The organism is Streptomyces sp. AMJ-169 (assembly GCF_055597585.1).
Map to the genome: position 1 here is coordinate 57,672 of NZ_JBVLTJ010000008.1, position 115,343 is coordinate 173,014.

A 115,343-nucleotide genomic window follows, 5' to 3' on the forward strand; every position below is an offset into this window, starting at 1 on the left:
TCGTGCCGAAGACGACGTCGTCCCGCCCGGTCAGCATGCCCAGCAGGAGACCCCAGGCGCCTTGCAGGACGGTACTCATCGTCAGGCCGCGGGTCCGGGCCCAGCGCTCCAACCGCCCGGTGGTGTCCGCCGGTACGACCTCCCGCACCGGCTCGGGCCGGTGCGCGCCGCGGCGGTCCGAGGCGGCGCCCGGGGTGAGGAGCGTGGGGCCGTCGAGTCCGGCCAGCACCGCGTCCCACGCGGCCTGCGCCGCCTCCCTGTCCTGGCCGCGCAGCCAGGACAGGTAGTCGCGGTAGGCGGTGACCGGGGCCGGCGGCGCCGCGCCGGCGTAGCGCGCGAACAGCTCACGGACCAGGACCGGGGTCGACCAGCCGTCCAGGAGGATGTGGTGGTTGCTGATCACCAGGCGGAAGCGGGCGTCCGCCAGGCGCAGGAGACAGAAGCGGATCAGCGGCGGGCGGTCCAGGCCGAACGGGCGGCGCTCCTCGGCGGCGATCCGCTCCGCCTCCCCGGGCGGCGCCGACCGCAGGTCCGCCTCCCGCCAGGCCGGCTCCACGCTCTCGGGCACGACCTGCACCGCCTTGCCGGACTTCAGCACCCGGAACCCGGCCCGCAGGTTCGCGTGCTGCTCCAGCAGCGCCCCGGCCGCGCGGCGCAGCTCCCGCGCCGACAGGCCGCCCTCCACATCGAGGGCGACCTGCACGGTGTAGACGTCCTCGCTGCCCTCGTCGCCCGCGTAGAGCGCGTGGAACAGCATTCCTTCCTGAAGCGGCGACAGCGGCAGAATGTCCACCAGGCCCGAACGCATGTCTCAAGGTCTCCTTGTTCAGCTGAGAGCCGGGGCTACGAAATTCCGGCCGGCCGCATGTCGGTCCAGTTCTCCTCGATATACGCCAGGCAGCTCTCCCGGCGCTCCGGTCCGTGCACCGTCCGCCAGCCCTCGGGGGCGTCCAGATGGACCGGCCAGAGGGAATGCTGGTTCTCCTCGTTGACCAGTACGGAGAACGTGCCGTCCGCGTCGTCGAAAGGGTTGGCCATTCCTGCCCCATTCCGTGCCGTGAATTGCTTTCGGAGGGCGCCGTACGGCACCTCGCGCCAGCAAAACATGACGGACCGCGGGACCGGGCCGCCCGACCGGCGCCTCCCCGAACCTGGGTTCCACAGACATAGGAAAGCCCGTACAAGAGACGGAGCCCGGAAGAGCGGCTTTCCTGTGATTCGCTGAAGAGCGAGAGACCGGGAACATCGTCGCCGCCGCTCCGGCCGTCACCGTGCCGCGGCGGGCCTGGGAAAACGTATCCGCCCGGAGGGTGAAATGCAGTCACGCGAGCTGACCATCAAAGACCGCACGATATCGGACGACTCCGACAGCTATGTGATAGCCGAGATCGGGCACAATCACGGCGGCAGCCCGGACCGCGCCGAGGACCTCTTCCGCGCGGCGGCCGAAGCGGGCGCGGACGCCGTGAAGCTCCAGAAACGCGACAACCGGGCCCTGTTCACCGGCGCGATGTACGACGAGCCCTACACCGGCCCCAACAGCTTCGGCCCCACCTACGGCGCCCACCGCGAGGCCCTCGAACTCGGCCGCGCCGACTACGAACGCCTCGGCAGGCTGGCCGCGGAACTCGGCGTCGACTTCATGTCCACCGCCTTCGACCACTCCAGCGTCGACTTCCTCACCGAGGTCGGCGTCGAGGTCCTCAAGATCGCCTCGGGCGACCTCACCAACACCCCGCTCCTCGCGTACGCCGCGAAGACCGGCCTCCCCCTGGTGGTCAGCACCGGCGGCGCGGACCTGGCCGACGTCCGCAGGGCCTGCGACACCGTCCTCCCGCTCAACCCCCGCCTCGCGCTGCTCCAGTGCACCGCCGTCTACCCCGCCCGGCCCGACCAGCTCAACCTGTCGGTGATCGGGGCCTTCCGCGAAGAGTTCCCCGGCGTCGTGATCGGCTTCTCCGGGCACGACCTCGGGCCGCAACTGAGCTGGACCGCCCACGCGTTGGGCGCCCGCGTCATCGAGAAGCACTTCACCCTCGACCGCGAGGCCCAGGGCACCGACCACCGCTTCTCCCTCGACCCCGCCGACCTCAAGGAACTGGTGACAGGTCTGCGCCGGGTGCGGGAGGCGCTCGGCAGCCCGGTCAAGCGGACGCTGGACGAAGAGGCGGGCGCGCTGCGCAAGATGGGCAAGAAACTCGTCGCCGCCCGCGACCTGCCCGCCGGCCACCGCCTCGGCGAGACGGACCTCGCCGTCAAGTCCCCGGGCGACGGCATGAAGCCGTACGAGCTGGACGACGTCGTCGGCAAGGTCCTCGCCGGACCCCTCGCCCAGGACGCCGACCTCACGCCGGGAATCCTGCGTGACTGACCTCAGCGGAAAGGCCGCCGTCGTCACCGGCGTCCTCGGCCGGCTCGGGCCGGTGTGGACCGGCGCCCTGCTGTCGGCCGGCGCCCGGGTGCTCGGACTCGACGTGGGCACCCGGCGCCCCGAGGCGCTTCAGCGGACGCTGAAGGCGTACCCCGAGGACGCCTTCGCCCTCGTCCGCGCCGACGTCACCGACCGGGCGAGCCTCACCGCCGCCCTCGACGTCTGCCGGGAGCGCTTCGGCACCCCGGACGTCCTCGTCAACAACGCCGGCATCGACCAGCCGCCCGCCACCACCGAGAGCTGGCGCTTCGAGGACATCCCGGACGACGTCTCGGCCGCCGTCCTCGACGTCAACGCGCTCGGCACCCTGCGCGTCTGCCAGGTCTTCGGCTCGGCCATGGCCCGGCGCGGCGGCGGCTCGGTCGTCAACATCGGCTCGCTGTACGGCTCGACCGCGCCCGACCCCCGCCTCTACGACCACCTCCCCGTCGACCCGCCGTTCCTCAAACCCCCCGCGTACGCCGTCTCCAAGGCCGGCGTGGCCTCGCTCAGCCGCTATCTCGCGGCGCTGTGGGGGCCCAGCGGGGTACGCGTCAACACACTGTCCCCGGGCGGGGTGCGCGGCGGCCAGGACGAGCTGTTCCAGGCGAAGTTCACCGCGAAGGTGCCGCTGCGGCGGATGGCGGAGGAGACGGACCTCACGGGGCCGCTGCTGTTCCTCGCGTCGGAGCAGAGCGCGTACGTCACGGGGACGGAGCTGATGGTCGACGGGGGGTTCGGGTGCTGGTGAACCCCCTTCCGGCCGCCGCTCCGGCCCCTCCGGCAGCGACCCGCAACGACGCGGCAGCGACCCGCAACGACGCGGGAGCGACCCGCATGACTCGGGAGCGACACGCATGACCACCCCCAGGACGCTCGCCTGGCTCCCCCGCCGGGAGTTCACCAGGACCCTCGCCGCACTGACCGACCCGCACGACCGGGCCGAGGCCTTCGCCACGCTCTCCCGGATCAACACCCTCTACATGATCGGCAAGGCGGGCTCGGGACACCTCGGCTCCAGCTTCAGCGCGGCGGACGTCGTGAGCTGGCTGCTGCTGGAGGAGCTGAACCGGCCCGGCGCGGCCGACGGTGACGTCTACTTCTCCTCCAAGGGACATGACGCCCCCGGCCTGTACGCGTCCCTGATCGGCCTCGGCCTGCTCGGCGAAGACCTCCTGCACCAACTGCGCCGGCTCGGTGGACTCCCCGGCCACCCCGACGTCGCCACCCCCCACATGCCGTTCAACACCGGCTCGCTCGGCATGGGCATCTCCAAGGCGAAGGGCCTCATCCTCGCCGACCGGCTGCGCGGGCGCCGCCGCCGGGTCTACGTCATGACCGGGGACGGCGAACTCCAGGAGGGCCAGATCTGGGAGTCGCTGCCGAGCGCGGCGCACCGGAGGATGGGCGAACTCACCGTCGTCGTCGACCACAACAAGCTCCAGTCCGACACCTGGGTGACCGACGTCAACGACCTCGGCGACCTGGAGGCCCGCTTCGCCGCCTCCGGCTGGGGCGTGCTGCGCTGCGACGGCAACGACAGCCGCGCGCTGGAGAGGACGTTCCGCCGCCGCGCCGAGGAGTTCGCGGGCCGCCCCGTGGCGATCGTCGCCGACACCGTCAAGGGCGCCGGCGCCGAGCGCTGCGCCGCCACCTCGATGCCCGCGGGCGAATGGCGCTACCGCTACCACAGCGGCGCCCCTTCCCCCGCCGACCACGCCGAGATCCACGCCGAACTCACCGCCCGCGTCGACGCGTTGCTGCACCGCCACGCCCTCCCCCCACTCGCCCCGCACACCACCGACGTCCCCGCGCCCATCGCCGCCTCCGGCCCCCGGCTGCCCGAGGTGTACGGCCGGACGCTCGCCGACCGGGCCGTCGAGGACACCCGGATCGTGGCCCTCGACGCCGACCTGGTCCTGGACACCGGCCTGATCCCCTTCCGTGACGCCCACCCCACCCGGTTCGTGGAGTGCGGGATCGCCGAACAGGACATGGTCTCCATGGCCGGGGGCCTCGCCGCCGGGGGACTGCTGCCCTTCGTGCACAGCTTCTCCTGCTTCCTGCACGCTCGGCCGAACGAGCAGATCTACAACAACGCCACGGAACGCCGCCGCGTCGTCTACACCGGCTCCCTCGCCGGACTCCTGCCCGCCGCGCCCGGCCACTCCCACCAGGCGGTGCGCGACACCAGTGCGGTCGGCGCGGCGCCCGGGCTCGTCGTCCTCGCCCCCGCCTCACCGGCCCAGACCGAGGCCGCCGTCGACTACTGCCTCGACGCCGAGGACAGCGTCTACCTGCGGCTGTCCAGCGTGCCCTGCCCGCCCGAAGTCGCCGCGCTCCCTTGCGAGTCGCTGGTCACCGGACGGGGTGAGCGGGTCCGCGCCGGGGACGGGCGGACCGTGGCGATCGGCTCGGGCCCCGTCGTCCTCACCGAACTCCTGCGCGCCGCCGACCTGCTGGCCGCCGACGGCATCGGCCTCACGGTCGTCAACCTGCCGTGGCTCAACCGCGTCGACCCCGGCTGGCTCGCCGAACTCGCCGCCGGGGCCGACCAGTTGTTCGTCGCCGAGGACCACTACGAGCGCGGCGGCCAGGCCGACCTGATCGCCCGCGCCCTCCTCGCCCTGCCCCCGCTCACCCTGCCCCGCTTCCAGGGCATCGGCCTCACCGAGATCCCCCGCTGCGGCACCCCGGAGGAAGCGCTCGACGCGCACGGCCTGAGCGCGGCCCGGCTCGCCGGGACGATACGGACCTCCGTACGCCAAGGCACCCTCACCCCCTGAGAAAGGACCCCATGGAAACCGTCCGCAACGAACTCGAGCGACCGCCCGCCGACATCGTCGAGGCCTTCCGCGAGGTGCTCAAGGAGTACAGCCCCAGCTGTCTCGTCACCGACGCCCGCCGCCGGGTCGGCGCCATCGGCGGGCTGCTGCCGGTCGTACCGAGCCACCGCATCGCCGGGCCCGCGCTCACCGTCGACCTGTCCATCGACGACCTCGTCGACTGCATGCCCGTCCTCGCCCTCGCCCGGCCCGGCGACGTCATCGTCATCGCCTGCCACGAGACGCGGCGCACCGCGATGTGGGGCGGGCTGATGGCGACGCTGTCGCAGAAGGCGGGGGTCGCCGGAGGGATCGTCGACGGGGCGATCCGCGACGTCGACGAGATCCGCGACCTCGGCTTCCCCGTCTGGTACCGGGGCACCGTCCCGCGCGCCTCGCCGACCGCCGTGCACGACCGCACCGAGCCCGTCGCCGTCAACGTGCCGGTCGTCGTCGACGGGCAGGTCATCAACCCCGGTGACATCGTCGTCGCCGACGAGAACGGCATCGCCGTCGTCCCGCCGGACCTCGCGACCGACGTTCTGGAGCGCACCCGCGCGCAGATCGACAAGGAACGCGTCATCCGCGAGAAGATCTCCTCCGGCGCGACCGTGGCCGAACTGCTCGCCGAGTTCGGGCACTTGTAGAGCCGATGCTCACACGCGACGGCGACCGGGTGAGCGCCGCGCCCCGCGCGCTCTTCCTCGACTTCGACGGGGTGGTCTGCGACACCGAGCGGGCCGCCCGGCGCTCCTGGGAGGAGCTGTACGCGCGCTCCGGGCTGCGGCTGCCGGCGCGGGTGTGGCACCGGATGGTGGGCACCGCGGCGGGCGCCGAACTCGCCCGCGCCGACCTGGGGGCGCGGCGCGCGGCCCCGGTGGCCGCCGGGGAACTCGCCTGGCGGCAGGCGCGCAAGGCCGACCTCGCGGACCGGGAGCCGCTGCGCCCCGGCGTCGCCGCACTCGTCGACCGCGCACGGGAGTTGGGGCTCCCGGTCGCGGTCGTGTCGAGCGGGGAGCGGCGCTGGGTGCGCGGGCACCTGGACCGGCTGGGGCTGCTCGGCCGGCTCTCCTTCACCGTCACCGGGGAGGAGGCGGCGGCCCGGAAACCGGCGCCCGACCTGTATCTGCTGGCGCTGCGCAGGGCCGGGGTGCCGGCGGGCGCGGCGCTCGCCGTCGAGGACTCGCCGACGGGCGTCACGGCCGCCCGCGCGGCGGGGCTGACGTGCGTCGCGGTCCCCACGGCCGACTCCGCGCCGCTGTCCGGCAGCGGCGCGGACGTTGTCGTGAACAGCCTGGAACTGCTCGGACTTGACCCTTCATCAGATCTGGACACACGATGACGACGCATCTCGCCATGGACGCCCTCGCCGCACCCGGTGCGGCCACCGCGCAGTGGATCTGGCGCGACGGGGCCCTGGAGCCCTGGAAAGAGGCGACGGTGCATGTCACCGCCGTCGGACACGCCTCGGTGGCCGCCGTGTTCGAGGGCATCAAGGCCTACCGGTCGGCCGACGGGGAGCGATTGTCGGTGTTCCGGCTGGACGAGCACCTGGACCGGCTCCTCGACTCGGCCCGGCTGTGCCGCGTCGACATCCCCTACAGCAAAGGGGAGTTGAGGACGGCCGTCCTCGACACGCTCCGCGCGAACGACTACCGCGACGACGTCTACATCCGGCCCTGGGCCTTCCCGAAGGGGCTGATCCGCGAACAGATGGTGCCGGCCGGCACGGTGTGCGAAGTCGTCGTCGACACCTGGCCGTTCACCAGCCACCTCTTCACCGAGCGCGCCTGCCGCGCGGCCGTGAGCAGCTGGGTGCGGATCGGGGACGCGCAGATGCCGCCGCGCGCCAAGGCGTTCTCGAACTACCACAACGGCCGCCTCGCCGTCCTGGAGGCCAAGGCGGGCGGTCACGACTGGCCGGTCCTCCTCAACTCCCGCCACCAGGTGAGCGAGGGCCCCGGCGCCTGCGTCGCCCTCGTCCGCCACGGCAAGGTCATCACCCCCAGCCTGACCAGCGACGTCCTGGACAGCATCACCCGCTCCACTGCCCTCACCCTCCTGCGCGAGGCCGGCCTCCCGGTCGAGGAACGCGAGGTCGACCGCTCCGAACTCCACCTGGCCGACGAGATCTTCTACCTCGGCACGGCGTGGGAGATCCTCCCGGTCGGCCACATCGACGGGCTGCGGGTCGGGGACGGGGGGACGGGTCCGGTGGCGCGGCTGCTGGAGCGGGCGTACGACGACGTGGTGCGCGGGGCCGACGGGCGGCACGCGGAGTGGCGTACCGAGGTGTGACGGTACGACTTATCGGGGCGGCTCGCGGGGCCGGCGCGGCCCAAGGCGCGGCCCCGGAAGCCGGTCGGACAAGTCAGATCTCGAAGACCACCTTCCCGAACACCTCCCCCTCCGCCATCCGCGCGAACCCGGTCCGCGCCCGCCGCAGCGGGTACACCGTGTCGATCAGCGGGCGCACCCCGCTCGTCCGGCAGAACTCGATCAGCCGGGCCAGCTCCTCGCGTGTCCCGATCGTGGAGCCGGCCAGCCGCAGTCCGCGCCGGCGGATCAGGTCGAGGCGGAGGTCGGCCGGGTCGCCGGTGGTGGCGCCCGAGACGACCAGGCTGCCGCCCTCCCGCAGCGCGCCGACCGAGTGGGACCAGGTGGCCGCGCCGACCGTCTCGATCACGGTGTCCACCGGGTGGGGGAGGGGCGCGCCCGGCGCGAAGACGGCGGACGCGCCCAGGGCGAGCGCCCGTTTGCGCTTGCCGGCGTCACGGCTCGTGGCCCACACCTCGTGGCCGGCCGCCGAGGCGAGCGCGATCGCGGCCGTGGCGACCCCGCCGCCCGCGCCCTGCACCAACACCCGCCCCCCGGGCCGGAGTTCGGCGCGAGTGAAGAGCATCCGGTAGGCGGTGAGGTAGGTGCTGGAGAGGCAGGCGGCCTCCGCGTGGCTCAGGAAGTCCGGTTTCGGCAGCAGGTTCCAGCGGGGCACGGCGAGGCGTTCGGCGAACGTCCCGTCGTACTTCTCGGTGAGGAAGCTCTTCGGCTCGCCGGTGTCCAGGCCGTGGCCCGTCTCGCCGATGACGGCGTGCACGATGACGTCCCGGCCGTCCTCGTCGACGGCGGCGCCGTCGCAGCCCAGGACCAGCGGCAGCCGGCCGGGGGAGACGCCCACGCCGCGCAGCGTCCACAGGTCGTGGTGGTTGAGCGAGGCGGCCTTCATCCGGACGACCGTCCAGTCCGGGCGGCGCGCCACGGGTTCGGGGTGCTCGCCCAGGGACAGCCCGTCGAGCGGGCTGTCCGGGGCGACTCGGGCCGCGGTGACGGCGAACATCAGACGACACCCAGCCGCACGGCCGCGTCCAGCCGGATGACCTCGCCGTTGAGCATCGGATTCTCGACGACATGGGCGACCAGCGCCGCGAACTCCTCGGGCCGGCCCAGCCGTCGGGGGTGCGGAGTCTGGCGCATCAGTGCCGCCCCCATCTCGTCCTTGATCCCGGCGAGCATCGGCGTCTCGAACAGCCCCGGCGCCACGGTCACCACCCGGATCGCGTGCCGGGCCAGATCCCGGGCGAGCGGCAGCGTCATCCCGTTCACCGCCGCCTTGGACGCGGCGTAGGCGGCCTGCCCGGCCATCCCGTCGTACCCGGCGATCGACGACGTGCACACGATCACCCCCCGGTCCCCGTCGACCGGTTCGTTCCCCGCCATGACCTCCGCCGCCAGCCGTACGACGTGGAAGGTGCCCAGCAGATTGACGCGGACGACCTCCTCGAACTCGGCGGCGGGCAGCGGGCCCCTGCGGGTCAGGACGCGGCCGACGCGGGCGGAGCCCGAGCAGTTGACGGCGATGCCGAGCCGCCCTCGGCCCGCGGCCTCGGTGACGGCCGCCGCGACGTCGGTCTCGTCCCCGACGTCACCGCGGACGAAGACCGCCTCGCCGCCCAGTTCGGCCACGGCCTTCGCGCCCCGCTCCGGATCCCGGCCGGTGACGACGACCCGGGCGCCCGCGTCCAGCAGCCGCCGGGCCAGCGCGAGCCCGAGACCCGACGTGCCGCCGACGACGAGAGCGGCGTTCCCTGCGATGTTCATGTTCTCCCCCGCCGCTTCACGGAGCCGGCAGGTAGTCGTCCTGCCCCGCCCACCGCACGAGCGTCGCGCCCGTGCTCATCCCCGAACCGAAGGACACCAGCACGACGTTGTCGCCGGCCTTGACCCGCCCGGAGTCGACCGCCTCCCGCAGCGCCAGCGCGATCCCGGAGCCGGAGGTGTTGCCGTACTTCTGGACGGTCGTGAACGTCCGCTCCCGCGGCAGCCCGACCTCCTTGAGGAGGGCGTGGATCAGGTGGTAGTTGGCCTGGTGGAAGAGGATCAGGTCGACGTCGTCCAAGGACACCCCGGTGTCCTTGGACAGCTTCTGCACCAGGGGCGGTATGTGCTCCATCGCGAAGTCCTTCACCGGGCGCCCGTTCATCACCGCGAACCGGTCGCCGAACGCCGACTGCTTGGGGCGCCCGTCGGCGAACGTGCGCTGCTCACGGCCCGCGTACGCCGTGTAGTAGGCGCTCGGGAAACTCGCCAGGTGCGCCGAGCTGACGCCCGTGCCCGGCGCGGTCGGCTCCAGCAGGTAGCAGGCCGCGCCGTCGCCGAAGATGACCCCGACCGTGCGGTCCTCGGGGTCGAACAGCTTGGAGTTGACGTCCGCGAGGACCACCGCGACCCGCCGGTACGCCCCGGAGCGGACGAACTTGGCGCCCACGTCGAGCGCGAACACCCCGCCGCCGCAGCCGCCGCTGTTCACGTCGAAGCCCGGGACGCCCTCGATGCCGATCTTGCGCATGATGCCCACCGCGGCGGCCGGGATGATGTCGTCCGCCGTGTACGTACCGCAGATCACCAGGTCGACGGAGTGCGGGTCGACGCCGGCCTGCTCGCAGGCGTCCAGCAGGGCGGCGGCGCCGAGGTCGGTCGTCCACTCGTCCTCCGCGGCCCAGCGGCGCTCCTTGACCCCGATGTACGTGGTGATCCAGTCGTCGGTGGTGTCGAAGAGCCGCTCCAGCTCGGCGTTGGTGACGACGCGGTCGGGGACACGGGCGCCGATGGCGCGGATGCCGACGCCGGGTGACTCGGTCGCGGTGAGGGTCATGGGACGTCACTCCTAGGGTGAAGGGGCGGTTCGGTGGGTCAGCGGCCTTCGAAGCGGGGTGCCCTGCGTTCGGTGAACGCGGCGATCCCCTCGGCGGCGTCGGCGGTGGCGGCGATCGCGCGCAGCGTCGCCGCCTCGTCGTCCAGGTGCTCGGCCAGGCCCCGCCGGCCGGCCGCGCGCAGCAGCCGGCCGGTCTCGGCGTAGGCCCGGGTGGGCCCGGCCGCCAGCCGTGCGGCGACCTCCGCCGCGCGCTCGGCGAGCCGGCCGGCCGGCACGACCTCGGTGCACAGCCCCCACTCGAGCGCCTCCGCGGCCTCCAGGACATGCCCGAGCAGGATCATCCGCTGGGCCCTGCGCACCCCGACGAGCTGCGGGAGCCGCTGGGTGACGGCGCCGTCGGGGGTCAGCCCCAGCTCGGCGTAGGCGGTGCGGAAGGTGGTGCCCTCCTCGGCGAGCAGGATGTCGGCGAGGAGGGCGATACCGAGGCCGCCGCCCGCGACCTGCCCGCTGACGGCGATGACCAGCGGGGCGTCGTGCGCGGCGAGCCGGGCCAGGGCCGCGTGCCCGTACCCGGCCACCGTCATCAGGTGGCGGGGCAGGTCGCCGGCGCCCCGGAAGTCGCCGAGGTCGCCGCCGACGCAGAAGTGCGGTCCGGCGCCGGTGAGCAGCACACAGCGGGCCGCCGCCACCTGAGGCAGATGCGCCGCCTCGAACAGCTCGCGGGCGCAGGCCAGATCGATCGCGTTGCGGCGCTCGGGGCGGTCGAGGGTGATATGGGCGACGCCGTTCTCGCACCGCAACCGGAGCGAGGTGAATTCCCCGGAGAAAGTCATTGCGGCGACCCGGGGAATACGCGTCCTGTTCCCGGCCACAACTCCGCTGAACTGCCGGGGGAATTACCGGCCGGCGGCCATTTCGCCGGGGCCTGGGCTGCGATGACTGAGCGCATGACCGCATCGTGGCACGGGCGCCGCGGCAGCGGACGGTCTGGAACGGTGCACGGTAGACCTAGGTTCGCCGGGCATGGGAATAAGGGTGCGGGAACGGATTCACGCGCTCGGCCGCGCCCCCTTTTCCGGCGCGGGAGACGCCGTTTCACCGTTCTTCGCCGGCAGATCGAGGCTGTCGCGCAGATTGACCGGCTTGAGCAGCACGGCCGCGAGCACGGCGAGCGCGGCGGCCCCGGCCGCGAGCAGGAACGCCTGCGCCGTCGCGTCCCCGTAGGCGACCCGGACGATCTCCCGCATCACGGGCGAGGACTGGTCCGCGCCCGAGAGCCCGGCCGCCGCCGCGCCGTCCGCGATCCCGCTGTCGACCCGCCGGGCCAGTACCGCGCCAAGGACGGATACCCCGATCGTGCCGCCCAGGGACCGGAAGAAGGACACCGTGGAACTCGCCGACCCGATGTCCTTCAGCGGCACGGTGTTCTGCACGACGAGGATGAAGTTCTGCAACGTCATCCCGATCCCCATGCCGACGCACAGCATCGCCCCGCACAGGAACAGCATCGACGTCCCGCTGTCGATGGTCCCGAGCCCCGCCGACCCGACGGTGAGCAGCACCGCGCCCGTGATCACGTACGGCTTGATCGCGCCGCTGCGGCTGATCAGCCGGCCCGCGACGATCGAGGCGATCAGCGTCCCGGCCATCATCGGAATCGTCAACAGCCCCGACTCGGTGGGCGACTTGCCCCGGCTGAGCTGGAAGTACTGGCTCAGGAACACCGAGGCCCCGAACATGGCCGTGCCCACGGCGAGACTGCCGAGGATCGCCAGCGAGGTGGTGCGCTGCCGCACGATGGCGAGCGGTACGACCGGCTCGGCGGCGCGCTGCTCGACCCACACGGCCGCGCCGAGCAGGGCCAGCCCGCCGGACACCATGGCGGCCGTCTGCCACGACGCCCACGCGAAGGAGCCGTCGACGAACGACACCCAGATCAGCAGCACGCTCACCCCGGCGGCGATCAGCGTCGCCCCCAGGTAGTCGATGCGCACGTTCTCCCGGCGGATGACCGGCAGTCGCAAAGTCCGCTGGAGCAGGACCAGCGCCACGGCGGCGACGGGTATGCCGACGAAGAAGCACCACCGCCAGCCCAGCCACGAGGTGTCCACGATGACACCGCCGAGCAGCGGACCGCCGATGGTCGACGACGAGGTGACACCGCTGATGTAACCGCTGTAACGGCCGCGCTCACGGGGGGAGATCATGGCCGCGAGCGCGATCGTGACGAGCGCCTGCACCCCGCCCACCCCGATGCCCTGGAGGGCCCGCGCGGCGATCAGCTGCCCGCCGGTCTGGCTGAACCCGCAGGCCAGCGCGCCGATCATGTAGATCGCGGTGGCGGCCTGGACGAGCACCTTCTTGCTGAACAGGTCGGCGAGCTTGCCCCAGATCGGGGTCGTCGCCGTCGCGGTGAGGAGGGTCGCGGTGACGACCCACGTGTACTGGGTCTGCGTCCCGTCCACGGACCTGATGATCCGCGGCAGCGCGCTGGAGACGACCGTGCTGCTGAGGGTCGAGACGAAGAGCGCGAGGAGCAGTCCGGTCAGTGCCTTCAGCACCTGCCGGTGAGTGGTGGGGGTGGTCTGCGGGGGGCTCGACTCGTTCACTGTGTTCCCGCTTCTGGAGCTGGAGGGATGGAGAGGGGAGGAAACGCGTGAGGGCCGGTGCGCGGATTTCGCGCACCGGCCTGGAGCTGGGGGGGAGGGTCAGGCGCCCGCGGCCCCGATCAGCGGACGGTCCAGCGAGTCGGCCGCGCGGCCGAGGAGCTGGAGGTTACGGGTGCCGAAGTCCACCAGGAGCGGCTGCCCGGAGATGTAGCGCGCCGCGTGCGAGTTGAGGAACACCACCGGGTCGGCCATCTCCTCCGGCGTGGCCAGCCGCTGGATCAGCCCGGCCCGCGACTCCAGTGACTCACGCCCGCCGGACATCCTCGCGAAGTCCTCCGTCAGACCCGTCTCGGTGCTCGTGGGCAGCACGGAGTTGACCCGGATCCCGAGGGCGGCGAGGTCGGTCGCGCTGTGCGCCATGAACAGGTTCAGCACCCGCTTGGACAGCGCGTACGCGGCCGGACCGGGCTGGTCCTGGAGCCCGAGGCCCTCGATCGCGGCGACGATGCCGTCCCAGCCCTCGGCCTGTATCAGCACCTCCAGCTCGTCCTGGTAGCGCTCCCAGTTGACGCCGCCCATCGAGGTCACGTAGACGACGGCGCCGCCGTCACCCATCCGCGCCTTCAGGTAGGTGTCCGAAATGTACTTGTAGGAGCCGTAGTTGATCAGCAGCGTCGTGTTGTAGTCGTGCTGCATGCCCGAGACGCCGGCCACGCCGAAGAACGTGTCGACGTGCTCGGGGAGCGATTTGAAGGCGCGGTCGATGTCGTCGCGCAGCGCCAGGTTCGCCTGGATCGTGGAGGCGAGGCCCGGCAGGTCGGTCGGCGCGTAGTCGATGGCGTGCACCTCGGCGCCCAGCTCCACGAGCCGGCGCGCCGTCGCCTTGCCGATGCCGGAGGCGGCGCCGGTCACGACCGCGGTGGTGCCCTCGTACTTCAGGTAGTCGTTCATGTGCCCAGTTCCTCTCGCCCGCTCCGGTGCCGGACGCGGGTGCGTGCTGTGAGTGGGGGGAGTGCTCGCGTCAGGCGAGCGGGAGCGCGAGCGCGGAGCCGATGGTCTTCGTCTCGGTGTAGGCCTCGAAGCCCTCACGGCCGCCCTCGCGGCCGATGCCGCTGGACTTGTAGCCGCCGAACGGGGCGTCCCCGCCGGAGAACGTGCCACCGTTGATCATGAAGCTGCCGACCCGGACAGCCTGCGCGATCCGCAGGGCGCGCTCCGTGGACGCCGACTGGATGTACCCGGCGAGCCCGTACCGGCTCGCGTTGGCCAGCCGGACGGCCTCCTCGTCGGTGTCGAACGGCGTCACCGTCAGGACCGGTCCGAAGATCTCCTCCTGCGCGATGGTGGAGTCGTTGTCGACGTCGACGAAGAGCGTCGGCTCGACCCAGAAGCCCGGCCGGTCGGGGATGCCGCCGCCGGCGGCGAGCCGCGCGCCCTCCTCCTGCCCGATCCGGATGTAGTCGGCGATCCGGTCCCGCTGCCGGGCCGAGACGACCGGTCCGGCCAGCGTCTTCTGGTCGTTCGGGTCCGCGCAGGAGAGCTGCGAGAACGCCTGGGTGAGACCGGCGACGACCTTGTCGTAGACGGGGCGCTGCACGAGCAGCCGGGTCGGCAGCGCGCAGCCCTGGCCGGCGTGGGCGAGCGCGCCGAGCGCCTGCGGGATCGCCTGGGTGAGGTCGGCGTCGTCGAGGATGATCGACGCGCTCTTCCCGCCGAGCTCCAGCATCGTGCGCTTGAAGGTCGGCGCGGAGCGCTCCAGGACGCGCCGGCCGGTGAGCGTGGAACCGGTGAACGACACCATGTCGACGCGCGGGTCGGTCAGCAGCAGCTCGGCCGCGTCGAGGCTGCGGGTCGGCACCACGTTGACGACACCGGCCGGGATGTCGGTGCGCTCGGCGACGAGCCGCCCGATGCGGGTGGTGTTCCACGGCGTCTCGGGCGCCGGCTTGGCGACGACCGTGTTGCCGGCGGCGAGCGCGGCGGCGAGCTTGCCGAGCATCAGCCCGAAGGGGAAGTTCCAGGGGGCGATGGCGCCGACGACCCCGACCGCCTCCTTGACCACCCACCGCTGGCTCGGCTCGTCCGAGAACCGGTTGACCGCGTCGTCGAGCCGGCGCACCCACTCGAACTGCTCGATGTGGTCGATGTACCAGCGGAACTTCTGTAGCGGCTCCTCCAGTTGCGCGCTGTAGGTGAGCATGCGCGGGGCACCGACCTCCGCGATCAGCTCCTCGCGCAGCTCCTCCTTCTCCTCGGTCAGCGCGTCGAGGAGCTGCGTCAGCACCCGCTTGCGCAGCTGGCGGTCGACCGCCCAGTCCGTCTCGTCGAACGCGCGCCGGGCCGCGCCGATCGCGTCGAGCATGTCGTCGGGGGCCGCGTCGGCGACCTTGCCCAGGACGGTGCCGTCGGCCGGGTTGAGCACCTCGAACGTGGCGCCGCCCGTGGCGTCGCGGAGCTTCCCGTCGATCAGCATCCGCTCTTCGTGCGCGGGGGCCGGGGGAGTGTCGGACATCTTCGTCCTCCTGTTGTGTGGGGGGGAGAGGGAGATATGGGGGGTGGGTCAGGGGGTGGGCACGGTGTCGGCCCAGCGCGCGCCGGCCGCGATCGACTGCCGCCACTGCCGCAGCGCCTTGGGCGGCATCCCGACGGCGAGGGCGCCCGCGACCCGCTCGCCGGTGCGGTACGCGGCCACGAACCGGCGCTCGGTCAAGTCGCCGTCGACGACGGCGACTTCGTCGTGCCCGCGCAGATAGCCGTACGCCTGGATCTTCATGTCGTACTGGTCGGACCAGAAGTACGGGACCGGGGCGAAGGACTTGCGGGCCTGCGGGGCGGCGAGCAGGTTGCGGGCCGCCGCCATGCCCTGCTCGGCCGCGTTGGTGCGGTGCTCGACGCGCATCGAGGTGCCGAACAGCGGGTTGTGCCAGCGGGCCACGTCACCGGCCGCGTAGACGCCCGGCGCGGCCTCGCAGTACTCGTCGCACACCACGCCGTCGGCGATGTCCAGGCCGCTGTCCGCCAGCCACTCGGTGTTCGGCAGCGAACCGATGGCCAGCAGCACCTCGTCCGCCTCGACGAGTTCACCGCCCGCGAGCAGCACCCCGTCCTCGGTCACCTCGGACACCGACACCCCGCAGCGCAGGTCCACGCCCCGCTCCAGGTGGGCCCGGGTCAGCACCTCGCCGGTCGCGGTGCCGACCGCGTGGGCCAGCGGCACCGGCGCCGGTTCGAGCAGGGTCACCTTCGCGCCGAGGCCCCACGCGACGGAGGCGGCCTCCGCGCCGAGGAAACCGGCGCCCACCACGACCAGCCGCCGCCCGGGGGCCAGCCGCTCGCGCAGCCGCAGCGTGTCGTCGAGGGTGCGCAGCACATGTGCCCGGGTCCCCGGCAGCGTCCGGGGCCGCACCCCGGTCGCGATGACCAGCCCGTCGTACGGGACCTCCTGGCCGTCCGCCAACCGCACGCTCCGGCCTTCGAGTTCGAGGCCGGCGGCGGCGACGCCGAGGCGCAGGTCGAGGTCCAGGGCGGCCAGGTCGGACGGGGCGCGCAGGGCGAGCCGGCCGGCGTCCCACTCGCCGGACAGGAACTGCTTCGACAGCGGCGGCCGGTCGTAGGGCGCCTCCGGCTCGGCGCCGATCAGGGTGAGGGTGCCTTCGTAGCCTTCCCTGCGGAAGGTCTCGGCCGCCGCGAGCCCGGCGGCCGAGGCGCCGACGACGACGATCCGGTTCACTCCCGCACCAGCCGGATCGCCGCGGCCGGGCAGACCGCCACGGCTTCCCGCACACCCTCGACGAGGTCGTCGCCGATCCGCTCCTCCAGCAGGATCGCGATACCGTCGTCGTCCTGGTCGAAGACGTCCGTCGCGACGAGCACACACTGGCCCGAGGCGACGCACTTGTCGGCTTCCAGCTCCACCTTCATGGCGTTTCCCTTGCTTGAGGTGCGGTTCTCACCAGGAGACGGGCAGTTCGTGGACGCCGTAGATGAAGGCGTCGTGCTTGAACTTCACGTCCTCGAAGGCGCAGGCGAGCTTGAGCGTGGGGATGCGCCGGTAGAGGGTGCCGTAGACGACCTGGAGCTCCATGCGGGCCAGCGGCTGGCCCAGGCACTGGTGGACGCCGAAGCCGAACGCCACGTGCCGGCGGGCGTCGCGGGTGAGGTCGAGCCGGTCGGGGTCCTCGAACACCTCGGGGTCCCGGTTGCCCATCTCGTTGATCATGATGACGCCCTCGCCGGCCTTGATGACCTGGCCGCCCACCTCGATGTCCTCGGTGACCGCGCGCCGCCGCCCCTGATGGGTGATGTGCAGATAGCGCAGCAGTTCCTCGACGGCGGAGGCGACCAGCTTCGGGTCCTCCGTCCGCCGCAGCAGGTCGAGCTGGTCGGGGTGCTCGAGCAGGGCGAGGGTGCCCAGGGCGATCATGTTCGCGGTGGTCTCGTGGCCCGCGATCAGCAGGAGCAGCGCCATCTCCGTGGCCTGGCCGTGCGTCAGCTCGCCCGCCGTGACCCGCCCCGCGATGCTGGAGAGCAGATCGTCGCGCGGCTCCTCGAACCGCTGGGCGATCTGGCCGGCCAGGTACCCGGCCATCGCCCGGGTCGCCGCGCCGCGCTCCTCGGGGGAGGCGGTCGTACGGACCATCGTCTTGGTGTTCTCCTGGAACAGCTCGTGGTCGGAGTAGGGCACGCCGAGCAGTTCGCAGATCACCAGGGAGGGGATCGGCAGGGCGAAGGCCTCCACCAGGTCCACCGGGCCCTCGCGCTCCAGCAGTTCGTCGATCAGCTCGTCCACGATCCGCTGCACGGCCGGGCGCAGGGCCTCGATCTTCTTGACGGCGAAGGGGGCGGTCACCATCCGGCGCAGCCGGGCGTGCTCCGGGTCGTCCATCATGATGAAGCTGAGCTTGCCCTCGCCCGCCTCGGAGCTGGCCTTCGCCGGGTAGCCGGGCTGGTCGGGGTCGGCGCTGGCCCGCTCGTCGCCCAGGAGGGCGCGCTGTTCGGCGTAGCGGGTCACGAGCCACGACTCGCTGCCGTCCCACAGACGTACCTTCGTCAGCGGGCCCTGCTCCTGGAGCCGCTTCAGACCGGGCGGCGGGTCGAACGGGCAGCGGTCCGCCCGTGGCATGGGGAACTCGGGGGTGGTGTCCGGTTCCTCGTGTGCGGGACCGGCCAGGGTGTCGGCCATGGGTCTCCTCGGTGGTGGGGGCTCCGCGGGGGAGCGGAGAGCCGGGGGGAAGGGGGTGAGGCCTCGATGAGCAGATGCAAACAAGGAGGACTGACGCCTGCCTGCCGGACACCTGACGGGAGCCTGACGTGATCCACGTCACGCTTCCCGTGTGGCCAACTTCCCAACGCCGTGGAGGAGTTGTGCGAACGCATGGCTGAATCCCGGACGGCAGAGGCGCGTCCGGGGGGCCTGGCTCTCTTCTAGCTTTCTTCGGCCGCCCCCTCCCACTCCGCCTCCGGATCGAGCGGCAGGCCGGGGTGCTCCCGTTTGAACGCCGCCGCCTGCTCCTCGATCGTCGGCAGCGCGTGGTCCGGCGCGCCGAAACCGCGGAACAGGGTCGTGCAGTACTCCTGGGAGAGGAACGCCGCGTCCCAGCGGCCCTCCGTGTTCACCCACTGGTAGGTGTGGTTGTGCAGGTTGAGGAACTGCAAGGTCGCGAGCCTGGGCGGCATCGTGCGGAAGACGTGCTGCTGCATGGCCTCGGTGAGCAGCTCGGAGACCACCTGCTCGAAGTCGGCGCGCTGGCCCAGGAGGGTCTTCAGTTCGGCGCCGCTGAGGGAGCGGTAGTCGTGTTCGTAGACCCAGATGTGGTCCAGCCGGCGGAACATGATGGTCAGCAAGGACTCCGACAGCAGCCGCAGCCGCAGCAGCGGGCCGGTGTCGAGGGCGGCGATCTGGCGGGCCCGGGCCAGCAGCGGGCCCATCACCCGGGACTGGACCTCGACCAGCAGGTTCTCTTTGGACTCGATGTAGTAGTACAGGGCGCCCTTGGCGAGCCCGACCGCGCGCCCCAGGTCGTTGATGGAGGTCGCCGCGTAGCCCTGCCGCGCGAACAGTGATGCCGCGATGTCGATGATCTTCTGACGTCTGACCTCGAAACCCGGCCCGTGGCCCGGTGGTCGTGGCATCGGTGCGCTCCCCGCTCTGTGTGGCGATGTCGATGGTGGTGTCGAGATTGTACCGATCGGTCAACAACGGTGACTCCGCAGGTGAATGGCCCCGCGCTCGGGGTGTGGTGTATCAATAGACCAAGTGGTCGAAACAATGGCTCGGCCACCTGTCCCGGGAGGGAAGACCCATGACCGTTTCCGCCGAAGCCGTCCTGGCCGGTGTGCAGTCCACGATCGCCGCCTACGCCCACGCCATCGACGCCGGCAACACCGCCGTCGTCCCCGACCTCTTCACCGAGGACGGCATCGCCGAGATCGCCGGACAGGGCACCTTCGCGGGCCGCGAGGCGATCCGCGAGCTGTACAGCGCCTTCGCCCCGAAGGCCCCGCAACTGCACCTGGTCGGCAACACCCTGCTCACCTCGCCGCCCGGCGACGAGGTCACCGCCAGCAGCAACTTCGTGTTCTACGTGGGCGGCGACGACGGCTGGCGGATCGAGTTCGTCGGCGGCTACGAGGACACGCTGACCTGCGAGGACGGCCGCTGGAAGTTCCGCAGGCGGATCATGTCCTTCAAGTGACGTTGTCTGTATCGACCGATTGAACTAACTTTCGCTCAGGTGAACCGCACAGAGCCGTGCCGAAGGAGCCGCGCATGACGACCCACGACCTCCAGGAACCCGCCGCGGAAGGGTCCGGGCCCCCCGAAGACCTGCGGGCCGCGGGCTGGCGAGCCATGCGCGCGGCGATGCCCGGGGTCTTCCCGGAGGGCGAGGTGGACCTGCGCGACGGCCGGCTCGGGGAAGAGCTCGTCGACATCGGCCTGACCAGCGTCTGGGGCTCCCTGTGGAGCCGCGAGGGGCTCGGCCCCCGGGACCGCAGCCTGGTCACGCTGGGCCTGCTGATCGCGCTGGGCGCCGAGAAGGAGCTCCAGACCCATGTGCGGATCGCCCTCACCAACGGCGTCACCAAGGACGAGATCGCCGAGGTGGTCTACCACTCCGCCGGCTACGCCGGTTTCCCCGCAGCGGTGGCGGCCCGGACCGTCGCCCGCGAGGCTTTGGGCGAGTGACGGCGAACGCCCGCGGCGGTGAGTGAGGAGCACGACATGACCGCAGTGGGGATCGTCACCGGCGCCGGGCGCGGAACGGGGGAGGCCTGCGCGAGGCATCTGGCGGCCATGGTCGACGTCCTGCTCCTCACCGACCGCAGCCCCCAGGCGGCCGAGGCGGTCGCGCGGGACCTGTCCGGACGGCACGGCGACACCCTCGTCGAACCGCTCACCACGGACGTCACCGACCCGCGCGACCTCGCGCTGCTCGCCGAGCGCGTGAAGGGGCACGGCACCCTGCGCGCCGTCGCGCACGCCGAGAACGTGCCGCCCGAGCACGCCGACTGGCGCCGGATCCTCGGCACCGACTACGTCTCGGGCGCCCTCCTCACCGAGGCGCTGCGCCCGCTGGCGGCCACCGGGACCGCCTTCGTGTACCTGGCCTCGGTCTCCTCGGAGATCGCCCACATCGACCCCGACCCCCGGGTCGTGGCCGTCCTCGACACCCCGCTGGAGGGCGACTTCCTCGACCGGGTCCGCGCCGCGATCGGCCCGGCCGTCGAGGACCCCGCGTGGGCGTACCCGTGGGCCGCCTACGCCGTCCACCGCTTCACCCGCGCCGAGGCGGTCCGGCTCGGTCCGGTGGGCGCCCGCGCCTGCTCCGTCTCGGCCGGCGCCCTCGACACCCCGGAGACCCGCACCGAGGCGGCCCGCTACGCGGCCGTGCGCGGGCTCATCGAGCGCACCCCGCTGGGCCGCACCGGCCGCTACGAGGAGGTCGCCGCGGTCGCCGCGTTCCTCCTCTCGGACGGCGCCAGCTTCGTCAGCGGGGTCGACATCGTCGTCGACGGCGGGCTCTGCGCGGCGGTCGAGGAGGAGTGAGCCGCCGGACGCGGCGGACGGGAACCCCGTCCGCCGCGTCCGTATGCCCTCACCAGGCCGTCCAGCCCCCGTCCACGGTCACCGTCGTCCCGGTCATGTACCGCGACGCGTCCGACGCGAGGAACACCGCCGCGCCCCCCAGCTCATGCGCCTCCCCGACCCGCCCCATCGGCGTGCGCCCCACGATCCGCTCGCCCCACCGGCTGTCCAGCAGCCCCGAGCTGAGATCGGTGCGGAAGTAGCCGGGCGCCAGGGAGTTGACCCGCACCCCGCGCTCCGCCCACTCCACGGCGAGCGACTTCGTGAGCGCCTCCACCCCGCCCTTGCTGGCGGCGTACGCGGCGATCCGCTCGAAACCGGCGCCGGCGTGCACCGACGACACGTTCACGATCGAACCCGACCCCTGCGCCAGCATGACGAGCCCCGCCTCACGGCAGCAGTAGAAGGTGCCCGCCAGATTCACGTCGAGCACCTGCCGCCAGTCCCCGTCGCTCACCTGCTCGCTCCGGATGAAATGCGGACTCACCCCGGCGCAGTTGACCACCGCGTCCAGCCGCCCCGCCCACTCGGTGATCCGCCCGACCACCTCGCGCACGGCACCCGAGTCGGCCACCGAACCGGGCACCACCAGCGACTTGCCGCCGTGCCCGGCGAGTTCGGCGGCCAACCCCTCCAGGTCGGCGGCCGTCCGCGCGGTCAGCGCCAGATCCGCGCCGGCCCGCGACAGCGCCACCGCCATGGCCCGCCCGAGCCCCTTCCCCGCCCCGGTCACCCACACCGTCTTCCCGTCAAGACGCAGCTCGTCCGTCATGCCCCCACCTCCAGGGGAAACGCGCGCAGGCTGCGTTTGAGGACCTTCCCCGAAGGGGTGCGCGGGAGTTCGGCGACGACGTCGAAGCGGGCCGGCACCTTGAACTTGGCCAGCCGCGCCCGGCAGAACTCCGCCAGCTCCTCGGTGCCCGCCGCCGCACCGGGCCGCAGCACCACGAAGGCGCGCGGCACCTCGCCCCAGCGGGGGTGGGCGAGCCCGACCACCGCCGCCTCCAGCACCGCCGGGTGCTCGTACAGGACGCGCTCCACCTCGGGCGTGGCGATGTTCTCGCCGCCGGAGACGATCATGTCCTTCTTGCGGTCGTCGACGTAGAGGAAGCCGTCCTCGTCGAGGTGGCCGATGTCCCCGGTGTGGAACCAGCCGTCCTTCAGCGCCGCCGCCGTCGCCTGCTCGTCGCGCCAGTAGCCGGGGAAGACCTTCGGGCCGCGCAGGGCGATCTCGCCGAGCGCGCCGGGCGGCAGCTCGCGGCCGTCGTCGCCGACGATCCTGACCCGGGTGTGCGGCACGGGACGGCCCACCGAGCCCAGCTTCGACAGACAGTGCTCGCGGTCGAGGAAGGTGTCGCCGGAGACGGTCTCGGTCAGGCCGTAGGCGTCCGCGAACCAGGCCGAGGGGAACGCGGTCATGACCCGCCGCAGCACCGGCTCCGGGGTCTTCTCGCCGCCGCCCAGCACGAACCGGACGCTGGAGGTGTCGTACCGCTCCCGGCCCGGGACCTCCAGCACGGAGCTGACCATCGCGGGGGCCAGCCACAGGTTCGTGACCCGCTGCTCCCCGATCGCCTCCAGAGCGGCCCGGGCGTCGAACCGGCGCTGGAGGACCACCTTCCCGCCCGCGTACAGCACCCCGAGGGCCGGCATGTCCAGGCCGCCCACGTGGTACAGCGGACCGCACACCAGCGTGGTGTCCTCGGCGGTCAGCCCGAAGTGGACGATGTGCGCGGCGTTCTTCGCCCGCACGTTCCCGTGGGTGAGACAGACGCCCTTGGGGCGGGACGTCGTCCCCGAGGTGTACATCAGCCGTTGCAGGTCGCCCGGCAGCACGTCCGCCGGCTCCACCTCGGCGCCCTGATGCCGGGCCACCAGGTCCTCGTAGCCGCTCCAGCCGGGGGCGGCGTCCGTCACGCAGATCCGGTGCTCCAGGTTCTTCAGCACGCCGGCTATCCCGTCCACCCCGGGGACGAACTCCGGCTCCGCCACGATCACCTTCGCCCGGGAGTGGTCCAGGATGTACTGCCACTCGTCCCGCGCCAGCCGGTGGTTCAGCGGCAGCAGCACCGCGCCGATCCGGCTGACGGCGAACACCAGCTCCAGGAACTGCGGCCGGTTGTGCAGCAGCAGCCCGACGACATCCCCCCGGCCTATCCCGGCCGAGGCCAGCCCGGCCGCCAACTCATTGACCCTCCTGTGAAGTTGACGCATCGTCACACTGTGCTCGCCCTGTACGACGGCCACGGCTGCGGGCCGCTGGATCGAGTGGTAATCGAGGATGCTCGCGAGATTGTCCACGGCGGCTCTCTTCGTCGATGAACTTCGTTGTTCCGACCGGTCGGTTGCCCGCTACAGAGTTTTCCTGTACCCATTGGTCTATAAAACCGGTAGCGGCACTGTACGGCGCTCCGCCGCCACCGACAACCACAGCCGAGAAGGGAGTCGCTGTGTCACGTGTCCACAGAGAGGTCCAGGGGGCCGTCGTCGTGCTCAGGCTGGCGAATCCGCCGCTGAACGCCTTCGACTCCGCCCTGCGCCGGGAGCTCGCGGCAGCCGCGCGCGAGCTGGCCGACGCGCCGGACGTGCGCGCCGTGGTGCTGCACGGCGGGGAGCGGCTGTTCGCGGCCGGGGCCGACATCAAGGCGCTCGCCGCGATGGGCCCCGAGCAGATCCGCGGCTGGAACCGCGCCCTCCAGCGCACGTTCGACGAGGTCGCCCGGCTGCCGATGCCGGTCGTGGCGGCGGTCACCGGGTACGCGCTCGGCGGCGGCCTGGAGCTGGCGCTGTGCGCCGACTACCGGGTCGCCGCCGAGGACGCCCGGCTCGGGCAGCCCGAGGTGCGGCTCGGCATCGTCCCGGGCTCCGGCGGCACCCAGCGGCTGACGCGGCTGCTCGGTCCCGCCCGCGCCAAGAACCTGCTGATGACCGGCCGCACGGTCGGGGCGCAGGAGGCGCTGCGGATCGGGCTCGTCGACGAGGTCGTACCGGCCGGGCGGGTGCTGGAATCCGCACTCGGCTACGCGCGGGAGCTGGCGCGGGGGCCGGCCGCCGCGCTGGAGGCGGTCAAGGAGGCCGTCGACCACGGCGGCGACGGCGCGCTGTCCGCCGGGCTCGCCCTGGAGCGGGCGCTGTTCACGGGGGTCTTCGGGACGGCGGACGCGGCGGCCGGACTGCGGTCGTTCATCGAACACGGGCCCGGCAAAGCGACGTTCGGCGATGGCCGTGAGCAAGTCGGCGCCGGCCATGAGGAGTTCCGCGCCGACCCCGGCGCCGATCAGCGACAAGAGGGGCACGCATGAAGGCACTGCGCTGGCACGGCGCCCGGGATCTGCGCCTGGACGAGGTGCCCGAACCACCGCCACCCCGGCCGCACGAGGCGGTCGTGGAGGTCTCCTGGTGCGGGATCTGCGGCACCGACCTGCACGAGTTCCTCGAAGGCCCGCATCTGATCCGCACCGGACCGCACCCCTTCACCGGGGCGAAGCCGCCGCTGGCCCTCGGGCACGAGCTGAGCGGGACCGTGCTCGCCCTCGGCGCCGAGGTGCCCGGGATCGCGGTCGGCGACCGGGTGACCGCCGACCCGGTCTGGCACTGCGGCACCTGCCGCTGGTGCCTGCGCGGCGAGTACCACATCTGCCCCCTCAGCGGCTCCGTCGGCCTCGCCTCCGCCGGCGCGTTCGCCGAGCAGGTCACCGTCCCGCTGGCCGGGCTGACCCGCCTCCCCGACAACGTCAGCGACGAGATGGCCGCCCTGGCCGAACCCCTCGCCGTCGGCCTGCACGCGGTGACCCGCGCCGGCGTCGCACCCGGCGACAACGTCCTGGTCGTCGGCGGCGGCCCGATCGGCTTCGCCGTCGTCCTCGCCGCCCAGCTCGCCGGCGCCGCGGGGCTCTACGTGAGCGAACCGCTGAAGGAGCGCCGGGAGAAACTGCTCGCCCTCGGCGTCACCGAGGCGTTCGACCCGGGGACGACGGACGTACGGCGCGAGGTGTTCCTGCGCACCGGGCGGGTCGGGCCCGACGCCGTCATCGACGCGACCGGGGCCGCCGCGCTCGCCGGACAGGCCGTCGCCACCGTACGGCGCGGCGGCAAGGTCGTCCTCGCGGGCGTCGGGCACGGCGACGTGGAAGTCGACATGGGACAGCTCGTCTTCTACGAACGGTCCTTGATCGGCACCCTCGGCTACAACTTCGACATCCCCCGGGTCATCGCCCTGATGAGCACCGGCCGTCTGGACGCCGCCCCGCTGCTGACCGGCCGGGCCGCCCTGGACGAGGGCCCCGCCCGCTTCGCCGACCTGGCCCGCGACCGGGCCGCCCACCTCAAGGTTCTGCTGACCCCGAAGGGACTGTGACATGGACTTCGACCTGCCGGAAGAGACCCAGGACCTCCAGCAGATGGTCCGGGAGTTCGCGGCCCGCGAGATCACCCCGCACGCCGCCGGATGGTCCGAACGCGAGGAGTTCCCCACCCACGTCTTCACCAAGCTCGGCGAACTCGGCCTGATGGGCATGCTCGTGCCCGAGGAGTACGGCGGGGCGGGCTCCGACATGGTGTCCTACGTGGCCGTGATGGAGGAACTCGGCGCCGCCGACCAGTCCGTCGCCTCCACCTGGAACGCCCACTCCACCATCGCCACCCTGCCGCTGCTCGCCTACGGAACCGAGGAGCAGAAACAGCGCTGGCTCGCGCCGCTCGCCCGGGGCGAGGCGCTCGGCGCGTTCGGGCTGACCGAGCCGGGCGCGGGATCCGACGCCGCCGGCATCACCACCACCGCCCGCCGCACCGGCAAGGGCTGGGTGATCAACGGCACCAAGATGTTCATCACCAACGCCGGCACCGACATCAGCCAGGGCGTCACCCTCCTCGCCGTCACCGGGGCCGACGACGACGGCCGCAAGAGGTTCGCGACGTTCTACGTGCCGACCGACACCCCCGGCTACACCGTCGGCCGCAAGCTCAAGAAGCTCGGCTGGCACGCCATGGACACCCGCGAACTCGTCTTCACCGACTGCCTCGTGCCCGACGACCACCTCATCGGCACCGAGGGCGGCGGCCTGCGCCAGTTCCTGTCCGTCCTCGACAAGGGCCGCATCAGCGTCGCCGCGCTCAGCATGTCGCTCGCCAAAGCCGCCCTCGCCCTCGGCGTCCAACATGCCAGGGAACGCGAGCAGTTCGGGCGCCCCCTCGCCGACTTCCAGGCCGTCGCCCACAAGATCGCCGACATGGGCACCGAGTTCGAGGCCGCCCGCTGGATGGTCTACCGCGCGGCCTGGCTCGCCGACCAGGGCCGCCCGCACGCCACGGAGTCGGCGATGGCCAAGCTGTACGCCTCCGAGGTCGCCAACCGGGCCGCCTCGCAGTCGGTGCAGATCCACGGCGGGTACGGGTTCATGCGCGAGTCGGAGATCTCCCGCTTCTACGCCGACGCCAAGATCCTGGAGATCGGCGAGGGGACGAGCGAGATCCAGCGCAACGTCATCGCCCGGGACCTGGTCCGCAAGGCCTGACCCGGCCCGCAGCCCCCGCCACCAGCATCAGAGGACGACACACATGACCGCGGCACCACAGATCACCGGCGTGGCACCCACCCACGCGGACCGGCTCCTGGAGATGTACCGCAGGATGAGCCGCATCCGCCGCTTCGAGCAGCGCGCGTCGGAGCTGTACAAGGCCACCGAGATCCCCGGCTTCCTGCACCTGTCGATCGGCCAGGAGGCCTCCGCCGTCGGCGCCTGCTGGCCGCTGCGCGCCACCGACGTGATCACCTCCACCCACCGCGGCCACGGCCACGTCCTGGCCAAGGGCCTCGACCTGGCGCCGATGATGGCGGAGCTGATGGGCAAGGACGCCGGGACCTGCCACGGCCGCGGCGGCTCCATGCACATCGCCGACCCCGGCCTCGGCATCTTCGGCGCCAACGGCATCGTCGGCGCCGGCCTGCCCATCGCCGCAGGCGCCGCCACCGCCGCGAAACTGCGGGCGGCCGGTGACGTGGTGGTGGCGTTCTTCGGCGACGGGGCCGTCGCCCAGGGCATGTTCCACGAGGCCGTCAACCTGGCCGCCGTATGGGACCTGCCCGTCGTCTTCCTCTGCGAGAACAACCACTACTCCGAGTTCTCCCCGGCCGCCGAACAGCACCGCGCGCCCCTCAAGGCGCGCGCCGCCGGGTACGGGATCGGGTACGCGCACGCCGACGGCAACGACGTGCTCGCCGTGGCCGGGCTGATGGACGACGTCGTCGAACGGCTGCGGAACGGCGGCGGCCCGGTGCTGGTGGAGGCCGAGACCTACCGCTGGCACGGCCACTACGAGGGGGACCCGGAGCGCTACCGGCCGGCGGAGGAGGTCGCCGCCGCCAAGGAGCGCGACCCGCTCCTCGTGGCCCGCCGGCACCTCGCGGCGGCCGGGGTGGACGCGGCCGCGGCCGACGCGGTGGACGCCGAGGCCGACCAGGAGGTCACGGCGGCCGTGGCATGGGCGCGCACCCTGCCCGAGCCGGCCCCCGAGACCCTGCACGACTTCGTCGGCGCCCCGCGCCCCGCGCTCCCCGAACCGGCCCCGCTCCCCGCCGCCGCCGAGATCTTCCGCTCGATGGACGCCGTACGCCTCGCCCTGGAACACGAACTCGCCGCCGATCCTTCGGTGTTCGTGGCCGGGATCGACGTCGGCGCGGGCGGCAACGTCTTCGGGCTCACCCGGGGGCTCGCGCAGGCGTTCCCCGGGCGGGTGCGGGACACCCCGATCAGCGAGAGCGCGATCCTCGGCACGGCGGTGGGCGCCGCGATGGCCGGGATGAAGCCGGTCGTCGAGATCATGTACATGGACTTCATCGGCGTCTGCCTCGACATGCTGCTCAACCAGGCCGCGAAACTCCGCTTCATGACCGGCGGACGTGCCTCGATGCCGCTGGTCGTGCGCACCCAGTTCGGCGCGGGCCGCTCCTCCGGCAGCCAGCACTCGCAGAGCCTGGAGGCGATCCTGGCGCACATCCCCGGACTGACCGTGGTCATGCCGTCGAACCCGGCCGACACCTACGGAATGCTGCGCGCGGCGATCCAGGACCCCAACCCGGTCGTGTTCGTCGAGAACCGCCTCCAGTACGGCCTCAAGGGCCCCCGCCCCCCGGCCGGCCACCTCGTCCCGCTGGGCCGCGCCAAAGTCGTCCGCGAAGGCACCGACGTCACCGTCGTCTCCTGGTCCCGCATGGTCCACGACTGCCTCACGGCCGCCGGTCTGCTGGCCGCCGAGGGCGTCAGCGTCGAGGTGATCGACCTGCGGACGATCGCCCCGCTGGACCGTGAGACCGTCCTCGCCTCCCTCGCCAAGACCAACCGGCTCGTCATCGCCCATGAGGCGGTACGGGACTTCGGCGTCGGCGCCGAACTCGCCGCGCTCGCCGTCGACGAGGGGTTCTGGCACCTCGACGCCCCCGTCACCCGCGTCGCCCCGCCCGCGACCCCGGCCCCCTACGCGCCGTCCCTGGAGCGGGCGTGGCTGCCGAGCGCGGAGACGATCGCGGCGACGCTGCGGAGGATCGCGGCGGTCTGAGCGGCACGGCTCTGGGGAGCGCGGCCCGGGAAACCGCCGCTCACCTGCCCCTTAGACTGCGGAACCATGGCGAGACCACCAGGGCACGGACCGGGCTACGAGATCAAGCGGCAGGAGATCATCGACCAGGCGGCGGCGCTGTTCGCCGCGAAAGGCTACGCCGCCACCGGGATCGCGGAGGTGGGCGAGGCCGCCGGACTCGCGCGCGGCGCGCTCTACTACTACATCGGGTCCAAGGAACAGCTCCTGGTCGAGATCCAGGACCGCGTCATGGCCCCGATGCTCGCCGGCGTGCACCGCATCGCCGCCCTGGACCAGGATCCCCTGCTCAGACTGCGGATGCTGTCCCAGACGCTCCTGGAGAACATCCTCGCCCGCCTCGACCACATCTGGGTCTACGAGCACGACTACCGCAGCCTGCGAGGCGCCCACCGCGAGCGGCTGCTGGCCCAGCGCGCGGAGTTCGAGGAGATCGTGCGGCGGCTGCTGGTCGCGGCCATGGAGGACGGCTCCTTCCGCCCCCTCGACCCGCGCCTGGCCACCCTCCAGTTCCTCAACCTGCACAACCACACCTACCAGTGGATCGACCCGGCCGGCGAGTGGGACGCGAGCCGGCTCTCCCGCGAGTACTGCGCGACCCTCTTCCAGGGCTTCGCCGCCCCCGGCCGCGTCTTCACCGACCTGGAGGACCGGGTCGCCGCACTGGTCGCCCTGCGCCGGACGGCCGTACCCGAACCGGTCCACCCCGCGCACGGCACATGACGATGCCCCGGAGACGATCTCCGGGGCATCGCCGTGCGCCAGGGTCAGACCGTCGCCACCGGAGTGAGCGGACTGCCTTGTGTGCCCGGCAGGTTGAGCGGCGGCGCCGTCAGCAGGAAGCGGCTGCGGCCGTGTTCGCGCAGCCATGCGGCGAGGTCGTGGAGGTACCACAACTCGCCCAGCGGGACGCCGAGTTTGAACAGGCACAGGTGGTGGATGGGCAGCAGGGTGTGGGGGCCCTGCGCCTGCGTGACGCCCACGCCCTCGACGGCGTAGTTGTCGGAGATCAGCGCCGAGATCTGGCTGTCGGCGATCCACTGGAGCAGGTCGGGGTCGTCGGCGTCCAGATAGGCGGCCGTCTGGTGGATGGCCACCGGGTCGGGGTTCTTGTTCCAGGCGAGGACCTGCGTGGCGAAGCCGGTGTGCAGCAGCAGCATGTCGCCGGGTTCGACGGTGACGTCGTCGGCGGCCATGATCTCTTTGAGCTGCCTCAGGTTCACCGACTGGTAGCCGGTGCCGAGGTGGTGGGCGATGTCGATCAGGACGCCGCGGCCCTGGACGCCGTGTTCGGCCATGTGCTCCAGGCCCAGGTGGCGGGCGTGGCTCTTGCTGCCGCTGCCGTCGCCCTTGACGTCGTCCTGAGGGCCGACGAGGTCGGTGCCGGGGCGGTAGCCGTTGTAGTAGACGGGCTCGGCGGTGCCGTCGGCGTCGGCGTCGAACTCCGCGCCCTGGTGGGCCAGGGAGTCCCACTGGGTGGAGTACTGGAGCCAGAGGGTGACCACGTCGTCGGACCACACGTCGATCAGCGAGGGGTCGATCCGCTCGCGGGCGACGACGTTGTAGAAGACGTCCTGGTTGTGCGCGAGGTCCTCGGTGGGGCGCAGGACGGGCGGGTAGCGGCGCTGGTTCAGGGCGGTGCCGCCGGGGTAGTCGAGCGGCAGGCTCAGGCTGAAGGTGATGCCGTGCTCGACCTCGCGCACGCCCTGGAGGACCTTCTCGGGGGTGAGCAGGTTGATCCGGCCCAGCTCGTCGTCGTCACCGAAGTCGCCCCAGGTCGAGCCGGGCGGACGCTGCTTCCAGCGCTTGGTCATGAGGTCTCCTCGGAGAATGCGAAGGTGGTGAAGCCGGCCGTCTTCACTTCGGCGATCAGTTCCTGGAGCTTCCACCGGCCCGTGGGGTTGAGGAGCTGGCTGACGGCCTTGCCCGGGATGTTGGAGCCGTAGAAGTAGCTGGCCTTCTGGAAGAGGGACAGGTTCTCGCCGCTGTTCATGAGGTCGGTCCACTCGGTCTCGGCGGCCGCCTTGACCTCGATCGCGGCGGCCCCCCGCGCCCGGGCGTGGACGATGGCGGCGTGCGTGAAGTCGGCCTGGTCGCCCGCGTACCGGGGGTTGTTGCCGAGCGCGCCGTGCGGGCCGCCGGGGAAGAAGAAGTTGGGGAAACCGGCCGCCGCGACCCCGAGATAGGTGCGCGGTCCCTGCGCCCAGTGCTTCTCGAGCGCGAGCCCGCCCCGGCCGCGCACCCCGAGCCGGTTGAGGGCCCCGGTGCCGAAGTCGTATCCGGTGCCCCAGACGACGATGTCGTACTCGCGCAGGCCCTGGGAGGTCTCGATGCCGGTCTCGGTGAAGCGGACGATGGGCTCCTCGGGGAGGGAGACCAGGGAGACGGACGGGTTGTTGTACGCCTCGTAGTAGCCGGTGCCGAACGGGGGGCGCCGGGCGCCGTAGCCGCCGTCCTTCGGGATCAGCTTCTCGGCCGTCGCGGGGTCCTCGACGAGGCCGCGGATCTTCGCCGCCATGAAGGCGCACCACTCGGCGTTGATGTCCGGGTCGTACGTCATGTCGCGGTAGTGCTCGGTGAGCTTGGTGAAGCCGGGGCTGTGCCAGATCTTCTCGTAGAACTCCTGGCGCTCCTCGGCTCCGACGTCCTTGCCGCTCACCGGGTTGAGGGTGTGCAGGAAGCCGCTGGGGGAGGTGGCCAGGGTGTCCCTGATCCGCTCGAAGTCGGCCTTCAGGGCGGCCTGTTCGGCGTCCGTGATGGGCCGGTTGTTGAGGGGCGTGACCCAGTCGGCCTTCATCTGGTAGACGGTCAGGTCCGCCACGGCGCCGGCGATGGCGGGCACGACCTGGACGCCGCTGGAGCCGGTCCCGACCAGCGCGACGCGCTTGCCGGTGAAGTCGACGGGCTCCTTGGGCCAGCGGCTGGTGTGGTACTGCGCGCCCCGGAAGTCCTCGCGGCCCTCGATCGCCGGGATGAACGGCACCGACAGGTTGCCGGTCGCGGCGACGACGAAACGGGCGCTGAGCGTCATGCCGTCCGCGGCCGTCACGTCCCACAGGTTCGTGCGCTCGTCGAAGACGGCCGAGGTGACCCGCGCGCCGAAGACGATGTCCTCGCGCAGGCCGAAGCGGTCCACGACGTGGTTGAAGTAGCGCTCGATCTCCGGCTGGCCGGCGTACTGCTCCGACCACTCCCACTCCCGCCACAGCTCCTCGGAGAAGAGGTAGCCGTAGCTGTAGCTCTCGGAGTCGAAGCGGGCCTCGGGGTAGCGGTTCCAGTACCAGACGCCGCCGACCCCGTCGCCCGCCTCCAGCAGCCGCGCCGAGAGACCCGCCTCGCGGGCCAGGTACAGCTGGTAGATGCCGGTCACTCCCGCGCCTATGACCACGACGTCCAGCGGCCCGGCCGGAGCACCGGCCCGGTCGCCCGGCGGTGCCGTCGTCTTCGCCGTCTTGCTCATCTGCCCTCCACAGCGCACCGGGGGCGGCTCTGCCCGCGGGAGCCCGAATCTGTTCTTTCGACCGATCGATCGAATATTGGCGAGACTAGAGCAGGGTCCCGGCTCGATCAATGTCGTCGGGAACATTGATTGTATCGACCGGCTGTTCTAACTTTCCCTCACCGCCCGGTCAGGGGGCGGTCCCGAAGAGCCGTGCGACCCGAGGAGTACCCATGTCACTGCAAGGAAAGGTCGCCGTCGTCACCGGCGGCGCCCGAGGCATCGGAGCGGCCGCCGCGACCGCGCTGGCCGCCCTCGGCGCGGCCGTCGCCGTCTGGGACCTGAACCTGGAGGGCGCGGAGAAGACCGCGACCGCCGTCCAGGAGGCGGGCGGCACGGCCCTCGCGCTGGGCGGTGACGTGTCCGACGCCTCGGCCGTCGCCGCCGCGGCGGCCCGCGGCCGCGCGGAGCTGGGCCCGGTCTCGATCCTCGTCAACAACGCCGGGATCGCCGCCTACCAGCCCTTCACGGAGATCACGGAGGACGCCTGGGACCGCGTGATCGACATCAACCTCAAGGGCCAGTTCCTGGTCGCGCGGGAGCTCGTCCCCGACATGCTGGCGGCCGGCTGGGGCCGGATCGTCAACATCTCCTCGTCGTCCGCGCAGACCGGCGCGCCGGGCATGGCGCACTACGCGGCCTCCAAGGGCGGGGTCATCGGCTTCACCCGGGCGCTGGCCATGGAGTACGTCGGCCAGGGCATCACCGTCAACCACGTGGCGCCCGGCTTCATCGACACCCCGCTGGTGCGGCAGGGGCCGGTGGACATCGACGCCGCCGCGCTGAGCATGCCGATGAAGCGGGCCGGGCTGCCCGAGGACATCGCCGGCGCGATCGCGTACCTGGCCTCCGAGGGGGCGGGGTACGTCACCGGGCAGACCCTCAGCGTCAACGGGGGGCGGTACCTCGTGTGACGTCCCTGGCGGGGCGCGGATTCGCGTCGGCGGGCCTGCACGGTTTATTCTTTCGACCGGTAGGTACAACTTACGACCGCGCCCCACCGCAATCGGAGTGACGTGATGAACAACGACCAGGGACCCGGCTCCAAGACCCCCGGAGCACCGGCGTGAGCGCCCCCGCCCGCCTCCTGGTGATCGGCGCCTCGGCCGCAGGACTGAGCACCGTCGAGGCCGTACGGCGCAAGGGCTACACCGGGGAGATCACCGTCGTCGGCGACGAACCGCACGCCCCCTACGACCGGCCGCCGCTGTCCAAGCAGGTCCTCTCCGGCGCCTGGGACACCGGCCGGGCGGCCCTGCGCACGGACGAGGCCCTCTCCGGCCTCGGCGCCGAGTTCCTGCTCGGCGAGGAGGCCGTGTCCCTCGACCCGGCGACCCGCACCGTGCGCACGGCGTCCGGGCGCGAGCTGTCCGCCGACGCCGTCGTCATCGCGACCGGCGTCCGCGCCCGCGCCCTGCCGGGACAGGACCGGCTCGCCGGCGTGCACGTCCTGCGCTCCCTCGACGACGCCCTCGCCCTCAAGGCCGACCTGCGCCCCGGGGCCCGGCTGGTCGTGGTCGGCGAAGGCGTCCTCGGCTGCGAGAGCGCCGCCACCGCCCGCACCCTCGGCCTGGACGTCACCCTCACCGGCCCGCTCGCCGCCCCGATGGCCCTCCAGGTCGGCCCCGTGGTCTCCGGACTGCTGGCCGACCTGCACCGCGAGCACGGCGTACGGCTGCGGCTCGGCGCCGGCTGCGCCGGGCTGACCGGCGACGACGGCCGGGTCACCGGGGTCGAACTGACCACCGGGGAACGGCTGTCCGCCGACGCCGTGGTCGTCGCCATCGGCGCGATCCCGGCGACCGGATGGCTGGAGGACAGCGGCCTCACCCTCGACAACGGCGTCGTGTGCGACTCCCGCTGCCGCGCCGCCGACGGTGTCTACGCCGTCGGCGACGTCGCCCGCTTCCACCATGAGGGCTACGGCCGCCTGCTGCGCCTGGAGAACCGGACGAACGCCACCGAACAGGCGGCGGCCGTCGCCTCGGCCCTCCTCGGCGAGGACCTGCCCTACACGCCGGTCCCGTACTTCTGGACCGACCAGTTCGACGCGAAGCTCCAGGTGCACGGCGTGCTGCCGGCCGACGCGGACGTCGAGATCGTCGAAGGCGACGTCACCGCCCGCCGGTTCGTCGCCCGCTACACCAGCGGCGGCGCCGTCACCGGCGTCCTCGGCTGGAACATGCCCAAGCAGACCCGCCGGCGCAGCCAGGAGGTCGCCGACGGCCTGCGCACCCCGCTGCCCACCCTCTGACAAGGAGAGACGCCATGAAGATAGTCATCGACGAAGAGAAGTGCTGTGCCGCAGGCCAGTGCGTGGCCGCCGCCCCCGACGTCTTCGACCAGCGCGAGGAGGACGGCATCGTCATCCTCCTGAACCCGGCCCCGGGCCCCGAACTCGCGGACGACGTCCACAACGCGGCAGCGGTGTGCCCGGCGCTCGCGATCCATGTGGAGGGATGAACAGACGCACGAGGGCCGGGACGGACGCGACCGTCCCGGCCCTCGCCGTATGTCAGGTCACTCCCGCAGCTCCCACACGCTCCCCTCCCCGTTCGCCGAGACGAGGAGGGTTCCGTCGGGGGCGACCGCGAGGCCCGCGAACTCGCGGGGGCGGGCGTAGTGGCCGATCCGCGGGTCGGGGTCGGCGCGGACGATCCCGGGCGGCAGGCCGACCGCCAGGTCCTCCGCCTCGACCCGGCTCTCCCCGGTCAGCAGCGAGACCGCCCGCAGCTGCCGCCGCCCGACCTCCACGACGAACAGCTCGTCCCCGCGCACGGCCAGCCCCTGCGGCCCGGCGAGCCCGTCCACCAGGGTCACCGGACCCTCCTCGTCGAGCCGCACCACCGCACCGAGCCGCTCCTCGCTGACGTAACAGCGCCCCTCCGCGTCGAGGACCACGTCCATCGGCTGATCGAGCCCCGCCGCGACCACGCTGAGCGTGTCGGCGCCGTCGACGCGGACGACCCGGCCCGCGCCCGTCTCCGCGACCAGCAGCGAGCCGTCCGGGGCGACCGCGATGCCGGTCGGCCGCTCCAGGCCGCTCGCGCGGACGCGGGTCTCCTTCGACACCGGGTCGTGCGTGCGCACCTCCCCGGTCTGCGCGGTCAGATGCAGCAGCCCGCCGTGCGCGGTGACCCCGTGGACCAGGAACCCCATGAACGCGCGGGTGACGACCTCCCCGCCGGCCGGAGCCAGGCCCGCCAGCCGGAAGTGGTCGGCCGCGTGCAGGGTGCCCCCGAGGTCGACGGTGATGCCGTAGGGGCCGTCGAAACCGTGCGGGACGATCTCCCGGGTGCGGCCGTCCTCGTGCATCTCCACGACCCCGCCGCACGCGAAGCTGGAGACGTACATCCGGTTCTCCGCGTCGAACGCGGCGTTGTCCAGCCCGGAGACACCCGTGGTGACGACCGTGCGCGCGCCCGTGGCGAGGTCGATCCGGGTGACGTACCCGGCCGCGCCCCGCGACAGCACCGTCAGCGTCCCGCCCCGGTCGAACCGCACGGCGACCGGCTCGTGCACCTGGTCCGCCACCAGCTCGGGGGCGCCCCCGTCGACCGGGATCCGCCAGACCTGGCCGGTCATCATGTGCGGGTAGTACAGACAGCCGTCCGGGCCGAGCTGCATGGCGTTGCCGAAGGCGAGGTCGTCGGTGAGGACGACCGGTTCGCCGCCGCCGGGGAACAGTTCGACGAGGAGGCCGTCGCTCCTGACCTCGTTGACGAAGAGCCGGTCGCCGACGCAGGCGATGCCGTTGGGGACCTGGAGCGCGTCGGTGACGAGCGTGAAGCCGCCCTCGGGGCCGCGCCGCCACACCTTGCCCGGGGTCAGGTCGGTGATGTACATCGAACCGTCCGTGCCGAACGCGAGGTCGTCCGGCGCCTGGACGGGCCCGTCCAGCGGGACCACCACGTCCACGTCGCCGGTGCGCACGTCCACGGCGCTGATCTGCCCGGCGAGGTACTGCGCCACGTACAGCCGCCCGTCGGGGCCGAAGGTGATCCCGTTCGAACCCCACAGCCGGTTGGGCGGATTGAGCCGCCGGATGTCCCAACGGCCGCTGCTGGCTTGCCTGTCGTCGTCCGTGCCGGTGGCGTACCGGCTGGATCGCGGGGTCATACGTCCTTCCCGGACCCGGGGTCCTCAGGGCCGCTGCCGGACAGGACCTCGGCCAGACCGCCCTCCGCGCGCCAGCGGCGCAGCAGTTCGTGGAAGGCGACCGGGCCCGCGCCGTACGACGTGCCGCCGCCCGCCGGGGCCGCGCCCTCGCCGTTGTAGTAGCCGGGCGTGCACTCGGCGTAGAACGCGTCGTCCGCCGGCTTCTCCTGGAGCGTCTTCACCCAGGACGCGGCGGACTCGGCGGTGGGCTCGATGCACAGGGACCCCTGCCGGCGGGCGGCGGTGATCACCTCGGCGACGTGGCGGGCCTGTTCGTCGATGACGTGGAGGTAGTTGACGGAGCCGGCGCTCTGGAAAAGGCTCAGGTGGAACAGGTTGGGGAAGCCGGGGCTGTAGAGGCCGTGCAGGCTCTTCGGGCCGTCCGCCCAGGACTCCAGCAGTCCGGTGCCGCCACGGCCGGTCACCTTCAGCTGCCCGGTCATGACCGCGGAGACGCCGACCTCGAAGCCGGTGGCGAAGATGACGCAGTCGACGTCGTAGGCGGTGTCCCCGACGACCACGGCGGTTTCCGTCATGCGGGAGACGCCGTGGGTGTCGGCGGTGTCGACGAGGGTCACGTTCGGGTTGTTGAACGCCTGGAGGTAGGTGTCGCTGAACGTGGGGCGCTTGCACATGTAGCGGTACCAGGGCTTGAGGAGTTCGGCCGTCGCCGGGTCCTCGACGATCCCCTCCACGCGGGCGCGGATCTCGTTCATCTTCTGGAAGTCGGCCAGCTCGGAGACGCGGTCGCGCTCGGCGGGCGGGATGTCGTCGTAGCTGTCGCTCGGGATCAGCTTCTGCTGGAGCAGGGCGGTGCTGGTCCAGCCGTCGGCCACCAGGTCCTCCGCCAGGCGGGCGCCGGTGACCAGGCCGAGGAAGTTGTCCCTGCGCTCCTGGTGCCAGCCGGCGGTGAGGCCGGCCGCCCACGCCCGGTCCGTGGGGCGCTGGCCGCGCACGTCCACCGAGGAGGGGGTGCGCTGGAAGACGTACAGGTGCTGGGCGTCCCGGGCGAGATGGGGGACGACCTGGACGGCGGTGGCGCCGGTGCCGACCAGGGCGACGCGCTTGCCGGCGAGCTTGGTCAGACCGCCGGTCATGTCGCCGCCGGTGTAGCCGTAGTCCCAGCGGCTGGTGTGGAACGTGTGCCCCTTGAAGGTCTCCACCCCGGGGATGCCGGGCAGCTTGGCCCGGTCGAGCAGGCCCAGCGCCACCACCACGAAACGGGCCCGGACGAGATCGCCCCGGTCGGTGTGCACGATCCACTCCGCGCCGTCCTCGTCCCAGGCGAGCCCGGTCACGGCGGTCCGGAAGCAGGCGTCCTCATAGAGACCGAAGTGCCGGCCCACGGCCTGCGCGTGCCGGCGGATCTCGTCACCCGGCGCGTACTTCCACTCCGGTACGTAGCCCAGCTCTTCCAGCAGCGGCATATAGACATACGACTCGATGTCGCAGTGGATGCCGGGATAGCGGTTCCAGTACCAGGTACCGCCGAAATCCCCGCCCTTTTCGATCGTGCGGATCGACTCCAGGCCCGCCTGGCGTAACCGCGCGCCGGCCAGCAGACCGGCGAAACCGCCGCCGATCACCACCGCTTCGACCCGGTCGGTGAGCGGCTCGCGGGGCGGGTCCGGCTCGGCGTACGGGTCCTCGGCGTAATAGCCGAACTCGCCTGTGGTGCCCACGTATTGGGTGTTTCCGTCCGGGCGCAGCCGGCGGTCGCGCTCGGCTCGGTACCGCGCGCGCAGGGCCTGGGGGTCGAAGTCCGCGTCCGAGGATGTCGCCGCGGTTTTTCCTTTTGGTTCTGACATGGCCGCTCTCTCTGTTCGCTGTGTTCGGTCGAGTTCCGCGAATTGATTGTACCGACCGGTCGATGTAACGTCGACATCGAGCACATCGCCGTCCGACGGCGGAGCCACGAAGAGGAGTGCGGACATGGCCGAGAAGACGACCGGCGCCGGTACCACCGAGGAACTGCCGAAATACCCCTCGCCCCGGGCACAGGAATGCCCCTTCGCCCCGCCGCCGGCCCTGCTCGCGCTGCACGGCTCGGGCAAGTCGGTGCGCAAGGTCGAGACCTGGGACGGCAGCACCCCCTGGGTCGCCACCACCCACGCCGCGCAGCGCCAGCTGCTGTCCGACCCCCGGCTCAGCGCGAACATCGGCGCCCCCGGCTACCCGCACACCACCGCGTCGATGAAGGAGCACGCCGCCCACATCCAGCCCTCGATCAACAACACCGACGGGGCCGAGCACCAGCGCTGGCGCCGCATGCTGACCAGCTCCTTCACCCGGCACCGGATGGAGAAGCTGCGCCCGGAGATCCAGCAGATCACCGACGACCTCATCGACCGGATGCTCGCGGGCCCCAACCCCACCGAGCTGAACGAGGCCCTCTCGCTCCCGCTGCCGTCACTGATGATCTGCGCCCTGCTCGGCGTGCCCTACTCCGACCACGACTTCTTCCAGGAGCACGCCGGAGTCACCAACGCCCGCTTCGCGACCGCCGAGGACGCGGCGCGCACGGCCCAGGTGCTGCGCGCGTACATCTCCGGGCTGATCGAGGCCAAGATGGACAACCCCGGCGAGGACGTCCTGTCCGACCTCGGCGAACGCGTCAAGGCCGGCGACCTCTCCATGGAGGAGGCCGCGCCGCTCGGGCACATCCTGCTGGTCGCCGGACACGACACCAGCGCCAACATGATCACCCTGGGCACCGCCGCGCTGCTCCAGAACCCCGACCAGCTCGCGCTGCTGCGGGAGCACGGCGACGACGAGAAGTTCGTCGCGAACGCGGTCGAGGAACTGCTGCGCTACCTGACCATCCCGCACCTGCTCGCCCGGCGCGCGGTCGTCGACGACATCGAGATCGACGGCGAGACCATCCGCGCCGGCGAGGGCGTCATCGCCTCCCTGCCCGCCGCCAACTGGGACCCCGAGGCCTTCCCCGAGCCGGACAAGCTCGACCTCACCCGCAAGGCCTCGCACCACATGTCCTTCAGCTGGGGCCCGCACCAGTGCGTCGGCCAGCAGCTGGCCCGCGTCGAGCTCCACGTCGTCTTCAGCACCCTGTTCCGCCGCATCCCCACCCTGCGGATGGCGGCGGACCTCTCCGAGCTGAACTTCAAGGAGGACTCGCAGGCGTACGGCATCTACGAGCTGCCGGTCGCCTGGTAGCGGGACCGGCACCGGACAGGGTCGAAGGAGACACAGTGACGCCGAAGTACGGATTCGACGGCCGCGCCGCGGTCGTCACCGGCGCCGGGCGCGGCATCGGGCGGGCCTACGCCCTGCTGCTCGCCGGGCTCGGGGCGAAGGTCGTGGTCAACGACCTGGGCGGCACGGCGGAGGGCACCGGCCACGACGCCGGTCCGGCCCGCCGCGTCGTCGCGGAGATCGAGGCGGCCGGGGGCACGGCCGTCGCCCACACCGGGGACGTGTCGAGCGCCGAGGGCGGCGGGGGAGCGGTCGAGGCGGCGCTGGAGGCGTTCGGGCGGATCGACGTCGTCGTCAACAACGCGGGCAACGTACGGTTCGCCGGGCTTCCCGACGTCGACGCCGGCAACCTCGACAGCCACCTCGGCGTCCATGTCCGCGGCGCCTTCCACACCGTGCGGGCGGCCTGGCCGCACATGCTGCGGCAGAACTACGGGCGGATCGTGCACACCGGTTCGATCGGCATGTTCGGGCTGCCCGACAACCTCGGGTACGCCACCGCCAAGTCCGCGATGATCGGGATGGCGCGGAGCATGACCGCCTCGGCGGGGGAGCACGACATCAAGGTCAACGTGATCGCCCCGAACGCCATGACCCGGCTGGGCGGCGGCCCCTCGGAGGGCATGGACCAGCTGCGCGGGCAGGAGCCCGTCGAGCTGGACCTGATGGACCCGGCGCTGGTCGCGCCCATGGTCGCCTACCTCGCCCACGAGACGTGCGACGTCAGCGGCGAGGTCTTCCTGGCCGGCGGGGGACGCTTCGCGCACCTCTTCGTCGGGGTCACCGAGGGCTATCTGCCGGCCGACCCGGCGGCGGTGACGGTCGAGGACATCGCCCGCAACCTGGCCCGCATCAAGGACCCCACCGGCTATTACGTGCCGGCCAGCCTGATGGAGTGCGCGGGCCGCTACATGGGGCATCGCATCGAGGCGTGAGTTTTGACGACCGGGGCCGCTGGGGGTGTGACTCCCGGCGGCCCCTTCGCCGTCACGGCAGGAGCGGCAGGCTCCCGCAGTTCGACCCGGCCGCCTTGCCCGCGAGCCGGTCGGTGAGCCAGCCGATGGCACTGCCCTGGTCGGTGAGGAGCGGGGCGAAGTGGTTGAGGAGCGGGCTTCCCACGCTGGGCAGGACGACGGGCTTGTAGGTGACGGCGCCGCCCGCGCGGCACCAGTCGGCGGCGAGCTGCCGGGCCTGGCCGTGCGGGACGAGGTTGTCGCTGACGCCCGTCGCCAGCCGGACCGGACCCGACGGTTTCAGGGCGCCGATGCGCTGGCTGTCGAGGAACGTCCGCAGCGCGGGCGTGGCCGCGATGATCGAGCTGATCGACGTGCCGTCGGTCGTCCACTTGGTGCTCTTGGTGTAGGCGTAGCGCAGGAGCGCGTCGCCGACGCACATGGTCGACAGGTCGGTCAGGGCGGCTTTGCCCGCCGTGTTGAGGTGGGCCTCGGCCAGCGGCTTCAGCGCCGGGTCGGACTGGAGGAAGCCGTTGAGCGACCAGCCCAGCGCGCCCGCCAGTTCACTGCCGTCGATGGCCTTCGTGACCGAGGCCAGATCGGCGGGCGGGGCGCCCGCGTAGGTGCCGGAGAGGGTGACGTCAGGGGCGTAGGCGGCCTGGAGCTCGGCGGCGGCAGCGGTCGCCCCGCCGCCCTGGCTGTAGCCGAACAGCCCGACCGGGGAGGTACCGGTGACGGAGGACCCGGCGAGCGAACGGGCGGCGCGTACGGCGTCCAGGACCGCGTGCCCTTCGTCGACGCGGTTGACGTAGGTGTGCAGCCGGTCGGTCGCGCCGAGTCCGACGTAGTCCGTGACGACCACCGCGACGCCCTTCGCCAGCAGCCGGTAGATCGCCAGGTTCTCGTAACCGACCGACACCGTCTGCCCGTTGACGGCCAAGGGGTGTTCGAGGCCGAGAGAGGCGGCGCACTGGTCGCCCTGCCCCATCGTGCCGGGCGCCAGCGCCACCAGCGGGCGCGGACCGCCGGCCCGCCAGGCGGCGGAGGGTTCGATGTAGGCGCCGGTGACGGCGACCGGCTGCCCGTTGGAGTCCGTCGACTTGTACATCAGCCGGGTCGCGGTGCCGGGCAGCGGACCGTTCGGGCCGGGGAGGCTGAGGGCGAGCGGGAGGGGCTCGCTGCGGATCAACGTGCCGTTCGCCGTGGGGAGTTGGGCGGGCGGGTTGTAGAACGCGGGGATGGTGACGCCTCGGGAGACGACTTCGCCGGCCGCGGTGGCGGTAGCGGCGAGGGCCTGGGTGCCGAGGCAGGCGGCAGCGGTGAGGGCTGCCGCGAGGAGCCGTCTGCGTGGGGGCATGGCGAACCTCCTGGGGTGCGGCTTGGGGAGCGCGCGTGGGCGCGGCCGTCCCACGGGCCGGCCCACGTCGCTGGGGTTCGCCAGAACCTTACGTACGAGTAAGTTACTTGGGGTAGCGTGCTGCTGATTACGGTTTGGTAATGCGACAGCCGTGCGGACCGCGAGCGGGTAATGGGCTCAGGGCCTGCGGCCCCGGAAAGTGCGGCGCAGGTCGTCCACCCAGGCCTCGGGGTTCTCCCACGGGATGAAGTGGCCGCCGTGGTCATGGGCGTTGACGTTGACGTGGTTGAACCAGGCGGCCTGCGGGCCCGACGTGAAGAACTCGACGCGCTCCTCGGCGGTGTGCACGCCGGGCGCGTTCTCGTAGGTGACGAACGTCAGGCCGACCGGCGCCTCCACAGCCGGGGTGCGGTCGTGGGACGGGGTCCAGGGGTAGCGGTTGGCGTTGGCGTAGTAACGCATCGACGTCGCGATGGAGTTGTTCACCCAGTAGATCGTCGCGTGGGTCAGCAGATCGTCCTTCGTGAAGACCGACTCGACGTCACCGCCGTTGTCGCTCCACGAGGTCCAGCGCTCCAGCAGCCACGCCAGCAGGCCGGCGGGGGAGTCGCTCAGGCCGTGCGCCAGGGTCGCGCCGTCCAGCATGTGTACGTTCAGGTGGGCCGCGAAGTGGCGGTCCTGCTCGATGATGCGGGCGCGGATCTCGGCGGGCTGGTCCTCGGTCAGCGGCCGGTTGCGGGCGAAGTCCCAGGCGCGGTCGCCGTTGAAGAAGTTCAGCGGCAGACCGGAGCCGATGTGCACGCCGTACAGCTCATCGGCGTACTTGTGGGCGAGCTGGCTGGTGACGATGCCGCCGATGTCGCAGCCGCCCGCCGCGTACTTCTCGTACCCCAGCGTCTCCGTCATCAGCGTGTGCCACAGGTCGGACACCTTCCAGAAGTTGACGTCCGGGAAGCCGGTGAGCGGGCCGGGGAAGCCGAAGCCGGGCAGGGAGGGGACGATCACGTCGAAGGCGTCGGCCGCGTCGCCGCCGTGCGCGGCCGGGTCGGCGAGCGCGTCGACCACCTTCGACCAGTGCCAGAACGTCCAGGGCCAGCCGTGCGTGAGGATCAGCGGGACCGGGTGCGGGCCGGTGCCGGGCTTGCGCATGAAGTGCACGGGGACGCCGGCGACGCTCACCTCGTAGTGCTCGTACCGGTTGATCGCGGCCTCGGCCTTGCGCCAGTCGTACCCGTCCCGCCAGTACGCGACCAGCTCCCGCAGATAACTCGCCGGGACACCGTACGACCAGTCCTCGTTCCCCTCGTCCAACGGCGGCCGGGTCAGCGCCAGCCGGGCCTGAAGACCGGCCAACGCCTCGTCCGGGACATGGATCGGGGTGGGGTCGAGAGGGAAGGGGGTGGGGGTGCTCATCGTGGGGTCCTTAACTGGGGGGTCCGGTACGGGAGTTGCTCGTCCAGCCAATCACAGGGGGTGCTGCGACGTGCCTCGTAGCGAATCGCGCGGACCTGACACTCGCCGGACAGACACCCGACAGAAACCTGACGTGACGGCCGTCACGTATGACGCGGGGCTCGGTGTCGTCTGGCTGGGCTCGGTCTTCTACATGGTCAACCGCGGGTACGGGCGGACCCTTCTCGCCGGCGACGGGATGCGGTCTTTGATGGTGACCTGGCGGTGATCCGTGCGTATTGGGATCGGGCGAAGAGGCTGGAGTAGGGGGGCGGGTCAGGCTTCCCCCTCTGCCGTCCACTCCTCGATCAGCCGGATCGTTCGTTGTGGGTGTTCCTCGTGGAGGTAGTGGCCGGAGTCGGGCCAGTGGTCCACGCGGGAGGTGGGGGTGTGGAGGGTGGTTCGTTCCCAGGTTGCCGCCTCCGTTGAGGTCCATACCGTCAAGGACCGTTGGGGGCGCAGGCGTAGGTACTGCTCGCTCTGTGGGCGTACGCCTACCGCGTTCGGGGTGGTGTACATGCCGGCGTAGGACTGGGCGATGACGTGGTCCGGGGTTCCCAGCATGGTGCGGACATGCGCGGTGCGCAGGCCTGCCGGGGCCGTGGGGGAGAAGGCGCCCGCGATGAACTCGGCCGCCGCGCGCGAGCCTTGCTCCTGGTACCGCGCCAACCGGCCTGGGATTCCTGCCACTTCCTCGCCGTGTGCGCCGTGCGCCGGATCCAGGGCGATGACGGAGCGGACGAGGTGCGGGTGGCGTACGGCGAGCAGGTTGACCACCTGTCCGCCCATCGAGTGGCCTACGACCACCGCTGGGGTGGTGAGCAACTCGGCGAGGTCGTCTGCCATTTCGACCGGGGTGTTGCCCTGCTCGGGCACCTCGGAGCGGCCGTGGCCGCGCAGGTCGGGGACGGTGACGCGGAAGCGGGCGGCGAGGGCTTCGGCGTGCGGCGACCATTCCCGGCCGTCACCGCCCCAGCCGTGCACCAGGAGGAGGGGTGGGGCGGTGACGGGGCCGAGGGTGGTGGAGAAGAGGCGTGCGCGGGGTGGAGGGGGGGTGGTCATGAGGCGGTCTCCAGACTTTCCGGGTTCCCCGGGCTCTCCAGGTTCCCCGAGTTCTCCGAACTCCCCGCCCCGGTCAGATACGTGGCGTAGCCGAAGTCCGCGTACACCCCCGCCCCGTCGAGATCCTGCGCCCACAACCCCAGCATCGTTCCCGTGAAACCGAGCACCCTCAGCTGCCCCTCGTGGAACTCGTCGGCGTGCTCGTCGGACAGGACGGTGGCGTCGAGTTCGAGCGGCAGGGTCCGGAGGCCGGTCCCGGTGTCGTAGGCGAAGCGCAGGACGGGTACGTCGAGTTCGGCGCGCAGTGTGATCGCGGCCCCCGGTTCCAGCGGGACCTCCGGCTCGTGCGCGGTGAGGTGGCCGGCCGCGCAGGTCAGGGCCCGCAGGACGGGGGAGCCGTCGTCGGCGGCGGTGACGTACAGGTAGTGCCAGTTGCGGGTGTTGTAGTACGCGGTGAGTCCGGCCAGGTGGTCGGGGGTGCGGGGGGCGAAGGCCAGCCGGGTCTCGAAGGAGCAGCGCGGGGCGGTGACCCGGCGGGCGACGAGGCTGGGGGTACGGCGGCCCACCGGGGACTGCCCGCCGTGGACCCGCAGCCGCCCCGGCGCCGGTTCGAGCCAGTCGGGGGTCGCGGGGCGGCGCAGGGTGGACCAGTCGGGGCCGAGGGCGGGGGCGGTGAAGCGGTCGGTGGCCGGCGCCGGTTCGGGAACAGACGCCGAAGCGGACTCCGACGACGAAGCCGCCCCCGATGCCGAAGCGGACTCCGACGACAAAGCCGCCCCCGATGCCGAAGCGGGCCCCGACGACAAAGCCGACCCCGACTCCGACCCCGACGACACAGCTGACCCCGACCCCGCCCCCACCCCCGACTCCAGCCCCGCCACCACCACTTCCGGCACTCCCTCCCCGATCCGCGGCCACCCCTCCCCCGTCCACTCCACCACCTGCAACGCCGTCTCCCTCCCCAGCACGCACCGCCCCCGCACCCCGTCCGGCCGGGCGGCGATATGTGCGGCGTACCACCGCCCCCCGGCCGTCTCCACCAGCGAACAGTGCCCCGCCTTCTGCAACTCCAGCGTCGGATCGTGCCGGGAGGTGAGCAGCGGCCCCGCCGGGTCGGGCTCGTAGGGGCCGAAGAGGTTGCGGGAGCGGGCCACCGCCGCGCCGTGCTCGTACCCGGTGCCGCCCTCCGCGTGCACCAGGTAGTACCAGCCGTCGCGGCGGTACAGATGCGGCCCCTCGGCCACCCCGGCGGCGGTGCCGACGGAGATCGTCCGGGGCTCGCCCAGGAGGGTCCGCGCCGAGCGGTCGTACTCCTGGATCTCGATGCCCGCGAAGGACTCCCGGCCGGGGCGCCAGTCGAAGCGCATGTTCAGCAGCCAGCTGCGGCCGTCGTCGTCGTGGAAGAGGGAGACGTCGAAGCCGCGGGCGTGCAGGGGGACCGGGTCGGACCACGGGCCCTCGATCGCGGGGGCGGTGGTGACGTAGTTCGGGAGGTCCTTCCAGCCCTCCGCGTAGGTGTCGACGACGGTGAAGACGACGTGGAACAGGCCGTCCGCGTACGACAGTCCGGGCGCCCAGATGCCGCCCGAGTCGGGGACGCCGGTGAGGTCGAGGAGGCGGGTGCTGTCCAGGACCCCGCCCAGGGGGCGCCAGTTCACCAGGTCCCGGGAGTGGTGGAGGCGCACGCCCGGGTACCACTCGAAGGTGGAGGTGGCGAGGTAGAAGTCGGCGCCGACGCGCAGGATCGCCGGGTCGGGCTCGAAGCCGCGCAGGACGGGGTTGTGGATCAACGGGGTCGCTCCGCTCAGAGGGTGAACAGCAGGGTGCCGAAGCCCACGTGGTCGCACTGGAACGCGGCGCCCTCGGGCTGGAGCCGCGCCACGGCCGCGTAGGTCCAGGGAGCCGGCAGCCCGCGGCGCTTGACGTAGTGGTTGAAGGCGAGTTCGTAGACCGGGCGCAGATTGCCGCGCTCGATCGTCGAGAGGGCGGGGAAGGTCTGGAGGCAGGAGCCCCAGACGGCGTAGGGGACGGCGTTGCCGAGGTTGTACTTCGCCGTGTACTCGTAGCCGGCGAGCAGGCGGTTGCCGGACGCGGACCAGAGGTCCTGGCCCTGCACCCAGGCGATCTCGCACGCCTCGGCCATGCTGCCGAGGATGAGCTGGGTGTGGGCCTGGTCGCGGCCGGAGTCCACGCACTGGCCGGTGTCGCCGATCACCCGGCTGATCTTGCAGCAGTCGTGCAGGTAGAAGGCGTCGACGGCGGCGTTGTACAGCGAGGTGTCGTCGCAGAACACCCCGAACGCCATCATCGCCTTGACGCAGTTGGTGCCCCAGCCGGCGTCGCCGAAGGTCCGCACCAGCGGGACGAGGACGTTCTTGACCATGCTCTCGGTGGCGGTGATCTCCGCCGCCGACCAGCTGCCCGCAGGCGCGGTGTACCGCATCAGCTCGGCCGCCGCCGCGAACTTGAACCCGTAGATGGACGCGGCGAGTTGGGCGTCCTTGCCGGTGATCGAGGTGAGGGTGGCTGACCAGGCCTTGATGATCTGGAGGGCCTTGGCGGCGTGGGCGGTGGTGCCGGTCAGGTTCCACATCAGGGCGTTCTGGTACGCGGCGTTGCAGTCGTTCCAGAACTCCCAGTTGTGCACCTCGGTGCTGCCCCGGTCGACGGAGGCGAACGGGCCCAGCATCGTGTACGCCGACTGCGAGTACGGGTCGGCCTTGAAGACGTTCCAGCCCGCGAGCCAGGGCTCGGTGCCGGCGGCGATCCGCGTCCTCATCCGCTGGAGGTCGGAGAGCTTGTGCAGCACGCCGGGGTGGATGAAGGAGGTGAGGGCGTCGGCCTCGGGGGCGAGGGAGAGGCCGGCGGCGGTCGCGGCGGTGCCCACGGCGGTGATCTGGAGGAACCGGCGCCGGGACGGCACACCCCCGGCGAACCCCGCGGACTTCTCAGACCCCGCAGACCTCTCGGACCCCTCGGACGGCTCTGTCATGGAGTACTCCTCTCTTCGGACGTTCAGCCGCGGTACAGCACGACCGTGCTCAGCGGACCCACCCTGAGGCGCTGCCCCGCGCCGACCGTCCTGCGGCTCACCAGATCCCGCGCGGCGCCGAACCCGTGCCGGGCGGGAAGGACGTAACTCTTGTCCGTGCTCGTGTTCATGGCGATCAGATAGTCCCCGTACACGCACAGATAGAAGGGCGCCCGCCCGACGAGCATGGTCTCGACGCCGTCGAAGTGGACGCCGAGCGCGGGGTCGGGGACGTCGGCGGGGACCGGGGCGAGGTGCTGGACGTCGCCGGCCTGGGACTGGTGCAGGGTCTCGCCGGGCGGGGGAAAGCCGCCGGGCGGGAGGTGGCCGGCGCCGGGGTCGTTGATGGCGTAGTCCCACAGGATCCAGTCGCGGACCGTGAAGGTGTCGCCGGTGGCGCCCGCCGAGCGCTGGCGGACCGTCGCGGAGCGCTGGTCGACGGGGGTGAGGTGGTGGACGCGGGCGTAGTCGTTGACGCCCTGCCGGGCCCGCCAGTACAGCGACGCGAAGAGGAGTTCACGGCCGTTCTTGACCGCGAGGCAGCCGTTCTCCTCGTCGGTGAACACGAAGTCGGGGCGGTCCCAGTCGGTGGGGACGCGGGCGGGGCGGGCGGGCAGCGCCTGGTAGGCGTCCCAGTCCCGGGAGACCAGCCGCAGCGCGGCGAGCCCCACCCGGGTCCAGGTGTGGTGGATCAGCAGGTCCAGCTGGCGGTAGAACTGGCCGTCGGCCATCATCTCCTGCGTCCAGCCGACGAGTTCGGGGTCCTTGAACACGGCCGCCGACATGAGCGGATGGGAGTCCCAGGCGGTGCGCGACGCGTACGCCACCTCGCCGGGGTAGACCTCGTTGCGCCAGCCGACGACCGTCTCGATCCGCGCGATCCGCGCGCCGGTCTCGTCCACGTCGACCACCCGGAACCGGCCGCGCGCCTTGATGATCCGCACCATCTGCTCACGCAGCTCCGGCGCCTGCCGCCCCTGATACCCCCGGGTCACGGACTCGTACATCATCACGAGCCAGTCGGTGACCTCGCCGTAACTGCCCACGAACCCCAGCTCACGGGTCAGCCCCGCTTTGGTCACCTGCCGGTAGCCCGCGCCGAGCGGCTTCGTCGGACGACCGTCCGCGTCCTCCGGGCCGAGGTAGGCCGTCATGCCGAGCGACTGGTACAGATACCCGCGCGCCCGCTCCTCCGGGAGCGCCAACTCCGGTGCCAGCAGCCCGAGTCCGCGGTTCGCCTGGTACAGGCCGATCGCGCAGATCTGCGACTGGTTGGTGTAGTGCGGGAAGTGCTGCCGCCAGTAGTCGCGGCTCGACTTCAGCATGTCGGTGTAGGCGGCGCGCCGCACCGGCTGGACGACGGCGCCGGGGCCGCCGGCCGCGGCGGTCAGCGTCACGTCGTCGAACCAGGCGGTGCCGGGGCCGGAGAGCCTGAGGTGCAGCTCGATCTGGGTGGCGCCGTCGGGGGTGTCCAGGTCGATCGAGACGTACTGCCAGTCGTGGGTGCCGGTGGCCGCGTACTGGCGGTGGTCGCCGCCGACGAGCTTGCCGTCCGTGTCGAAGAAGAGCGGGTCGATATGGGCGCCGGCCCCGGTCGCCGCGTCCGTCCTGATCCAGGCGCCGTAGGTGTAAGTCCCCTTGCCCACGCGGGTCTTGGGGGAGGAGTAGACGGTGATGAAACCGTCGGCCGCCGTCGCGGAGACCTTCAGGGACGCGCCGCCGCCCCGGGAAACGGTCGTGTCCCGCGCCCAGGAGGTGTCCGGGGTCTTCCCCCAGCCCGGCACCTCCCACCCCTCGGGAGTCGCCCCGCCGTCCTCGAACCCCGGGTTCGGGAGGTCGTACGGCGAACCGGTCACCCGCTGGTCCAGGCGGTCGCCCAGGTGCTCCCACAGCAGGGCCAGCACCAGGCCGACCCGGCCGAAGCCCTGCCACTGCTGGTCGGAGCCGGTGAGGACGGTCGCGTCGGACTTCCACGCCAGATAGCGGCCGTCCAGGGCCCGCAGGACCCGGTCGAGCGCGGCCGGGTTGCGGTGAGCGGGGCTGCCGGGCCAGAGGTAGCCCTCGGCCAGGGACTGGAACGCCCAGGCGTCCATGCCGGCCGGGTTCGCGCCGCTCAGGTAGTACCGCTGGTCCTTGTCGACCCGCGCGCGTACGGCCGCCAGGGCCTCGGGGCCCTCGACCGCGCGCGGCTTCGGGACCGGCGCCGGGCCCTGCGGCTCGCCCTTGGGCGGCACGAAGTACGGGTCGGTGTGGGTGTACAGGCGGTAGATGCCCCGCGAAGGCGTCGTCATCGGGTAGTAGAGCTGGGCGGCGTTCTGGCCGTAGGACCAGATGCGGCCCATCGAGCGGATCTCCAGCGTCACCTTCCGCCTGCCTCTGGTGAGCCGCTCCGGCAGGGGCAGGGTGTGGAAGAAGAAGCGGCCCGGGGTGCGCGGCGCGGTGTCGAGGATGTCCAGGCTGTCGACCGCGCCCTCGTCCTGGTGGCCGATCTGGAGGCCCTCACAGAACAGCTGGAGGCGCCACATGTTCGTGCCGGACCCCGCCTGGCGGGCGGTCGGGTCGTGGTCGTCGCCCCACAGGCGGACGGTCACATAGGTGGTGGCGGTGGGGCTGACGGCCATCTCGAACTTCAGCGTGCCGCCCCAATAGCCCGCCGCCTCGGCCGGGTTGAGGACACGGGCCCGCTGGCCGAGGCCGCCGGTGACGGTGTCGGAACGGGTGGCGGTGAGGGCGTGCGCGGACTCGGACGCCTCGTCGCCGAAGACAACGATGTCCAGATGAGCCTTCGTGGCGGCTGCCTGGGCGGGCGGGGTGCCCAGCAGGCCCAGGCCCGCTGCCGCCACTCCCGTGGTTCCCGCGTACTTGAGCACGTCACGTCTTCCGGGGGTGTGGGACACGGCTGATCCTTTACTTGAGGCTGCCCATGAGGATTCCGCCGCGCCAGTACCGCTGGAGCGCGAACATGAACACGGCGAGCGGAACGATCGACAGCAGCGAGCCGGTGAGGACGAGCGTGTTCATGTCGCGGGCGGTCTGCGCCTGCTGGAGCCATGAGTAAAGGCCCAGGGTGACGGGGAAGGAACGCTCGCCGTTGAGCATGAACAGGGGGAGGAAGAAGTTGTTCCAGATGTCGATGAACACCAGCATGAAGATGGTGATCCCGCCGGTGCGCATCAGCCGCAGCGCGACCGACCAGAAGATCCGCAGCTCACCGGCGCCGTCGAGGCGGGCCGCCTCCATCAGCTCGGCCGGCACGGAACTGTCCGCGTACACCTTGCCGAGATACACCCCGAACGGGTTGATGAAATACGGGATGAGGATCGACCAGATGGTGTTGGTCAGGCCGATCTGCGCGAAGACCAGGTAGAGCGGGAACGCCAGCAGGGTGCTCGGCAGCAGCGAGGCGCCGACGGTCAGCGCGAACAGGGCGCCCCGGCCGCGGAACTCGAACTTCGACAGCCCGTACCCGGCGGCCAGCGAGATCAGCGTGGAGCCCGCTGCGCCCAGCGTGGAGTACAGCACCGAGTTCCCGATCCAGCGCAGGAACACGCCGTCGTGGTACGTCCAGATGGCCTGGAGGTTGTCACCGAGGTGGTTGCCTGCGAACCACAGGCCGAAGGTCGAGTACAGGTCGGTCTGGTTCTTCGTCGCCGAGACCAGCAGGAACCAGGTCGGGGCGAGCGAGTACAGCAGGAAGAGGACCAGCAGACCGGTGGTGAGGGCCACGGCGCCCTTGCGGGGGCGGACACCGGGGGAGCCCTCGCGGGCCTTCGGGGCGAGGGTGCTCATGAGACTTTCCTGTTCGTGACCCGGTGGAAGACGAACGCGAGAACGCCGGTGACGACCGCGAGGACGAGGGACTCGGCCGCCGCGTACTGGTAGTCGCCGGCCTTGAACGCCCGGTCGAAGATCTCCATCATCGGAGTGAAGTCGGTGCCGATGGACTCCGGCGCGACCTGCCGCAGCATCAGCGGCTCGGTGAACAGCTGCAACCGCCCGATCAGCGAGAACATGCCGGTCAGCACGAGAATCCCGGTGATGTTCGGGACCTTCACCGACCACGCGATCCGCCACTCCCGCGCCCCGTCGAGCCGCGCCGCCTCGTACATCTCGCGCGGCAGCGCCTGGAGCGACGCCGAGATCAGGATCATGTTGAACCCGATGCCCTGCCAGGTCAGCAGATTGCCCAGCGAGAGATAGGTGTTGAGCCCGCCGAAGAACTCGATGTCCGTGCCGGCCCGGTGCGCGAGATCGAGCAGCGGGCTGCCGGTCGGGCTGTAGAGGAACAGCCACATGACCGTCGACACCACGGCGGGTACGACGTACGGGATCAGCAGCGCGGCCCGGAAGAACCGCACCGCCCGCGCCGCGACCCCGTCCAGCAGCAGCGCCAGGAACAGCGCGATGCCGAGCATCACCGTGATCTGGACCGTGCCGAACAGCAGGGTGCGCAGCATGCTCGACCAGAAGGCATGGTCACCGAAGATCGCCGAGAAGTTCGCGAACCCGCTGTAGACGATCCGGGTCGGGCCGAAGCCGAGCCCGCTGCTCTTCTTCCGCTGGAGGCTCTGGGTGAAGGCGTAGCCGATCGGCAGGACGTAGGTGACCAGGAAGCCGACCAGGAAGGGCAGCGTGAACAGCAGCCCCTTGCGGGCCGTCCGGCTCCCCTCCCGGCGGGGGGAGGACCGCCGGCCGGGGGTGTCGGGGGCGGCCTCGGGGGGCCACGTCAGGGTGGACACAGATGACTCCAAGTCGGGTGCGCCAGAGGGGAGATGAGGCGGGGCTCAGCTGCCCGTGTCAGAGAGGCGGGGCTCAGCAGCCCGTTCCAGGGGGGCGGGGCTCAGCTGCCTGCTTCAGGCTCAGCCGCCCGCGACCGCCTTGATCCCCTTGCCCTTGAGGTCGTCCAGCGTCCACTGCTGGAGCCCGCTCAGCATCGCCTTGACGGTGATCTCCCGCTTCATGACCTTGCCCCACTGCTTCTGCATCTCGGAGTACATGCCGGCGTAGTCGGGGCCGTACTGCCACTGCGCGCCGACCCGGGCCGCCGCGTCGGTGATGACCTTCGCGCTGTCGGACCGCCCGTTGAACATCTCGGCCGGGATGATCTTGTCGACGTACGGCGAGACGTCCTTGACCGCCGGGAACAGGCCCGACTTGGACTTCGGGTCGGTGAGCGCGGTCAGCGACTCCTTGCTGCTGCTCAGCCAGGAGGCGAACTCGGCGGCCCGGTCGGGGTACTTGCAGCCCTTCAGGACGGCGGTGGTGTCGAAGTTGCTGGACGTGCGGGGCTGCGCGGAGTTGAAGAGCGGGGCGTCCGCGAGCTGCCAGTCGCCCCTGGACTTCGGGAAGTTGGTGTCGTAGATCGGCAGCTGCCAGGTCGACGTCGTCATCGCGATCGTCTTTCCGAGGTCCCAGGTCCTGAAGACGCCCGGGTCGGCGTACGAGGCGTTCGAGACGAGGCCGCCGTCCACGAGCCGCTGCACGACGTCGCCCGCCTCCAGCGCGGCGGGGGAGGTGAAGCCGATGACCCAGTGGTCGCCCGCCGCCTTGTACCACTCGGCGCCGGCCGACCAGGACAGGTCGACGAGGGTGCTCGGGTCCTCGCCGGCCATGTTGAAGATCTTGACGTCCTTGTCCTGCGCCTGCACCTTCTTGCCGGCCGCGATGAGGTCGTCCCAGGTCCGGGGCGCCTGGATGCCGTACTTCCGGAACAGGTCCGCGCGGTAGGCGGTGAACAGCGGGGCGGACCCCATGGGGATGCCGAAGGTGGTCCCGCCGGGACTGACCGCGTTCCACGCCGCCGCCGTGTACGACGCCTTGTACGGCGCCGCGAGCTTGGAGATGTCGGTGAGGAGGCCGTCGGCGGCGAAGCTCGCCAGGTTCATGCCGTCCATCTTGGACAGACAGGGAGCCGTGCCCGCGTTCACCGCGGCCCGCAGCTTCTGGTAGACGGTCTCGCCGGCCGCGTTGACGAACTTCACCTGGGTGTCGGGGTGTTCCTTGTTCCACACCGCGGTCTGCGCCTCGATGCCGTCGGTCCAGCTCCAGAACTCCAGCGTGACCTTCCCCTCGGTGCGCGCCGAGGACTCCGAACCGCTGTCACTGGAGCAGGCGGCCAGCAGCAGGGCGAGGGACGCGGCGGCGGCCACCGGGGCGAGGGCTCTGCCGCGGACACGGAACTTGGACATGGGCTGCTCCCGCACGGTGGTAATCGTTTGTCATGGATCGTCGTGGACGCTAGGGCTGGAACGGCCTCGTCCGCAATAGGTGGGAGCCGGATTGTTTCGGCGAACTTTCCGGGGTGTTACCCGAATATCGTTCCTGACCTGGGAGTTCCCTGGATGTCGGGACATCGGGAAGTGGGGGTGAGGGGAAGGGTTGTCTCCGGCTCGGTCATTGACCGGTGGTCGTCACGGCTTCTAGCGTGGAATACGTTTACTGAGCCGACGACCGCGGCTGCCCACCTCCGAGCAGGAGCATCGTGTTCACCACTTCCCCGCCCCACGCCCTCTTCGCCATGGACCCCGTGCACCTGTCCGAGCTGTTCCCGCCGCCCCTGATGGACCGGCTGCGCCAGCTCGTGCGGATCGACCCGGCGCTCGTCGTCCAGGACTTCGCCGACCCCACCGCCGCCGGGGCGCTGGCCCAGGCTGAAGTGCTGGTCACCGGCTGGGGATGTCCCCCCATCGACGCCCGGGTGCTGGAGGCGGCGCCCCGGCTGCGCGTCGTCCTGCACGCCGCCGGCAGCGTCCGCCACCTGGTCGGGGACGAGTTCTGGGCGCGCGGACTCACCCTGTCCAGCGCGGCCCTGGCCAACGCCCTGCCGGTCGCCGAATACACGCTCGCCGCGATCCTGCTGGCCGGCAAGGACGCCTTCGGACTGCGCGAGCGCTTCCGCCGCGAGCACGTCTACCCGGCGCCCGCCGAGTACGCCGCCGTCGGCAACCTCGGCCGCCGCGTCGGCCTCATCGGCGCCTCCCGCGTCGGCCGCAAGGTACGCGAGCTGCTGCGCCCCTTCGACCTCGCGGTGAGCGTGTACGACCCCTACCTCGACGCCGCCGCGGCAGCTGAACTGGACGTCGTGGCACTGCCGTTGGAGGAGCTGCTGGGCACCAGCGACATCGTCAGCGTGCACGCGCCCGACATCCCGCAGACCCGGGGGATGCTCAGCCGGGAGCGGCTCGCGCTCATCCCCGACGGGGGCGTCCTCATCAACACCTCGCGCGGCGCCCTCATCGACCACGCCGCGCTCACGGCGGAGCTGGTGAGCGGGCGGATCAGCGCGGTCCTCGACGTCACCGAACCGGAGCCGCTGCCCGGGGACTCCCCGCTGCACCGGCTGCCGAACGTGTTCCTCACCCCGCACATCGCCGGGTCGCTCGGCAACGAACTCGCCCGGCTCGGCGGGACGGTCGTGGCGGAGCTGGAGCGGATCGCGGCGGGGGCACAGCCGGCGCACGCGGTGCGGCGGGCCGAGCTGGCGATCAGTGCGTGAGCTGTAGGGGAGCCGTGGCTGATCTGCGGCTTGGGGGCCGCGTCCGGTCGGCGGCGCGGAGCCGTGTCCGGTCGGCGGCGCGGGAGTCGCGTCCGGTCGGCGGCGCCCTGTCATTTTCTGTTTCTCACCCGGAGGTTTCCGCTGAACACCGCACATCCCGGCCCCGTCCTGCCCACCCCGGGCGCCGTCTCCCCCCTGCGCCCCGTCACCGACGCCCGGATCGAGGGCGGATTCTGGGCCGAACGGCGCCGGATCAACGCCGAAGTGTCCCTCGCCGAGGGCCCGGAGCGGCTGGAGCAGGCGGGCAACCTCGCCAACTTCCGCGCCGCGGCGGGCTCGCGGACGGACGAGGGGGACTTCTCCGGCGACTTCCAGTTCCAGGACTCCGATGTCTACAAGTGGCTGGAGGCGGCTTGCTGGCAGCTCGCCGATACGCCCGAAGCGGGCGCCCCCGACGCCAGTGCCCTCGCCGACGCCGTCGAGGCGGTCGTACGGCTCATCGCCGACGCCCAGCGCGAAGACGGCTACCTCCAGACGTACTACCAGCTCGGCGGCGGTGAACCCTGGACCGAGCCCGGGTGGGGGCACGAGCTGTACTGTGCGGGGCATCTCATGCAGGCGGCCGTGGCGCACCACCGGGTGACGGGCGGGACTCAACTGCTCGACGTGGCCGTGCGGTTCGCCGACCACATCGGCTCGGTGTTCGGGCCCGGCGGGAAGGACACGGTCTGCGGGCACCCCGAGGTGGAGACCGCGCTGATCGAGCTGTACCGGACCACCGGGGAGCGCCGCCATCTGGAGCTGGCGCGCTTCTTCCTCGACCGGCGCGGCCACGGCACCCTCTCCTCCGGCGCCGACCGGGGCCACGACCGCGACCCGGGCCCCGAGTACTGGCAGGACCACACGCCCGTCCGCGAGGCCGACGAGGTCACCGGACACGCCGTCCGCCAGCTCTACCTGCTCGCCGGCGCCGCCGACCTCGCCGCCGAGACCGGTGACCCCGAGCTGCGTACGGCCCTGGAGCGGCTGTGGCGGGACATGGTCACCACCAAGACCTACCTCACCGGAGCCGTCGGCTCCCGCCACGACTGGGAGGCGTTCGGCGCCGCCCACGAACTCCCCGCCGACCGCGCCTACGCCGAGACCTGCGCCGCCATCGCCTCCGTCCACTTCTCCTGGCGCATGGCCCTGCTCACCGGCGAGGCCCGCTACGGCGACCTCATCGAACGCACCCTCTTCAACGGCTTCCTCGCCGGCGCGGGCCTCGACGGCCGGACCTGGCTGTACGTCAACCCCCTGCACCTGCGCGCCCGTTCCCACGAACGCCCCGGCGACCAGAGCGCCCACCGCACCCCCTGGTTCCGCTGCGCCTGCTGCCCGCCCAACGTGATGCGGCTCCTCGCGAGCCTCCCGCACTACGTCGCCGCCGCCGACGCCGAGGGGCTGCGGCTGCATCAGTACGCGACGGGGGTGTACGGCGCCGACGGGCTGTCGGTGCGGGTCGCGACCGAGTACCCGTGGGACGGGACGGTCACCGTGACCGTCGAGGAGGCACCGGCCCGCCCCCGGAGCCTCGCGCTGCGGCTGCCGTCCTGGTGCGCGCAGCACACGCTGACCCTCAACGGCCAGTCCCTGGACGGCCGTTCGGAGTCCGGCTGGCTGCGGGTGAACCGGGAGTTCGTGCCCGGGGACACGGTCCGGCTGGTCCTCACGATGCCGGTACGGCTCACCGGGGCCCACCCCCGCGTGGACGCGGTGCGGGGTTGTGCCGCGCTGGAGCGGGGGCCGCTGGTGTACTGCATGGAACAGACGGACCAGGTGGGGGAGTTGGACCCGGACGGGGTTGTGCTGGACCGGGATACGGTGCTGGGTGAGGGGTGGCGGGGGGACCTGCTCGGCGGGGTGGTCACGGTGACGGCCACCGGACGCCGAGTGCTCGACGGCCCCCCGGCGGACTGGCCGTATCTTCCGCTAGGGGGAGGGGAGTTGGCGGCCGGGGAGCCGGTCGAGCTGACGGCGGTGCCGTATTACGCGTGGGGGAATCGGGGGGTGGGGGCCATGCGGGTGTGGGTGCCGGTGGCTGAGCGCGGGGCCGGCTGAGAAAGCCCGCCCGGTTCACGCCGGGCGAGCCTCGGTTGGTTTGGCGTCGGCTCGAGTGGGCGTGGCTTCAGCCCGGTTGTTTTGGCATCGGATCAAGTCGGCTTGACCTCAGCCGAGTTGCCGTGATGTCAGCTCAAGTCAGCTTGGTCTCAGTCGAGTTGCCGTGGCATCGGCTCAAGTCGGCCTGACCTCAGCCCAGTTGCTCCGGTATCACCCCGAACGCCAGCAGCACCGCCGACCGTTCCACCGGAAGCGTCACCCGCAGCACCCGCCCCTCCCCGTCCCACTCGTGCGCCGGCTCCGGTCCCGCCGTGAACAGCGGGCGGGGCCGGGCGAGTTCGGGGAGCCAGGGCAGCGGGACGGTCACCGTCTCCGGGGCGCCGTCCCGTCGGCACAGCGCCAGCAGCGTCGTGTCCCGCTCCGTCGTCAGCGCGAGCGCCGTCCACCCGTCGCGCCAGCCGGGCAGCCCCAGCGGCCAGTGCGGCAGGGCGCCCGGCAGGAGGTGCCGGTAGGACTTGTACGTCTCCAACGCCCGCCGCACGACGGCCGCTTGATCCGGCGTCAGCAGATCCGGGCGGCCACTGAGGTGCACGCGGCCGAGCAGCGCCGGTACGAGCGCCAGCCCCAGCTCCGGCACGCTGTGCTCCGGCAACGGGTAGGCCCACACCGCCCCCTGCTCCGGCGGCACCGCGGTCGGCGCGGCGGCGGCGATACCGGGCAGCAGCCGGAAGTCCTGCTGATCGGTGACGGAGTGGATCGGCGTACGGGAGAGGATCGCGTGATCGGTACGACTCCCGCCGGCCGCACAGGACTCCAGGACGAGACCGGGATGCCGATCGAGGACACCGTCGAGCCAGTCGAGGTAGGCCCGGTTGTGCCCGAGGAGACCGTCACCGGGGCTGGAGGGGACCTCACCCCCGTCCGTCCCCACCCCGATGTCAATATTGTGATCCAGCTTCAGATACCCCACCCCGTACTCCGCCACCAACCGGTCCACCACCGAGTCCAGGTGCCCCCGCGCGGCGGGATGCCGCAGGTCCAGTTGGTGCCGTCCCCACTCCACGAGCCGTACGCCGTCCCGGCGGAAGAACGCCTCGTCGGGGAAGTCGGCCGCGATCGGGCTGCGCACCCCCACCGCCTCCGGCTCCAGCCACAGCCCCGGCACCATCCCCGCCGCCCGGATCCGGTCCATGACCTCACCGAGCCCGCCGGGGAACCGCACGGCGGACTCCTCCCAGGCGCCGACCGCGTCCCACCAGCCCGGCACCCCGCCGGGACCGACCGCGCCGGGCGGCTCGGCGTCGTACCAGCCCGCGTCGACGCAGAACACCTCCGCGCCCGCCTCGGCCGCCGCGTCGATCAGGGGGAGCAGCGCGGCGGTGGTCGGCTCGCCCATCAGGCAGTTCATGAAGTCGTTGAAGACGACGGGGAGTTGATGGTGATCGGGGTGCGGGCGGCGGGTCGCGCGGCGGTGGTGGGTCAGGGCGGTCAGGGCCGCCTCGAAGCCGCCCGAGGGGACGAGGGCGACGGCCGCCGGGACCGTACGGAAGGACTCCCCGGGCGCCAGCGGCCGACGCCATTGGTGCTCGCGGTCGGTCGGCCCCGACAGCGTGAGGTAGACGTCGTCGAAGCGGTCCCCCAGCTCCGCGTGCCAGGAGCCGTTGTGCTCGATCTGCCACATGAGGGCGCGGCCGGTCGCGGTCTCCTCCAGGCAGCCCATGGGCAGGAACTCGGACGACGACCAGGAGCCGGTGCTGGTGAGGGCGACCCGGTTCTTGGAGCCGGTCTGGCCGTACGCGACCATGCCGACGTCGTACAGCCCGCGCTCCGCCAGGCTCGCCCGCGACCAGCGGAACTCCCCGCTCCAGGGGTTGGCCGCGGTCCACAGGGACAGGGCGTCCTCCCAGCGGCCGGCGAGGCCGTGCGCCAGGTTGGAGAGGGCGAAGGAGGAGACGTACTCCAGGACGACCGCGCGGTCGCCGAGGTTCTCGATGTGCGTCTCGGTGCGCACGACGGGGGTGTGTCCGTGGACGGTGCAGGAAGTTGTCACGCGCAGGCCGGTGGACTCGTCGGCCATGTGCACCCGCAGCGTTCCGTCCGCCTCCTCGTGGCCAGCGTAGCGCAGCGCCCGGGACGCGGCCCCGTCCACGTGGCGCTTGCCGGACGTGCCGGTCCGCCCGCTGCCGGCCGTCTGTATCTCGACCAGCGGCAGCGCGGAGCGGACGAGCCGCTCGTCGGGCACGGGCAGACCGGCCGCTTCTCCCGCCGCCAGCAGCAGGGCGGGGCCCGCGGTGTCGAGGGCGAGGAGCAGGGACAACTGCTCGGTGCCCCAGCGGAGATGGGTGACGGACACGAGGGCGGCTCCGGGAGGTGCGGGCGGACAGTAAACGATTACCTTCGGGCGGACCTTAGTAATCCCGGGCGCGGGACCGCAAGACGGCTCGATGCAGTAACGTCGTCGTCGTGACGGTCAAGGGAAACGACTCCGGCGCGGCACCGGAGCGCAAGGCTGCCAAGCGTCGACGTAAGGTCTCCGCAGGTGGTGAGCGTCCGAGCACGGTCAGGGACGTCGCCGAGCGGGCGGGGGTATCGGTAGCAACCGTTTCCCGTACGCTCGCGGGCGACTACCCCGTCTCCGCCGCCACCCGGGAACGGGTCATGGCGGCCGTGGAGTCGCTGCACTACGTCGTCAACGTCCACGCCAAGGCGCTGTCCGGCAAGGTCGCGGGCCCCATCGCGCTGGTGCTGCGGGACATCACCGGCCCGTCGCTGGCGCACGTCGCCGCCGGGGTGGAGCAGGAGGCGGCCCTGCGCGGCAGGCTGAGCCTGGTGTGCGCGACGCACGGGGACACCGGGCGCGAGGACGACCTGGTGCAGCTGATGCGCGAGCAGCACGCGGCGGCGGTCGTCCTGGTCGGCGGCGCGGTCCAGGACGAGGACTATCTGCGGCGCATGACCGAGTACGCGCGCGCCCTGGACGCCGCCGGCTCCCGGCTGGTCCTGGTCGGCCGGCCGCCGCTGCCCGAGGAGCTTCCCGTGACCGTCGTGGACTACGACAACCGCGGCGGCTCCTTCCAGGCCGTGGACCATCTCCTGGTCCAGGGCCACCGGCGGGTGCTGTTCCTCGGCGGCGACACCGACCTGAGCACCGGGGCCCAGCGCCGGGAGGGCTACCTGCACGCGCTGCGCGCCCACGGGGTGCCGTACGACGGGGAGTTGGACGTCCCCGGCCCCTACACCCGGGTCTCCGGCTACCAGCGCACCCGGGACGCGCTGCGGGCGGGCGCCGGGTTCACGGCCGTCGCCGCCGGGACCGACATGGTCGCGCTCGGCGTCCTGGCCGCGCTGCGGGAGGCGGGGCTCGACGTCCCCGGCGACGTCTCGCTCGTCGGCTTCGACGACGTCCCCTTCGCCGCCGACCTCACCCCGTCGCTCACCACGGTCCGGGTGCCCTACGAGGACCTGGGCCGCACGGCCGTACGGCTGGCCCTGGAGCACACCGAGCGGATCGCCGGGGACGACCATGTGGTGCTGGGCACCCAGCTCGTCATCCGGCAGTCGGTGCGCAGGCAGGCGTGAGGCAGCCCCGGGTCAGCGGTGGTGGCGGACCACGGAACGCCCCATCCGGGTGACCGCCTCGGTCAGGACGGCCTGGGAGGTGGCGAAGTTCAGGCGTACGTGCCCGGAGCCGCCCGTGCCGAAGATGTGCCCGGAGGACAGGGCCACCCTGGCGTGCTCGAAGAAGTGCCAGGCGGGGCCCGCCAGTTCACTGACCGCGGCGAGTGCCCCGGGGGACTCCTCCGGGGCGAAGCCGAGGAACCGGCAGTCCAGCCAGGCCAGATGGGTGCCCTCCGGCCTGAAGTACCCGGCCTCCGGCAGGTGTTGGGCCAGCAGCTCACCGAGCAGGGTGCGGTTCGCGTCGAGCCCGGCGAGGAGCGCGTCCAGCCACGCCTCGCCGTGCCGGAACGCCGCCGTGTGCGCGATGACGCCCAGGTAGCTCGCCCCGAGGTGGACCTCCGAGGGCATCCGGCGCAGATCGGCGACCGCGTCCGCCCCGGCCACGGCGAGCGCCGCCTTGATCCCGGCGAGGTTCCAGCCCTTGGTCGCCGACATGAGCGAGAAGGCGTCCTCCGCGCCCGGCACGCTCAGATAGGGCGTGAACCGGGCGCCGGGCAGCACCAGCGGGGCGTGTATCTCGTCGGCCACCACCCGCACCCCGTACCGGCGGGCCAGCGCCGCCACCGCCGTCAGCTCCTCGACGGTGTGCACCACGCCGGTCGGGTTGTGCGGATTGCTGAGCAGATAGGCGACCTTGCCCTGCCCGCTCGCCGCCCGCACCCGCCGGAACGTCTCCCCGAGCCGCTCCGGATCGATCCGCCCGTCCCGGCCGAGCGGCGCCTCCACGGTCCGCCGGCCGTGATGCGTGACGAACGCGTAGAACGGCGCGTACACAGGGGAGTTGACGACGACGGCGTCCCCCGGCTCGGTGACCAGCCGCAGCACCTCGACCGCGCCCGTCATGACGTCGGGGATCACGGCGGACCGCTCCGGCGTCGCCCCGCCCCAGTTCCAGCGCCGCACGGCGAACCCGTCCAGCGCCTCGGCGAGCCCGGTCCCGGCGGGGTATCCGGTGTCCCCGGCGTCGATGGCCTCGTGCAGGGCCTCGGCGACCTCGGGGGCGGGGCGCACGTCCATCTCGGCCACCCACAGGGGCAGCACGTCCGGCGGATGCGTACGCCACTTCAGGCTGCCCCGGCGGCGCAGCTGGGCCAGGGTCAGCTCTTCCAGGGGGTTGGCGTACCTCCCGGGTCCGATGCCCTCGTACGTCGGGCTGGGCTGGCGCATGAGAGACCTCCGGGGCGAGGAAAGTGAGGGGAAGGCGGCTCATGGGCTGTCAGATCCGCCCGAGCTTCTCAACGAGAATTGCAAAACAGGGGGCTCGCTGGCAAGAGATGCACGCACTATTGAAAATTTGGCCGACGATGCATCAGAATCTCAACTCCGCTTTGAAACAAGGGGGTTGGAGGGCATGGTCCAGACCTCGGTATCCTTCAACGCGTCGTCAAGGTGAACACAGGACGGGGGCACTCATGGAACCGGCGCCGGCCAGCCCGATGCTTCCGTCGGCCGCTGCCCTGCGGGGCCTGGACGCGGAGTCCGTCAACGCCGTCCTCGAACTCCTCGTGGTCCCCCTCCAGGCGGCGGTGCTCCAGCCGACCGAGGTGGTGCTGCACGACCTGCGCCGCATCCCCCGCACCGTGCGCGCGATCGCGGGGACGGTCACCGGACGGCACGTCGGGGACCCGCCGACCGAGAAACTGCTGGAGCGGATCGCGGCGGGCGATCTGCGGCACGAGGTCGGCTACCGCTCCCAACTCCCGGACGGGCGCGTCCTCCAGAGCACGACGATCGTCTACACGGACGCCGCCGGACGCCCCGCGGCGGCGCTCTGCCTGAACACGGACGTCTCCGCCTGGGTCGCCGTCCGCTCCGCCATGGACCGGTTCGCGCTCGGCCACACCGGGACGTGCCTGCCCCTCGCGCCGCCCGCACGGCCCGCGCCCCCCACGCCTGCTGTTCCCGAGCGGCCCGCCGTCCGGCAGGGGGAGTCCTTCCCGCACAGCGTCGAGGAACTGTGCGCGCTGCTCGTGGACGCGGCCGTCGCGGCGGTCGGCGTGCCCGTGGCGCGGATGCGCAAGGAGCACAAGCTCCAGGTGGTCGCCGAACTGGAACGCCGGGGGTTCTTCCTGGTCAAGCAGGCACCCGAGTCCGCGGCAGCCGCGCTCGGCGTCAGCCGCTTCACCATCTACAACTACCTCAACGAACTGAACGGGCCCGACGGACCGAGCGAGCGGTAGATCTCCAGATGCCGCCGGGCCGCGCGGTCCCAGGTGTGCCGGGCGGCCAGCGCACGCCCGGCGGCGCGCCGCCCGGGGGAGGGGACGGCGAGCGCGTCCCCCAACGCGGCGGCCAGCTCCCCGGGCGTCCCCGCGAACCGAGCGGCGCCCCCGAACACCTCCCGCAGCACCGGCAGTTCACGCACCACCAGCGGAACCCCCGCCGCCAGCGCCTCCATCGCCGCCAGCCCGAACCCCTCCTTGAGCGAAGGGAACGCGAAGACATCGGCGGCGGCCACCAGCGCGGGCAGCTCCGCGTCGGCCACCGGCCCCAACACCACGGGCTGCACGCCGAGTTCACCCGCCCGCGCCTCCCAGCGGGCCCGGTACTCCCGGTGGTCGAAGAGCGTCTCACCGCCCGCGACCACCAGCCGCACCTCAGGCCGCCGCGCCCGCAGCACGGCGTACGCCTCCAGCAGGTCCAGCGACCCCTTGCGCGGTTCGATACCGCCGACCGTGAGCACGTACCGGCCGAGCCGCGCCCGCCAACTCGCCCGCGCCGCGGGGTCGGTGACGGCGAAACGCCCGTACGCCACCCCATTGGGCACCACCTCGGCCCGCAGCCCCCAGCCCGCGCGCAGCTCGGCCGCCACGGCCGCCGAGACACAGATGTGCGCGTACGGGCCGACGAGCGCGCGTTCGTGACAGGCGGCCAGTTCCGGGGTGGTGAAGTGATCGAGGTGATGGACCGTGCGGACACAGCGGCCGGCCGCGTTCGCGCTGATGCAGTCCTGGGCGTGGATGATGTCGTACCCGGCGGGGTCGAACGCCTCGCGCAGGGTGCTGATCGAGCGCAGGACGCGGGCGCCGACCGGCTCCCCGGGCGGGGCGTCGGCGAACGGGACGATCCGCAGCGCCACCGCCGGATCCACGGGACGGAAGAAGCCGCTGTCGCCGCCCCGGCCCAGGGTCCACACGGTGACGTCCTCACCGAGCGCGGCGAGCGCCTCGGCGAGGGCGAGGGTGTGGACGACGCCGCCGCGCGGCTTGGTGGAGTAGCTGAGCAGGGCGATCTTCACGCGGTGACCGTGTAGGTCTCGGGCCGCCGGTCGCGCAGATGCCCCATCGACCGGCGCGCGGTCTCCAGGGCCCGGCCGACGTCGAGTGCGGCGACCGCCATACCGGCCCCGACCCCCGTCCCGGCGAGGATCTCGCCGCCGGGGTCGACGACCTTGGCGCCGCCGACGAAGCGCAGCGACCCGAAGACGCCCGTCTGGTTGGCGGACAGCCACACGATCTGGTTCTCCAGCGCGCGGGCCCGGTCGAACAGGTCGAACCGCCGCTTCCAGCGGTCCTGTTCGAGATCGGCGACCGCGTGGGTGCGCGCGCCCGGCCAGGCCGACACGCACACCCCGATCTGCGCCCCGTCCAGTGCGAGGGCCCGCGCGGACTCCGGGAACGCCTTGTCGTAGCAGATTGTCATCCCGATCCGGCCGACCGGGGTGTCGAAGGCGCGGAAGCGGTCGCCGGGGGAGTAGGAGGCGTCCTCGCTCAGCGGCTGGTGGACCTTGCGGTGGTTGCCGAGGACGCCGTCGCCGGTGACGCAGACGGCGCTGTTGTAGCGGGTGTCCCCGGCGGCCTCGCAGTAGCCGGCGACGACCGTCATCTCCCGTGCCAGCGCGGCGAGTCGGCGGATCTCCGGGCCGTCCAGGGCGAGCGGGGGCGGGCCCTCGTCCAGGTCCGCGCCGGCGGCGAGGCTGAACAGGTACCCGCCCAGGCACGCCTCGGGCAGCGCGAGCAGCCGCACGCCCGCCGCTCTGGCCTCGGCGATCAGTCGTTCGACGGTCGCGAAGTCCTCTTCCAGATCGCGGCCGAACGCGGCGGCGACGGCCGCCATGCGCAGCGTGCTCATGCCGCTCCCCTCCAGATCAGCGTGTTCATGCCGCTCCCCTCCCGGTCAGTGTGTCCATGGGGTTCACGCGGTTCCCATCCCGGTCACCGTCGAGGCGACCGCTTCGGTGATCTCGCCGTCGGGCCAGCGCAGCCCGACGCCTTCTCCGGTGGTCAGTTCGCCGCACACGGCGCCCGTGGCGGGCCCGGCCGGCAGCGGGGGCGTGTCCGGCGCGGCGGCGGTGAGCATCGCCCAGCCGGGGAAGCAGGTCAGCCAGTCGCCCATGGCGGCCGGGCCCGGCCGGGGCACGGCGGCCACGTCGAGCACCGCCCGGCAGCCGCTCGCCTCGGCGAGCATCCCGAGCGTCCCGGCGATCCCGGCCATCGACACGTCCTTCGCGGCGGCCGGCCGCGCGAGCGCCACCGCCCTTGTCATGGCCCGCAGTTCGGCCGCGCGGCGGCCCGTCGTCGAGTCCCACTGCCGCCCCCGGTACCCCGGCCGCCAGCCGCCGCCGAGGTCGGCGGTCAGCCGCACGGCGTGCCCCGGGCGCCCGCCCCCGCCCGGCACCGGGTGCGCGGCGCGGCCCAGCGCGGTCACCGACAGGGCGGCGGGGACGCCGAGTTGGGTGTGGCCGCCGAGCACGGGGACGTCGTAGGCGTGGGCCGCGCGGGTGAGGCCGGACAGGATCCGGGTGGCGTGCGCGGCGTCGCGGGCGGCCAGGGCGTCCAGCAGGCCCAGAGGTGAAGCGCCCATCGCGGCAAGGTCGTTGACGTTGACCAGGACCGCGCACCAGCCCGCCCACTCGGGGTCGCGCTCGACCATCGACGGCACGATCGCGTCGCAGGCGGCGATCAGATCGGTGCCGGGGACGGGCGCGCCGTCGTCGCCGGCGAACCCCGCGCCGCCGGTCCCATCGGTGCGAGCAGACCGGCGAGCGCGGACTTCGTCGCGGCGGCCTGCGCGGCGATCCGGCCGACGGGCCAACGCATCAGCACATGCGGCGAGTTGGCGACCATGGTCCGCCTGACCGACCGCCAGCCGAGCCGCCGGAACAAGGCCTCGCCCCGCAGTTGGACGGTCGCCTCGAAGCGCAGCACGCTCTCCGCCTCCGCCCGCGCGCACGCGGCCCGCACCAGCGCCGCCCCGATCCCCCGCGCCCCGCGCGCGGCGGGCGCCACGGCCAGCCGGCCGCCCGCCCACCAGCCCAGATCCAGGCCGTCACCCACCGGCCCGAGCCGCACCCCGCCGACGACCGTCCCGTCCCGCTCCTTGGCCACCAGCACGACCGTCCGAGGATCACCGTCCCGGTCGTCGAGATCGTGACCGCTGAACAACTGCTGCTCGCGCACGAAGACTTCGCCGCGCAGCTTCCGATAGGCCGCCAAGTCCGCGCCCCCGGAGGCCTGTTCGATCCGCAGGGCGGCCAGAGTGCTGCGATCGCCCAGCAACTCCAGGATGTCGTAAGGCTGTTCGGCCGCCCGCTGCGGCGGCACCCCCCTCACCCGCCCGCCGCCGGCAGCACGCTGCACGCACCGCAGGCCGCGCAGCCCGCCCGCTGGTCAGCGCCACGCATCCCGGCGGCCCGCAACCGCGCGGCGACCCCCTCGGTGACGTACCGCAGCAGCTCGGCGTCCGGCGCCCCGATGCCGTCCCGCGCGGCGAGCGTGCCGCTCATCGGGCGGAACGGGACGACGAACGGGTACACCCCACGGGCGATCAACTCCCCGGCGCCCGCGATGAGTTCGTCCGGATCCTCGCCGAGGCCGACGAGCAGATAGGTGGAGACCCGGTTGGGCCCGAAGACCCGCACCGCCTCGTCCCACGCCGCCGCGTACTCGGCGAGCGGCACGGACGACTTGCCCGGCATCCAGCGCCGCCGCACCTCCTCGTCCAGCGACTCGGCATGGACGCCGATCGCCGTCGCCCCCGCGTCGTGCAGGGCCCCGATCCAGGTGAGGTCGCCGGGCGGCTCGCACTGGACCTGTACCGGCAGCCCCGGAACGGCCCGGCGGACGGCGCGCACCGACCGCGCGAGGGTGCGGGCACCCCGGTCGGGGCCGGCCGTCGTACCGGTGGTCATGACCATCTGCCGCACCCCGTCGAGCCGTACGGCCGCCTCGGCGACCTCCGCGAGCTGTGCCGGAGTCTTCGCGGCGACCGTCGCGCCGGACCGCAGGGACTCCTCGACGGTGCAGAAACGGCAGCGGTCGGGCTCGGCGTAGCGGACGCAGGTCTGGACGACGGTGGTGGCGAGGACGTCGGTGCCGTGGAGGCGGGCGATGTGCTCGTAGGGGACGCCGTCGGCGGTCGTCAGATCGTAGAACCTCGGGCGGCCGACGGGGGTGAGGGTGAGGCCGGTGTCCTCGTCGCCCAGCCAGACCCGGCCGTCGCGCACGCGGTAGGGGCTCGCGGGGTTGCGGGGGAGGGCGGCACCGGCGCCGTGTCCCAGCACGAAGTGCCCGTCGTCGCTGGGTCCCGCGCCGTCGGGGCGGCGTACCGGTGCGGGCAACGCCACGCCGTGCAGGGCGAGTTCGGCGCGGGTCAGGATCCGCACACCGGTGCTCATCACAGCTGGTAGGTGGAGTTGATGACGGCGCCCTTGCGCGAGTAGTGGATCAGCGCGTCCTGGACGTCGAGGGGATGGGTCGGGATGACCCCCTCGATCAGGTCCTCCTCGCGGGCGCCGTGCAGGGAGAGGCCGAAGCGGCAGCAGTAGACCTTGCCGCCCTCGGCGATGAACGTCTTGAGCTGGTTGTTGATGTTGTGCTCGCCGGGGAACGCGGAGTTGCCGGTGGTCGGGAAGCCGCGCGTGGCAAGGCAGTTGAGGGAGCCGGGGCCGTAGAAGTAGAGGGCCGTCTCGAAGCCCTTGCGCAGGGCGCGGGTCGCCTGGAGGACGGCGACGAAGGACACCGAGGACTCGTGGGCGATGCCGTGGACGAGGGTGAAGTAGCTCTCGCCGTTCTCCGCCCGGTAGTCGGGGACCTTGGCCGAGCCGTAGATGCTGGAGCCGTCGGGGAGGGAGGGGTGCGGGATCTCGGCCAGGGACGTCTGCTCGGCTTCGGTGAGGCGCTGCTCGGACATGGCTGTCTCCTCGGGAAGGGTGCGCGACGGTCAGTCGTAGAGGGCTGCGTAGGTGTCGTGGACGGCCGGGCCGTGGCCGTCAGCCGATCGGGAGGGCGGTGGTGAGGAGGCCGGATGCTCCGGTGAGGGTGCCGCAGACGTCGGCGAGGCGGCGGCCCGCGTCGATGTGCCCGGCTATGAACTCGGCGTCCCTGCCCACCGCTTCGAACCGCCCCGAGCCCCAGGTGTGCTGCCAGGGCAGGCCCAGGAAGTACAGGCCCGGGACGCTGGTGACCCCTCGCCGGTGCATCGGGTAGCCCCGGCCGTCGAACGCGGGGACCTCGATCCAGCGGTGGTCGCGGGTGAAGCCGGTCGCCCAAATGACCGAGGTGACACCGGAGTTGGCGAGGTCGAGGACGCGGGGCTGGCCGTCCGGCTCCCACACCGGGGTGTAGCGCGGCTCGTGCGGGGCGTCGACGCCGCGGGCGGCTATGTGCGCGTCGATCGCGTCCTTGATGCCCTCGGCGACGGTGTCCGCGTGATCGAGGGCGCCCTTCAGATCGTCCGCGAACTCGGCCTTCCCCGCGGCGACTTCGGTGAGATGCCCGTACAGCCGCATCCCGTCCCGGGCGAAGGCGCGCAGATCGATGTCACGGCCGCCGCCGCGCCCGGTGACGTAGTGGTTGACCCGCATCCGTACGGCGTCCGCGTCCGCGAACTCCTCGACGGACCTGGTGTAGTGGCCCATCTCGTCGAGCCAGGCCACGCAGTCCCGGCCCCGGTAGAAACGGGCCACCCGGGGCGCGCCGCCGACCGCCAAGTGCACCTGCCGGCCCGCGAGATGGAGGTCCTCGGCGATCTGGCAGCCGGACTGCCCCGAACCCACCACCAGCACCGCCCCGGCGGGGAGCCGATCCGGACCCCGGTAGTCGCAGGAGTGCAACTGCGGGACACCGGACGGCAGTCGCTCGGCGAGCCGGGGAATCCTGGGGGCGTGGTACGGGCCGGTCGCCACGACCACCTGGTCGGCCGTGAACTCGCCTTCCGTCGTGGCCAGTTCGAAGACCCCGGCGGGCGACCTGCGCACCCGGGTCACCGTCACGCCCTCCCGCAGCGGCGGGCCGAAGGAGGCGGCGTACTCCTCCAGATAGCGGACGATCTCCTCGCGGACCATGAAGCCGTCCGGGTCGTCCCCCCGGTAGGGGTGACCCGGCAGCCTGCACTGCCAGTTGGGGGTCACCAGGCAGAACGAGTCCCAGCGGCGCTCGCGCCACTCGTGGCCCACCCGGTCGGCCTCCAGCACCACATGGCCGACACCGTGCTCCAGAAGACAGAAACTGACCGACAGACCGGCCTGTCCGCCGCCGACGACGGCCACCGGGAAATGCGCTCCCGCGAGCGGGCGGCGCGCGTCACAGATCTCGGGCATGACATCCCTCCACGCTGTCCGGACCAACTCACCCGGAATAAAGGGAAGTTACATGCTCCTCACGGTGTGTGCGACTTTGGATACTCAGGGTTGCCTCTGAGGCAAAAAGGCGACCGGAATGTACCGGATGGGTGTCTTGAAGGGGTGGGCGGCCCAGCGTCACAGCAACGCCCACACCACCGCCGTCAGCGCGAACCCGGCGAAGCCCATGACGGTCGTCAGCACCGTCCACGTCCGCAGCCCCGACGCCACGTCCAGTCCGGCGAGCCGGGTGAACATCCAGAACCCGGCGTCGTTGATGTGCGAGAAGGCGAGCGCGCCGGCGCCCATCGCCAGCGCGACCAGGGACAGTTGAGCGGTCGTCAGGTCCGCCCGAGCCAGCAGCGGGGTCAGGATGCCCGCCGTCGTGATCAGCGCGACCGTCGCCGAACCCTGCGCGATACGCAGCGCCAGCGAGGTCAGGAAGGCGAGGAACAGGGCGGCCAGGCCGGTGCGTTCGAGGACGTCGGCTATCGCGTCCCCGATGCCGCTCGCGACCAGCACCTTCCCGAACACCCCGCCCGCGCCCGCGACCAGGATCACCATCGCGACCGGCGGCAGCGCCGACCCCATCACCTCGGCGATCCGCGCCCGGTCCCAGCCGCGCCGCGCCCCGAGCAGCCAGCCGCACAGCGCGACATCCAGCAGCAGCGCCACCATCGGCGCCCCCAGCACCGTCAGCACCGCACGCGGCGCCGACCCCTCGGCCAGGGTGTTCTGGCCGACCGTGCCGACCAGGATCAGCAGGATCGGGAAGACGATGAGCGCGAGGACCATGCCGAACGAAGGGGCGGGGGCGCCGTCCTGGGCGGTGACGGGTTCGGCGAGCAGGGTGGTGGAGCCGCTGCCTGAGGAGCCGGCCTCTTCAACTCCGGCCGCCGACACGGCACTTGCCGAACCCTCCGCAACTCCGGCCTCGGAAAAGGCACTTCCCGCGACCGTCTCCTCCCCATACACCTCCGCCCGCACCGCCGCATCCATCGGATACTCCCGCCGAGTCATCCGCCCGGCCACCGCATACCCGATCAGCACCACGACAGCCGTGATCGGAATCCCCATCATCAGCATCAGCCCCTGGCTCGCCCCGATCGCCTCCGCGACCGCGACCGCCCCCGGATGCGGCGGCAGGAACGCGTGCACGGTGAGCATCGCCGCGCCCATCGGCAGCGCGTACACCAGCAGCGGCCTACGGGCGGCGCGCGCCACCCCGTACGCGATCGGCATGAGGATGATCAGGCCGACCTCGAAGAAGACGGGGATGCCGAGGACGAACCCCGCGACGGTGAGGGCCAGCGGGGTGCGCCGGGTGCCGAAGCGGTCGATGAGGGAGTGGGCGAACGCGTGGGCGCCGCCGGAGAGTTCGATGATCCGGCCGATCATCGCGCCGAGGGCGATGATGGTGGCGATATGGCCCAGCGTGGACCCCATGCCGTCCTCGATCGTCTTCACGAGATCGGCGGCGGGCACCCCCGCGACCAGCGCGACGACGATGCTGACGACGACCAGCGCGACGAACGGCTGCACCTTGGCCTTGATGATGAGCAGCAGCAGGAGCGCGACCCCGCAGGCCGCCACGGCCAGCAGGGCGTCGTGGCTCATCGCGCCGCTCCCGGCGAGAGCACCGTCACCACGGAGGAGTCGTCGCGCGCGCCGAGCCCGGCCGCCTCGCCGAGCAGGTACAGCTGTTCGGCGGCGGCGGCCAGCGGCACCGGCACGTGCGCGTCGCGCGCGACACCGGTCACGATCCCCATGTCCTTGACGAAGATGTCCAGCCGCGACTTGACCTCCGGCTCACCGCCGCCGTCGTACAGCTGGACCATGCGCGGGCCCCGGTCGGCGAACATGAACGAACCGGCGGCGCCGTGCCGCAGGCTCTCCACGACCGTCTCCGGGTCCAGGCCGAGCCCGCGCGCGAGGGCGATCGCCTCGGCCGCGGCGGCGATGTGCACACCGGCCAGCAGCTGGTTGACGGTCTTCATCGCCTGCCCGTCACCCGCGCGCGGCCCCACGACCGTCAGCGTGGACGCCAGCAGCTCAAGCACCGGCCGCGCCGCCTCCAGCGCCTTCTCCCCGGCGCCCACGACGATCAGCAGATCCCCGTTACCGGCCCGCACCGGACCCCCGCTGACCGGGGCGTCGACCGTCGACACCCCGTTCTCCGCGAGCCGTTCGGCCGTCGCGCGCACCGCGTCGGGGCCGACCGTGCTGGTGAGGACGACGACAGCGCCGGGCCGCAAAGCCTCGGCAGCGCCGCCGGCCCCGAACAGGGCGCCCTCGACCTGGAGTTGGTCGCGCACGGCGACGAGGACGACGTCCACGTCCCGCACCGCCTCCGCGGGTGACGAGGCGTCAGTTGCACCCTCGGCGGCGAGTGTTGCCCGCCGGGCGGCGTCGATATCGTAGACGGACAGGGGGAGTTGGGTCGCCAGCCGGCGGGCCATGGGCAGGCCCATGGCGCCCAGGCCGAGTACGGCGGTGCGGGGGCGGGTGGACATCTTCGTCCTCCTAAAAGGGGTGTGCTGAAGGGGAGTTGGGGGTCATCTGAGCAGGTCGAGGGCGTCGGCCAGCGCCTCGTCGGCGCCGACGTTCCCCGCGAAGACGACGTACGGAATGCCCGCCGCCGGGCCGTCCACCGGCTCCCAGAGGGAGACGATGCCCGGCAGCAGCGTGCCGCGCGCCCAGGCGCGGCGGATCTCCAGGCCCTCGGTCGCGGTGTCGCTGGAGGTGATGCCGCCCTTGGCGACGACGAACGCCGGTCGGCGCAGCGCCGTGACCCGGCGGACCGTCTCCACCAGCGCGGCCGAGATCCGGCGGGAGATGGCGAGGCTGTCGTCGGCGTCGGCGCCCGTCACCAGCGTGCGCGAGGTGCGGATCACGACGTCCGCCCCGGCCATCGCCTCGGCCGCGGCGGACGCGACCGACGCGACGTGCTGGTCCCGGTACTCGTCCAGCAGCTGGGAGACGTCGAGTTCGAACTCGGCGATCCCGCCGCGCTCCCGCAGCCGGTCCAACTGCCGTGTCGTCAGCGAGACATGGGAGCCGACGACGACCAGCCCGTGTGCCGCGCCGCCGCGCAGCGGGCCCAGCTCGGCCCGGGTGAGCGGCGGCCGGGCCTCCTGCCCGGCGCGGGCGCGCACGAACGACGGCCCGACCCGGTACAGCAGCCGGGTGCCCTTCGCCCGCGCCGCCGCGAGCGCCAGCACCCGCAGATCGTCGTCGCACACCGCGTCCACGACCGCGACGCGGCCCTCGCGCAGCGAGCCCAGCATGCGGGCCGTGTGCTCGGGGCCGCCGCCGCGCAGGTCGTTCAGGGTGATGCGCAGCACCTCGTCGGCGGTCACCTTGCCGTGCGTCTTCTCCGCGACCCACTCCGGCAGCGCCGAGTTGCGGTAACCGAAGGTCGCGTCCCGCGCGAACTCGCTCTCCCCGACCGGGAGCAGCCCTTCCGGCGTGCGCATCCAGTGCATCGAACCGACCGTGAGCCGGCCCGCCTCGATGTACGCGGGGACCAGGACGACGCCGTCGACGCCGCCCAACTCCTCGGCCAGGACGTCGGTCTCGAGCGGGAAGTGGCCGCGCAGCGTCGAGTCGCCCCGGCTCGCCAGGACGTACTCCACCCCTTCCGAACCGGCCGCCGTGCGCAGTGCGCGGGCCACCTCGCGGCCTCGGGCGGCGGCGTCCTCGGGGGACAGGCTGCGGGTGTTGGTCAGGACGAAGAACGCGGGCGTGTCCTGGCGCACCGCCCAGCGCAGGTCGTCGACCGACCAGGAGGTGAGGACCGGGAGGCCGGCGACGGTCTGGGTGCCGGTCGGGTCGTCGTCGAGGACCACCAGCTTCGGCGCGCCCACGAGCTGGGCGGCGACCTCGGCGGCGGACACCTCGCGGACCGGGGGCAGGGCGGCGAGCACGGCCGCCTCGGGGGAGGAGGGCATGGGGGAACTCCGGCTCTGTGCAGATGAGTTGACGAAGCGTCAGTGAAAAAGAAGGGAGTGTCAGAACTTCTTGATGACGTGCGTGCGCAGGTCTTCGGCCGTCTGGTTCATGTGCCCGTCCATCGCGGCCCGCGCCGCCTCCGGACTGCCCGACTCCAGCGCGGCCAGCACCCGTTCGTGGTGCGCGATGGCGTGCGTGCGGATCGCCGGCACCGCCGACGTCTCGCGCCGCCCCTCGACCAGCAGCCGCCCGAAGGGCTCGAACAGCAGCGGCACGAAGAGGTTCCCGCTGGCCCGCATCACGATGTCGTGGAAGTCGATGTCCGCCTGCACGAACAGCTCGGTGTCGGCGTTCGCCGCCGCCTCCCGCATCAGCCCCAACTGCCGCCGCAACTCCCGCAGATCGTCCTCGGTGCGGCGCAGCGCGGCCAGCTCGCAGGCCCCGTTCTCGATCAGCCGGCGCGCCTCGATCAGCCGCTCCGACAGCGAACCGGTCCGGGAGGCGGCCCGCACGACGGGCTCCAGCGCGGTCCACCGGTCCGGCGGATTGACGTACGTCCCCCGGCCGCGCACCACGCGGACGACGTTCTGCGCGCGCAGCGACTTCACGGCCTCGCGCACGGTCAGCCGGCTCACCCCGCCGCGCTCCGACAGCTCGCCCTCGGGCGGCAGCGCGGAGTCCGGCGGGTACTGGCCGTCGATGATCGCGGCGAGCAGCTGCTCGGTCAGGTCGTCGGCGAGGGACATGACGGCTCTCTCCAGATAAAGCGCGAGACATCAGACGTCTGATGTCATGTGCCGGAAACAATGACAGCGCTAAGGAGGGTGCGTCAATACATAGGAACCGGCTGGTTGTGCGGGCGCCGGCTCAGCGGGCCCCGGGCCGGGGAGCGCGCCGCACGGTGAGCACGGCGACGTCGTCGTGCCGTCCGCCCTTCCCGGCGAACGCGCGCGCGTCGTCGTACAGGACCCGCGGCAGGGCGGTGGGGGAGTGGTCGCAGAGGGCGGTCAGGCGGGTCTCGGCCGGGTAGAAGGTGCCGTCGGCGGCGCGGGTCTCGGTGAGGCCGTCGGTGCTGAGGACGAGCGTCGCGCCGTCCGGGAACGGGAACCAGCCGACGGTCGTCGGCTCGTCCGCGAGCACCGCGAGCCCGAGCGGCACCCCGGAGTCCAGCTCCGGCACGGTGACCTTCCCGTCGTGCACCAGATAGGGCAGCACATGCCCGCAGTTGACGGCCTGCACCTCGTCGTCCATGTCCACCCCGAGCACGAGCGCGGTCACGAACCGCTCGTCCTCACCGGTGTCGGTGGCGTAGGAGTTGTGGCGCACGACGGCGGCGTCCAGGGCGTCGGCCAGTGCCGTCAGGGTCGGCTCGCGGTGGGCGGCCTCGCGGAAGGCGCCGATCACGGCGAAGGCGGCGCCGACCGCGGCGAGGCCCTTGCCCTGGACGTCCCCGATCAGGACGCGGGTGCCCCAGGGCGAGTCGACGACGTCGTAGATGTCCCCGCCGACCAGCCGATCCTCCTGGAGCGGCTCGTACACGCCGTTGACCAGGACGTCGCCGGTGACGAGGGGGAGGGGGTGCAGGATGTGCCGCTGCATCGCGGCGGCCGTGGAGCGCAGCCGGAACGTCTCGCGCTCGCGGCTGATCCGGTAACGGCACGCGTAGACGGACGCCACGGCCAGCGCGATGGTGATCAGCAGCATGAGGATCCGGTCGAGCCAGTGCCCGCCACCGCCGCGCAGGACGACGGTCGAGCCGACCACGAGTATCGTCCACGCCGCGACCGCCGCCGTCTGCCGCACCGTGCACAGCGCCGCCGCGGCCCCCGGCAGGAACACCAGCAGCCCGAGCAGCAGCACCGCCGACCCCGACACCTCCCCGAGCGTCTCCACCACCACCGTCACCGAGAGAACGAGCGCCGCGAGCCGGGCGTTCCCGGGCGGCTCGATGGCTTCGACGGTCTCGGCGGGTCTGGCGGGGCGGCGGCTGGTGGCCATGTGGACTCCTGAACAGGGGCTGATCTCCTCATACCGTATGCATCCGGCGCGGGGTGCGGTGCATCGGCCCGCCGTACTTGTAAGTAGCGTCCAGGGAGGGGCCGGTGCGGTCCTCCTTTCGAGTGGGCGGCGGGGTTTTGCGGCGCGTAAGGCGCCGGGCGGCGTATGCCGTCGGCAAACTCTGCTGCGGAGCCGCCGGAGCAGTCGGTCCTGGGGCTCCCCTTGTTCACCCGTCTCTCCTGTCAGGAGTCATCATGCGTATGCGGACCACCCTCGCCGCCGGAGCCCTCGCCGTCGCCGCCGTCCTGGGCAGCGCCGGCACCTCCCTGGCCGACGGCCGCCACTACGACGGTCCCCGTTCCGAGGGCGACATCGCCGCGTGCGGCATGGCCGCCGGTGCGGGCGGGGGCCAGGCGTACTACATCAACGGCTGCGGCCAGGCCCACTGGGAGGGCGTCTTCCAGGGCACCAAGGGCCTCGGGTTCTGATCCCAGGCGTCCCGGCAGTCTGAACGGCACCTCTTCGGAGGTGCCGTTCGCCGTTTCCGCGCGGCTCGCGGCGCGGCGGGTGCCCGCCGCTGAGGGGGCCCGGCGCATTTCACGCCCGGCGATTGTCAGTGCCGGATGCCAGACTGACTCGCGTCGGAACAATCCGTCGAAATCACACTGAAAGGTACCGCCATGCTCAGCACGGACTTCGTCACCGGCTCGCCGAACTGGATCGACCTCGGCAGCCCCGACCCCGCCGCTGCCGCCGCCTTCTACGGCGCGGTCTTCGGCTGGGAGTTCCAGTCGGCGGGGCCCGACTCCGGCGGTTACGGGTTCTTCCAGAAGGACGGCAAGACCGTCGCGGCGGTCGGGCCCCTCATGGAGGAGGGCGCGAGTTCGGCCTGGACGCTGTACTTCCAGACGCCGGACGCGGACGCCACGGCCAAGGCGGTGGAGCAGCACGGCGGACGGGTCCGCAGCGCGCCGTTCGACGTCTTCGACGCGGGGCGGATGGCCCAGCTCACCGACCCCGCCGGGGCGGACTTCGCCGTCTGGCAGCCCGCGGCGGTCAAGGGACTTGAGAAGACCTCGGAGTCCGACGCCCTGTGCTGGGCGGAACTGCACACGGGGGACCTGGGAGGCGCGCTCGGCTTCTACGGGGCGGTGTTCGGCTGGCGTTCACAGACGATGGACATGCCGGGGATGAGCTACACGGTGCTCTCCACCGGCGAGGGCGACCAGCAGGACGCGTCGTTCGGGGGCGTCGCCGGACTCCAGGGCGAGGCGGAAGAGGCGAGCTGGATCCCGTACTTCGCGGTGGACGACGCGGACGAGACCGCCGCGCGGGCGCAGGGCGGCGGAGGGTCGGTGCTGATGCCGGCCTCCGACATCCCGGACGTCGGGCGGATGTGCTGGCTGACGGACCCGTTCGGAGCCCCGTTCGCCGTGCTCAAGCCGCAGCCGCCGCAGGCCGCGTAAGAGACCCAGCCGCCGCAAGCTGCGTAGAACCCCCGGTCGCCGCGGGTCTGACGATTGGTCCCCTCCGCCACCGCGTCCGAAGGGTAGGGCGACGGAGCGCGGCGGTAGAGGGGCTGCTGTCGGCCCCGGGACCGTACCGGGGCCGACAGGATCAGGGGGTGGTGGTGAGGTAGCCGCCCATGGTGACGAAGTAGTCCGCCGCCGTCAGTTCGCGGCCCTCCTCCGTGCGGACCCGCGTGATGGCGAGGCCCTTGTTGCGGCCACCGCGGGCGTCCGCGCCCGCCACGATGACGACGCCCTCGCCCTCGCGGTAGAAGATCCGCCCCGGCGTACCGCCGTAGTCGGCCTCGGAGACCACCGCCGCGAGCACCTCCAGCCGCTTGCCCTTGTGGTAGGTGTACGCGCTCGGGTACGGCGCCGACTGGGCGCGCACCAGGCGCTCCAGGACCTCCGCCGGCCAGGACCAGTCGATGCGGCTGTCGATCTCCGCGCGCTTGTGGAAGAAGCTCGCCTGCGAGCGGTCCTGCCGGGTGAACTCGGTCTCACCGGCGGCGATCCGGCCGAGGGCGGCGATGGTGACGGGGGCGATGAGGTCGCAGGTCTTGTGGAAGAGGTCCGTCGTCGTGTCGTGCGGACCGACCTTCACCGACTCCTGGCCGACGATGTCACCGGCGTCCAGCTCGTCGTTCATCATGTGCGCAGTGACGCCGACTTCGGGCTCGCCGTTGATGAGCGCCCAGATCAGCGGGGAGAACCCGGCGTACTTGGGCAGCAGCGAGTCGTGGATGTTGAGGGTGCCGTTGCGGGGCAGGGCGAAGATGCGCGGCGGGATCCACGTACGCCAGTTGTTGGCGACGATGATGTCCGGGTCGGCCGCCTTGAGGGCCTCGAACAGCTCCTCGTCGTCGGGGCGGTTGCGGATCAGGACGGGGACGCCGTGCTCCTCGGCGAGATCGGCGACCGAGTCGCTCCAGATCTTCTCGTAGGCGTGCTCGCTCTTGGGGTGCGTCACGACCAGGACCACGTCGTGCTCGGAGTCCAGGAGGGCTCGCAGGGTGCGGTGCCCCCAGGTCTGGTAACCGAACATGACGACCCGCATCTGGGTTCCTCCTCAGGGCAGTGGTGACCGGGGTAAGTAAAGCAAGGCTAACCTTAGCTTTCAACGGGGTGGCAGTGATCCGCAGTTGAAGTTCACTCACCGCACCGCCCGGCTCGACAGCTGAACCGGATTAGCTTAGGCTCACCTAAGTTCTGAGCGTGCCGCTCCGTCGGCGTGCCCACTTTCCCTACTTTCCCCCGCCTGATCAGGCGACTGCCCCGCACGATGGGAGAGACATGTCACAGGTTCTTCCTGGTGACGCACCACTGGTCCACGACCTCATTGGGATCGGCTTCGGCCCGTCCAATGTGGCCATGGCGATCGCGCTCCGTGAGTACAACGCAAGTGCCGGCGGACAGCAGGCGGTGACCGCCCACTTCTTCGAGCAACAGCCGAAGTTCGGCTGGCACCGCGGCATGCTGATCGACGACGCGACCATGCAGGTGTCCTTCCTCAAGGACCTGGTGACCCTCCGCAACCCGAGCAGCGAGTACAGCTTCCTGTGCTACCTCAAGGCTCAGGGCCGGCTGATCGACTTCATCAACCACAAGAACCTCTTCCCGCTGCGCGTCGAGTTCCACGACTACTTCGAGTGGGCCGCCGCGAAGGTCGACGACATGGTCTCCTACGGCCATGAAGTCGTCGGCGTGGAGCCGGTGTCGCGCGACGGAGTCATCGACTACCTGGACGTGACGGTCCGTTCGGCCGACGGGCTCGCCGTCCACCGCGCCCGCAACCTCGTCATCGGCACCGGCCTCAGGCCCGCCATGCCCGAGGGCGTCGAGCGCGGCGAGCGGCTGTGGCACAACTCCGACCTGCTGCGCCGGGTCGAGGAGCTGGACGGCACCGCCCCGGAGCGCTTCGTCGTCGTCGGCGCCGGCCAGTCCGCCGCCGAGAACGTCGCCTACCTCCACCGCCGCTTCCCCGGGGCCGAGATCTGCGCCGTCTTCTCCCGCTACGGCTACAGCCCGGCCGACGACAGCAGCTTCGCCAACCGGATCTTCGACCCGGAGGCCGTCGACGACTACTTCGACGCGCCCGCCGACGTCAAGCGGCGGCTGATGGACTACCACGGCAACACCAACTACTCCGTGGTCGACATCGACCTGATCGACGACCTCTACCGTGAGTCGTACCGGGAGAAGGTCCTCGGCACCGAGCGGCTGCGCTTCCTCAACGTCTCCCGCGTCACCGGCGCCACCCAGACCGCCGAGAAGGCCACCGCGACCGTGACCTCGCTGGTCACCGGCGAGGAAACGGTTCTGGACGCCGACATCGTCGTCTTCGCCACCGGCTACAGTCCCGCCGATCCGCTGGGTCTGCTCGGGGACGTCGCCGACCGCTGCCTGCGTGACACCGAGGGCCGCGTCAGCGTCCAGCGGGACTACCGCATCGTCACCGACCCGGCGCTGACCTGCGGTATCTACCTCCAGGGCGGTACCGAGCACACCCACGGCATCACGTCGTCGCTGCTGTCCAACACGGCCATCCGCGTCGGCGAGATACTCGACTCGCTGCTGGAGCGCGGTCTCAAGTCGGCCCCCGACGCGGCCCGCACCCTCGCCGCCGACGGCGCGGCACGCTGAGCACCGGACCTCCGGAGCCCGCCCGGCTCCGGAGGCCCAGCAAGACCCCCGAGCGGGCCGAAAGCCCTGACAGAGCGAAGAGATAACGTACGACGAATGGGCACGACAACAGTGCAGCGCCCCGCTCCCGGGCGGACAACTCCCGCGCGCGGCAAGCGGATCGCGGGCCTCGGCATCCTCGTCGCGGCGGTGCTGGCGACGGCGGCGCTGTCGCTCGCCGTCGGCGCGCGGGCGCTGAGTCCCGCCGAGGTCTGGCACGGCCTCTTCGCCGGCCACGAGAGCGACCAGCGGCTCACCGAGATCCGCCTCATCGTCCAGACGGTACGGGTGCCGCGCACGGTCCTCGCGGTCGTCGCCGGCATCGCGCTCGGCGTCGGCGGCGCGCTGATCCAGGGCTACACCCGCAACCCCATCGCCGACACCGGACTCCTCGGGGTGAACGCGGGCGCGTCCTTCGCGGTCGTCACGGCGATCTCCCTGTTCGGCCTCAGCAGCCCTTACCAGTACGTGTGGTTCGCGTTCGCCGGGGCCGCCGCGGCCGGGGTGGTCGTCTTCGGGCTCGCCAGCATCGGGCGCGGCGCCGGCAATCCGCTGACCCTCGCCCTCGCCGGGCAGGGCATCACCGTCTTCCTCGCCGCGATGACCACCGCGATCGCCCTCGGCGACCAAGCCGCCCTGAACGCCCTGCGGTTCTGGAACGCGGGCTCGGTCGCCGGGGTCGGCTTCGGCGTCATCGGCCCCGTGGCCCTCTTCATCGGCGTCGGCCTGATCCTCGCCGCGACCACGCTGCCGTCCGTCAACCTGCTCAACCTGGGCGACGACGTGGCGCGCGGACTCGGCGTCAACATCGCGCTCACCCGGGGCATCGGCATCACCGCGATCACCCTCCTCGCGGGCGCGGCCACCGCCGCCTGCGGGCCGATCGCGTTCCTCGGCCTGATGGTCGCCCATGTGGCGCGCTATCTCACCGGGCCCGACTACCGCTGGCTGGTGCCCTACGCCGGGCTGCTCGGCGCGATCGTGCTGCTGGTCGGCGACATGGCCGGCCGACTGGTCGTGCGCCCGGGTGAGCTGGACGCCGGAGTCGTCGTCGCGCTGCTCGGCGCCCCCTTCTTCGCAGTGCTGGTCTGGCGCGGAAAGTTCAAGAACGCATGAACGGTACGGACGTCAAAGCGGCGGTGACACCGGGCGTACGGCTCGGCTCGGTGTCGTTCGTGTGGCGGCCCTGGCTCGCCCTGGTCACGCTGGTGCTGGCGGCGCTGGCCTTCCTGGTCTTCTGTCTGTCCATCAGCATCGGCGACTTCCCCATCGACCTCTCGCGGGTCGTCGCCACTGTCTTCGGCGGCGGCGAACAGGTCGACAAGTTCGTCATCATGGACCTGCGCATGCCGCGCGCCCTCGCCGGGCTCGTCGTCGGCGTCGCTCTCGGCGTCTCCGGCGCGCTCACCCAGTCCATCGCCCGCAACCCCCTCGCCAGCCCGGACATCCTGGGCATCACCGGGGGCGCCAGCGCCGTCTCGGTGTTCCTGGTGACCGTCTCGGGCGGTACAGCCGCGGCGATCGCCGACACCGTCGGGCTCTCCGTCGCCGCCCTCGCCGGCGGGCTCGGGACCGGGCTGCTGGTGTACTTCCTCGCCTGGCGGCGCGGCATCGACGGGTTCCGGCTCATCCTGATCGGCATCTCCGTGTCGGCCGTCATGGAGGCGCTCACCACCTGGATGCTCGCCAAGGCCGACATCCGCGACGTCGCCCGCGCGCAGGCCTGGCTGGTCGGCTCGCTCGACAACCGGTCCTGGAGCGAGGTACGGCTCGCGCTGTGGTGCACGCTCGCTCTGCTGGTCGTCGTGGCGTGCGTGGCCTTCCAGTTCAAGCCCCTGCACTTCGGCGACGATGTCGCCGCGGGCCTCGGGGTGCGGTACTCGGCGGTGCGCTCGGTGATGCTGCTGTGCGCTGTGCTGCTGGCCGGGGTCGCGGTCAGCGCGGCCGGGCCCGTGCCGTTCGTGGCGCTGGTCGCGCCGCAGGTGGCGATGCGTCTGACCCGGCACCCCACGCCGCCGTTGGCCGCCTCCGGGCTCACCGGGGCGGTCCTGCTGATCGGCGCCGACCTCGTCGCGCGCGCCGCGCTGCCCATGACGCTGCCCGTCGGCGTCGTGACCGCCGCGATCGGCGGACCGTTCCTTGTGTATCTCTTGGTGCGGGCGAACATCAGATAACTGGTACAAAGGTTAGGCACACCTAAATAAAGGGGGCCTTGTGGTCGCTCAGCACATCACCGAGATCGAGTCCGCGCCGCAGGCCGTCGCCCGCCTGACGGCCCAGGGTGTCACGGTCGGATACGGCGCCCGGAGCGTCATCGACGGACTCGACGTGGCGATCCCGCCCGGCGTGATCACCACCATCATCGGCCCCAACGGCTGTGGTAAATCAACCCTGTTGCGCACCCTGTCCCGGCTGCTGAAGCCCACCAGCGGCTCGGTCGTCCTCGACGGCGACGACATCGCGCGGCTGCGCACCCGGGACGTCGCGAAGAAGCTCGGCCTGCTCCCGCAGACCCCGGTCGCGCCCGAGGGCCTGACCGTCGCCGACCTCGTCGCCCGGGGCCGCCACCCGCACCAGAGCTGGCTGCGCCAGTGGTCCTCCGACGACGCCGACGTCGTCCAGGAAGCCCTCGCCATGACCGGGGTCGCCGATCTCGCCGAGCGGCCCGTCGACTCGCTCTCCGGGGGGCAGCGGCAGCGGGTGTGGATCTCCATGACGCTCGCTCAGGGGACCGACCTGCTGCTGCTGGACGAGCCGACCACCTACCTCGACCTCGCGCACGCCCTCGACGTGCTCGACCTCGTGGACGACCTCCACGAGTCGGGGCGCACCGTCGTCATGGTGCTGCACGACCTCAACCTCGCCGTCCGCTACAGCGACCACCTGGTGGTCATGAAGGACGGCGCGATCCTCGCGCAGGGGCACCCGCGCGACGTCGTCGACGCGGAGCTGCTGCACGAGGCGTTCGGGCTGCGCGCCCTGGTCGTCGACGACCCCGTCGGCGACCGCCCGATGATCGTGCCCATCGGCCGCACCCACGTCCATGCGCCCGCGGACGCCCAAATACAGGCGTGACCACGGCGATTGCTGTGATTAGGGTAGGCTAACCTCACCATTCCGGGTAAGGTTTGCCTGCCCTTGCACAGGGCGCACCTTCACCAGGCGCAGTGACCGTAAGAAGACAAAGGAATGCGGATGCTCCTCCAGATGCACAGAAGGCCGTTGCGACGGCTGGCGGCCTCGCTGGCCGCGGCGGCCCTCGGTGTCGGCCTCCTCGCGGGCTGCGGCTCCAGCGACACGAAGGACAGCACTGAGAACGCGGGCGCCACGCCTTCCGCCGCCTCCGGCGCCTTCCCGGTCACCGTGGAGCACTACTTCGGCTCCACCACCGTCAAGAAGGCCCCCGAACGCGTCGTCACCGTCGGCTACACCGACGACCAGACCGTCCTCGCCCTCGGCACCAAGCCCGTCGGCATGGTCGACCAGTACCCCAACCCGGCCGGCCAGAGCCCCGACATCAACACCCAGTGGCCCTGGGTCAAGGACAAGTGGGGGACCACCAAGCCCGAGGTCATCATGGCCAACGGCGACTCCGGCCCCAACTACGAGAAGATCGCGGCTCTTCGGCCCGACCTGATCATCGCGGTCTACTCCGAGATCGACAAAGCGGCCTACGACAAGCTCTCCCAGATAGCGCCCACCGTCGGCCGCACCAAGACCGAGAAGGAGCCCTTCAGCGCCCCCTGGCAGGACAACGCCCTCCAGATCGCCAAGGCGCTCGGCAAGGAGACCGAGGGCAAGACCCTCATCCAGGGTGTCCAGGACAAGCTCGCCGCCGCCAAGAAGGCCCACCCCGAGTTCGCGAACCAGACGGCCGTCGCGCTGTCCTGGTACAAGGACTCCATCGCCGCCTTCACCTCCACCGACGTCCGCGGCCAGCTGCTGACCGGCATGGGCTTCAAGTACCAGACCGGCATCGACAAGGTCGCCGGCGGCAACTTCTCCACCCAGCTCTCCCCGGAGCGCGTCGACCTCGTCGACGTCGACCGCGTCATCGTCATCAACGACAAGGCCGACACCGAGGCGCTGAAGAAGTTCCAGCTCTTCGCCAACCTCGGCGCCGTCAAGAACAACAAGGTCTCCTACCTCCTCGACAGCGAGGGCCCGGCCGTGGGCGCCGCCATGTCCCAGGCCACCCTGGCGTCCCTGCCCTACTCGATCGACCAACTGGTCAAGGCAGTCAGCTGACGATGACGAACCGATCAACCCCCCTGGGCGCGGCGTGAGTACGACCGAACTGCGCCCCGCCGCCCCGGCCGCGCTGCGCACGGCGACCGGACGCGAGGCCGCCCGCTGGGTCGCCGCGCACTGCCGCGAGGTCCCCGGACTGACCTCGGCCACCGTGCTCACCACGGTGGCCGGGGCCGCCCTCCAGGTCCTCCCGGTGCTGCTGCTCGGCCGCGTCGTCGACGGCGTCACCGCCGGCGACGACCGCTCCCTGCTGCTCACCATCGGGGTGACGATCGTGGCCGCCGCCCTCCTCGGCGCGGCGGCCACCGCGGCCTCCACCTACCTCATCGGCCGCCTCGGCGCCGACCTGCTGGCCCGGTTGCGTGAGGGCGCCGTCCGCGCGGTCCTCGGCATGCCGAGCGCCCGCGTCGAACAGGTCGGCCGCGGCGACGTGCTCTCCCGCGTCGGCGACGACGTCGCCGTCATCTCCCGCGGCATCCGCACGGCGATCCCCACCGTCTTCTCCGCCGGCGTCCTCGTCACCATCGCCACCGCCGGCATGTTCGGCCTCGACTGGCGGCTCGGCCTCGCCGGCGCCGGCGCCCTGCCCGCCTACGCCTTCGCCCTGCGCTGGTACCTCCCGCGCTCCGCCCCCCTCTACCGCAAACAGCGCGTCGCCCAGGCCGCCCGCGCCCAGGCCCTGATCAGCGGCCTCGACGGCATCGACACCGTGCGCGCCTACCGCCTGGAGGACACCTTCCGCGAGAAGGTCGACCAGGAGTCCTGGCGGGTGCGCGACTACGGCATCGAGGTCTTCCGCTTCTTCGGCCGCTTCGTCGGCCGCGAGAACCGCGCCGAGTTCATCGGCCTCACCCTCATCCTCCTCGTCGGCTACGCCCTCCTGGAGGCCGACGCCGCCACCCTCGGCGCCGTCTCCGCCGCCCCCCTGCTCTTCCACCGCCTCTTCACCCCGCTCGGCGCCATCATGTTCACCTTCGACGAGGCCCAGAAGTCCGGCGCCAGCCTCACCCGCCTCGTCGGCGTCCTCGGCGAGGACACCGAACAGCGCCTGGTCGGCGACAGCGCCCCGGGCACCGGCGCGCACGCGGTGACCGTCGAAGGCCTCACCTTCCGCTACCCCGGGACCGACGAACCCGTCCTCAGGGACGTCAACCTCTCGATCCCGCAAGGCGGTTCACTCGCCCTGGTCGGCGCGACCGGCGCCGGGAAAACCACCCTCGCCGCCCTCATCGCCGGCATCGGCACCCCCGAGTCCGGCTCGGTCCGCATCGGTACGACCGACCTGGCCGACCTCGACGAGGCCGGAGCCCGGTCCCTGGTGAGCATCCTCACCCAGGAGAACCACGTCTTCTCCGGCACCCTCGCCGACGACCTGAGGCTCGCCGCACCCGACGCCACCGACGCCGAACTCCTCGACGCCCTCGGCACGGTCGGCGCCGGCACATGGGTCGACGCCCTCCCCGACGGCCTCGCCACCCTGGTCGGCGAGGGCGGCGAACGCCTCGACGTCACCAAGGTCACCCACCTCGCCCTCGCCCGGCTCGTGCTGACCCGCACCCCGGTCGTCGTCCTCGACGAGTCCACCGCCGAGGCCGGCAGCGAAGGCGCCGCCGAACTGGAACGCGCCGTCCTCGCCGCCTGCGCCGGCCGCACCACCCTCTTCGTCGCCCACCGCCTCACCCAGGCCATGGCCGCCGACCGCATCGCCGTCCTGGACGCCGGACGCGTCGTCGAAGAAGGCACCCACCAGGACCTGGTGGCCCTCGGCGGACGCTACGCGCGCCTGTGGCGGGCGTGGCGCGAAGGCAGCTAGCCCCCCCCAAGGCGGACCGGAGAGCGGCTCCGGTCCGCCCCCCGACATGCCCCACCCGCCGACGTACCACCCCGTGAAGGGACGCGGAGTCTTCGATGCTGGAACCGAACGCTCGTTTCGTACTGCTTTCTCCCGCCCGACTGGCCGACGTACGACGGCGTACCGGCGAATTCTCCGACCGCACCGTCACCGAGGCCTGCGCCATCGGCCTCGCCCACTGGGCGAGGGGTGAGAGCCCCGAAGGTCTCGACCTCACCCCCGCCACCCTCTTCACGGACGTCCTCGCCTGGGCCGACAACGGCGGCAGCGCACCGGCGAGCTGGGCCACCGGCTCGGACGGCATCGCCGTACCCGAAGGCGTCGACCTCGCCGAGGCACAGCTCGCCCTCGACGACCTCGCCGACTTCCCCGACCGCACCCTCGGCACCATCGCGCCCGCCACCCCCGCCGGCCGGCTCGCCCAGCTCGCCCGCTGGAACGACAACCACGCCGGACGCGACCGCCCGACCATCGTCGAGCTGTTCCTGGAACAGGCCCGCACCCGGCCCGACGAGACCGCGATCACCGACGGGCACCGCAGCCTGACATACCGTCAAGCTGCCGAGCTGTCCAGCCAGTTGGCGCACCACCTCATCGCTCAGGGGCTCACCGCCGAACAGGTCGTCGGCATGTCCCTGCCCCGCTCCGCCGACATGGTCGTCGGCCTGCTCGCCGTGCTGCGCGCGGGCGGCGCCTTCGTCCCGCTCGACCCGCAGTGGCCGGCCGCCCGCCGGTCCGTGGTCGTCGAGGACGCCCGCGTCGTCATGCAGCTCAACGCGACGGGGGCCGCCGCCGACGGTGAACCGCCCGCTGTGGCCGTCGACTTGGGGGAGTGGGCGTATGGGGAGCTGCCCGCCGGTGACACGGGGATCACCCCGCCCGGCAATGCGCTCGCCTACGTCATCTTCACGTCCGGCTCGACCGGGCGGCCCAAGGGCGCGATGATCCGGCACGAGGCGATCAGCGAGCGGCTGCTGTGGCAGGTCGACGAGATCCTGCACTTCGGGCACGACGACGCCGCCCTGTTCAAGGCGCCGCTGTCCTTCGACATCTCCATCAATGAGATCTTCCTGCCGCTGGTCAGCGGCGGCCGGCTCATCGTCCTGAAGCCCGGCGGCGAACGCGACCCGCAGCATCTTTTGGGCGTCATCGCCCAACAGCGGGTCACCTTCACCTACTTGGTGTCGTCCATGCTGGACGTCCTGCTGGAGATGGCCGGCGACTCCGGGCGGCTCGACAGCCTGCGGCACGTGTGGTGCGGCGGCGAGGTCCTCACGCCCGAGCTGTACGAGCGGTTCCGCACCAAGCTCGACATCCCCATGTACCACGGCTACGGCCCCGCCGAGACCACCATCGGCGTCTCCCACGTCATCTACCGCGGCAAGGCCGGACGCCTCACCACCTCCATCGGCAAGGCCAACCCGAACACCCAACTCTACGTCCTGGACAGCGAGTTGCGGCCGGTACCGGCCGGCGTCGGCGGTGAGCTGTACGTCGGCGGCTTCCTCCTCGGCCGCGGGTACGTGAACGCGCCAGGACTGACCGCCTCCCGGTTCGTCGCCAACCCCTTCGCCGCCGACGGCTCCCGCCTCTACCGCACCGGCGACCTGGCCCGCTACGCCCCCGACGGCTCCCTCGACTTCCTCGGCCGCGTCGACAACCAGATCAAGATCCGGGGCATGCGCCTGGAGATGGAGGACGTCGAGGTCGGTCTCGCCGAACACCCCGGCGTGCGCTACACCTGCGTCGTCGCGAAGAAGAACTCCGCCGGGGGCACCTACCTCGTCGGGTACGTCATCCCGGCCGCCGGACACGCGGACCTGCGCGCCGACGACGTCAAGGCGTGGGCCGCCGAGCACATGGTCGAGTACATGGTGCCGACCCACGTCGTCGTCCTCACCGAGTTCCCGCTCACCGCCAACGGCAAGCTGGACCGCAAGGCGCTGCCCGAACCCACGGTCAGCACCGGGGAGCTGGCCGCGCCGAGCACCGAGAACGAGCGGCTCGTCTGCGAGGTCGTCGCGCGGGTGCTGCGGCTCGAAGCGGTCGGTGTCGACCAGGACTTCTTCAAGCTCGGCGGCGACAGCATCCTCGCGATCTCGCTGCTGAGCGCGCTGCGGGAGGCGGGGCTGCACGTCACCGCGCGGCAGATCTTCACGCACACCGTCGTGGGGGCGCTGGCGGCGGTCGCGAGCCGGGAGGAGAGCGCGCCCGCCGACGACGCGGACGTCGCGTTCGGGCCGGTCGCCGGGTCGCCGATCGTGCGCTGGCTGGGGGAGACGACCGACGCGATCGACGGGTTCGTGCAGTCGGTGGTGCTCAACACGCCGGAGGGGCTGACCGGTGCGGGGCTGGGGGCGGTGCTCGGGGCGGTCGTCGAGCGGCACGCGATGCTGCGGGCGCGGTTGGTGCGGGGGGAGCGGTGGAGTTTCGAGATTCCTGATGTCCCCGAGCCTGGTTCCGAGGCCGGGGTTGCGGCTGGCGCCGGGGCCGAGTCTGAGGCCGGGGCTGCGGCTGCGGCCGGCGCTGTGGCTGCTGGCGGCGCCGCTCAGGAGTCCCGCTGGGAGGAGAGCCGCCTCCCCCTCGACGACTGCGTCGCCCTCGCCACCGCCGGGCTCGACCCCGAGGGCGGTGTCATGCTGCGCGCCGTCTGGCGTCGCGAGGCCCGGCAGCTCGTCCTCGTCGCCCACCACGTCATCGTGGACGGCGTCTCCTGGCGCGTCCTCATGGACGACCTCGCCACCGCCTGGCGCCGGTTCAGCGAGGGCGCCCCGGTCGAACTGCCCCCGGTGGGCACGTCGTTCCGCCGCTGGACCCAGCTCCTGGAGAGCGCGGACTTCGACTCGGCCTACTACGAACGGGTGTTGCCCGCACCGGACGCCCGACTCGGCCGCCGGGCACTGGAGTCCACCGACACCGTGACCGGCGAGCGCACGGCGACCGTCACCGTCGGCGCCGACGTGACCGCCGCCCTCCTCGGCGAGCTCCCGGCCCGCTTCCACGCCGGCGTCAACGACGTCCTGCTCACCGCGCTCGCCGTCGCCCTCGCCCGCTACCGGCAGGGCCTCGGCCAGGACCAGACGTTCGCGCACATCGAGCTGGAGGGCCACGGCCGCGAGACCCGCGCCGTCGCCGACGCGACCGGCATAGAACCCGAACTCTCCCGCACCGTCGGCTGGTTCACGACCCTGTTCCCGGTCACCGTCGACCCGGGCCGGGCCCCCGACCTCACCGCGCCCGGCTACCTCGCCGCCGCCCTCAAGGCCGTCAAGGAAGACCTCGCCAAGGTCCCCGACAACGGTCTGTCGTACGGCGTCCTGCGCTACCTCGCCGACACCCGCTTCCCGAACCCGGCCCCCCAGATCCTCTTCAACTACCTGGGCCGCTTCGCTGCCGGGTCCACCGAGGACTGGCAACTCACCGGCGCCACCGGCCAGTTGGGTGAGAAGCGGGACCCGAGGATGCGGCTGCCGCGCGCCCTGGAGTTCAACGCGATCGCCGAACCCGCCGCCGGAAACGGCGAGTTCGAGCTGGTGACGACCGTCTCCTGGCCCGCCGGACTCTTCACCGACGCCGACATCGCCACCCTCGGCGGCTACTTCGAGCAGGCGCTGACGGGCCTGGCCGCGCTCACCGAGGGCGGCCACTCGCCCAGCGACTTCCCGCTGGTCCCGCTCACCCAGGCGGACGTCGACGAACTCGACACCCCGGGCCTGCGCGACGTCCTGCCGCTCACCCCGCTCCAGGAGGGCCTGTACTTCCACTCGGTGTTCGACGACGACTCGGCCGGCGCCTACGTCGAACAGCAACTCCTCACCCTGGACGGCGAGGTGGACCCCGTACGCCTCGCGGCGGCGGCCACCCGGCTGCTCAGCCTCTACCCCAACCTGGCCGCCCGCTTCACCGCCCTCGCCGACGGCCGCGTCGTCTCCGTCCTGGAGACCGGCGCCGAGGCGCCCTTCACGACCGTCGAGCGCCCCGGCATCACCGACGCCGAACTCCGTGACCTCGCCGAGCGCGACCGGCTCGCCGGCTTCGACCTCGCGACCGGCCCGCTCATGCGGTACACGCTGGTCAGGGGCGGCGACCGGACGGTCCTCGTGCAGACCGTGCACCACATCATCGCCGACGGCTGGTCCGTCCCGCCGATGCTGCGCGCCCTGCTCGCCGAGTACCACGCGCCCGGCACGGTCCACCCGATCGGCGGCTTCCCCGACTACGTCCACTGGCTCGCCGCCCAGGACGCGCAGGAGAGCGACCGAGTCTGGGGCGCCGAACTCGCGGACGCCGCCGTGTCGTTGGTCGCAGAAGGGCACACCCCCTCGGACCGGTTCGCGGACACGTCCGTCGTACCGGAGGACGGCGTCGACATCGACAGCGCCGCCCGTGCGGCGGGTGTCCCGCTGAGCGTCGCCGTGCACAGCGCCTGGGCGCTCACCCTCGGCGGCATCCTGCACAGCACGGACGTCGTCTTCGGCTCCACGGTCTCCGGCCGCGACGCCGACGTGCCCGGCATCCAGGACATGGTCGGCCTCTTCATCAACACCATTCCCGTACGGGCGAGTTGGACCCCCGAGACCACGGCCGGCGAACTCCTCGCCAAGGTCCGCGACCACCAGGCCGCCGTCCTCCCGCACCAGCACGTCTCCCTCGCCCGCCTCGGCGCCGGCGCCCTCTTCGACACCCTCGTCGTCTTCGACGTCGCCACCGACACGGCCACCCTGCGCCGCCCCGGCGACACCCTCACCATCACCGACATCGTCAACGAAGGTGCCCCGCACTACCCGTTGACCCTCGTCGTCGAACGCACCCTCGACGGCCGCCCCCGCTTCAACCTCATCTACGACGGCGCGCTGATCCGCGAGCGCGGCGCCCAGGACATCCTGCGCGCCTTCTCCGGCACCCTCACCGCACTCCTCACCCGCCCCCAGGACCCGGCCGTCACCCGGCGGTCCGCCCCGCGCCCCGAACAGCGCACCCTGGACGCCCTGTTCGACACCGCGGCCCGCCGCGACCCGGCCGCCACCGCCGTCACCCAGATCGCCCTGGACGGCGGCACCCGCTCCGTGACCTACGGCGAACTCGCGGCCGAGAAGCAGAAGTTGGCGTCCGCCCTGCGTGCCGCCGGGGTCCGCGCCGGCCAGCGGGTCGCCGTCGCCGTGCCCCGCTCGGTGGAGCAGGTCGTCGCCCTGGTCGCGGTCGTCGGCGCGGGCGGCGCGTACGTCCCGCTCGACCTCGCCTACCCGGACGAGCGGCTGGAGTACATCCTCACCGACTGCGCCCCCCAGGCCGTCCTCGTGGACGCCGGCCACCGCGAGCGGTTCACGCAACTGCTGGCCCGCACGGGAGTTGACGCCCGGGTCATCGTCCAGGGCGACGAACTCCCGCTGTCCGACGAGGAGTTCGCGGTCGGCTGGCACGACCCCGCCTACGTCATCTACACCTCAGGCTCCACCGGCCGCCCCAAGGGCGTCGTCGTGCCGCACTCCAGCGTGGCGACCCTGCTCGCGCAGACGCGGCCCGACATGGCGTTCGGGCCCGGGGACGTGTGGGTCCAGTTCCACTCCTACTCCTTCGACTTCGCGGTCTGGGAGCTGTGGGGCGCGCTGCTGCACGGCGGTGAACTGCTGCTGCCCGACTACGCGTTGACCCGCTCGCCGGTCGACTTCCACCGCATGGCCCGCGAACGCGGGGTGACGATCCTCAATCAAACCCCGTCCGCCTTCTACCAGTTCGTCGAGGCGGACCGGCAGTCCGGCGAGGCCCTGCCCGCGCTGCGCCGGATCATCTTCGGCGGCGAGGCCCTCGACCCCGCCCGGCTGCGCGGCTGGGTCGAACGGCACGGCACGGACCGGCCCCAGCTGGTCAACATGTACGGCATCACCGAGACGACCGTCCACGTCACCCACCGGGTGCTCACGGACGAGGACTTCGGCAGCGACGTCAGCCCGATCGGCGGACCGATCCCGGGTCTGGCCACCTACCTCCTCGACGACCAGTTGAAGCCGGTCCCGCCGGGCCGGGTCGGTGCGATCTACGTCGCCGGCGACCAGGTCTCCCTCGGCTACCTCGGCCGCCCCGGACTCACCTCCGGCCGCTTCGTCGCCGACCCGTTCGCCGGGGACGGCTCGCGGATGTACCACACGGGCGACCTGGCCCGCCGCACCCTCGACGGCGAGCTGGAGTTCGCCGGGCGCGCCGACGACCAGGTCCAGCTCAAGGGGTTCCGGATCGAACTCGGTGAGGTCGAGGCGGCGGTCCGGGACGTGCCCGGGGTCATCGACGTCGCCGTGACCGTCGCGGACAGCGGGGATCACCTCGTCGCGCACGTCGTGGGCCGGCCCCCGGCGGACCTCGCCGAACGGCTCGGCGTCAGCCTGCCCGTCCACATGGTCCCGGGGCGGGTCCTGACGGTCGGGGCGCTGCCGCTGACCGTCAACGGGAAGCTGGACCGGAAGGCGCTCGCCGCGCGCGCGGCGGAAGAGGACGACAGCCCGGCCGCCGCTGCCACCCCGACCGGCGGCGCCCCGGCTCCCGCCGCCCTCGACGCCCTCATCCGCATCTTCACCGACACCCTCGGCACCCCCGCCGACGCCGACACCGACTTCTTCCGGGCCGGCGGCGACAGCATCGTCGCGATCACCGTCATCAACCGGGCGCGGACCCTGGGCGTCCGGATCACCCCGAGGGACGTCTTCCTGCTGCGCACACCGCGCGCGCTCGCGGGACAGGTGAGCGTGCCGGAGCTGACGCCTGTGCAGACGGCCGCCCCGATCGACGGCCCGTTCACCCCGACCCCGATCATCCTGCGCCAGCGCCAACTCGGCGGCTCCCTCGCCCGGTTCGCTCAGGCACGCGTCGTCGAGGCCCCCCCAGGCACCCGCTTCGCCGACGCCGAACGCGCCGCGCGAGCCGTCGTCGACGCCCACCCGGCGCTCAGGCTGCGGCTGACGGCGGAGCACGGCGTCTGGACGCTGCGCACCGAGGCCGAGCGCGAGCTGATCCTCGTGCAGCCGCAGACCGACGACCCCCAGCGCGCCGCCGGTGAACTCGCGGACCTGCTCGACCCCGAGGCCGGGCGGGTCGCCGCGTTCGCGTGGCTCGCGGGCAGCCGGAGCCTGGTCGTCGTCGCGCATCACCTGTCCGTAGACGCGGTGTCCTGGCTGATCCTCCTGGACGACCTCGCAACCGCCCTCGGCGGCAAGGAAGTTCCGGCCCAGACCACGCCGTACGCCGCGTACGCCGAGGCGCTGGCCGCGCAGGCGCAGCAGGACACCGGCGGGCTCGGGGAGTGGATCACCACCCTCCAGGCACCCGAACTCACAGCCGGAACCGGCGAGTTGCGTGAGACCACGGTCTCCCTGCCGGCGGATCTCACCGACCGCGTCACCCGCACCGCCCCCGCCGCCCTCGGCGTCGGGCTGACCGAACTCCTCGTCGGCGCCCTGCGCGCCGCGCTCACCGCGGTGCAGCCCGAACCGGCCGATCTGGCCGTGGAGTTGGAGCGGCACGGCCGGGTCCCGGTGCTGCCGGAGCACGACTACACGCGCACCGTCGGCTGGTTCACCTCGATCGCCCCGGTCCGCCTCACCCCGCACACCGACCCCGTCGAGGCGGCCCGCGAGGTCGCCGCCCGGCAGCCCGACGAGCGCGGGCACGTCGCCTACGGCCAACTCCGTTACCTCAACCCGCAGTCGGCGCCCCTGCTCACCGCCCGCCCGCAGGTCCTCTTCAACTACCTGGGCCGCGGCAGCGAGGACCAGGCGCTGCACATCGGCGGCGGCGAACAGGGCAGCCCCTACGCCGTCGAGGTCAACTCCTGGCTGGAGGAAGGGGAGTTGAAGGCGGCGTTCACGCTCGCCGAAGGCGTCCCCGACGCGCTCACCGGGCACTGGCTCACCGCCCTGGAACGCATCGCCGCCGCCGCGACCGACGCCGAGCGCACCGCGCCCGTCACCCCGCTCCAGCGCGGCCTGTACTTCCAGGCCCAACTCGCGGGCCAGGCAGGGCATTACGTCGCCCAGAGCTGGTTCACCTTCGACCGGCGCCTCGACGCCGAGCGGCTGGCCGACGCGATGGCCGCCGTCATCGCCCGGCACCCGGTCGTCGGCGCCGGCTTCACCACCGACGACGACGGCAACCCCGTCCAGAGCCTCAAGGCCGGCCGCCGGGTCCCCGTACGGACCGTCGCGGTGGACAGCGTCGCCGACGTCGACGCGCTGCGGGCCCGCGACCGCGACACCGGGTTCGACCCGGGCGAGCCGCCGCTGATCCGGCTGACCGTCGTCCGGCTGCCCGACGGCCGCGACGGGCTGCTGCTCAGCTACCACCTGCTGCTGTGGGACGGCTGGTCGCGCGAGATCGTGCTGCGCGACCTGTTCGCCGCGTACGCGGGGGAGTTGACGGCCGAGCCCGCGCCGAGCTTCGAGGAGTACGCCCGGACGCTCGCCGCCCGGGACACGGCCGCCTCGGAGCGGTTCTGGGCTCGGCAGCTCGCGGAGCTGCCCGGACCGACGCTCCTCGCCGGACCCGCGCCCGCCCTGTCGGCGGAGCTGCCCCCAACTCTCGTCCACACCCTGTCCGTTGAGGAGTCCGACGCGCTGCGGGACGCCGCCAAGGCGCACGGCGTGACCCTCAACTCCGTGCTCACCGGTGCTTTCGGGCTGCTCCTCGGCGCGCACACCGGGCGCGGTGACGCCGTGTTCGGCGTGACCGTCTCCGGCCGCGAGGGCGAAGGGCTCGACGAGGTCGTGGGCGTGCTGCTCAACACCGTGCCCCTGTGGACCCGGGCCCGCGCCGGGGAATCCGTACGGGCGTACCTGGAGGGCGTGCAGGGCTCGCGGGTCGCCGCGATGGAGCACGAGCACCTCGGGCTCGGCGAGATCCAGCGCGCCAGCGGCCAGGACACCCTGTTCGACAACCTGTTCGTGCTCCAGAACTTCCTGGACATGGACGCCTTCGCGGAGATGAACGCGCGGCACGGCATCGTCGAGGTCAAGGCCGACGACTCGACGCACTACCCCTACACGTGGGTGGTCACCCCGGGCGAGCGGCTGAGCGTCAAACTGGAGCACCGGTACGGGACTTCGGCCACCGCGCGCGGACTCCTCGACGACTATCTCCGGGTCCTCGGCGACCTCGCGAAGGCGGACGGACCCGTCGGCGCGCTGCCCGGACCGGGCGCGTGGCCGCAGCCGGCGCCCCGGACCGACATCGGCACCGACACGGTCGTCGACCGCTTCGACCAGGCCGCCGACCGCGCCCCCGAGCGGCTCGCGCTCGTCGCGCAGGGCAATACCCTGACCTTCGGGCAACTGCGCGACCGCAGCCGGGAGTTGGCGGGTGTGCTCGCCGCGCGCGGGATCGGTCCTGAGACCAACGTCGGGCTCGCGATCCCGCGTTCGCTGGACTCGATCGTCGCCCTGTTCGCCGTCCTGCGCGTCGGCGCGGCCTATGTGCCGCTGGAGCTGGACCACCCGGACGAGCGGATCGCGGCGATCGTCGCGGACGCGCGGCCCGACGTCACCCTGACCGTGTCGTCCGTGGCGCACCGGCTGACGGGTGAACTCGTCGAGCTGGACCGGCCGTTGCCGGCCGCCGAGCCGTTCGTGACGTTCACGCCGGACGACCCCGACCGGCTGCGCCACCCCGCCTACACGATCTACACCTCCGGCTCCACCGGCAAGCCCAAGGGCGTGGTGACCGAGTACGCGGGTCTCACCAACATGCTCGTCAACCACCAGCGCCGTATCTTCGAGCCGGTCCTCGCCGAGCACGGGCACCGGATCTTCCGGATCGCGCACACCGTGTCCTTCGCGTTCGACATGTCGTGGGAGGAGCTGCTGTGGCTCGCCGACGGGCATGAAGTGCACATCTGTGACGAGGAGTTGCGCCGGGACGCGCCCCGACTCGTCGAGTACTGCAAGGAGTTCGGGATCGACGTCATCAACGTCACCCCGACCTACGCGCAACAGCTCGTCGCCGAGGGCCTGCTGGACGATCCCGGCCGGCGGCCCCCGCTGGTCCTGCTCGGCGGCGAGGCGGTGACGCCGACGCTGTGGCAGCGGCTCGCCGAGACGGAGGGCACGGTCGGCTACAACCTGTACGGGCCGACCGAGTACACCATCAACACCCTCGGCGTCGGCACCTTCGAGTGCGCCGACCCGGTCGTCGGCGTCGCCATCGACAACACCGACGTCTATGTCCTCGACCCCTGGCTGCGGCCCCTCCCGGACGGGGTCCCCGGTGAGCTGTACGTCTCCGGCGTCGGTATCGCCCGCGGCTACCTCGGCCAGCAGGCGCAGACCGCGCACCGGTTCGTGGCCAGCCCGTTCGGGGCGCCCGGCGAGCGGATGTACCGCACCGGCGACCTCGTGCAGCGCCGGCCCGACGGCAACCTGATGTACCTGGGCCGCACCGACCAGCAGGTCAAGATCCGCGGTCACCGCGTCGAACTCGGCGAGGTGGAGGCCGTGTTCGCGGCGCACCCCGCCGTCCGGTTCGTCGCCGCCGTCGCCCAGCGCGATCCGCAGGTCGACGGGGCCTACCGGCTCGCCGCCTATCTCGTCCTGGACGGCGCCGAGCTGGCGGACGTCGCGGCCGAAGTGGGCGCCGGGCTCCCGGACTTCCTGCGGCCGACGCACTACGCCCGCGTCGACAGCATCCCGCTCACCGTCAACGGGAAGGCTGACACCAAGGCGCTCCCCGAGGCCAAGCCGCTGGGCGCGCTGACGACGGCGGGGGAGCGCGGCCCCGAGACCGAGACCGAGACCCTGGTGTGCGAGTACTTCGCCGAAGCACTCGACCTGGACGACGACGAGGTGAGCGCGGTGAGCGATTTCGTGTCCCTGGGCGGACACTCCATGCTGGCGGTGCGGCTCGTCGGACTGCTGCGCCGCGAGTTCGGCCCCGCGGTCACCATCCGTGACCTGTTCACCCTCCGCACCCCGGAAGCGATTGCGCGCCATCTCGATGACAACTCCTGACACCGCCCCCGATCCCGCGCGGCAGCCCCGCCCCGGGGCCGCCATCCTCCGCACCGCCCTGCGGCGCAACGTCGGCGCCATGGCCTGGGGCACGCTCCTGATGGGCATGTACCAGGCCGGCGAGACCGCGTTCCCCATCGCCCTGGGCCTGATCGTCGAACACACCCTGCGCGACGACCGCAATCCCGGCACGCTCGCCCTGTCCATCGGCGCGCTCGCCGTGATCATCACGACGGTCTCGCTGTCGTGGCGGTTCGGCATGCGCGTCCTCCAGAAGGCCAACACCACCGAGGCGCACCGCTGGCGGGTCAAGGTCGCCGCCTGCGGCCTTCAGCCCGTGGCCCGCGACAACGGGCTGAAGTCCGGCGAGGTCCTCACCATCGCCACCGAGGACGCCGACCAGACCGCCGACATCATCGAGGTCGTCCCGCTGCTGATCAGCTCGCTCGTCGCGGTGCTGGTCGCGGCGGTCGCCCTCGGTCTCGCCGACCTCAGGCTCGGCCTGCTCGTCATCGTCGGCACCGCCGTGATCCTGTCCATCCTCAGCGTGATGTCCAAGCGCATCGGCTCCAGCACGCAGGAGCAGCAGGCCCGCGTCGCCCGGGCCGGCGCCAAGGTCGCCGACCTCATCACCGGACTGCGCCCGCTGCACGGATTCGGCGGCAACCACGCCGCGTTCGGCTCCTACCGCAAGGTCAGCGCCGAGGCCAGGCAGCAGGCGTTCACGGTGGCCCGCGTCAACGGCGTGTACGCCGGCACCGCGCAGGCCTTCAACGCCGTCCTCGCCGGCGCCGTCACCCTCCTCGCCGGCTGGCTCGCCTTCGAGGGCCGTATCGACATCGGCGAACTCGTCATGGCCGTCGGCCTCGCGCAGTTCATCATGGAGCCGCTGAAGCTGTTCTCCGAGATGCCCAAGTACGTCATGATGGCCCGCGCCTCCGCCGAACGCATGGCGCTCGTCCTCGCGGCGCCCCCCGCGATGACGCCCGGCACCGAAGTCCCGGACCCGGGCAGCGACTTGGAGGTCGACTGCGTCCGCCACGGCGAGCTGCGCAAGCTCAAGTTCCAGGTGAACGCCGGTGAGTTCGTCGCCGTCGCCGCCTACCAGCCCCGCGCGGCGGCCGACTTGGCGTCCGTCCTCGCGGTGAACGTCCCGCCCCACGCGTACGAGGGCGCCGTCCGCGTCGGCGGCAAGGAGCTCGCGGAGCTGTCCGTCGCGGCGGTCCGCGAACACCTCCTGGTCAACCCCTACGACGGCGAGATCTTCGCCGGCACCCTGCGCACCAACATCGACCCCTCCGGCAGCAGCCGTTCGGTCGCCGAGGCGGTCGAGGCGTCGATGCTCACGGACGTCGTCGCCCTGCACAAGGAGGGCCTGGACTACGCCGTCCGCGACCGGGGCGCCAACCTCTCCGGCGGCCAGCGGCAACGGCTGTCCCTGGCACGGGCGCTGGCCGCCGACAGCGACGTACTCGTCCTGCACGACCCGACGACCGCCGTCGACGCCGTCACCGAGCAGCTCATCGCCCGCAATGTCGCCGAACTGCGGCGCGGGCGGACGACGTTGGTCATCACCAGCAGTCCCGCGCTGCTGGACGCGGCGGACCGGGTGCTGGTGCTGGACGAGGGGGTCGTCGTCGCCGAGGACACGCACCGGAATCTGCTGGCGAACGACGAGGCGTACTGCCTGGCGGTGGCGCGGTAGAACAGGCCTGTGGCGCGGTGAAGCGAAAGGGGAGGCCGGTGTGCACCGGCCTCCCCGACTCTCGTCCGCGCCCTACCCGAGCGCCCACCCCACGTCCCGCACCAGCGCCCCCCGCCACCCCGCCCGGTCGTGCCCGGACGCCATGCGTGTGACCTCGACGGCCGCCCCGGCCTCCTCGGTCAGCGACTCGACCAGCGCGCAGTGCGGCAGCATCTCCGTCTCGTGCTCCCCGACGGCGAACGCGATCCGCAGCCCTGACAGGTCCGGCCGCTCCTGCCGCAGCCACGCGGCGACCGAACCGCCCGCGGGGCCGTCCAGCAGCGGGTCCGGGGACCCCACGGCCTCCGGGGTCCACCAGAAGGAGCCCGACTGGCAGGCGACCCTGGTGACCAGCTTCGGGAACTCCAGCGCCGCGTACAGGGCGCTCAGCCCGCCGAGGCTCTGGCCCGCGACCACCAGACGTGAGGTGTCGACGGGCACCCCCGACTCCGCGACCAGCGGCAGGAGTTCGTCCCGCACCGCCTCCCACAGCTCCGGGCGGCAGCCGAACTCGGCCTCGCGGTCACGGGTGGGGAGGAAGACGAGGGTCACCGGGGGGAGGTCGCCGGCGGCCACCGCCGCGTCGAACGCGGACATCGCCGGGTGCAGGTACAGCCAGTCGTCGCCGTCCAGCAGCAGCACCACAGGACCGCCGCCGCCCACCGGATGCAGCCGCACCGTCCGCCGCCCGCCGAGCCGGCCACTGGCCCAGCGCAGCCGCGTGACCGGCACCGGCAGCACCGCGTCCGCGCCGACCGCAGGCCAGTACGGCTGGGCCGGGGCGTCCGGGGTCGCGGCGATCGAGCGGTCACCGCCCGAGCCTTGGGGGTTGAAGGGGTCGGCGAACGCGTCCTCGCCGCTGAGGAACTGGTACGTCACCCGCAGCCGGCGCGGCATCCGGACCTCGGCGTACCAGCAGTCGGTGTCGCCGAACCGCTCCAGGGCCACCGGACCCGACCAGCTCTCGAAGCTCAGCCGCACCGGGGCGGTGCCGCGCCACAGGAACAGGGTCCGCCAGCCGCCGTCGCCGTCGGGGATCGCGGCGGGGGCGCCGACGGCCGCCCAGAACGCCTCGCCGCCGGGCTGCTGGGGAAGGCCGAAACCGGCGAACGCGTACTCCACTTCGGCCACGCGGGACCTCTCCTTGTAAGAGGGGAAGGGAACCGACTAGGCTCCACTCGATTAGGGGAGCCTAACCTAATTTCGCGTCCAGTTCCCGCCGAGGAGGCACCGAACATGAGCACCAACCCCTTCGACGACACCGAAGGCCGTTTTCTGGTCCTGGTGAACGACGAGGGTCAGCACTCCCTCTGGCCCGCCTTCGCCGAGGTGCCCGGCGGCTGGACCACCGCCTTCGGCGAGGACAGCCGCGAGGCCTGCCTCGCGTACGTCGAAGCCAACTGGACGGACCTGCGCCCGCGTTCCTTGACCCAGTCCTGACTTGGTGAACAAGTAAGGCAAGGCTAACCTTGTCTCGCTCGCCCGGGTGTCCGTCCACCCTGCCCGGCGCGACCGAGGAAGGAAACCCGCCTTGACCATGGCCACCCCCCACCCGGCCCCGACCGCACCGCCGGCCACCCGGGTGCGCCCCGCGCGCCGGGACGACGCCGCTCAACTGACGGCGCTGTCCCGGCCGTTCGTCCGCACCGGCGCCCTGCGCGAGCGCCCCGCCGCGCTCTACGTCGCCCACGCGCCGGAGTTCCTGGTCGCGGAGGGCCCCGACGGCCGCCTGGACGGCTGCGTCGCGCTGCGCGTGTACGGCACCGAGGGGGTCCTCTACAACTTCTGCGTCGCCGACCGCAGTCAGGGCGCGGGCCTCGGCTCCCGGCTCCTGCGCGGCGCCGTCTCCTGGGCCCGCGCACAGTCCCTGACCAGGCTCTTCACGGCCACGACAGGGAGCGGCGCGGTCTTCAGGCGGCACGGGTTCGCCCCGGCCGGGGTGCACACCGCTCCGGCGGCCTGGACCGCCGAACTCGACCCCGGGAGGGGGTCGCGGGTGCTGGCGCGCGAGCTGACCTGAGAACCGACTGAGCGCCGACGGGGGTTCGCCCCCGCCGGCGCTCCGCGGACCGTCAAGCGGCAGCCGTCAGCCGATCCGCTCCGTCAGCCAGCGGTGGACGGCGAGCGCGGTGGACTCCACGTGCTCCTCCATCATGCTGAAGTGGTCTCCGGTCACCTCCAGCCGGGTGTGGGCGGTGTGCCACCGCGGGCGCCACAACTGGCCGGTGCTGTCACCGAGCACCTGCGAGAGACGCTCCGGCGCGGACGCGGCGACGAACAGCGTGGGCGTGGACACCGGCTGCGGACTCCAGCCCTCGAACAGCTCCGCGTACCGCGCCATCGCCGTCAACTGCTCGTCGTCGACCGGCAGTTGCGGGAAGCGGTCGGCCAGCCAGCGGGTGAGCGTGATCATTCCGGCGGGCAGCGACGGGCCGGCCTGTCCGGGCGAGTCGAGCAGCACCAGCGCGGCCGGGGGAGTCCCGTCGGCCTCAAGGCGCCGCACGATCTCGTGCGCCGGCCAGCCGCCCGACGAGTACGCCGCCAGCGCGAACGGCCGTCCGGCGAACCGGCGGCGCAGCGCCGTGACGTGAAGGTCGATCGCCGCGTCCAGACTCTGCGGCAGCGGCTCGCCCGAGCGGTAGCCGGGCATCCCCGTCGCCCACACCGAGCGCTTGCCGCGCAGGGCGATGGCGAACCGCAGGTACTGGTGCGCGCCCGTCGGGGCGATCAGGGACGGCAGGCAGACCAGGCCCGGCTCGCCGCCGCCCTCGGCCAGATACAGGGTCTCCGGCTCCGGGCCCGCCGCCCCCGGCGCGAACGACGGCCGCAGCCGCGCGGCGGCCGTCAGCAGCGCACCGCTCTGGGCGGGGTTCCCCGTCCGCACGGCCATGTGGAACAGGGTGTTCAGGGACGGGTCGTCCGGTGCCGGCGCGGCGGCCGGCTCGGGGCTCAGCCCGGCGACCAGCGTGTCGACCTCCGTGGCCCGGTGCGCCAGGAGATACGCGCCCAGCCGGTCGACCGAGTCCTCCTCGAAGAGCAGCGTCGACGACAACTCGCCCAGGTCCTGCCGGAGTTCGTTGGTGAACTGGAGGACGAGGATCGAGTCCATGCCGTACGCGGTGAAGGAGGTGCCGGGCTCGATCTTCTCGGCGGGGACGCGGAGGGTTTCCGCCGCCTTGTCGGTGAGGTAGGCGGCGAGGAGGGCGGCGCGGTCGGCGGCGGGGACCGGGGGAGCTATCGGCGCGGGTGCGGGCGCCGGGACCGGGGGAGCGACTGCAACAGCCGTCTGTTGCCGCTGCGGCAGCGGGGCCGGCGCCTGGACCTGGGGTGCCGGAGCGGCCGGACGGACCGCAGCCGTCACCCGCTGCCGCGCCACCCCATCCCCCTCCGCCGCGATGATCTGCTGTCCCAGACCGAGCGCCCCCGGCAGCAGGGACAGCACCGTCGGGAACCCCTCGCCCCGCAGGACCTCCCGCCACGCCTCCGGCGCCAGCGCGGGCGAGCCCGGGACGCGCAGGGACACGTCCTCGGACAGCCACCAGCCCTCCAGGAGCCCGAAGGTGAGATGGCTGAACACGTCGAACGCGGTCAGCTCGTTCATCAGCAGCCAGCCCCCGTCCCGCAGCGCGGCCTTGGCGTTGCGCAAGGTGTTGCGCATGTCGCGGGTCGCGTGCAGGACGTTCGCGGCGATGACGAGGTGGTAGCCGCCCGTCTCGACGCCCTGCTCCGCGATCGGCCGCTCGACGTCGAGGCGGCGGCAGTCGAGATAGGGCGCGTCGGGCCCGAACTGCGCCTGGGCGCGGTTGAGGAACGCCTTCGACAGATCGGTGTACGTGTACGTCTCGATGCTGTCCTGGTACGGCCGCAGCCCCGCGAACATACCGACGCTCGTACCGCCCGTGCCGGCGCCGATCTCCAGGATGCGGACGCGGGTGCCCGGGTCCTGGCGCAGCAGCTCCGCGACGATCGCGGTGGCGGCCGACGCCATCGTCCGGTTGAAGGTGTCGGCGACCCGGTTGTTGCGGTAGCAGCCCTCGACCAGCTCGACCGAACCGCGCGGGAACATCACGTCCGTGGCCGGTGTACGGCCGGTGAGGATGTCCGGCAGCGCCTTCAACGTGGCGTCCACGAGCGCGAGTTCGGCCGCCTTGTCAGGCTCCGCCGACCAGCGGGCGCACTCCTCGTCCCACCGCCGTTCGAGGACGTCGAGCGGCGGCGCCTGCTCGGGCATGACCCGCAGCGAGTGCGCGAGCCACGCGCCGTACCGCTCATGGACACCGCCACGCAGCGTCGGATCAGGCGCGCTCTCGCCGGGCCGTACGACGCCGAGCGCCTCCAAGTGGGCCCGGATCAGCTGGGCCAGCAGCGGATCGCGCTCGTCGCGGCGCCAGTCGGCCACGTCCCGCAGCAGCCGCTCGTCGCCGTCGGTCTGCGTGATCTGCGCGGTGACCGCCTCGGGGGCGACGCGCACGGGGACCCGCTCGTACACCGTCGTCCGCAGCGCCGGCTCGACCGGCTCGATGGCCTGCGGGTCGGTCAGCTTGACGAAGCCCAGCTGCGGCAGCGGGCCCCCGAGCAGGGTGCCCAGCGCCGCCATCGCCTCCGGCGGCTCGATCGACAGCAGGCCCCAACGGGCCATGCTCTGCTGGTGGAACGCGGAGGCGACACTGCCCACCGAACCCCACCAGCCCCAGTTCATCACCTTCACCGGGCAGTTCAGCTGCCGCTCCAGCAACTGCGCGTAGGCGTCCGCGAAGGCGCAGCCGGCCGCGTAGTTGCTCTGCCCGGCCGCCGTCACGAACGACTGGAGCGAGGAGAAGAAGAGCATGAAGTCGAGCGGCTCCCCGGCGAAGACCTGGGCCATGGCGACACTCGTGTCCACCTTCGCGGCCAGCGCCGCCCGGAAGTCACCCTCCTCCATACTGGCGAGCCCCCGGTCCCGCAGCACGAGCGCCGAGTGGACCACACCGTTGATCCGCCCGTACCGGGCCCTGACCTCCTCGTACGCCACCCGCAGCGCCTCGGGGTCGGTCGCGTCCGCCGACAGGTAACTCACCTCGCCGCGCCCCCGCACAGCCTCCAGCCGCTCCTGGACACCGGCGTCCAGCGGCCGGCGGCCGATCCATACGACGCGGGCACCGTGGCTGTCCGTGACGTGCCGCGTCCACGCCTCACCGAGCCCGCCCGCACCGCCGATGACGACGTACACGCCGCCCTCCCGGTACGGGGCCGGCGCCGTGTGGGCCGTCACCGCCGGCACGAGCCGCCTGCGCAGCCACTGGCCCGAGCGGCGCGCCCAGGTGCCGCCGGGGGTGTGCGCCGGGAGACCGGTGAGCGAGTCCCCGTCGAGGTCGACGCGGCGTACGGTCCAGTGGCCGTACTCCTGCTCCAGCGCCCCGAACAGGCCGTGCAGCGCCGCGTGCGCGGGCCGGGCCGGCTCGTCCCGGTAGGTGGCGAGGGCGCTCCGGGTGACCAGGGTGACCGTGAGCGGGCGGGCGTCGTGGCCGGTCCGCAGCAACGCCTTGACCAGGCGGAACGCGGCGAGCACGCCGTGTTCCTGGGCGGCGGTGAAGGCGGCGCCGTCCGTCGCGTGCGGCGCGGTGTCCGGCGCGAGCCACAGCAGGTGGTCGATCTGGCCGATCGACGTCAGCGCGGCGGCGTTCTCCTCGACCGACGCCGTCGGCGGGAGGTGCCAGGCGCGGGCGAGCGGGAGCTGGGCCAACTGCTCTGCCGTGGCGCCGACCACGAGCGTCTGCCCGGCGGGCGCGGCCGTGCCGAGGTCCGCCACCGGCTCCCACGTGGGGGCGTACAGCGCGGGCGCCGACGCGGGGACGGCGCGCGAGGTGTAGCCGGTCAGCCGGATCCGTACGGCGCCCGCCTCGTCGACCAGGTCGATGTCGAGCCGGGCGGCGCTGCCCCGGACCACGGCCCACATCTCCCGCTCGCAGGGCCCGAAGAACTCCAGCGAGTCCAGCGCGAACGGCACCAGCACCTCGCCGTCGGGGCCGCCGTCCAGTGCCAGCGCCGCCGAGGCCTGGATCGCCGAGTCCGTCAGCGCGGGGTGCAGGACGTACGGGCACGGCTCACCGGCGGGCGCCACGAGGCGGGCGACGACCGTGCCGTCACCGACGTACGCCTCCTCGATCGCGCGCAGCGCCGGTCCGTGGGTGATGCCCGTCGCGACGAGCGACCCGGAGATCCGGGAGCCCGGCACCCGGGTCGGGCAGGCGGCACGCAGGGCGGCCAGGTCGAGCGGGGCCGGGCGGGCGCCGGTGGACGGCAGGACGCGGCCCTCGCAGTAGCTGCCCGAGCCGTCGGCCGGGGTGCCGACCGTGAAGGCGACGCCCTCGCCGTCCGGGCGGACGCCGACCGTCACGTCCTGGCGGCCGTCGACCGTCAGCGGGCGGACCCACGTGACGTTGCGCATCCGGAAGGGGGCGGCGGGGTCGGTGCCGAGGGCGTTGACCGCGGCCTGGCGGGCGAGCTCCAGATGGACGACGCCGGGGAGGACGCGGCGGCCCTGCACCAAGTGGTCGCGCAAGAAGCTTTCGGCGCCGGTGAGTTGGAGGGTGCCGGTGGTGGGGAGGAGGGGGTAGGCGGGGGCGAGAGGAGCAGCCGGGGTCGCCTGCACCGGGGCCGCCTGCACGGGAGCTGCCTTTACCGGAACCGCCGGCGCGGGCGGGGCCGTCGTCGCCCAGTGGCTCTCCCGGACGAACGGGTACGTCGGCAGCGGCACCCGCCGGCTCCCCGAGGGGAAGACCCCCGCGAAGTCGATCTCACCGCCCCGCACGAACAGTTCGGCGAGCGCGCCGAGATCCATGGCCGCCGCCGACCCGGCACCCGGCCGAGCCTCACCCGTCAGCGCGCGCGGCCCGGCAAGCCCCTGCTCCAGCACCTGGACCAGATCACCGAGGTCGCGTACGACGCACGCGAACCGGTGCGCGAAGTGCGCGCGGCCGACGGCGAGGGTCCAGGCGACGTCGCCGCAGTCGAGCGCCGGTTCCTGACGGCAGTGCGCGGCCAACTGGGCGAGCTGCTCGGTCAGTTGCTCCCGAGAGCGTGCCGACAGCACGACGAGGTGCGCCGGGGCGGTCGTCCGCGAGACCGGCATGGGCGGGGCCTCGTCCAGGACGATGTGCGCGTTCGTGCCGCTCGCCCCGAAGGAGCTGACGACACCCCGGCGCACACCGTCCGCCGGGGCCGGCCACGGCTGGGTGCCGGTGTTCACGTAGAACGGGCTGCCGTCGAGGCGTACGGCCTCGTTGCGCCGCTCGAAGTGGAGCGAGGCGGGGATCTGCCGGTGCCTCATGCCGAGGAGGACCTTGAAGATCCCGGCGACTCCGGCCGCGTACTGGGTGTGGCCGAGGTTCGTCTTCACCGAGCCGAGGGCGCAGTAGCCCACCTTGTCGGTGCCCTTGCGGAACGCGCGGGTCAGCGCCTCGAACTCGATCGGGTCGCCCAGCTTCGTGCCGGTGCCGTGCGCCTCGACGAGCTGGATCGTCTCCACGCCGACGCCGAACCGCTCGTACACCTCGCTCAGCAGCCGCTCCTGGGAGACCGAGCTGGGGGCGGTGATGCCGTTGGTCGCGCCGTCGTGGTTGGTGCCCGACGCGCGGATCACGCCGTGCACGTGGTCGCCGTCCGCGAGGGCGTCCTCCAGCCGCTTCAGGACCAGGACGCCGACCCCCTCGCCCGGTACGAAACCGTCGGCGCGGTGGTCGAAGGCGCGGCAACTCCCCGTCGGCGACAGCATGTTGGCCCGCCCCGCCAGGTCGAACAGGCGCGGCGTCGTCTGGAGGTAGGCACCCCCGGCGAGCGCCATGTCCGTCTCGCCCGACCACAGGTCCTTGCAGGCCAGGTCGACGGCGACGAGGGAGCTGGAGCAGGAGGTGTCGACCGCGATGGCCGGGCCCTTGAGGTTCAGGAAGTACGCGATCCGGCCCGGTACGACCGACGCGAGGTTCCCCCAGAACGCCTGCGCCGGGGCGTCGTCGCCGACCAGGGTCTTGTAGTCGCCCTCCCAGCAGCCGACGTACACACCGCAGTCCCGCTCGTCGATCGCCTTCCCGGCGTAGCCCGCGTCCTCCAGCGCCTTCCACGACTCTTCGAGGAGCATCCGCTGCTGCGGGTCCATCACGGCGGCTTCCACGCCGGAGATGTTGAAGAAGAGGGGGTCGAACTCGTCGATGCGGTCCAGGAAACCGCCTCGGGTGCAGCGGGGGGCGCCGGCGGCGTCCGTGGCGGGCAGCGGCCAGCGGGTCGCCTCGCTGGTCAGGTCGTCGCCCGCCGCGAGGTGGCGCCACAGCTCGGCGAGGGAGTCCGAGCCGGCGAAGCGTCCGCTCATGCCGACGACGGCGATGGGGCCGCGGGGGGTCGGGGCGGAGGGGACTGCGGGCGCCGGCGCCGGGAGGGCTATGGCGTCGCGGTGGGCGTCGAGGATGTGGGCGATCAGGCGGTCGGCCGAGCTGTGGTCGTAGATGACGCTGGTCGTCAGGTCGAGGCCGAGCGTCTCGTTCAGCTCGTGCACGAAGCGGACGCCGAGGATGGAGTCGAGACCGTATTCGGCGAAGGCCCGGGTGCTCTCGATGTCCGCCGGGGGCATGACGAGGGCGTCGGCGAGTTTGGTGTGGACGATGCGGCGGACTTCTTCGGCGGGGGTACTCCGGACGCCGGCCGTGTCGGGGGCCGTCTCGCGCGGGGCGGGTACGGCGGCGGGGGCGCTCGGGACGGCGGCCGTGTAGGGGGCCGGAGTCGCGGTCAGGGTGGTGGCGGGAGCGGCGAGGGGGCTTGGGGCGGCGGTGGCTCCCGGCGTGATGGAGACTCCCGGTGTGGCGGAGGCTTCCGGCATGGCGGAGACTCCCGGCGTGGCGCTGGCTTCAATGCCCCCGGCGCCCGCCTCGTACCCCCCGCTCACCGCTTCGAGATCCCCGGCCCAGTACCGGTCCCGTGCGAACGGGTACGCCGGGAGCGAGATACGCCGGGGTTCGGCCGGGCCGTGCAGCGCGCGCCAGTCCGGCGTCACCCCCTCCGTCCACAGCGCCGCCAGCTTCGACAGCTTGCGGGACTCGGTCCAGCGGGCCACCAGCAGGTCCCGCAGATCCTCGTCGTCGGCGAGTTCCCCGACGGCCGAGCGGGTGCGGCCGACGGTGCCCCGGTGCACGCCCGGCGCCGCCACGGACTCCAGCTCGGCGAACTCCCGCAGCGCGCCGCGCAGTTCGGGCACCGACGTGACGACCAGGGCGAGGCGCTCGTCCCACGCGACCCGTCCGACCTGGAGGGTGTACGCGAGGTCGGCGAGGGGGACGTCCGCGCCGTCGAGACGGTCGGCGAGACGGCCGGCCTGCTCGCGCAGCTGCTGCGGGGTGCGGGCGGACAGGACGACCAGTTGCTCTGCTCCGGGCGTGGCCGGCGGCCGGCCGGAGGCGGACTCGGACACGTGTTCCTCCAGGATGACGTGGGCGTTGGAGCCGCCGGCGCCGAACGACGAGACCGCGGCGAGGCGCGGCCGGTCGCCCGGCCAGTCGGCGAGCTGACGCTGGACGAAGAAGGGGGACCGCTCCAGATCGAGGTTGGGGTTCAGCTCCTCGGCGTGCAGGCTCGGCGCGAACTGCCCGTGCCGCAGCTGGAGTACGGCCTTGGTCAGGCCCGCGATCCCGGCGGCGGCCTCAAGGTGCCCGATCGCCGACTTGACCGAGCCGAGCGCGCAGAACTGCCGCTCGTCGGTGTCCTCGGCGAAGGCGCGGGTCAGGCCCGCCACCTCGATCGGGTCACCGAGTTCGGTGCCGGTGCCGTGCGCCTCGACGTACCCGATGTCCCGGGCGCCGACCCCCGCGCGCTCCAGCGCGGTACGGATCAGCTCGGCCTGGGCGGCGGGGTTCGGGACGGTGTAACCGTGCGTGCGGCCACCGTGGTTGACGCTCGTGCCCCGGATCACCGCGAGCACCTGGTCACCGTCGGCCTGCGCCCGCGAGAGCGGCTTCAGCAGCACCGCGCCGACACCCTCACCGGGCACGAAGCCGTCGCCGCCGCTGCCGAAGCTGCGCAGCCTGCGGTCCGCCGACAGCATGTTGGAACGGCACAGCTCCACATAGTCGAACGGGTGCAGATACAGATTGACCCCGCCGGCGATCGCCGCCTCGCACGAGCCCTGGTACAGGTGCTCGCACGCCTCATGGATCGCGGTCAGCGACGCCGAGCACATCGTGTCCAGGGTCATGCTCGGACCGCGCAGGTCCAGGACGTACGAGGTGCGCGCGCTCAGCGAGGCGAAGGACAGCGCCGGTACGACCGCCTCACCGGACGGCAGCCGGCGCGCGCCGTACCGCGCGTGGCCGGACTTCGTGACGCCCGCGAAGACCCCGACCCGGTGACCGTGCCGTTCGCCCAGTTCCCCGGGCGTGTAGCCGGCGTCCTCCACGACCTCCCACGCCGCCTGGAGGAACAGCCGCTCCTGCGGGTCCATCGCGTAGGCGTCGCGCGGGGCGATCTGGAAGAACAGCGGGTCGAAGGCGGCGAAGTCGTCCAGGAAACCGCCCCACTTGCTGTAGCTGCGGCCCGTCGCGATCGCGGCGGCGCGCGTCGGCTCGTAGAAGCCCTCCAGCGGCCAGCGGTCGGCGGGGACCTCGGTGATGCCGTCCCGGCCGGACTTGAGGTTGGCCCAGAACTCGGTGAGGTTCGCGGCGCCGGGGTAGCGTCCGCTCATGCCGATCACGGCGATGGGTTCGCGCGCTGTGGGGGGTTTGGCGGGGGTCGGCGTGTAGGTCTTACGGCTGGGGAGTGCGGTGGCTTGCGATACGTGCTCCGGCGTCAACTGCCCGGCGTCCTGCGGCACATGCTCCGCCGCCAAGTGCCCGGCCACCGCCCGCAGCGTCGGGAACTCGTAGAACAGCGTCTTCGAGACCTCCCCGTACGTGAGCGCCAGCTCCCTGTTGAGCTGCACCACTATGATCGAGTCCAGGCCCGTGGCGTGGAGCGGCGCGTCAGGGTCGACGGCGTCCGGCGAGACCTTGGTGACCTGGGCGAAGAGCGCGGTCAGCCGGCGCAGCGCGTCGTCGTGGCCGGAGCCGTCCGGGACCGCCCCGGCCCTCTCCGGACTCCCCGGCACCCGGCTCAAGTCCCCGTGATGGACCCACACATGACCCTCCCCGGCCAGCCGCCAGGCCCGGACCAGCGCCTCGACGCCGGCCGCCGACTCCATGGGCGCGAGCCCACGGCTCTGCCACAGCCGGGCGCGTACCGTCTCGTCGACGGTCATCCCGCCCTCCCGCCACAGCGGCCAGGCGAGCGACAGGGTCCGCCCGGAGCGCTCCCCGGCGGCGACGCGCGCGTTGCGCGACCCGGCGAAGGCGTCCAGGAAACCGTTGGCCGTCGCGTAGTCCGCCTGCCCGGGGTTGCCGGTGAGCGCGGAACCCGAGGAGCACAGGAGAAGGAACTCCAGCGGGCCGTCGCCCACCGCGCGGTCCAGGTGGACGAGAGCGCCGGCCTTCGGCGCGAGGACGTCGTCCCACTCCTGCGCGGTCTTGTGCACCAGCGCGGAGTCGTGGACGACCCCCGCGCAGTGCACGATGCCGTGCAACTCCGGTATCTCCCCGACCAGATGACGCACCTCCTGCCACCGCGAGAGGTCCGCCCGCGCGTACCGGGCGTCCGCGCCCTCGGCCCGCAGCTCGTCGAGGAGCGCGTCGATCCGCGCGTCACGCGGCGAACGGCCGGTGAGGACGAGCGTCGGGCGTACGACGTCGCGGGCGATCGCACGGGCGAGCACGGCGCCGATGCCGCCCGCGCCGCCGGTGAGGAGATAGACCCCGCCGTCGCGCCAGGGCACGGCCGTGCCGTCCGCCGCCTGCGCCGTCTCCTGCCACACCGGGACGGATCGGACGCCGTCGCGGTAGAGCACCAAGTCGTCCTCGGCGCACCGGGCGTTCTCCGCCACGAGAGCGGCGGTGTCCGTCGCGTCGTCGAGACAGATCAACTGCCCGGTGAGCGAGGGGTCTTCGGCCATGGCGGTGCGCAGGAGGCCGGAGAGGGCCAGGTGGAGGGTGTCGTCCACGACGACCTGTACGAGCGTGCGGTCGGCCGAGACCTCGGCGATGGTGTCGCGCACGATCTCGAAGACCTGCCGTGACATGTCCGAGAAGCGGTTCTCAAGCCGCTCGCGGCTGCTCCCGACGGTGAAGCAGCGTACGCCCTGCCGCTCGACGGACTCCCGCGCGGCGGCGGCCGTTCCGCAGAGGATCACGATCCGGCGCGGGGGAGGGGGCTGCTGCGCGGATGTCGGCTTGGGGGTCCAGCGGGGGACGAGGAGTGCGGTGCCGGTGTCGGCGGCGGGCGCCTGCGCCTCGGGTGACTGCTCGGCCGTCATGGCGGGCCGGCCGGCCCCCGACGATTGCTGTGGCGCGGCCCCGGGGATCCAGTACCGCTCGCGGGCGAACGGATACGTCGGCAGATGGACGCGCCGAGGTGTTGAAGTCCCGTACAGCGCACGCCAGTTGACAGCATCACCCTCGGCCCAGCGGGCCAGCAGCCGCGAGGGGTCGCCGTCCGCCGCGGCGGGCCCGGCGTCGGCGGCGGGCCGGGTGACCGTACCCCGCACCCCGCCCCCGAGCCGCTCGCCCTCGGCGAACTCCCGCAGCCTGTCGGCGAGTTCGCGGTGCGAGCCGATCACCCAGCCGACGCGTTCGCGCAGCGCCTCCCGCCCGGCCTGGAGCGTCCACGCGAGCGAGCGCAGCGAGGGCCGCACCTCCGCGTGCTCCAGATGCGCGAGCAAGTCCCGGGCGACCTGGCGCAGTTGCTCAGGCGTGCGCGCCGACAGGGGGACGGCGACGGGGGTGCCGTCGTCGGCGGTGGCGTCGGCCGCCACGTACTCCTCCACCACCACATGGCAGTTGACCCCGCCGAACCCGAAACTGCTCACGCCGGCCCGCCGGGCCCGGCCGTCGCGCCGGGACCATGGCTCGTTCTCGCGGACGACGCGGAACGGGCCCTTGCCGAGTTCGAGGTACGGGTTGAGGTCGGCGGAGTGCAGCGAGGCCGGGACGACGCCGTGCCGCATGGCGAGCAGGACCTTCAGCAGCCCGGCGACACCGGCGGCGGCCTCCAGGTGCCCGATGTTCGTCTTCACCGAGCCCAGCGCGACGTCCGCGTCCGGCGCGCCGCCGAGCCGCCGGTACGCGGTGCGCAGCGCGTGCACCTCGACGGGGTCGCCGAGCGCGGTGCCGGTGCCGTGGGCCTCGATGTAGCCGACGGTGTCCGGGTCGATCCCGTCCATCGCCGTGGCGACCAGCTCGGCCTGGGCGTCCGCGTTCGGCGCCGTCAGGGAGTTGGCGCGCCCGCCGTGGTTCTCGGCGCTGCCGAGGAGCACACCGAGGATCGCGTCCCCGTCCCGCTCGGCCGCGTCGAGCGGCTTCAGGACGACGGCCCCGACCCCCTCGCCGCGCACGTACCCGTCCGCGTCCCGCGCGAAGGTCCGGCACCGCCCGGTCGGGCTCAGCATCCCGGCCCGGTGCGCGCTGACGAACGTGTCCACGCTGAGCAGCAGATTGACCCCGCCCGCGATCGCGACGTCGCACGCGCCGGAGCGCAGGGCGTCCATCGCGCGGTGCACGGCGACCAGCGAACTCGAGCAGGCCGTGTCGACGGGCTCGCTCGGACCCCGGACGTCGAGCAGGTACGAGATCCGGTTGACGAGCATGGAGTGCGCGTTGCCCGTGGACGTGAACGCGTCGGGCTCGACGCCGTAGGTCGTCAGCAGGGTCGCGTAGTCGGTGCCCGAAACCCCCAGGAAGAGGCCGGTGTTGCGGGGCAGGGCGCCGCGCGGGTACCCGCTGTCCTCGACCGCGCTCCAGACCGTCTCCAGGGCCAGCCGGTGCTGCGGGTCCATCAACTCCGCTTCACGCGGGTAGATCTGGAAGAAACCCGCGTCGAAGGCGTCGACGCCGTCCAGCACGCCCGCGTGGCGCGGGAAGTCCGCCTGCTCGACGAGGCGCGCGTAGGCCGCGTCGTAGCGGTGCGCCGGGAACTCCGAGACGCAGTCCCTGCCTTGGGCGATGTTGGACCAGTAGGTGTCGAGGTCGGGGGACTGGGGGAAGCGGCCGGCGGCGCCGATGACGGCGATGGGGGTCGAGGCGGGCTGCTTCTTGGGGTGCGGCTCGACGGACGGGGTCGGGGCGGAGGGGAGTTGGGCAGCCGGCGCCGGAATCAAAGCCGGAGCCGGAGTTGGCGTCGGAGCCGGGGTTACCGTCGGAGTTGCCGTCGGCGTCCGCTGGGGCCGCGCCGCCCGTACCTCCTCCCCGAACTCCGCGACCACATGCCGCCCCAGCGCGTCCAGCGTGTTCACGTCGAAGAAGACCGCCGGAGTCAGCTCGACGCCGAGCGAGTCCTTGATGAGCTTGCTGAAGGTGACCAGCGAGATGGAGTCGAAGCCGAAGGCGTCGAACCCGGTGTGGGCGTCCAGTTCGGCGGCGTCGAACTTGAGGATGTCCGCCGCGATCCGGCGTAACTCGCCGACCGCGAAGTCGATCAGGGGATCGGCGGATTCTGGGGCCTGCACAGGTGTCTCCCTCCTTTCCGTGTAAGCGAGTTGAGGAATCACAGCCGAAGCCGCGTCGGAGTGCTCCGGCGCCGGCTCGCCCTCCCCCCAGCGCACGCCGGTGAGTTCGGCCAGCACCCGCCCGCCCCGGTCCGCCAGCCGGACCCGGCCGCCGGAGGACGGTTCGAGGACGACGTACGCCACGTCGTCGGCCGCCTGATCAGCGCCGAACAGGCGTACCTCGTCGATGAGTTGGGGAAGCTGCCGGGCCCAGTCGGGATCGCCGGCCCGCTTGGCGAGGAGCCAGCCGCCGTACGTGACGGCCGCCAGGACGTGCGGGGCGACGCGTACGTTCCGCCGCGTGTGGTCGTGGCGCAGTTCAGGGACAGTGACCGTCAGGACCAGCCGGCCGTCCGGCAGCCATTGGGCACCCCGCACGCCGTGCCGCAGCGGATCGGGGACGATGCCCCCTTCGGCCAGTTCGGCCAGGACCCGCTCCCGGTCGTCCGTGCTGTCGAGGCGCAGGGCGTCCGGCGGCAACTGGCCGTCGTCCGGGCGCAGTTCGAACGCGGCGACGGGAGTGCGCGCGCCCGCCGCGTCCTCGCTCAGCACGAGCGCGGACGCCTCGTCCCGGCTCACCACCGTCAGCGTGGTGACCAGACGTACGGTGTCCGCCCACGGGACCGGGCCGTACAGCCGCAGCCCCCGCACGCGCGGGACGTCCGCGAAACCGGAGACCTTGCCCACGGCCAGCGCCAGGTCGACGGCGAACGTCGGTACGAGCTGCGGCGCCTTGTCCTGGGCGTACCCGTAGTCGGCGAGGTCGTCGAGGTGGACGTCCATGCTGTAGCGCAGCCCGCCGACGTCGGAGCTGTTGGTCCCGAGGAACGGGTGCAGTTTCTCGCGCAGCGCCAGCGGTGCGGTGACCGTGGGGGCGCCGGGCTCGGGCTCGGTCCAGCAGCGGACCCGCTCGAAGGGGTAGGCGGGCAACGAGACCCGGCGGGGCGGGTGTTCGCCCGTGAGCGGGGCCCAGTCGACGGCCGCGCCGCCGGTCCAGGCGGTGCCCAGCTCGTGCGCCGGGCCGGTGCCCGACAGCTCGGCCCGCTGGTCGCGGTCGCCGGCGAGGTAACGGTCCACGGCCGCCCCCGCTCCGGCGAGGTCCTCCGCGAGGAAGGCCCAGCGGCGCGGGAGTTCGTTCTTGCCGACCCGCAACGTGTGCGCGATGGAGGGGAGTTCGGACTCCTCCGCCGTCGCGAGATAGTCGCGGAAGCGGGTCAGCGAGGTCTCCAGCGCCGCGTCGGTCATCGCGGAGAAGACGAACAGCTCCGGCTGCCGTGGCCGGTCGGCGCGCGGCCCGGGGACGTACTCCTCCACGATGATGTGCGAGTTCATGCCGCCCGCGCCGATCGACGTGATGCCCGCGCGCAGCGGATGGACGGTCGGCGTGCCACCCTCCGTCGTCACCGCCGGTTTCCACGCGGTGAGTTCACGCTGCACGTGGAACGGCGTGTCCGCGAAGGCGATGTCCGGGTTGAGTTCGCCGCTGTGCAGGGAGGGGACGAGGGTGCGCTCGCGCAGCTGGAGGAGCACCTTCGCGAAGCCGATCATTCCGGCCGCGTGCAGCAGGTGCCCCATGTTCGACTTGACCGAACCGAGCGCGCAGAACTGCTTGTCCGGCGTGTACTTGCCGAACGCCGTGGTGAGCGCCCTGACTTCGATCGGGTCACCGAGCGAGGTGCCCGAACCGTGGCCCTCGACGTAGGTGATGGTGCGCGGGTCGACCCCGGAGTCGTCGATCGCCTTCTCGATCGCGCGGGCCTGCATACGCGGGTTCGGGACGGTGAACCCGTTGCGCACCCCGGCGTTCGACAGCGCGGTGCCCTTGATGACGGCGTACACCTGGTCGCCGTCGCGCTCCGCCTCCACGAGCGGCTTCAGCACCACCGCGCCCACGCCCTCACCGAGGATCGTGCCGTCCGCGCCGAGCCCGAAGCTGCGGATCACGTCGGAGGTGGCCGTGGTGAAGTGCTCGTGCGAGGAGGTGATCAGGTTGTACGGGTGCAGCAGCAGGTTCACGCCGCCCGCGACGACCATCTTGCACTCCCGCGCCCGCAGCATCTGCACGGCCTGGTGCACACAGGTCGACGAGCCCGAGCACATCGTGTCCAGGAAGATCGAGGGACCGGTGAACCCGTAGAAGTACGACAGCATGTTGGGGATCGTCGCCGTGTAACTGCCGGTCGCCGGGGCGCCCCTGGTCAGGCTGTTCTGGAAGCCGTACAGGTTGTAGTGGTTGCTCATCGTGCCGACGAGCACGCCGACGTCGCCCTCGTACTGGCGGCGGATCGTCTCGCGCGAGTAGCCCGCGTCCTCCAGCGCCTCCACCCCGACCTGGAGGAACAGCCGGACCTCCGGCGACATCCGCTCCGCCTCGCGCTTCGAGACGCGGAAGTAGCGCGGGTCGAAGGTGTCGACCTCCCGCAGGAACGTGCCGGTCCGGATGGCGCTCTTGCCGAGCACACCGCGCTCGGAGCTGTGCACCGCGTCATGGTCCCAGCGCTCACGCGGGACCTCCTGGAAGAGATGGCGGCCTTCTTCGAGGACGCTCCAGAGCT

The 115,343-nt window shown here is 72.4% G+C and carries 78 protein-coding genes and 3 pseudogenes (2 of these 81 cut by a window edge); 36 read left to right on the plus strand and 45 right to left on the minus strand.

Features of this window, described 5'->3' with window-relative positions:
- Positions 1-778: pseudogene (locus ACYUD3_RS20915) on the minus strand (amino acid adenylation domain-containing protein); its annotated part reaches 9,107 nt to the left of the window's first position; the annotation flags it as partial.
- Positions 779-843: 65 nt separating this feature from the next.
- The gene (locus ACYUD3_RS20920; RefSeq protein ID WP_470972055.1) at positions 844-1,038 is read right to left on the minus strand and encodes an MbtH family protein; all 195 of its coding nucleotides are present in this window, start codon (positions 1,036-1,038) and stop codon (positions 844-846) included.
- A 277-nt stretch (positions 1,039-1,315) separates the two neighbouring features.
- On the opposite strand from ACYUD3_RS20920, the gene ACYUD3_RS20925 reads away from it, so the two are divergent.
- From ACYUD3_RS20925 to ilvE, 6 genes are all read left to right on the plus strand, one after another.
- A complete protein-coding gene (locus ACYUD3_RS20925) occupies positions 1,316-2,371 on the plus strand; it encodes an N-acetylneuraminate synthase family protein (RefSeq protein WP_470972057.1) in 1,056 nt (351 codons plus the stop codon).
- Positions 2,364-3,161 (plus strand): SDR family oxidoreductase, encoded by a 798-nt coding sequence (locus tag ACYUD3_RS20930; RefSeq protein ID WP_470972059.1) that lies wholly within the window; start codon positions 2,364-2,366, stop codon positions 3,159-3,161. The genes ACYUD3_RS20925 and ACYUD3_RS20930 overlap by 8 nt, the downstream gene beginning before the upstream one ends.
- 106 nt (positions 3,162-3,267) lie before the next feature.
- Complete coding sequence (locus ACYUD3_RS20935; protein ID WP_470972061.1) at positions 3,268-5,196, plus strand: transketolase C-terminal domain-containing protein; 1,929 nt, start codon at positions 3,268-3,270, stop codon at positions 5,194-5,196.
- Positions 5,197-5,207: 11 nt separating this feature from the next.
- Positions 5,208-5,882, plus strand: coding sequence for an RraA family protein (locus tag ACYUD3_RS20940; RefSeq protein WP_470972063.1), 675 nt, complete (start codon positions 5,208-5,210; stop codon positions 5,880-5,882).
- A 5-nt stretch (positions 5,883-5,887) separates the two neighbouring features.
- Complete coding sequence (locus ACYUD3_RS20945) at positions 5,888-6,577, plus strand: HAD family hydrolase (protein ID WP_470972064.1); 690 nt, start codon at positions 5,888-5,890, stop codon at positions 6,575-6,577.
- Positions 6,574-7,533, plus strand: coding sequence for a branched-chain-amino-acid transaminase (ilvE, locus tag ACYUD3_RS20950; protein WP_470972066.1), 960 nt, complete (start codon positions 6,574-6,576; stop codon positions 7,531-7,533). Before ACYUD3_RS20945 ends, ilvE begins: the two co-directional genes overlap by 4 nt.
- Before the next feature lie 73 nt (positions 7,534-7,606).
- Here ilvE and ACYUD3_RS20955 read toward each other — a convergent pair whose 3' ends face one another.
- From ACYUD3_RS20955 to ACYUD3_RS21005, 11 genes are all read right to left on the minus strand, one after another.
- Positions 7,607-8,569, minus strand: coding sequence for a zinc-binding dehydrogenase (locus ACYUD3_RS20955; protein ID WP_470972068.1), 963 nt, complete (start codon positions 8,567-8,569; stop codon positions 7,607-7,609).
- The gene (locus tag ACYUD3_RS20960; protein WP_470972070.1) at positions 8,569-9,330 is read right to left on the minus strand and encodes an SDR family NAD(P)-dependent oxidoreductase; all 762 of its coding nucleotides are present in this window, start codon (positions 9,328-9,330) and stop codon (positions 8,569-8,571) included. Before ACYUD3_RS20960 ends, ACYUD3_RS20955 begins: the two co-directional genes overlap by 1 nt.
- Before the next feature lie 16 nt (positions 9,331-9,346).
- The gene (locus ACYUD3_RS20965; protein ID WP_470972072.1) at positions 9,347-10,384 is read right to left on the minus strand and encodes a 3-oxoacyl-ACP synthase III family protein; all 1,038 of its coding nucleotides are present in this window, start codon (positions 10,382-10,384) and stop codon (positions 9,347-9,349) included.
- 38 nt (positions 10,385-10,422) lie between these two features.
- Entirely contained in the window at positions 10,423-11,217 is a 795-nt protein-coding gene (locus tag ACYUD3_RS20970) for an enoyl-CoA hydratase/isomerase family protein (RefSeq protein ID WP_470972074.1), read from the minus strand.
- A 216-nt stretch (positions 11,218-11,433) separates the two neighbouring features.
- Complete coding sequence (locus ACYUD3_RS20975; RefSeq protein WP_470972076.1) at positions 11,434-12,993, minus strand: MFS transporter; 1,560 nt, start codon at positions 12,991-12,993, stop codon at positions 11,434-11,436.
- 99 nt (positions 12,994-13,092) lie between these two features.
- On the minus strand, positions 13,093-13,944 hold the full coding sequence (locus tag ACYUD3_RS20980) for an SDR family oxidoreductase (RefSeq protein ID WP_470972078.1): 852 nt from the start codon (positions 13,942-13,944) through the stop codon (positions 13,093-13,095).
- 70 nt (positions 13,945-14,014) lie between these two features.
- Entirely contained in the window at positions 14,015-15,505 is a 1,491-nt protein-coding gene (locus tag ACYUD3_RS20985; protein WP_470972079.1) for an aldehyde dehydrogenase family protein, read from the minus strand.
- Between the two features lie 48 nt (positions 15,506-15,553).
- Positions 15,554-16,723, minus strand: a complete 1,170-nt coding sequence (locus tag ACYUD3_RS20990) for an NAD(P)/FAD-dependent oxidoreductase (RefSeq protein ID WP_470972081.1) — start codon at positions 16,721-16,723, stop codon at positions 15,554-15,556.
- Positions 16,720-16,914, minus strand: a complete 195-nt coding sequence (locus ACYUD3_RS20995) for a ferredoxin (protein WP_470972083.1) — start codon at positions 16,912-16,914, stop codon at positions 16,720-16,722. Before ACYUD3_RS20995 ends, ACYUD3_RS20990 begins: the two co-directional genes overlap by 4 nt.
- A 28-nt stretch (positions 16,915-16,942) precedes the next feature.
- Positions 16,943-18,175 (minus strand): cytochrome P450, encoded by a 1,233-nt coding sequence (locus ACYUD3_RS21000; RefSeq protein WP_470972084.1) that lies wholly within the window; start codon positions 18,173-18,175, stop codon positions 16,943-16,945.
- 242 nt (positions 18,176-18,417) lie between these two features.
- Positions 18,418-19,125 carry a TetR/AcrR family transcriptional regulator gene (locus tag ACYUD3_RS21005; RefSeq protein ID WP_470972086.1) on the minus strand — a complete coding sequence of 236 codons (708 nt, stop codon included), beginning with the start codon at positions 19,123-19,125 and terminating at the stop codon, positions 18,418-18,420.
- Positions 19,126-19,295: 170 nt separating this feature from the next.
- Here ACYUD3_RS21005 and ACYUD3_RS21010 point away from each other — a divergent pair, with 170 nt between their 5' ends.
- The 3 genes from ACYUD3_RS21010 to ACYUD3_RS21020 all read left to right on the plus strand — a co-directional run bounded on the left by ACYUD3_RS21010 (position 19,296) and on the right by ACYUD3_RS21020 (position 21,040).
- A complete protein-coding gene (locus ACYUD3_RS21010) occupies positions 19,296-19,688 on the plus strand; it encodes a nuclear transport factor 2 family protein (RefSeq protein WP_470972088.1) in 393 nt (130 codons plus the stop codon).
- A gap of 74 nt (positions 19,689-19,762) precedes the next feature.
- Positions 19,763-20,179 carry a carboxymuconolactone decarboxylase family protein gene (locus ACYUD3_RS21015; RefSeq protein ID WP_470972090.1) on the plus strand — a complete coding sequence of 139 codons (417 nt, stop codon included), beginning with the start codon at positions 19,763-19,765 and terminating at the stop codon, positions 20,177-20,179.
- Positions 20,180-20,215: 36 nt separating this feature from the next.
- Positions 20,216-21,040, plus strand: a complete 825-nt coding sequence (locus tag ACYUD3_RS21020) for an SDR family NAD(P)-dependent oxidoreductase (protein WP_470972092.1) — start codon at positions 20,216-20,218, stop codon at positions 21,038-21,040.
- A gap of 49 nt (positions 21,041-21,089) precedes the next feature.
- On the opposite strand, the gene ACYUD3_RS21025 is transcribed toward ACYUD3_RS21020, so the two are convergent.
- A complete protein-coding gene (locus tag ACYUD3_RS21025; RefSeq protein WP_470972094.1) occupies positions 21,090-21,851 on the minus strand; it encodes an SDR family NAD(P)-dependent oxidoreductase in 762 nt (253 codons plus the stop codon).
- Positions 21,848-23,380: an acyl-CoA synthetase gene (locus ACYUD3_RS21030; protein WP_470972095.1), complete on the minus strand. Its 1,533-nt coding sequence runs from the start codon at positions 23,378-23,380 to the stop codon at positions 21,848-21,850. The genes ACYUD3_RS21025 and ACYUD3_RS21030 overlap by 4 nt, the downstream gene beginning before the upstream one ends.
- Positions 23,381-23,529: 149 nt before the next feature.
- On the opposite strand from ACYUD3_RS21030, the gene ACYUD3_RS21035 reads away from it, so the two are divergent.
- From ACYUD3_RS21035 to ACYUD3_RS21055, 5 genes are all read left to right on the plus strand, one after another.
- Positions 23,530-24,381, plus strand: coding sequence for an enoyl-CoA hydratase/isomerase family protein (locus tag ACYUD3_RS21035; RefSeq protein WP_470972097.1), 852 nt, complete (start codon positions 23,530-23,532; stop codon positions 24,379-24,381).
- The gene (locus ACYUD3_RS21040) at positions 24,378-25,436 is read left to right on the plus strand and encodes an alcohol dehydrogenase catalytic domain-containing protein (protein ID WP_470972099.1); all 1,059 of its coding nucleotides are present in this window, start codon (positions 24,378-24,380) and stop codon (positions 25,434-25,436) included. The genes ACYUD3_RS21035 and ACYUD3_RS21040 overlap by 4 nt, the downstream gene beginning before the upstream one ends.
- Position 25,437: 1 nt before the next feature.
- Positions 25,438-26,592 (plus strand): acyl-CoA dehydrogenase family protein, encoded by a 1,155-nt coding sequence (locus ACYUD3_RS21045; protein ID WP_470972100.1) that lies wholly within the window; start codon positions 25,438-25,440, stop codon positions 26,590-26,592.
- 43 nt (positions 26,593-26,635) lie between these two features.
- On the plus strand, positions 26,636-28,633 hold the full coding sequence (locus tag ACYUD3_RS21050) for an alpha-ketoacid dehydrogenase subunit alpha/beta (RefSeq protein WP_470972102.1): 1,998 nt from the start codon (positions 26,636-26,638) through the stop codon (positions 28,631-28,633).
- Positions 28,634-28,699: 66 nt separating this feature from the next.
- Positions 28,700-29,395, plus strand: coding sequence for a TetR/AcrR family transcriptional regulator (locus tag ACYUD3_RS21055; protein WP_470972103.1), 696 nt, complete (start codon positions 28,700-28,702; stop codon positions 29,393-29,395).
- A gap of 44 nt (positions 29,396-29,439) precedes the next feature.
- Here ACYUD3_RS21055 and ACYUD3_RS21060 read toward each other — a convergent pair whose 3' ends face one another.
- Both ACYUD3_RS21060 and ACYUD3_RS21065 read right to left on the minus strand, forming a co-directional pair.
- Positions 29,440-30,486 carry a cyclase family protein gene (locus tag ACYUD3_RS21060; RefSeq protein WP_470972105.1) on the minus strand — a complete coding sequence of 349 codons (1,047 nt, stop codon included), beginning with the start codon at positions 30,484-30,486 and terminating at the stop codon, positions 29,440-29,442.
- Positions 30,483-32,132 (minus strand): flavin-containing monooxygenase, encoded by a 1,650-nt coding sequence (locus tag ACYUD3_RS21065; protein WP_470972106.1) that lies wholly within the window; start codon positions 32,130-32,132, stop codon positions 30,483-30,485. The genes ACYUD3_RS21060 and ACYUD3_RS21065 overlap by 4 nt, the downstream gene beginning before the upstream one ends.
- A 212-nt stretch (positions 32,133-32,344) precedes the next feature.
- Here ACYUD3_RS21065 and ACYUD3_RS21070 point away from each other — a divergent pair, with 212 nt between their 5' ends.
- From ACYUD3_RS21070 to ACYUD3_RS21080, 3 genes are all read left to right on the plus strand, one after another.
- Positions 32,345-33,085 carry an SDR family oxidoreductase gene (locus tag ACYUD3_RS21070; protein WP_470972108.1) on the plus strand — a complete coding sequence of 247 codons (741 nt, stop codon included), beginning with the start codon at positions 32,345-32,347 and terminating at the stop codon, positions 33,083-33,085.
- A gap of 152 nt (positions 33,086-33,237) precedes the next feature.
- A complete protein-coding gene (locus ACYUD3_RS21075) occupies positions 33,238-34,425 on the plus strand; it encodes an NAD(P)/FAD-dependent oxidoreductase (RefSeq protein WP_470972110.1) in 1,188 nt (395 codons plus the stop codon).
- Between the two features lie 14 nt (positions 34,426-34,439).
- Complete coding sequence (locus ACYUD3_RS21080; RefSeq protein ID WP_470972112.1) at positions 34,440-34,634, plus strand: ferredoxin; 195 nt, start codon at positions 34,440-34,442, stop codon at positions 34,632-34,634.
- A gap of 57 nt (positions 34,635-34,691) precedes the next feature.
- Here ACYUD3_RS21080 and ACYUD3_RS21085 read toward each other — a convergent pair whose 3' ends face one another.
- Together ACYUD3_RS21085 and ACYUD3_RS21090 are read right to left on the minus strand one after the other, a co-directional pair.
- Complete coding sequence (locus tag ACYUD3_RS21085) at positions 34,692-36,290, minus strand: hypothetical protein (RefSeq protein ID WP_470972114.1); 1,599 nt, start codon at positions 36,288-36,290, stop codon at positions 34,692-34,694.
- Positions 36,287-38,137 (minus strand): flavin-containing monooxygenase, encoded by a 1,851-nt coding sequence (locus ACYUD3_RS21090; protein WP_470972116.1) that lies wholly within the window; start codon positions 38,135-38,137, stop codon positions 36,287-36,289. The genes ACYUD3_RS21085 and ACYUD3_RS21090 overlap by 4 nt, the downstream gene beginning before the upstream one ends.
- A gap of 124 nt (positions 38,138-38,261) precedes the next feature.
- On the opposite strand from ACYUD3_RS21090, the gene ACYUD3_RS21095 reads away from it, so the two are divergent.
- Both ACYUD3_RS21095 and ACYUD3_RS21100 read left to right on the plus strand, forming a co-directional pair.
- A complete protein-coding gene (locus ACYUD3_RS21095) occupies positions 38,262-39,503 on the plus strand; it encodes a cytochrome P450 (RefSeq protein ID WP_470972118.1) in 1,242 nt (413 codons plus the stop codon).
- A 35-nt stretch (positions 39,504-39,538) separates the two neighbouring features.
- Entirely contained in the window at positions 39,539-40,477 is a 939-nt protein-coding gene (locus tag ACYUD3_RS21100; RefSeq protein ID WP_470972120.1) for an SDR family NAD(P)-dependent oxidoreductase, read from the plus strand.
- Between the two features lie 52 nt (positions 40,478-40,529).
- Here the strand turns inward: ACYUD3_RS21100 and ACYUD3_RS21105 are convergent, their stop codons facing one another.
- Together ACYUD3_RS21105 and ACYUD3_RS21110 are read right to left on the minus strand one after the other, a co-directional pair.
- Positions 40,530-41,852: a lipase family protein gene (locus tag ACYUD3_RS21105; protein ID WP_470972121.1), complete on the minus strand. Its 1,323-nt coding sequence runs from the start codon at positions 41,850-41,852 to the stop codon at positions 40,530-40,532.
- A gap of 177 nt (positions 41,853-42,029) precedes the next feature.
- Entirely contained in the window at positions 42,030-43,265 is a 1,236-nt protein-coding gene (locus ACYUD3_RS21110; RefSeq protein WP_470972123.1) for an epoxide hydrolase family protein, read from the minus strand.
- A gap of 133 nt (positions 43,266-43,398) precedes the next feature.
- On the opposite strand from ACYUD3_RS21110, the gene ACYUD3_RS21115 reads away from it, so the two are divergent.
- Entirely contained in the window at positions 43,399-43,533 is a 135-nt protein-coding gene (locus ACYUD3_RS21115) for a hypothetical protein (RefSeq protein WP_470972125.1), read from the plus strand.
- Positions 43,534-43,580: 47 nt separating this feature from the next.
- Here ACYUD3_RS21115 and ACYUD3_RS21120 read toward each other — a convergent pair whose 3' ends face one another.
- From ACYUD3_RS21120 to ACYUD3_RS21150, 7 genes and pseudogenes are all read right to left on the minus strand, one after another.
- Positions 43,581-44,366 carry an alpha/beta fold hydrolase gene (locus ACYUD3_RS21120; RefSeq protein ID WP_470972127.1) on the minus strand — a complete coding sequence of 262 codons (786 nt, stop codon included), beginning with the start codon at positions 44,364-44,366 and terminating at the stop codon, positions 43,581-43,583.
- Complete coding sequence (locus tag ACYUD3_RS21125) at positions 44,363-46,156, minus strand: glycoside hydrolase family 43 protein (RefSeq protein WP_470972129.1); 1,794 nt, start codon at positions 46,154-46,156, stop codon at positions 44,363-44,365. Before ACYUD3_RS21125 ends, ACYUD3_RS21120 begins: the two co-directional genes overlap by 4 nt.
- 263 nt (positions 46,157-46,419) lie before the next feature.
- Positions 46,420-47,358 (minus strand): annotated as a pseudogene (locus ACYUD3_RS21130) (alginate lyase family protein); the annotation flags it as partial.
- A 23-nt stretch (positions 47,359-47,381) separates the two neighbouring features.
- On the minus strand, positions 47,382-50,294 hold the full coding sequence (locus tag ACYUD3_RS21135; RefSeq protein WP_470972131.1) for a twin-arginine translocation signal domain-containing protein: 2,913 nt from the start codon (positions 50,292-50,294) through the stop codon (positions 47,382-47,384).
- Positions 50,295-50,304: 10 nt separating this feature from the next.
- Positions 50,305-51,186 (minus strand): carbohydrate ABC transporter permease, encoded by an 882-nt coding sequence (locus ACYUD3_RS21140; RefSeq protein WP_470972133.1) that lies wholly within the window; start codon positions 51,184-51,186, stop codon positions 50,305-50,307.
- On the minus strand, positions 51,183-52,136 hold the full coding sequence (locus ACYUD3_RS21145; RefSeq protein WP_470972135.1) for a carbohydrate ABC transporter permease: 954 nt from the start codon (positions 52,134-52,136) through the stop codon (positions 51,183-51,185). The genes ACYUD3_RS21140 and ACYUD3_RS21145 overlap by 4 nt, the downstream gene beginning before the upstream one ends.
- Positions 52,137-52,256: 120 nt before the next feature.
- Complete coding sequence (locus ACYUD3_RS21150) at positions 52,257-53,585, minus strand: ABC transporter substrate-binding protein (RefSeq protein ID WP_470972137.1); 1,329 nt, start codon at positions 53,583-53,585, stop codon at positions 52,257-52,259.
- Between the two features lie 329 nt (positions 53,586-53,914).
- Here ACYUD3_RS21150 and ACYUD3_RS21155 point away from each other — a divergent pair, with 329 nt between their 5' ends.
- Positions 53,915-54,892, plus strand: a complete 978-nt coding sequence (locus tag ACYUD3_RS21155; RefSeq protein WP_470972515.1) for a hydroxyacid dehydrogenase — start codon at positions 53,915-53,917, stop codon at positions 54,890-54,892.
- A 141-nt stretch (positions 54,893-55,033) separates the two neighbouring features.
- Entirely contained in the window at positions 55,034-56,992 is a 1,959-nt protein-coding gene (locus ACYUD3_RS21160; protein WP_470972517.1) for a glycoside hydrolase family 127 protein, read from the plus strand.
- A gap of 190 nt (positions 56,993-57,182) precedes the next feature.
- On the opposite strand, the gene ACYUD3_RS21165 is transcribed toward ACYUD3_RS21160, so the two are convergent.
- Positions 57,183-59,345, minus strand: coding sequence for an alpha-galactosidase (locus ACYUD3_RS21165; protein ID WP_470972138.1), 2,163 nt, complete (start codon positions 59,343-59,345; stop codon positions 57,183-57,185).
- 110 nt (positions 59,346-59,455) lie between these two features.
- On the opposite strand from ACYUD3_RS21165, the gene ACYUD3_RS21170 reads away from it, so the two are divergent.
- Entirely contained in the window at positions 59,456-60,571 is a 1,116-nt protein-coding gene (locus tag ACYUD3_RS21170; RefSeq protein WP_470972140.1) for a LacI family DNA-binding transcriptional regulator, read from the plus strand.
- Between the two features lie 12 nt (positions 60,572-60,583).
- Here the strand turns inward: ACYUD3_RS21170 and ACYUD3_RS21175 are convergent, their stop codons facing one another.
- Positions 60,584-61,837, minus strand: coding sequence for a MalY/PatB family protein (locus ACYUD3_RS21175; protein ID WP_470972141.1), 1,254 nt, complete (start codon positions 61,835-61,837; stop codon positions 60,584-60,586).
- A gap of 245 nt (positions 61,838-62,082) precedes the next feature.
- Here ACYUD3_RS21175 and ACYUD3_RS21180 point away from each other — a divergent pair, with 245 nt between their 5' ends.
- A complete protein-coding gene (locus ACYUD3_RS21180) occupies positions 62,083-62,850 on the plus strand; it encodes a helix-turn-helix transcriptional regulator (protein WP_470972143.1) in 768 nt (255 codons plus the stop codon).
- Here ACYUD3_RS21180 and ACYUD3_RS21185 read toward each other — a convergent pair.
- The 12 genes and pseudogenes from ACYUD3_RS21185 to ACYUD3_RS21240 form a co-directional block, all read right to left on the minus strand.
- On the minus strand, positions 62,805-63,908 hold the full coding sequence (locus ACYUD3_RS21185) for an MSMEG_0565 family glycosyltransferase (protein WP_470972144.1): 1,104 nt from the start codon (positions 63,906-63,908) through the stop codon (positions 62,805-62,807). The two genes, ACYUD3_RS21180 and ACYUD3_RS21185, sit on opposite strands and share 46 nt — an antisense overlap.
- Positions 63,905-64,741 (minus strand): carbon-nitrogen hydrolase family protein, encoded by an 837-nt coding sequence (locus tag ACYUD3_RS21190; protein WP_470972146.1) that lies wholly within the window; start codon positions 64,739-64,741, stop codon positions 63,905-63,907. The genes ACYUD3_RS21185 and ACYUD3_RS21190 overlap by 4 nt, the downstream gene beginning before the upstream one ends.
- 63 nt (positions 64,742-64,804) lie before the next feature.
- Positions 64,805-65,842: an MSMEG_0567/sll0787 family protein gene (locus ACYUD3_RS21195; protein WP_470972147.1), complete on the minus strand. Its 1,038-nt coding sequence runs from the start codon at positions 65,840-65,842 to the stop codon at positions 64,805-64,807.
- A pseudogene (locus tag ACYUD3_RS21200) lies at positions 65,764-66,249 on the minus strand (MSMEG_0567/Sll0786 family nitrogen starvation N-acetyltransferase); the annotation flags it as partial. The pseudogene ACYUD3_RS21200 and the gene ACYUD3_RS21195, both read right to left, overlap by 79 nt.
- The gene (locus ACYUD3_RS21205; RefSeq protein WP_470972149.1) at positions 66,219-67,286 is read right to left on the minus strand and encodes an MSMEG_0568 family radical SAM protein; all 1,068 of its coding nucleotides are present in this window, start codon (positions 67,284-67,286) and stop codon (positions 66,219-66,221) included. The gene ACYUD3_RS21205 and the pseudogene ACYUD3_RS21200, both read right to left, overlap by 31 nt.
- Positions 67,286-67,801, minus strand: coding sequence for an MSMEG_0572/Sll0783 family nitrogen starvation response protein (locus ACYUD3_RS21210; protein ID WP_470972150.1), 516 nt, complete (start codon positions 67,799-67,801; stop codon positions 67,286-67,288). Before ACYUD3_RS21210 ends, ACYUD3_RS21205 begins: the two co-directional genes overlap by 1 nt.
- A gap of 79 nt (positions 67,802-67,880) precedes the next feature.
- Positions 67,881-69,209: an MSMEG_0569 family flavin-dependent oxidoreductase gene (locus ACYUD3_RS21215; RefSeq protein ID WP_470972152.1), complete on the minus strand. Its 1,329-nt coding sequence runs from the start codon at positions 69,207-69,209 to the stop codon at positions 67,881-67,883.
- 159 nt (positions 69,210-69,368) lie between these two features.
- Entirely contained in the window at positions 69,369-70,847 is a 1,479-nt protein-coding gene (locus ACYUD3_RS21220; RefSeq protein ID WP_470972154.1) for a GntT/GntP/DsdX family permease, read from the minus strand.
- Complete coding sequence (locus tag ACYUD3_RS21225; RefSeq protein WP_470972155.1) at positions 70,844-71,743, minus strand: NAD(P)-dependent oxidoreductase; 900 nt, start codon at positions 71,741-71,743, stop codon at positions 70,844-70,846. The genes ACYUD3_RS21220 and ACYUD3_RS21225 overlap by 4 nt, the downstream gene beginning before the upstream one ends.
- A gap of 42 nt (positions 71,744-71,785) precedes the next feature.
- Positions 71,786-73,180: a four-carbon acid sugar kinase family protein gene (locus ACYUD3_RS21230; RefSeq protein ID WP_470972157.1), complete on the minus strand. Its 1,395-nt coding sequence runs from the start codon at positions 73,178-73,180 to the stop codon at positions 71,786-71,788.
- 60 nt (positions 73,181-73,240) lie between these two features.
- The gene (locus ACYUD3_RS21235) at positions 73,241-73,927 is read right to left on the minus strand and encodes a FadR/GntR family transcriptional regulator (protein WP_470972159.1); all 687 of its coding nucleotides are present in this window, start codon (positions 73,925-73,927) and stop codon (positions 73,241-73,243) included.
- A gap of 121 nt (positions 73,928-74,048) precedes the next feature.
- Entirely contained in the window at positions 74,049-75,179 is a 1,131-nt protein-coding gene (locus ACYUD3_RS21240) for a PP2C family protein-serine/threonine phosphatase (RefSeq protein WP_470972160.1), read from the minus strand.
- A gap of 254 nt (positions 75,180-75,433) precedes the next feature.
- Between ACYUD3_RS21240 and ACYUD3_RS21245 the strand changes: the two genes are divergently transcribed.
- Together ACYUD3_RS21245 and ACYUD3_RS21250 are read left to right on the plus strand one after the other, a co-directional pair.
- The gene (locus ACYUD3_RS21245; protein WP_470972162.1) at positions 75,434-75,667 is read left to right on the plus strand and encodes a hypothetical protein; all 234 of its coding nucleotides are present in this window, start codon (positions 75,434-75,436) and stop codon (positions 75,665-75,667) included.
- 192 nt (positions 75,668-75,859) lie between these two features.
- Positions 75,860-76,645, plus strand: coding sequence for a VOC family protein (locus ACYUD3_RS21250; RefSeq protein WP_470972163.1), 786 nt, complete (start codon positions 75,860-75,862; stop codon positions 76,643-76,645).
- Between the two features lie 151 nt (positions 76,646-76,796).
- Here ACYUD3_RS21250 and ACYUD3_RS21255 read toward each other — a convergent pair whose 3' ends face one another.
- Positions 76,797-77,744: a methionyl-tRNA formyltransferase gene (locus ACYUD3_RS21255; protein WP_470972164.1), complete on the minus strand. Its 948-nt coding sequence runs from the start codon at positions 77,742-77,744 to the stop codon at positions 76,797-76,799.
- A gap of 236 nt (positions 77,745-77,980) precedes the next feature.
- On the opposite strand from ACYUD3_RS21255, the gene ACYUD3_RS21260 reads away from it, so the two are divergent.
- The 8 genes from ACYUD3_RS21260 to ACYUD3_RS21295 all read left to right on the plus strand — a co-directional run bounded on the left by ACYUD3_RS21260 (position 77,981) and on the right by ACYUD3_RS21295 (position 98,162).
- Entirely contained in the window at positions 77,981-79,330 is a 1,350-nt protein-coding gene (locus ACYUD3_RS21260) for a lysine N(6)-hydroxylase/L-ornithine N(5)-oxygenase family protein (RefSeq protein ID WP_470972165.1), read from the plus strand.
- 96 nt (positions 79,331-79,426) lie between these two features.
- Positions 79,427-80,485: a FecCD family ABC transporter permease gene (locus tag ACYUD3_RS21265; RefSeq protein WP_470972167.1), complete on the plus strand. Its 1,059-nt coding sequence runs from the start codon at positions 79,427-79,429 to the stop codon at positions 80,483-80,485.
- Complete coding sequence (locus ACYUD3_RS21270; RefSeq protein ID WP_470972168.1) at positions 80,482-81,543, plus strand: FecCD family ABC transporter permease; 1,062 nt, start codon at positions 80,482-80,484, stop codon at positions 81,541-81,543. The genes ACYUD3_RS21265 and ACYUD3_RS21270 overlap by 4 nt, the downstream gene beginning before the upstream one ends.
- 40 nt (positions 81,544-81,583) lie before the next feature.
- A complete protein-coding gene (locus ACYUD3_RS21275; protein ID WP_470972170.1) occupies positions 81,584-82,444 on the plus strand; it encodes an ABC transporter ATP-binding protein in 861 nt (286 codons plus the stop codon).
- 120 nt (positions 82,445-82,564) lie between these two features.
- Positions 82,565-83,617 carry an iron-siderophore ABC transporter substrate-binding protein gene (locus ACYUD3_RS21280; RefSeq protein WP_470972519.1) on the plus strand — a complete coding sequence of 351 codons (1,053 nt, stop codon included), beginning with the start codon at positions 82,565-82,567 and terminating at the stop codon, positions 83,615-83,617.
- 34 nt (positions 83,618-83,651) lie between these two features.
- On the plus strand, positions 83,652-85,433 hold the full coding sequence (locus ACYUD3_RS21285) for an ABC transporter ATP-binding protein (RefSeq protein WP_470972172.1): 1,782 nt from the start codon (positions 83,652-83,654) through the stop codon (positions 85,431-85,433).
- A gap of 95 nt (positions 85,434-85,528) precedes the next feature.
- On the plus strand, positions 85,529-96,457 hold the full coding sequence (locus tag ACYUD3_RS21290; RefSeq protein WP_470972173.1) for an amino acid adenylation domain-containing protein: 10,929 nt from the start codon (positions 85,529-85,531) through the stop codon (positions 96,455-96,457).
- Positions 96,444-98,162 carry an ABC transporter ATP-binding protein gene (locus ACYUD3_RS21295; protein ID WP_470972175.1) on the plus strand — a complete coding sequence of 573 codons (1,719 nt, stop codon included), beginning with the start codon at positions 96,444-96,446 and terminating at the stop codon, positions 98,160-98,162. The genes ACYUD3_RS21290 and ACYUD3_RS21295 overlap by 14 nt, the downstream gene beginning before the upstream one ends.
- Before the next feature lie 72 nt (positions 98,163-98,234).
- On the opposite strand, the gene ACYUD3_RS21300 is transcribed toward ACYUD3_RS21295, so the two are convergent.
- Complete coding sequence (locus ACYUD3_RS21300) at positions 98,235-99,332, minus strand: alpha/beta hydrolase-fold protein (protein WP_470972176.1); 1,098 nt, start codon at positions 99,330-99,332, stop codon at positions 98,235-98,237.
- 105 nt (positions 99,333-99,437) lie between these two features.
- Between ACYUD3_RS21300 and ACYUD3_RS21305 the strand changes: the two genes are divergently transcribed.
- Together ACYUD3_RS21305 and ACYUD3_RS21310 are read left to right on the plus strand one after the other, a co-directional pair.
- Positions 99,438-99,641: an MbtH family protein gene (locus ACYUD3_RS21305; protein WP_470972177.1), complete on the plus strand. Its 204-nt coding sequence runs from the start codon at positions 99,438-99,440 to the stop codon at positions 99,639-99,641.
- A 97-nt stretch (positions 99,642-99,738) separates the two neighbouring features.
- Positions 99,739-100,221 (plus strand): GNAT family N-acetyltransferase, encoded by a 483-nt coding sequence (locus tag ACYUD3_RS21310; protein WP_470972179.1) that lies wholly within the window; start codon positions 99,739-99,741, stop codon positions 100,219-100,221.
- Positions 100,222-100,287: 66 nt separating this feature from the next.
- Here ACYUD3_RS21310 and ACYUD3_RS21315 read toward each other — a convergent pair whose 3' ends face one another.
- Positions 100,288-115,343: the 3' portion of an SDR family NAD(P)-dependent oxidoreductase gene (locus ACYUD3_RS21315; RefSeq protein ID WP_470972181.1), read on the minus strand. The gene runs 4,459 nt beyond the window's last position; the window shows 15,056 of its 19,515 coding nt (coding positions 4,460-19,515); its start codon lies off the right edge, out of view; it ends in the stop codon at positions 100,288-100,290.

Bases quoted from the DNA above. Each gene is read 5' to 3' on its own strand.
- ACYUD3_RS20920 (WP_470972055.1), bottom strand. From the start codon at position 1,038: ATGGCCAACCCTTTCGACGACGCGGACGGCACGTTCTCCGTACTGGTC.
- ACYUD3_RS20925 (WP_470972057.1), top strand. From the start codon at position 1,316: ATGCAGTCACGCGAGCTGACCATCAAAGACCGCACGATATCGGACGAC.
- ACYUD3_RS20935 (WP_470972061.1), top strand. From the start codon at position 3,268: ATGACCACCCCCAGGACGCTCGCCTGGCTCCCCCGCCGGGAGTTCACC.
- ACYUD3_RS20940 (WP_470972063.1), top strand. From the start codon at position 5,208: ATGGAAACCGTCCGCAACGAACTCGAGCGACCGCCCGCCGACATCGTC.
- ACYUD3_RS20945 (WP_470972064.1), top strand. From the start codon at position 5,888: ATGCTCACACGCGACGGCGACCGGGTGAGCGCCGCGCCCCGCGCGCTC.
- ilvE (WP_470972066.1), top strand. From the start codon at position 6,574: ATGACGACGCATCTCGCCATGGACGCCCTCGCCGCACCCGGTGCGGCC.
- ACYUD3_RS20955 (WP_470972068.1), bottom strand. From the start codon at position 8,569: ATGTTCGCCGTCACCGCGGCCCGAGTCGCCCCGGACAGCCCGCTCGAC.
- ACYUD3_RS20960 (WP_470972070.1), bottom strand. From the start codon at position 9,330: ATGAACATCGCAGGGAACGCCGCTCTCGTCGTCGGCGGCACGTCGGGT.
- ACYUD3_RS20965 (WP_470972072.1), bottom strand. From the start codon at position 10,384: ATGACCCTCACCGCGACCGAGTCACCCGGCGTCGGCATCCGCGCCATC.
- ACYUD3_RS20970 (WP_470972074.1), bottom strand. From the start codon at position 11,217: ATGACTTTCTCCGGGGAATTCACCTCGCTCCGGTTGCGGTGCGAGAAC.
- ACYUD3_RS20980 (WP_470972078.1), bottom strand. From the start codon at position 13,944: ATGAACGACTACCTGAAGTACGAGGGCACCACCGCGGTCGTGACCGGC.
- ACYUD3_RS20985 (WP_470972079.1), bottom strand. From the start codon at position 15,505: ATGTCCGACACTCCCCCGGCCCCCGCGCACGAAGAGCGGATGCTGATC.
- ACYUD3_RS20995 (WP_470972083.1), bottom strand. From the start codon at position 16,914: ATGAAGGTGGAGCTGGAAGCCGACAAGTGCGTCGCCTCGGGCCAGTGT.
- ACYUD3_RS21000 (WP_470972084.1), bottom strand. From the start codon at position 18,175: ATGGCCGACACCCTGGCCGGTCCCGCACACGAGGAACCGGACACCACC.
- ACYUD3_RS21005 (WP_470972086.1), bottom strand. From the start codon at position 19,125: ATGCCACGACCACCGGGCCACGGGCCGGGTTTCGAGGTCAGACGTCAG.
- ACYUD3_RS21010 (WP_470972088.1), top strand. From the start codon at position 19,296: ATGACCGTTTCCGCCGAAGCCGTCCTGGCCGGTGTGCAGTCCACGATC.
- ACYUD3_RS21015 (WP_470972090.1), top strand. From the start codon at position 19,763: ATGACGACCCACGACCTCCAGGAACCCGCCGCGGAAGGGTCCGGGCCC.
- ACYUD3_RS21020 (WP_470972092.1), top strand. From the start codon at position 20,216: ATGACCGCAGTGGGGATCGTCACCGGCGCCGGGCGCGGAACGGGGGAG.
- ACYUD3_RS21025 (WP_470972094.1), bottom strand. From the start codon at position 21,851: ATGACGGACGAGCTGCGTCTTGACGGGAAGACGGTGTGGGTGACCGGG.
- ACYUD3_RS21040 (WP_470972099.1), top strand. From the start codon at position 24,378: ATGAAGGCACTGCGCTGGCACGGCGCCCGGGATCTGCGCCTGGACGAG.
- ACYUD3_RS21045 (WP_470972100.1), top strand. From the start codon at position 25,438: ATGGACTTCGACCTGCCGGAAGAGACCCAGGACCTCCAGCAGATGGTC.
- ACYUD3_RS21050 (WP_470972102.1), top strand. From the start codon at position 26,636: ATGACCGCGGCACCACAGATCACCGGCGTGGCACCCACCCACGCGGAC.
- ACYUD3_RS21055 (WP_470972103.1), top strand. From the start codon at position 28,700: ATGGCGAGACCACCAGGGCACGGACCGGGCTACGAGATCAAGCGGCAG.
- ACYUD3_RS21060 (WP_470972105.1), bottom strand. From the start codon at position 30,486: ATGACCAAGCGCTGGAAGCAGCGTCCGCCCGGCTCGACCTGGGGCGAC.
- ACYUD3_RS21065 (WP_470972106.1), bottom strand. From the start codon at position 32,132: ATGAGCAAGACGGCGAAGACGACGGCACCGCCGGGCGACCGGGCCGGT.
- ACYUD3_RS21070 (WP_470972108.1), top strand. From the start codon at position 32,345: ATGTCACTGCAAGGAAAGGTCGCCGTCGTCACCGGCGGCGCCCGAGGC.
- ACYUD3_RS21080 (WP_470972112.1), top strand. From the start codon at position 34,440: ATGAAGATAGTCATCGACGAAGAGAAGTGCTGTGCCGCAGGCCAGTGC.
- ACYUD3_RS21085 (WP_470972114.1), bottom strand. From the start codon at position 36,290: ATGACCCCGCGATCCAGCCGGTACGCCACCGGCACGGACGACGACAGG.
- ACYUD3_RS21090 (WP_470972116.1), bottom strand. From the start codon at position 38,137: ATGTCAGAACCAAAAGGAAAAACCGCGGCGACATCCTCGGACGCGGAC.
- ACYUD3_RS21095 (WP_470972118.1), top strand. From the start codon at position 38,262: ATGGCCGAGAAGACGACCGGCGCCGGTACCACCGAGGAACTGCCGAAA.
- ACYUD3_RS21105 (WP_470972121.1), bottom strand. From the start codon at position 41,852: ATGCCCCCACGCAGACGGCTCCTCGCGGCAGCCCTCACCGCTGCCGCC.
- ACYUD3_RS21110 (WP_470972123.1), bottom strand. From the start codon at position 43,265: ATGAGCACCCCCACCCCCTTCCCTCTCGACCCCACCCCGATCCATGTC.
- ACYUD3_RS21120 (WP_470972127.1), bottom strand. From the start codon at position 44,366: ATGACCACCCCCCCTCCACCCCGCGCACGCCTCTTCTCCACCACCCTC.
- ACYUD3_RS21140 (WP_470972133.1), bottom strand. From the start codon at position 51,186: ATGAGCACCCTCGCCCCGAAGGCCCGCGAGGGCTCCCCCGGTGTCCGC.
- ACYUD3_RS21150 (WP_470972137.1), bottom strand. From the start codon at position 53,585: ATGTCCAAGTTCCGTGTCCGCGGCAGAGCCCTCGCCCCGGTGGCCGCC.
- ACYUD3_RS21155 (WP_470972515.1), top strand. From the start codon at position 53,915: ATGGACCCCGTGCACCTGTCCGAGCTGTTCCCGCCGCCCCTGATGGAC.
- ACYUD3_RS21175 (WP_470972141.1), bottom strand. From the start codon at position 61,837: ATGCGCCAGCCCAGCCCGACGTACGAGGGCATCGGACCCGGGAGGTAC.
- ACYUD3_RS21180 (WP_470972143.1), top strand. From the start codon at position 62,083: ATGGAACCGGCGCCGGCCAGCCCGATGCTTCCGTCGGCCGCTGCCCTG.
- ACYUD3_RS21190 (WP_470972146.1), bottom strand. From the start codon at position 64,741: ATGAGCACGCTGCGCATGGCGGCCGTCGCCGCCGCGTTCGGCCGCGAT.
- ACYUD3_RS21205 (WP_470972149.1), bottom strand. From the start codon at position 67,286: ATGAGCACCGGTGTGCGGATCCTGACCCGCGCCGAACTCGCCCTGCAC.
- ACYUD3_RS21210 (WP_470972150.1), bottom strand. From the start codon at position 67,801: ATGTCCGAGCAGCGCCTCACCGAAGCCGAGCAGACGTCCCTGGCCGAG.
- ACYUD3_RS21215 (WP_470972152.1), bottom strand. From the start codon at position 69,209: ATGCCCGAGATCTGTGACGCGCGCCGCCCGCTCGCGGGAGCGCATTTC.
- ACYUD3_RS21220 (WP_470972154.1), bottom strand. From the start codon at position 70,847: ATGAGCCACGACGCCCTGCTGGCCGTGGCGGCCTGCGGGGTCGCGCTC.
- ACYUD3_RS21225 (WP_470972155.1), bottom strand. From the start codon at position 71,743: ATGTCCACCCGCCCCCGCACCGCCGTACTCGGCCTGGGCGCCATGGGC.
- ACYUD3_RS21230 (WP_470972157.1), bottom strand. From the start codon at position 73,180: ATGCCCTCCTCCCCCGAGGCGGCCGTGCTCGCCGCCCTGCCCCCGGTC.
- ACYUD3_RS21235 (WP_470972159.1), bottom strand. From the start codon at position 73,927: ATGTCCCTCGCCGACGACCTGACCGAGCAGCTGCTCGCCGCGATCATC.
- ACYUD3_RS21240 (WP_470972160.1), bottom strand. From the start codon at position 75,179: ATGGCCACCAGCCGCCGCCCCGCCAGACCCGCCGAGACCGTCGAAGCC.
- ACYUD3_RS21245 (WP_470972162.1), top strand. From the start codon at position 75,434: ATGCGTATGCGGACCACCCTCGCCGCCGGAGCCCTCGCCGTCGCCGCC.
- ACYUD3_RS21250 (WP_470972163.1), top strand. From the start codon at position 75,860: ATGCTCAGCACGGACTTCGTCACCGGCTCGCCGAACTGGATCGACCTC.
- ACYUD3_RS21255 (WP_470972164.1), bottom strand. From the start codon at position 77,744: ATGCGGGTCGTCATGTTCGGTTACCAGACCTGGGGGCACCGCACCCTG.
- ACYUD3_RS21260 (WP_470972165.1), top strand. From the start codon at position 77,981: ATGTCACAGGTTCTTCCTGGTGACGCACCACTGGTCCACGACCTCATT.
- ACYUD3_RS21265 (WP_470972167.1), top strand. From the start codon at position 79,427: ATGGGCACGACAACAGTGCAGCGCCCCGCTCCCGGGCGGACAACTCCC.
- ACYUD3_RS21270 (WP_470972168.1), top strand. From the start codon at position 80,482: ATGAACGGTACGGACGTCAAAGCGGCGGTGACACCGGGCGTACGGCTC.
- ACYUD3_RS21280 (WP_470972519.1), top strand. From the start codon at position 82,565: ATGCTCCTCCAGATGCACAGAAGGCCGTTGCGACGGCTGGCGGCCTCG.
- ACYUD3_RS21290 (WP_470972173.1), top strand. From the start codon at position 85,529: ATGCTGGAACCGAACGCTCGTTTCGTACTGCTTTCTCCCGCCCGACTG.
- ACYUD3_RS21295 (WP_470972175.1), top strand. From the start codon at position 96,444: ATGACAACTCCTGACACCGCCCCCGATCCCGCGCGGCAGCCCCGCCCC.
- ACYUD3_RS21305 (WP_470972177.1), top strand. From the start codon at position 99,438: ATGAGCACCAACCCCTTCGACGACACCGAAGGCCGTTTTCTGGTCCTG.
- ACYUD3_RS21310 (WP_470972179.1), top strand. From the start codon at position 99,739: ATGGCCACCCCCCACCCGGCCCCGACCGCACCGCCGGCCACCCGGGTG.